Here is a 112,303-nt window from a genome sequence, read left to right as displayed (position 1 = left end):
CGGCCGATGGCCAGCGGTACCGCCATGACCAGACCGATGATCAGCGAGAGGAATACCAGCTGCACGGTAGTGACCAGGCCCTCTCCGTAGAAGCCGAGGGTCTGCAGAGTGAAGATGCTGTTGTCGGCGAGCTGGGTATCCAGCCAGTTCATCAGGGCTTCCATCAGTCCGCCTCCCGATAGCCGACGTCATAGCGTTTCTGCAGCCGCGCAAAGCCCCACTCGGAGACCGTGGCAATCATCAGGTAGACGGCGGCGACGATGATCATGAAAGTGAAGGGCTCGCGGGTGGCCTTGGAGGCCTCGGCGGCCACGCGAACCATGTCGGTGAGGCCGATCACCGAGACCAGGGCGGTGGTCTTGAGCAGCACCATCCAGTTGTTGGAGAGCCCCGGAATGGCGTGGCGCATCATCTGCGGGAAACGGATACGCCGAAATACCAGCCAGTGGTTCATGCCGTAGGCACGCCCGGCCTCGATCTGGCCGCTGTCCACCGCCAGGAAGGCGCCACGGAAGGTCTCGCCCATGTAGGCGCCGAAGATCAGCCCGATGGTGATAACGCCGGCGACGAACTCGTTGATGTTGATGAAGATATCCCACCCGAAGCGCTCGTAGAGTTGGTCGGTGACCATGTTGATGCCGATCTGGCCGCCGAAGAACATCAGCATCATCAGTACCAGGTCGGGCACGCCGCGGATGACGGTGGTGTAGACGGTGCCGATGCGATGGGCCAGCCAGTTGCGTGACATCTTGGCGCTGGCGGTCGCGAGGCCCAGCACGATGGCAAGGATCAGCGAAAGCACTGCCAGTTCGATGGTGATCAGGGCCCCTTCCGCGAGACGCGGGCCGTAGCCGTGCAGATCGATCATGGATGTCTCCTCGTCCGGGTCGCCTCAGTGCTTGGGCGCCAGGAACTGCTTGAGTCGTTCGGAGCTCGGGTTGCCCAGGACTTCTTCCGGCGGGCCGGCTTCCTCGACTCGCCCCTGATGCAGATAGATCACCTGGGAGGAGACGTCACGGGCGAAGGACATCTCGTGGGTGACCACGATCATGGTGCGGCCCTCTTCGGCGAGGTCGCGCATCACCTTCAGCACGTCGCCGACAAGTTCCGGGTCCAGCGCCGAGGTAGGCTCATCGAAGAGCATCACCTCCGGATCCATGGCCAGTGCCCGGGCGATGGCGCCACGCTGCTGCTGTCCACCGGACATCTGGGCAGGGTAGTAGTCGGCGTGCTCCCCCAGGCCCACCCGTTCGAGCAGCTGACGGGCATGCGCGATGGCCTCCTTCTTGGGCTTGCCGAGCACATGGATCGGGGCCTCGATGACGTTTTCGAGCAGTGTCATGTGGGCCCAGAGATTGAAGCTCTGGAAGACCATGGATAGCTTGGCGCGCATGCGCACGACCTGCTTCCAGTCGGCCGGTTCGCGGCCGTGCTTCGTCTGCTTGAAGCGGATCTCCTCGCCGTGGACGATCACGTCGCCCTCGTCGGGTTGCTCGAGCAGGTTCATGCAGCGCAGGAAGGTGCTCTTGCCGGAACCTGAGGCGCCGATCAGGGTGATCACATCGCCCTTGTGCGCCTTCAGGGAAAGGCCCTTGAGGACCTCTGCGTCGCCGAAGCGCTTGGTGATATTGCGCACTTCCAGCGGAATCGGGGTATCGGCCATGTAACGGGCTCCAGATCGTGGGCGGTCCGCCGCATCGATGATCGGCCGGCGCGGGCCGGAGATCAAAACCGGGGATCAAAACCGGGAATCAAAACCGGGCATCAAAAAGAGGGCGATTCTAACAGGCCGGAGGATTTCCGGAAGCGGGCCGCGACGGGTCGAGTTTTCTACCTTGGTCCGGGTTGGGGATGGCATGGGGCATGGTGATTCTCCTGGCGATTGTTGTTGTGAGGTGCCGTGGTGAAGGCATCAGTCCGGCGGTGGGCTCGGAACTACCAGCAGCGCCGCCCGGGCACCGACCTCGACCTCGGCGTTGGGAAAGACCACTGACAGCGGGGTTTCGCCGACCCGGGTCTCGCCGGCGACGGCGTCTTCCGCCAGCCGCGTGCCTGGCGAGAACTCGCTGAAGTTGGGCGTATCGTCGGGAAAGCAGAGCCGGAACGCCTCGCTGTGACGCAGGAGCTCATGCTCGGCGCGGAAGAAGGTCATGGCGCGGGGGTCGTCAGTGGCGGGCTCACGGCCTTCTATCAGTGCCTCGAGCAGCCGGCCCATGGGTGCAAGGGGCGCAAGGTCATTGTGGCCGAATGGCAGGGCACGCCCCAGTTCCAGGGTAAAGGTCGCCGCACCATGGTAGTGCTTTGAATAGTGCGAGAAGGTCCAGCTGTGACGGTGCTGGTGAAGCACCGCCTGGATGCCGGCGGCCGCTAGCCAGCACCACTGCTCATGGGGTGTGGGCGCTTCTGCGAAGGGCTCGACCACGAAGCGCGGGTAGCGGCTGTCGCGGATCGCCGTATGCAGGTCGTAGTGAAGGCGGGAGAGGCCTGCATGGCGGGCGTAGAAGGCGTCTACCGCGGCCATCAGCGCCCGGGCCCGGTCGGGCTCGTCACCCGCCTCCGCAAGTTCGCGGCGAAACAGCCGGTTGAGGTTGGTGGCCACATAGCGCTGGCCGCGCCGGATTGCCTCGGGGTTGCCCAGGATCACCAGCAGTGGCGCTCCCAGATGTAGCAGCCCGGCTTCCAGGCGGGCGAGGGCCTCGCCCAGCATCTCCATGGGAGCCGTCTCGTTGCCGTGGACGCCGACTGATAGCACGCAGGCCCTCGCCTCCGTGGCGAGGGTGTGCGGCACGAGTTCGAGAACTCCCGGGGCGGCCATCCGGAAACGTCCGCCCGAGACCCTGCCCTCGGCGGGAGAGGAGGTGCGACCTTCCAGGCCCTGGTCGAGCCACTCAGCCAGCATGGCCGGGACGGGCGTCGGTTGACTCGAAGATGCGATCGGCGCTGGCGGCGACGAAGCCCTGGTAGAGCCGGCCCTCGGCATCCCGATAGCGCCGGGCGAACTCGTAGTAGCAGGTGGGGATCTCTTCGACCCGGCCGCCGGAAAAGGTGAAAGGCATGCGGTCGGCGAGCGTCGAGGCCTGCTCCAGCAGTACCTCGGGGGAGCCCTTGATGCGTCCGCCGGAGGCATTGATGGCCAGTCCCAACGACTCGACCTTGGCCAGCAGCTTCTCCAGGGTGTCGTGGTGGTGCAGGTGGTTGACGCTGATCGTGAAGTGGTTGGCTCGCAGCCCGATGATCGACAGCCAGGCGGCGTATTCGCTCTCCTTCGCGAGGGTGCAGTATTCCCCCCAGGTCGGCGCCTCCCAGAGACGGCCGGACCACATCACCTCGGGCGAGGCGATGTGGGCAGGATCGATCTGCTCCACCAGTTCGTCGATGATCTCCTGGGCAGCAGCCGACAGCTCGCGACACTTCAGCTCCGAGAGGAACACCCTGGGCTGGTCCTCACGCGGCGGCAGGTAGCCCCAGGCACGCAGCTTCTTGGCCTCGAAATCATAGGGCTCCAGCCGGGTGTAGCCGAGCGCCAGCAGATGCGGCTCGAGGTCGGCCAGGCGAATGGGACCGCGGTCGAAGGTGCGGAAGGCCACGTGGTCGTTGACGATGGTCTCGCCATCGGCGACCAGAGCGTCATGGATGCGGCTCGCCTGGGGCGTCATGGCGGTGTAGTCGTCCCAGAGGCGCGAGAAGAACTGCTCGAGGCTCATGTCGGAAGGCATGTGGGCACCTGTTGTCGATGTTGTGGTGGTTGGTGACACCATCCCGTTCGTCGCCGGGGAACTCAAGGACGAGGGTCGGTCAGATGAAAATGGCGGGGTCCGGAGTGAAAATCTCGATCAGCGGCGGGCTATCCGGATTTCACCAGCTGATGTGACCTTTGCACGATGGGGAACATCGCCCTGTGCGGCTAGACTGCCGACGCCGTGTACCAGCCAGGAGAGCATCATGCCCGACCATGCCCGTCACCTCGATGCCCACTACGACGCGCCTGTCGAGTTAGGCGAGCAAAGCCTTACGATGCGGCTGCGGGCGGCCTTCCGCGACGCGGGTCGCGATCCGGACCACCTTGCCCTCGACGAGATCGCCGGCATCGACCAGTTGCATCTGGGGGGACGCAGTGCCAGCCGCTCCCTAGCGGCCCTGGGCCATCTTGCGCCGGGCGCTCGGGTGCTGGACGTCGGGTGCGGCACAGGCGGGGCTAGTCGGCTGATGGCCGCGGAGTTCGGCTGTGAGGTCACCGGTGTGGATATCACCGCCGCCTTCGTCGAGGTCGCCGAGTGGCTGAGTCGCGCGACCGGTCTCGACGACCGCACGCGCTTCCTGTGCGCCGACGCGGCACAGATGCCGCTGCCGGACGGCGCCTTCGATGGAATATGGTGCCAGCATGTGCTGATGAACATGCCGGACATCGCCGCGGTCCTCGCCGAATGGCACCGGCTTCTGGTGCCGGGCGGCACGCTGCTGCTGCACGAGGTGGTGGCCGGGGACAGCCCAGAGCCTCTCGTCCTGCCAGTCCCCTGGGCACGCAGCGTCGAGACCAGTCACCTGCGCTCTCGTCAATCTCTGGAAGCCCTGCTGTCGCAGGGCGGTTTTGCCCCCGTGGCCGTGCAGGACATCAGCGAGTCAGCGCTTGCCTGGCGGCGCAAGCACAGCCGTCGAGAAGGCGAAGGAGAAGCGCGGGGGCCCGCGCTCCCCGGGCCGGCGCTGATCTTCGGCGACGTCTTTGCGGAGATGGGGCGCAATCTGCGTGACAACCTGGCTGCGGACCGGGTCCGGATTCTCGAGGGGGTGTGGCGCAGGGCGTGATGCGGCCCGACAGGCCGCCAACCGGGAGCTCAAGATTGCCCGTTTCCAGGGCCGAGCACGTGGCACGCATCCCCGCCAAGCTGAGTGCCTGATCCTGTTTCGCGACACCCTGCTGCAGGCAAGACCCCTGGCGCCCTCCCTACAGGCAGGCGCCAGGGGTCTTGTCATGTCAGCGCATCCTAATCCCGATTCGGACCGCGGACCAGGTAGCTGAGCGGATGCAGCACCAGCCAGGTGATCAAGGCAACGCCGAGTGCCGCCGCCACCAGCGCCGCCCAGTCGGTGGCCGTGGCCACGAAGGCGAGGCGCGAGGCGGTCAGCATTGGCAGCCACCAAAGGGTCGAGAGCCCCGCCAGCAGGGCGACGATGGCGGCCGGCAGGCAGTGGTAGTCGGCGAATCGGTAGCCGCGCAGGCGGCTCACCAGCTGGGCAACCACCAGCAACGCCAGGATCGCCAGGATCAGCGGCAGGAAGGGCGGAATGGCGTGGGACAGCACCGCAAGGATGCCGGCAAGCGAGAATTGCATGGTGCTTCTCCTTAAACGCGGCCTTCGAGCATGGCGTAGTAGGCGGGCTGCAGCAGGTAGTCCTTGAGCACCCAGGCCGCCCAGGACTCCTCCTTCGGGTCGATGAAGGAGAAGGAGGGCAGGAAAGCCATGTCGTTGTCGTAGCCGAACTCCACCAGCATGGCCTTGCCGATATCGGTGATCAGCGGGCAGGAGGTGTAGCCGTTGTGGCGTGCGGGCAGCGCCTGGCCCTGCAGATGGGCGATCAGGTTGGCCTCTACTACCGGTGCCTGGGCCTTGACGCTGGCCGCTGTCTTGTTGATCGGTGCGCCGATCACGTCGCCGATACCGAAGACCTCCGGATAGTGATTGTGCTGCAGGGTATGAATGTCGGTGTCCAGCCATTCGCCGCGGAAGGGACCCACACGGGCGATCAGGTCGCTTTCCCGGATGAAGTCCGGGGCGCTCATCGGTGGCACCACGTGGATGAAGTCGTAGTCGATCACTTCGGTCATCTCGCCCTCGCGACCGAACTCTTCCTGGCGGAGCTCATGGTGCGAGGTGAATTCGCTGGCGGGACCGACGAAGGTGAACTGCGCCTGACGGGCGCCCGGGTCGATGGCGGAGAGGCGATAGTAGTGCCGACGCTGGATTCCTTCGTCGTCGAAACGACGCTTGAGGAAGTCATTGATCCAGGGCTGGCTGAACATGGCCGTGCCGGGCGTCAGGTACTCGAGCTCGAAGGCATCGCGTCGACCGGCGTCCTTGATGCGTGACAGGGTGGTGAAGGTCATCTTGAGCGGTGCGCCGGCGCACTTCACCGGCGTGGGTGCTGCAGTGAACAGCCCCTTGCCGCCGCCCTTGGCGAGCCACTCGTCGATGGCGTTGCGGGTGCGGGTAGCGCCCTCGAGGCTGGCATAGACGCTGCCGATGCCGTGGCTGCCGATCAGGTGATAGTTGAGCTGCAGCCCGGTGGCGACCACCAGGTAGTCGTACTCGGCGATACTGCCGTCGGCCAGGGAGACCCGGCGCTGCTCGGCATCGACGCCGACGGCGGGCTGGCGGATCCAGTCGATGCCGCGGGGCATGAAGTCGGCATTGGGTCGCAGGGTCCTGTCGGGCTGCCAGACGCCGGAGGCGACCAGGGTCCAGCCCGGCTGGTAGTGGTGGGTCTCGCGGGGTTCCACCACGGTAATACGAGCGCCGGAGAGGCGCATGGCCAGGCGATTGGCCATGGCCATGCCGGCGGCACCGCCGCCGAGGATGACGATACGGGCACGCGTCGAGACGGTGCTGGCCTTGAGGCCGACCAGGGGCACCAGGCCGGCCGCGCCGGCACCAAGCCCTAGCTTGAGCAGCTGGCGACGGTCCAGGCGGGGGGATTCGAGGGGGCGTGTCATGTCAGGACTCCTGCACAAGGGGGTGGCAGCCTTGCTAAATCCTTTTGGCTATAAGTTTATAATCTAGACTTAATCCTCTTGTACATCCTCCCTTGGCATGCGGTAGCTTGACGCAAGTCAGGATTCCGACCTCTTTCCAGCATGCGATGATCACCGGCCGGGAGGAGGGGCCCGACGAGGAGATGATCGAGCGCCGTTCTCGGGGGATGCCGGGCGCAGGAACGACGACGGCCACCGCTGGGGCGGTGGCCGTCGTGCATCATGACGGTGGGCTCGGTCAGCCGGCGATGCGCTCGGCGATGGCACGGCCCAGGGCCTCGGTGGTGCCCTGGCCGCCGACATCCGGCGTCAGCACCGCCTTGTCACCCTCGGCGAGCACCGCCTCAAAGGCATCGACGATGGCCTGGCCGGCCGCCGGGTGGCCCAGGTGCTCGAGCATCATGGCGGCGGTGTTGAAGGCGTTAAGTGTTGAAGGCGTTGAGGTCACTCTCAAGCGCGTGCCCGAGACCATGCATGCAGATGCCTTTGCCAAGGCCGGTGGTCAGTCCTTCGATACCACCGAGGCGAGCCCCGACGAACTGGCCGATTATGATGCCGTCCTTTTCGGCAGCCCGACCCGCTTCGGCAACATGTCCGCCCAGATGCGTACCTTCCTCGATCAGACCGGCGGCCTAGGGGCGAATGGCAAGCTGCGTGGCAAGGTGGCCAGCGTCTTCACCTCATCATGCCCCCTTTCAACCACACCGGCTTCCTTAGCCTGCAGGTGAATACGCTGAACGCCTGAAACGGACCCACGGCTATCGCAGAGGCGTGCTGGAGTTGATCCTGATCAATGAATGCCCAGTTTTGCGATTCTTGATCTTCGCCCAACCTGAATCAATGTCCTGCGTGGGCGTCTAATGGCTACTTCACAGGTGGAGCGCACGAGGCTCGACAACACGGGGGTGCACAACAATGTCGAATAGGTTGTTTCAAAGCCCGATCCGCTGCTGTCTACCGGAAGAGGAATTCTTCCTGGTCTGGGATCACGAGATAGAGGAGATGCACCGTTACCGTGGGTTCGCCCTATGCTTCCTGCCCAACCACCCTTCCATCAGTCGGCTGATGGTTGCCCTCGGCATCGAGTGTGAAGAGCGGCTCGAAAGCCTGGTGGCGTCGGCCGAGGATCTGGGTCTGGGCGAGAAACTCAGGAACCGCAGTATCAGCCCGGAATTGCAGGCGGAACTGCGTCGCCAGCATTTCTTCGTGGTGGACGACGACATCGCGCGGTTGACCCTGGCTCAAGTGTTGGTTGCGGCCTGCAACTCTTGGCAGTTCTATCGCCTGATGCTGGATTCCTGCAGTACCCACGAACTCTGTGTCATCCTCAGGAAATTCGTCCTGCAGAAGGACAACGCCTATCGGGTCCTCGAAGAGGTTCAGGAGTCTCTGGGTTAGGCTTGTCACCGGCTTGGGCGTCAGTGCGTACTCCGTGCCATCGAGACCCAGCCGCGCAGGCTTGAAGAGTACGAAAAAGAGAGGATGAAGGAACCCAGGAGGATCGAGCATGAACAGCGATGTCGACAAGCGAACCGTCAAGGCGATCGGGGAAGCTGCCCTGCCCCTGCATGGCATCGCAGATGACTACGACACCATCGTCGAGGCGGCACGCGGCAAGACTTTTGTCATGATCGGAGAGGCCTCACATGGGACCCGTGAGTTCTATCGCATCCGCGCCGAGATCACCCGTCGACTGATAGAGGAGGCCGGTTTCGCGGCGGTGGCGGTGGAGGCCGACTGGCCCGATGCCTTCGCGATCAACCGCTATGTCTGGAATCTCTCCAACGGCGGTACGGCCGAGGATGCCCTGGCCGCATTCCAGCGATTCCCCCTGTGGATGTGGGCCAATACCGAGGTGCGTGACTTCATCCGCTGGCTGGCCGACTTCAATCACGAGACCAGAGGCTCGAAGCAGGGTAGCCGGCCGGTGGGGTTCTACGGGATCGACCTCTACAGCCTCGCCAATTCGGCCCACGCGGTGATTGACTACCTCGAGAGACATGATCCCTCTGCTGCCAAGCGGGCGCGCCAGCGCTATGCATGTCTCGACAATTTTCTCGAAGAACCCCATCGCTACGGCCAGTCGGTAGAGTTCGGCCTGACTTCTTCCTGCGAGCAGGCGATCATCGAGCAGCTACTCGACCTGCAGCACGAGATCCTGCCGCGGTTGAGCGCCTCGGACGCCCTCTCGGAAGAGCAGCATTTCTTCATCGAGCAGAACGCCAAGGTGGTGCTAAACGCCGAGGAGTACTACCGCCTGATGTTCAGTGGCCGGGTCAGCTCCTGGAACCTGCGCGATGGCCACATGTTCGAGACTCTTGAGGCCCTGCAGTCACACCTTCGCCACCAGTCCGGGAAGCCGGAGGGGATCGTTGTCTGGGCCCACAACTCCCATATCGGCAATGCCGCGGACACCGACATGGGACGCCGGGGAGAGTTCAACATCGGCCAACTTGCCCGGGAGAAATATCCCGAGAGTAGCCTTTTGATCGGCTTCACCACCGCCACGGGGGAGGTCACGGCTGCCACGAACTGGGACGAACCGGGCCAGCGCAAGCGCGTTCGTTCGCCCCTCGACGGTAGCTACGAGGCGTTGTTCCAGTCAGTCCAACACGAACGCTTCCTGCTGGACCTGAGGCAGCGCAATGCGGCCACCGAACTGCTCGACGAGCCGCGCCTGCATCGGGCCATCGGGGTGATCTATCGCCCGGAGACCGAACGTCAGAGCCACTATTTTTACAGCAGGCTGCCGAGGCAGTACGACATGGTGCTGCACCTCGACGAGACCCATGCCCTCGAACCCCTGGCGAATGCCCCGGCGCCGGAGAGGGAACCGCCGGAAACCTATCCCAGCGGACTGTGAAAAATCAGGGGGCTTCCTGATCGGCGATCTGGTCGAGGGTGCGGCCACTGATCACGCTTTCGGGTTCTGTGCGGGTCGGCTTTCGCCGGGCATCGGCGCCCTCGTCGTCCATCTTGATCAGCAGCCAGTTCTTCTCTCCGCCCCCCATTCTGCTGTGGATCAACGCATAGCCACCGCGTAGCTTCCTGCCCTCCAGCCAGACCTTGATCTGGCCCTTCTCCAGCGACTCCTTCATGGACAGGGAATTTCCATCCTCTTCGTTTCTCAGGTTGCGATAGAGTCCGGCATCCCAGACCAGTACGGTGCCTGCCCCGTACCGGTTCGGCGGGATCACCCCCTCGAAATCCGCATAGTCGAGGGGGTGATCCTCCACCCTTACCGCCAGGCGTTTTTCGGCAGGGTCGGTGGATGGTCCCTTGGGTACCGCCCAGGATGTCAGGGTACCGTCGATCTCGAGACGAAAATCGTAGTGCTCGGAAGAGGCGTCGTGATGCTGGATGACGAAGAGGGGATTGTCGTGCTCCCGCCCGCCATGGGAACCCTTGCCTTGCGGCTCGGGTGACTTGCGAAAATCGCGCTTGCTGAGGTAGGGCGCCAGGCCCTTGTCGTTATCGCTCACGATGCTTCCCCTTCAATTTTAACCCTCTGTTGCCGTGACGGGCTTCGGCATCGTCAGCCGGTGATTCGCTTGGCGATGGCACGGCCCAGTGATTCGGTGGTGCCCTGGCCTCCAACATCCGGTGTCAGCACTGCCTTGTTACCCTCGGCGAGCACCGCCTCGAAGGCATCGACGATGGCCTGGCCGGCTTCCGGGTGGCCGAGGTGCTCCAGCATCATGGCGGCGGACCAGATCTGCCCGATGGGGTTGGCGATGCCCTTGCCGAAGATGTCCGGGGCGCTGCCGTGAACCGGTTCGAACAGGCTGGGGAAGGAGCCCTCGGGATTGATGTTGGCGGAGGGAGCCACGCCGATGGTGCCGGTGCAGGCCGGCCCCAGGTCGGAGAGGATGTCGCCGAACAGGTTGCTGGCCACCACCACGTCGAACCAGTCCGGGTGCATGACGAAGTTGGCGGTTAGAATGTCGATATGGAACTTGTCGATACTCACCTCGGGGTAGCTCCCCGACATCGCCTCCACCCGTTCGTCCCACCAGGGCATGGTGATGGCGATGCCGTTGGACTTGGTGGCAGAGGTGAGCTTCTTCCGCGGGCGGCTCTGGGCGAGCTCATAGGCATATCTCAGCACCCGGTCGACCCCGGTGCGGGTCATCACCGTCTCCTGGATCACCACCTCGCGGTCGGTGCCCTCGAACATCTTGCCGCCGACACTGGAGTACTCGCCCTCGGTATTCTCGCGCACCACGTAGAAGTCGATGTCGCCCGGCTTTCGGTCGGCCAGTGGACTCCTTATGCCCGGCAACAGCTTGCAAGGGCGCAGGTTGACGTACTGATCGAAGCGGCGGCGGAACTGAAGCAGCGAGCCCCACAGGGAAACGTGGTCGGGAACCGTCTCCGGCCAGCCCACGGCGCCGTAGAAGATGGCGTCGGCGTCCTTGAGCTGCTCGAACCAGTCGTCGGGCAGCATCTGGCCGTGTTCGAGATAGTAGTCGCAGCTGGCGAAGTCGAAGTGCTCGAGATTCAGGTCGATGCCGAAGCGTGCTGCGGCGGCCTCGAGGGAGCGAAGCCCCTCGGGCATCACTTCCTTGCCGATGCCGTCACCGGGAATGACGGCGATACGATGGGACATGGAACGCCTCCTGAGGGTGCATGGGAGATACATGGGTTGTGCCTGCCATTCTAGCCCCGCACGGAGGAAAGGTGATCCGGGTACCATTCACTTCATTTCATCCCTGCTGGAACGAGAGATGGCCAGCGGCGTGCCTTCCCGGCAGAATGTTGCCACCGTGAGTCGAGGAGCCTTGTGCCAGTGAATGTGCTGATGTTCACCAATACCTATCTGCCCATCGTCGGCGGGGTAAGCGAATCTGTGCAGCGGCTCAAGCGCCAGCTGCTGGCCGCCGGCCACCGGGTGCTGGTGGTGGCGCCGCGCCTGGAGGGACAGCCGCGGGAGGAACACGACGTGGTGCGGGTGGTCGCGGTGCAGCACTTCAACGGCAGCGACTTCTCGCTGCCGGTGCCGATTCCTGGCCAGCTTCAGGAAGCGATCGAGTCCTTCGATCCCGATATCGTCCATGCCCACCACCCCTTCCTGCTCGGCGATACGGCCGCCCGGGCGGCGGAGACCTACGGCCTGCCCCTCGTCTTCACCCATCACACCCTCTACGAGCACTATACCCACTACGTGCCTGGCGACTCGCCGCGCATGCAGCGCTTCGCGATGGCCCTTGCCACCCAGTACACCTGGCTGTGCGATGAAGTGATCGCGCCCAGCGAGAGCATTCTTGGTCTGCTGCTTCGGCGCGAGGCCAATCCCCGCATCAGCGTGGTGCCGAGCGGCGTGGATACCGCGCGGTTCATCAGCGGTGACGGGAAACGCTGGCGCGACCGGCTTGGCATCCCGGGGGACGCCTACGTGATCGGCCACCTGGGGCGCCTGGCGCTGGAGAAGAACCTGGCGTTCCTGGCCGAGGCGGTGGCCGAGGCGCTGGTGGGCGAGCCCCGGGCGCACTTCCTGGTGGTGGGAGAGGGCGAGGCCCGCCGCGACATCCAGGCACTGGCCGAGGCCCGGGGCGTGGCGGGACGCCTGCACTTCACCGGCCGCCTGCAGGGCCAGGCGCTGATCGATGTCTACCACGCCATGGATGTCTTCGCCTTCGCCTCCCACAGCGAGACTCAGGGGATGGTGGTGGCCGAGGCCATGGCGACAGGCCTGCCCGTGGTGGCCATCGATGCACCCGGGGTGCGCGAAGTGGTGGTCGATGGCCGCAACGGTCGACTGCTTGCCGAGGATGACGTCGATGCCATGGCCGAGTCACTGGTTGCCCTTACGGACCCCGATGTCCGCTTGCCGATGTCCGAGGCCGCTCTCGCGACGGCCGCGGACTATGACGAGGCACGCTGTGCCGAGCGATGCCTGGCAGTCTATCGCCGCGCGATTGCCCGGGGCGGCCCCTTCACCCATGCCGATGAGGGAGGCTGGGAGCGGGTACGCTACCGTCTGGGGGCCGAGTGGCAGATGCTCTGCTATCGTGGTCGCCTGTTGCGCCATCTGGTGCAGGAGGAGTGGGAGAAGGAGCGACCCGCCTGGTGGCCCGGCCACCGGGAAGAGGACGAAAGCGAGGTGCCGAGGGAGTAGCTTCGTCGTAGTTTCGGCAGAAGGCCCGGCGGTGCCTTGTGCGTCGAACTCAGCGTCGACCGGGCCACCGTCAACGCCGTCACTTTGCTCAGCATCGCTCTGCTGCTGGATACCTTGCTGCTCTTCCCCCGCCAATTCGTGTAGTCCTTCCTGCACGCGGTTCGTTGATTGCTAAATGCCTGTAAGCGGTTAAGGTCGAGCCATGGCGTTCGTTTTTCGCCGATCCCCATCATCGAGGAGAGACACCATGGTCACCCTGACGATCAACGGCAGCGAGCATGAGCTCGATGTGCCGGATAACATGCCGCTGCTCTGGGCGCTGCGTGACGTGGCAGGCCTGAAGGGCACCAAGTTCGGCTGCGGCATCGCCGAGTGCGGTGCCTGTACCGTGCACCTGGACGGCGAGGCGACGCGTTCCTGTGTGACGCCGGTCTCCGCCGTTCAGGGCCGCCAGGTGACCACCATCGAGGCCATGGCCGACGATGCCGTGGGTCAGCGAGTGCAGAAGGCCTGGCTCGATCTCGGGGTTGCCCAGTGCGGTTATTGTCAGGGCGGCCAGATCATGAACGCCACGGCACTGCTCAAGAGAACGCCGGAGCCCGAGACCCAGGACATTGTCGACGCCATGGCCGGCAACCTGTGTCGGTGTGGTACCTACAATCGCATCCTGGCGGCCATTGAACGGGCCGCGGACAAGGAGGCCAGCTCATGAGCCGCTTAAACGATACGCTATTGCTCGCCAATGTCAGCCGTCGCGGTGTTCTGAAAGGGTTGGCCGGGGGCTCCGCGTTATTGCTGGCAGCCCGCTGGGATCTGGGGCTGGCCAATGAACAGGCTCAGTTCGGCGCCGGTGCCATGCCGGGTGGCTGGGTGGATAACCCGAATGTGTTCATCCACATCGATTCCGACGGCCTGGTTACCATTGTCAACAATCGGGCCGAAATGGGTCAGGGGATCCGCACTAGCCTGGTGATGGTGGCGGCCGATGAACTGGGCGCAGACTGGGACCGGGTGCGGGCCGAGCAGGCGGATGCCGACCAGGACAAGTACGGTAACCAGAATACCGACGGCTCCCGCAGCATGCGCCACTGGTATGACCCCATGCGCCGGGCTGCTGCTGCCGCCAGGTTGATGCTCGAGCAGGCCGCGGCCGACCAGTGGGATGTTCCCGTCCATGAGGTGCGGGCCGACGTCCACAAGGTGGTGCATACCGCCACCGGTCGGGAGCTGGGCTTCGGTGAGCTCGCCAAGGCGGCGAGGGAGTTGGATGTTCCCGGCCGCAATGATCTGGTTCTCAAATCCGACAGCGAATTGCGCTTCATCGGCAAGGAATCCGGCCTGATCAATGGTGAATTGAAATCGGCCTATCCCAAGGCCATTGACGGTGAGGACATTGTCACCGGCAAGGCAGTATTCGGCGCGGATGTGGATCTGGAGGACACCCTCTACGCGGTCGTTGCCCGGCCGCCTGTCTACGGCGCCAAGGTGAAAAGCGTCGATGACAGCGATGCGCTGAACGTCACCGGCGTAACCAGGGTGGTCCGCATCGAAGGCACGGGCCAGCCTGCGGCATTCAGCCCACTGGGTGGCGTTGCCGTGGTGGCGTCCAATACCTGGGCCGCCATGGAAGGCCGCAGGGCCCTCAAGATCGAGTGGGATATGGCCCCGGCCGGGGACAATGCCGACTACACCTCCGATGCTTACCGGGAAGCTCTGGAGAAGGCGGCGCAATCCCCCGGCAAGGTTATCCGGCAGACCGGAGATGTCGAGGCCGCCCTGCAAGATGCCGAGAAGCGGGTGTCGGCGACCTACTACATGCCCCACATGGCACAGGCCCCGATGGAACCGCCAGTGGCGGTGGTGGTGATCAAAGGCGGCAAGGCAGAAGCCTGGGCGCCGGTGCAGAACCCCAAGGCGACCCGCGAGGGCATCGCGGGACTTCTGGAGTTGGACCTTGAAGACGTCACCGTTCATCAGACCCTGCTCGGCGGCGGCTTCGGTCGCAAATCGAAACCGGATTTCGTGATCGAGGCGGCCCATGTGGCCAGGGAATTCGAGGGACAGCCCATCAAGCTGCAGTGGTCCCGGGAAGACGATATCCAGCACGCCTACTTCCATGCGGTTTCGGTCGATCATCTGGAAGCGGGCCTCGACGCCGATGGCAAGGCAACCAGCTGGCGCCACCGGACCCTGTCTCCCAGCATCGCCTCCCTGTTTGCTCCTGATCCCAAGCACAAGGGGGAGTTCGAGCTGGGCATGGGCTTCAATACCATGCCATTCAGCATTCCTGCCATCCGACTGGAGAACCCGCCGGCACCCGCCCATGTGCGCATCGGCTGGTTCCGCTCGGTCTACAACCTGCCCCATGCCTGGGCGATCCAGAGCTTTGCTCACGAGATGGCGGTGGCGGCCGGCAAGGATCACCGGGACTATGTTATCGACCTGCTGGGGCCGGACCGGGAGGTTCATAACCTGACCGTGGGTGACGGCTGGAATTACGGCGAGGACCCCGAGCTGTATCCGATCGATGTGGCCCGCATGCGCCGAGTCATCGAACGCGCCACCCAGGAGGCTGGCTGGGGGCGCGAGACCGGTAAAGGGCGTGGCCTGGGCCTGGCCTTCCACCACAGCTTTGTCTCCTACACCGCCATTGTCTTTGACGTGGAAGTGGACGATGAGGGCGAGCTGACCATCCACCGGGCGGACATCGCCTTCGACTGCGGGCCCCAGGCGAATCCGGAGCGAATCCGGTCACAGATGGAGGGCGCCTGCGTGATGGGTATCGGTATCGCCTTGAAAAGTCAGGTGACCTTCGAGGACGGCGTAGCCCAGCAGAGCAACTTCGATACGTACCTGATGCCACGCATGCCGGATGCGCCCAAGGTCGTCCGTGTCCACCTGATCGACAACCCGAACGACGCCATGGGCGGGGTGGGCGAGCCGGGACTGCCGCCGGTGGCGCCGGCCCTGTGCAACGCCATCTTCGCCGCCACCGGCAAGCGCATCCGGCGCCTGCCGGTCGGTGATCAACTGGCGAGCTGAGCATGCGCCATCTCGACCTTCAGGTGGTCGACCAGGCGCTGGCCTGGCTGCGCGAGGGTCGGCAGATATGGTTCTGCACGGTACTTGCCACCTTCGGTTCCTCGCCGCGGGAACCGGGTTCCCTGCTGGTGGCGAGAGGCGACGGCCGGCATGTCGGGTCGCTTTCGGGGGGCTGCGTCGAGGAGGACTTTCTCGCCCGCTTGCGTGACGGCGAGTTCGACACAGGGCTGCAGATCCTGCGCTACTGCGACCCCGAGGCTCCGGGTGGGCCGCGCATTCGCCTGCCCTGTGGCGGCATCCTCGATGTGCTGATCGAGCCCCTGGAACCCGATGGCGCCACCCTCACTCATCTGGAAGTGATCCAGGCGACATTGCTCGGTCAGCGGCCGCTGGTCCGCCGGGTCGACCTGGCCAGTGGCCGTGTGCATTTCGCCGAGGATGGCGGCCTGGGGCCCCGGGTCGAGCAGGATCCCGCGGCAGGCAAGGTGAACCTGCGCATCGGTCCCGCGGCTCGGCTGATCCTTGCCGGCATTTCGCCGGTGGCGGACGCCTGTGCCGAATTCGCCCGAAGCCTGGGCTTCGAGGTGATCGTCTGCGATCCCCGCGAAGAGATGCGGGCGGGATTCTGTGTCGAGGGTGTCGAGGTGCAGTCGGTGCTGCCCTCGACCTTCATTGCCTCGGGCGCTTGCCATGCCGCTACCGCGGTTGTGGCGCTGACTCACGATCCGCGCATCGACGACCTGGCGATGATCGAGGCGGTGCGCACACCGGCCTTCTACATTGGCGTGATGGGATCGCGCCGGACCTCGGCGACGCGTGCCGAGCGACTTCGCCGCTCGGGCGGCCTAGGGGAGCAGGAACTGGCACGGATTCATATGCCGATCGGCCTCGCGTTGGGCAGCAAGACCCCGGCAGAGATCGCCCTGTCGGTGATGGCCGATATCATCCGCGTGCAGCGGGGTCGCTCTCGTGAAGCCCTCTGAGGCAGCGATCTCCGGCAGCGAGGCTCTTCCCGTTCGTGTCGTGGCCCTGGTCATGGCGGCCGGGTGCTCCCGTCGCTTCGGTGCCGCCGACAAGCGCCTGGCGCGCCTGGGCGAAGGTGGCACCCTGCTGGCGGCTGCCGTTGAACGGGCCGCCGCGGCCTTCGACGACTGCTATGTGGTGCTGCGCGAGGACGACAACCCCGGCGCGCTGGGCCTCTCATCCGACACGGGCTTGATACGCGCCCCGCACGCCGACCAGGGGCTGGGCAGCAGCCTGGCCGATGCCACCGCCGTGTTGCTGGACGAAATGCCCGGCTTTGAGACGGTTGCCGTGCTGCTGGGTGACATGCCGGACATCGCCCCGGCCACGTTGGCCACGCTGAGCCGGGCGGCGAGCCGGGATACGATCCTCTGTCCGGTCTACCGGGGGCGGCGTGGCCATCCGGTGCTGTTCGGCCGGGCGCTGTGGGTCGAGCTTGCTGCCCTCCGGGGCGACCGGGGAGCTCGCGAGGTGGTGCGCCGGCATGCCTCTTGCCTTCGTCTGATCCATGTCGAGGACCCCGGTATCCATCGGGATGTGGACACGCCCGATGATATCGACTGGCCGCAAGGGCTTGTCCCGCGGAGAGTGAGTTTGTCAGAGGGCGAGTGAGCCGTCGCACCATGACCATTCACGGAGGTGTCTCGGGGCAGTCCTGGGCGCCAGGGCATCGGCAGTATGTCGAGTGCGTTATCAGCGGCTAGCGAAATAGTCGCGTAGCGCCTCAAGCACACTTTCGATGGCCTCGTCGTTCAGGTCACGGTGGACCACGAGCCGGGTGGCGTAGAGCACCTTGATGAGGATATCGCGTTCGGCCATCCAGGCGCGCAGCGGAGCCAGGTGGTGTTCCGGGACCCGTAGAAACACCATGTTGGTGGCCTGATGCTCGACGTTCAGCTCCGGCAGCGCACTGATCCCCTCGGCCAGACGGGCAGCTCGGCGGTGGTCGTCGGCGAGATCCGCCACCTGATGATTCAAGGCAAAGTGGCAAGCGGCAGCGATGATGCCGGACTGGCGCATTCCGCCGCCGAGCACCTTGCGCCAGCGTCGTGCCGAATCGATCAGCGTCTGTGAGCCCACCAGGGTCGAGCCGATCGGTGCACCGAGACCCTTGGAAAAGCACAGCGATATGGTGTCGAAGGGCTCGCACAGCGTTGCTAGGGGCGTATCCGTGGCCACGCTGGCGTTGAACAGGCGGGCGCCATCCAGATGGGTGGCCAAGCCATGCTCCCGGGCCAGATCAGTGGCCGCCTTCGTGTAGTCGGCATCCAGGACCTTGCCGCCGATGGTATTCTCGAGCGCCAGCAGCCGGGTACGAGCGAAGTGGAAATCGACCGGCTTGATGACGGTGCGAATAAGCTCCAATGGCAGCGAGCCGTCCGCGGCATTCTCCACTGGCTGGGGTTGAATGCCGCCCAGCACGGCGGCGCCCCCGCCCTCGTACTTGTAGGTATGGGCCTTCTGGCCGGCGATGTATTCGTCGCCGCGCTGGCAGTGGGCGAGCAGGGCGGCCAGATTGCTCTGGGTGCCGCTGGGGAAGAGCAGGGCAGCGGTCTTGCCGGCGCGCTCGGCGACGGCATTCTCGAAGCTCGCCACGCTGGGGTCGTCGCCCCAGACGTCGTCGCCCACCGGGGCGGCATGCATGGCGTCGCGCATGGCGGTGCCGGGGCGGGTGACGGTGTCGCTGCGCAAGTCGATCATCGGCGCTTCCTCTGGCTGGGTTCGGGGTCAGTGGCGTTCCGGGGGTGCCGGCGTCGGGCGAGTGCTGCCGGGGGTCGGCAGTCGGGCCTGCGGATTCTGACGAAAATAGCGGCCGAGCAGCGCGTAGAGTTCGGGGTAGGCGTGCTCGAGCACGTCCGGGGCGGTAAAGAAATGCTCGCAGCAGACCGCGAAGCATTCGCCGGGGTGGGTTGCCGCGTAGTCGTCGATGGGGGTCGGTTCGCCGCGGGTCAGGCGGGACTGGAGGTCTTCCCAGACGCCCATGAAGACCCGGTACCACTCCTTCGCGTCGATCTCCCGGGGCAAAGGCGGAAAGCCGTCCACGTCCAGGGAATTGCCCAGGTCGAGCTTGTGGGCCAGCTCGTGGATCAGTACGTTGAAACCGGTGAAGTCGCCACTCTCCATCAGGTCGGGAAAGGAGACCACCACCGGGCCCTGGGAAGACGTCTCGCCCGCCCGCTCGTCGACATATTCATGGACCACGCCGGCCTCGTCCATATCCGCCACCCGTCGCTGGAAGGCTTCCGGCAGGATGAGGATTTCGTGGACGTTGGCGAAGGCGTCACGATGTTCCTCTTCCTCCCAGCCCAGGGTCAGCAGGCAGGCCTGGGCCGCCAGGGCAAGCCGGGCGGATGGGTCGAAGGGTGTGTTCTCGGCGAGCTCCGGATGCAGGCTGACGCGCTTGGTGTGCAGCAAGCGCCACGCTCGCCAGCCCAGGCGCTCTGCTTCGGTGTCGGTTAGAGCGGCGAGCAGGGGCAGGCGGTTGCGAGCCTCCCGCCACTCCGCTTCAGGCAGCGGGTGACGGGTCTCGAAGCGCTCCGCTTGCCAGCGGCGCAGGCGGTCCAGCATTGCCTCAGCTCTCCTCCAGATCGGCCCCGGACTTCCAGGACCAGTCTCTCCAGCGCAGGTCGAAGAGGTCCTTGCGGCGGTCCTTGAGGTTGGTCACCGAGCCCTCGGCTCGCACCACGGTCAAGCGGGTCAGGTCGAGGTCCGAGAACATGATCATCTCGGTGTTGGGCGTGGTCTCGGAGAGCACGGCATCGTGGGGGAAGGCGAAGTCCGAGGGCGAGAAGACCGACGACTGGGCGTATTGGATGTCGAGGTTCTCGATGGAAGGCACGTTGCCGACGCTGCCGCACAGCACCACGTAGCATTCATTCTCGATAGCCCGTGCCTGGGCGCAGTGGCGCACCCGCAGGTAGCCGTTCTTGGTATCGGTCCAGAAGGGCACGAAGAGGATGTCCATATCCTGATCGGCGAGCAGACGCGAGAGCTCGGGAAATTCCACGTCATAGCAGATCTGGATGCCTACTCGTCCGGCATCGGATTCGAACACCAGCAGTTCGTCGCCACCCTCGATCACCCAGTCGCGGCGCTCCTGAGGCGTGATGTGCAGCTTGGCCTGGCGCTCGATGCTGCCGTCACGGTGGCAGAGGTAGGCGATATTGTAGAGGCGGTCGTCCTCGCCGACCTCTATCATCGAGCCGGCGATGATGTTGATGTTGTAGGAGACCGCCATGCGCGACAGCTCGGTCTTGAACCGCTCGGTGAAACCGGCCAGGAAGCGCACGGCGGCCATCTGGTCCTGCTGGGCGGCGCGGTCCTGCAGACCCATCAGCGGAGCGTTGAACAGCTCCGGGAATACAGCGAAGTCGCTCTTGTAGTCGGAGAGCGCGTCGACGAAGTACTCCACCTGCTGCAGCACCGCTTCCACCGAGTCGAACTCACGCATCTGCCACTGCACCGCGCCGACCCGCACTTGGGTGGGACGATTTTCCAGCACACGTTCTGCTGGTTCGAAGAGGATGTTGTTCCACTCCAGCAGAGTGGCATAGCCCTGGGACTTCTCGTCTTCCGGCAGGTACTTGCGCAGCAGGCGCTTGACCTGGAAGTCGTTGGCCAGCTGGAAGGAGAGGATGGGGTCGTGGATCTCCTTGCGGGCCACCTTGTCGAGGTACTCAGCCGGGGAGAGCTCATGGGCGTGCTCGTGATACTGGGGGATGCGCCCGCCGGCCAGTATCGCCCTGAGGTTCATGGAGCGGCACAGCTCCTTGCGTGCCTCGTAGAGGCGCCGGCCCAGCCGGTAGCCGCGATAGTCCGGATGGATCAGCACATCGAGCCCATACATGGCGTCGCCGTCGGGTTCGTTGAGGATTGTCTCGCGCTTGCCGATCAGGTCGTCGTAGCGGTGGGGGTTGGAGAAGGTGTCGTAGTCGACCAACGCGGTCAGGGCCACGCCGACGATGGTCTCGTCATCCTCGATGACGATCTGTCCGTCGGGGAACTCATTGATCAGCTTGTCGATGGTGGGTTTCGGCCAGGCGCCACCGATGTCGTCGTAGACCCGATCCATCAGCGTCTGGAGCTGCGGATAATCGTCTGGAGTCAGGTTACGCAGGTTGAGGTGCAGGTCTTCGAGGGACATGGCGCGTCCTTTTTTCTGGTCAGGGGAAAGTCTCGCAGCAGTCTATCATGCTCAGCGCGGGCCCCTGTCGACGAGCGTCGGCGTTGCCGACAGCCTTCCCAGCGGCCGGGTCAGCGTCTGCGCCATCATGACCCCGCCCAGCACCAGGGCCCCGCCGATCAGGTGGAATAGCGCGATCCGCTCGCCGAGGAAGGCCATGGCGATCAGCGCACTGAACAGCGGCATCAGATTGATGAAGATGCTGGCCTGGCTGGCACCGATCTGGCGTATCGCCAGCATCCACAGGAAGGTGGTGATGATCGAGGCCGGGATGCCCGCGTAGAGAATCAGCCCGATGTTGCTGCCATCCACTGGCGTCATGGGGCCCATCAGGTAGGGTGGCAGCAGGAAGAGCACGGCGAAGATCACCTGGGCGTAGAGCAGCACCCAGGGGGGCAGGGCGATGGGCCAACGCTTGAGCATCACCCCATAGAGGGCGTAGCAAGTGGCGGCTACCAGCATCAGCGCATCACCCCTGGCTACCGTCAGCTCCAGCAGTGATCGCGGGTCGCCGTGCCCCAGCAACACCGATACCCCGACCAGTGCCAGTATGCCGCCCAGGGTGCCGCCGAGGCTCGGTGCTTCGCGCAGGATCAGCGCGCTGAGCAGCACCGTCAGCAGCGGCACCATGGCCGCCAGGATGCCCATGTTGGTGGCCGAGGTGGTCTCCGCAGCCACGTAGGCGAGCCCCTGCCACAGGCCCATGCCCAGCAGGCCCAGCACGGCGATTTTCGGCCACTCCCGGCGAATCGTGGCGCGGTGCTTCCAGGCTGCCGGGGCCAGGAAGGGGGTGAGCACTGCCAGCGCGAGCATCCAGCGCAAAAAGGCGATGCTGCTTGGCGCGATGGCGCCCACGGTGAGCTGGTTGATGGTCATGTTGCCCGACCAGATCAGCACGGCACCCAGCGGTGGCAGTAGGTAAAGCAGTGGCATCGGAGACCTCTTGACCAACAAAAAGCCCCTGCGCTTGCAGGGGCCTCTCAGCTTACGGCACTCGGCCGGATCAGGCGACAGCAGCGACACCGGCCTTGGCGATCTGCACGTCCTGGTCGGGCTTGACGCCGGATATGCCGACGCTACCGGCCACCTGGCCGTCGACGAGCACCGGTACCCCACCGGCCAGCAGGGCCGTCAAGGGTGCCGTCACGAAGGCGGTCCGGCCGTTGTTGATCATGTCCTCGAAGACCTGGGTCTCCTTGCGCCCGATGGCGGCGTTGCGCGCCTTCTCGGTCGCGACGTCGGCGCTGAAGGGTGGCGCCCCGTCGAGGCGGCGCAGGCCGAGCAGGTGTCCGCCGTCATCCGCGATCGCCACGGTTACGGCCCAGCCATTGGCCTGGGCTTCCTGCTGGGCGGCGTCGAGGATGGCATTAACATCGTCAAGGGTCAGTACGGGTTTGGTCTGCATGGTGTTCTCCTTAGGGGGTTAACGCCTCATCGACGATCTCGATCCAGTGTCGCACCGGGGTGCGGTTGGCGCCGGCCAGATGGGTCTGGCAACCGATGTTGGCGGTTACTATCACCTCCGGGTTGCCGGCCTCGAGATTGTCGAGCTTGTTGTTGCGCAACTGGGTCGCAAGCTCTGGCTGAGTAACGGAATAGGTTCCCGCCGAGCCGCAGCAGAGGTGGGCGTCCTGCACCGGGGTGAGGGCGAAGCCGAGCCGGCCGAGCACCTGTTCCACGGCGCCGCCGAGCTTCTGGGCGTGCTGCAGGGTGCAGGGGCAGTGAAAGGCGAGCCGGCGACGCTCCTTCACCTCGAGGGTGGCGAGGTCCTCGTCGCGCAGCACCTCCACCAGGTCCTTGGCGAGCTCGTTGATGCGCTCGGCCTTGTGCGCATAGTCGGGGTCGTCGGCGAGCATCTCGCCATACTCCTTGACGAAGGCGCCGCAGCCGCTGGCGGTCTGGACGATCGCTTCGACCCCTGCCCCCCCTTCTTTCTCGATATGGGGCCACCAGGCGTCGATGTTGGCGCGAATGCGTTCGCGACCCTCGTCCTGGGCGTTGAGGTGGAAGTCGATGGCGCCGCAGCAGCCGGCCTCGGGGGCCGGGGTCAGGCCAATTCCCAGGCGGTCAAGCACGCGCGCGGTGGCGGCGTTGGTGTTGGGCGAAAGCCCGGGCTGTACGCAGCCCTCGAGAATCAGCATCTGTCGCGCGTGGCGGTTGCTTTCGGGACGGGCACCCGCATCCACTGGCGTCGGGGGCATCTTGTCCCTGAGGGCCCCGGGCACCAGCGGCCGGAAGGTCTGACCCAGCTTGAGCAGCGCCTTGAAGCGCCGAGGCTCCACCAGCGCCTTGCGCAGCCCGTAGCGCAGTGTGCGCTCGGGCAGTGAGCGGGGCACGCGCCGTTCGATCTCGGCACGGCCGATATTGACCAGCTTGTGGTACTCCACCCCGGAGGGGCAGGTGGTCTCGCAGTTGAGGCAGGTGAGGCAGCGGTCGAGGTGCAGCCGCGTCTCCTCGGTCACCTGGGTGTCATCTTCTGGGCCCTCGAGCATCTCCTTCATCAGGTAGATGCGCCCGCGCGGGCCGTCACGCTCGTCGCCGAGCAGCTGGTAGGTGGGGCAGGTGGCATTGCAGAAGCCGCAGTGCACGCAGCTGCGAAGGACGCGATCGGCCTCGCGGATATGGGGCTTCTTGAGGTCTTCATCGGTAAAGTGCGTCTGCATCTCAGAGCTCCGCGTAGAGTCGACCCGAGTTGAAGATGCCCTTCGGATCCAACTGGGCTTTTAGATTTCGATGGTACTTCGCCACCACCGGTTCCAGCGGCATGAAGGGGTCGGGCTGGCCCGGTCCCTCGCGGGACCCGAGACAGGTGGCGTGGCCGCCGGCACGAGCGCAGGCCTCGCGAATGGTGTCGGCGGCCAGGTCGCTGCGCAGCCAGCGCTGGGTGCCGGCCCAGTCGTGGAGCAGGTCCGCTTCCTCGACGCCAGCAAGCGCCAGCGAGGGCGTGTTGTGGGGCAGCGACAGGCGCCACAGGGCGCGGGCCTCGTCCCGGGAGAAGAAGTCCAGCGTCTGCTCGCGTAGCGCCGTCCAGAAGTCCGTGTCCAGCTCTTCGCCCCCGAGGCGCTCGCGGGTGGCGGCGACCGAGCTGGGCCCGCCTTCCAGGCGCAGATGCAGGGCACCGGCATACCAGGCTGCGGCGGTGATGGGCAGCGGCTGGCGCCCCCACTCGGCGAGCTTCGCCTGGGCATCCGCCAGCGGCATCTCGAGGCGCAGGCTGTGGCTGGCGCCGGGTCGGGGCAGCACCTTGAGCGAGACCTCAGTGATCAGCCCCAGGGTTCCCTGGGCGCCGACCATCAGCCGCGACAGGTCGTACCCGGCGACATTCTTCATCACCTCGCCACCGAAGCGCTGTTGGTAGCCCTCGTGGGTGATCATCCGGGTGCCCAGCACGAAATCGCGTACGCTACCGGCCCAGGGGCGACGCGGGCCGGAGAGGCCGGTGGCGACCATGCCACCGACGGTAGCGTCCGCGCCGAAGTGGGGCGGCTCGCAGCCGAGCATCTGGCCGTTGTCGGCCAGGGTGGCTTCCAGCTCGGCCAGCGGTGTGCCGCTGCGCACCGAGACGATCAGCTCCACCGGATCGTAGTAGGTGATGCCGCGGTGCTCGCGGGTGGACAGTGTCTCGCCCTCGACAGGGCGGCCATAGAAGGCCTTGGTGTCGCCCCCGGCGATGCGCAGCGGTCTACTCTCGGCAGTGGCCCGGCGAACGCGTTCGCCGAGCGCCTCGCTGATGTCCTGATCGGTCGGTTGGGGTGGTGTCTCTGCCATGGGGAATCCTCAGAATCGGGGCAGCTCGGGATGCGGGAGTTCATTGTTGTGCACATGCATGGCACCGAACTCGGCGCAGCGGGCGAGGGTGGGGATGTTCTTGCCCGGGTTGAGCAGACGATCGGGATCGAAGGCCGCCTTCACCGCGTGGAAGGTGGTCAGTTCGCCCGGGTTGAACTGGGCACACATCTGGTTGATCTTCTCGCGGCCCACGCCGTGCTCGCCGGTAATCGAGCCGCCGACCTCGACGCATAGCTCGAGAATCTTGCCGCCGAGTTCCTCAGCCTGCTCAAGCTCGCCGGGCCGATTGGCATCGAAGAGGATCAGCGGGTGCATGTTGCCGTCGCCGGCATGAAAGACGTTGGCGACCCGCAGGCCATATTCTTCGGAGAAGTCGGCGATGCCCTTGAGCACCCGCGGCAGCTCGCGGCGCGGGATGGTGCCGTCCATGCAGTAGTAGTCCGGCGACATGCGGCCCACTGCCGGGAAGGCGTTCTTGCGCCCGGCCCAGAACGTCGCACGTTCTGCCTCGTCGCGGGCCTGCTGGATGCCGGTGGCGCCGGCCTTCTCGAGCACCTTGCGCACGGTGGCGCAGTCGTCATCGACGTCTGCTTCTACCCCATCCAGCTCGCAGAGCAGTATGGCTTCGGCCTCCACCGGATAGCCGGCCTTGACGAAGTCCTCGGCGGCGCGGATGGCGAGCTTGTCCATCATCTCGAGCCCACCAGGGATGATGCCTGCGGCGATGATGTCGCCCACCGCCCGGCCGGCTTTCTCGACGTCATCGAAGCTGGCCATCAGTACCTTGGCGGTCTCGGGCTTGGGCAGCAGCTTGACGGTGATCTCGGTGACCACGCCGAGCATGCCCTCGGAACCGTTGAACAGGGCGAGCAGATCGAGGCCCTGGGCGTCCAACGCCTCGCTGCCCAGGGTCATGCGCTCGCCCTCGATGGTGATCACCTCGACCTTCATGACGTTGTGCACGGTCAGCCCGTATTTCAGGCAGTGCACGCCGCCGGCATTCTCGGCCACGTTGCCGCCGATGGAGCAGGCGATCTGCGAGGAGGGGTCAGGTGCGTAGTAGAGGCCGTAGGGTGCCGCAGCCTCGGAGATGGCCAGGTTGCGCACGCCGGGCTGGAGCCGGGCTATGCGGGCATCCGGGTCCACGTCGAGGATGCGATTGAAGCGCGACATCACCAGCAGCACGCCCTTCTCCAGGGGCAGGGCCCCGCCGGAGAGGCCGGTGCCGGCGCCGCGGGTCACCACTGGCACGCCAAGGGCGCGGCAGCGCTTCATCAGCGTCTCGACCTGCTCCAGGGTCTCGGGCAGGGCAACCAGCATGGGCAGCACGCGGTAGGCGGCGAGGCCGTCACACTCGAAGGGGCGCAGGTCCTCCTCGCGGAAAAGCAGAGTGAGCCCGGGCGCCGCCTGCTGCAGGTCGGCCAGTACGTCGGCCTTGTCGATTGCCGGCAGCTCGCCGTCGAGCCGCTCGTCATAGAGGATGTTCATATGGCTTCCTCGCTGGTAGCCCATTACCCGCGTGGGCTGGGCAGGTTACCGGTTGTGGCCCCCAATCTGTGCTTTCTTGACGGGCATGTCCAGACCTTGGGTTCCTGGTCAGACCAGTTGTTGGCATAATAATGGAAAGTATTTCCAAGATATACCCTTGTGTCTAGGGATGACATCCCTCTCAGATCACGAGGACGCAGTCCACGGCCAGGCCGTTGGGGCTGCGTCGGTGCCTTCCGATGGCGTTCAGCCCAGGCGCAGGAGCGGGTCGCTGATGCCTAGCAGGTACATGGCCATCGGCATCGAGACCAGGTCGGCGGCGTTGACGCCGGAGTTGATCAGGATTCGCACCATGGGAATGGTGAAGATCAGCACGAAGCCGGCACCGAAGATGGTGTGGGTAGACTCGCTGAAGGCCGCCTTGAGTTCCCCGATGCGCAAGCGGTGCAGCAGAGCGGTGAGCAGCACTACCATCAGCAGGATGCCCCCCCCCCCGGACAGGTCGCGGTCGTCTGGCTGTTCGCCGGCGATGGCATGGCGGTGCCTGGCAAAGGCTGGCAAAGGCTGGCACTATCGAGGCAGACCAATGAGCGGATACCAGGAGGTGGCATGACACGGGTGCTTTACGATCTATGCGGCATCGACGAGGGGCTGCGCTTCTCGCCTTACTGCTGGCGCGTGCGCTATGCCTTGGCCCACAAGGGGCTGGAGGTGGAGACGCGGCCCTGGCGTTTCACCGAGAAGCAGGCCCTGGCCTTCGCCGACCATGACAAGGTACCGGTGCTGGTCGATGGTGACAATGTAGTCACCGATAGCTACGAGATCCTGCGCTATCTCGACAGCACCTATCCCGAGGCACCGCTTCTAGGCGAAGGGTTCGCCGAGGCGCGCGGGCACTTCTTCAAGCACTATACCGAGCGGGCGCTCGCACCGGCGATGATGCGCACCATCATCATGGACCTGCTCAATGCCATCCATCCCGACGACCGGGCCTACTTCCGCGAGACCCGCGAGAAGCGCTTCGGGCGGGCCCTGGAGGAGTTCCACTCCCCGGCCAAAGGGCTGGCCCAGCTGGATGCCGCCCTGGAACCGCTGCGCGGCCAGCTCAAGGATGCCGACTTCCTCGACGGTAAGAGCCCGGCGGGTGCCGACTACCTGGTCTTCGGTAGCTTCATGTGGGCCCGATGTGTCTCCAGCGCGGACCTGGTCTCCAATGCCGACCCGGTCCACGCCTGGATAGAGCGAATGCTCGATCAGCACGGCGGCTTGGGGCGCAAGGCCCTGCGCATTACCGACATCGAGGGGGCCTATCGCTGAGGTGCCGGATCCGAAAATGGCCGTCGAGTGATACGGCCTCGTTTGCTCTCTGCGACGCCCGGCTCCGACCGGGCGTCGTGGTTCATGGCCTGCGGTGTCTCTCGAGAGAGATTTTGATGCACCGAATGTTGCGCTGCACAAAAAGGCTTGCTACGCTGCATTGCAGCACAGGGCGTCAGGCCCCGGTGTCCTACCACAGACGGAGGTGTTTCATGAGCAAGGCAACCAACCAACAGGCTACCGAACAGTTCGAGTCCATGTTCGTGGCACCCGCACGCAGCTTCGGCGCCCTCAACCTCGACTACACCGAGAAGTTGGTCGCCGCTCAGTTCGACGCGATCCGCGCCCTGGCCGACATGGGTATGGCTCAGGCTCGCGGTCTGCTGGACGTTCGCGATGCCGAGAGCCTCAAGGCAGCCGTCGAGACCCAGCAGAAGGCCAGCCAGGACATGGGCGAGCGCCTGCGCGGCGATGCCGAGAGGATCATGAGTCTGAGCCAGGAGTACGTCCAGCAGAGCCAGAAGCTCGCCGAGGACGGCATCAAGGCCGCCACCACGGCAGCCAAGTAAGGCATCAGGCTAACGAGCATGGCAAGCGCCGGCTCCGGCCGGCATTCACGGGACGTCACCTAGGGTGACGCCCGTGTTCTTTTTTGGCTGCTTTTGGCTGCTTTTTCTCCTCAGCCGTGTTCGCTGCCCAGCAGTTCAATGACCTCGTCCTCTTCCACTTGTCCGAACTCGGCGAAGAACTGCCCCACGGCCCGAAAGTCCGGGTCAATCTCCAGGCAGACTACCTCATCGGCCAGGGTCTCGAGCCGTTTCACCGTATCGGGCGGCGCCGCTCCCATGGCGGCAATCAGCGTCTTTGGCTCCCGTGATTGGAGCGTACTCAGGGCCGCCTCCATGGTAGCCCCGGTGGCGCTGCCATCATCTACTACCACCACGACACGCCCCTTGGGATCGATAGGTGCCCGTACCGGGGTGTAGCGCTGGCGGCGCTCCTCGAGCAACTCTTGCTGCTTCTGCGTCTCTCGACTGACGGCCTCGTCTCGGAAGTGTTTCGCCGTCTCCTTCAGCGCCACGCTGCCATCCTCGCTGACCGCGCCGATGGCAAATTCCGGATTGCCCGGCGCTCCCACCTTGCGCACCAGTACGACGTCCAGGTCGCCCTCCAGAGCGTCGGCGATCAGTCGCCCCATGGGTACCGCGCCTCGCGGGATGGCCAGGATCAGCGGGTTGTGCCCCTTGAGGTGAGAGAGTCGGCTGGCGAGTTGCTCGGCGGCGTCAAGGCGATCACGGAACATGACGGTGCTCCTGATTGGGAAATTCTCTCTTAGTGTAGGTCGCCAGGGTGAAGGTGCGAAACGGTGGCAAGGCCACCATCATCGTCTTCGGCATGATCACCATGACGGGCATCAAACTGCTCATCAAGAATGAGCTGTCGGCCCGCAACATGACCATCGTCGGCCTGGCGCTGGCGCTGGCGCTGAGCCTGGGCATCGCCGAGGAGCCCTCGCTCAGTTGATACGGGCGTCCAGTCGGAAGCGGGCAATGCGGTTGATCTGTTCGATTGCGGTACGGCGCTCTTCGGCCGGATCATTGGGCAGGCGTTCCTCGAAGGCGGCGAGGATCGCATGGCGGTCGCTGCCCTTGACGGCCATCACGAAAGGGAAGCCGAATTTTGCCTTGTAGTCGGCATTGAGGTGCTCGAAGCGAGCCAACTCCTCGGGCGTGCACTGGTCGAGGCCCGCGCCGGCCTGTTCGCGGGTGGAGTCGTCGGTCAGTTTGCCGGCGACGGCTGCCTTGCCGGCGAGGTCCGGGTGAGCACGGATCACCTCGAGCTGTCGCTTGGGGCTGGCCTCACGCAGCACGGCTCCCATCACTTCGGCCAGGCCCAGTGGGGTGTCCTCGGCGGGAGACAGGCCGCGCTGCCAGGCAATTTCGGCGACCCAGGGAGAGTGCTCGTAGATGTCGCCGTAGTGGGCCACGAAGCTCTGCTGGTCCAGCTGGCTGGGGCGCGGGGTGAGGATCTTGTCGGTCATTCTGAGGGCTCCTCTTTTGCTGTTGCGGCCTGGCGGCGTACTCAGTGGCGGGCAGGCCGTGAAGTGGGCATCGAGGGTTTTCGGTGCCTTCCGCGTAAATTGTATACAAAAAAATTTTGAAATGTACTCCGATAAAAGCTAAAACTGTCTTCATTGTGGGCTTCATGATGGCCGCCCACCAAGGACAGCGCCAGGCAACTACCCACCCGACACGCAAAGGAGTACCCAATGGGATACCTGACCACTCATGTACTGGACACCGCCCAGGGCCGCCCCGGCCACGGCATCCGCATCGAGGTCTTCCGCATCGAGGGCGAGAACCGCACCCGGCTCAAGGAGGCCGTCACCAACGATGACGGGCGTTGCGATGCTCCCCTTCTGGAGGGCGACGGCTTCCAGACCGGCGAGTATGAGCTGGTCTTCCACGCCGGCGACTACCTGCGCGCCCGGGGCATCGAAGCCGAGGAGCCGCGCTTCCTCGACGTGATCCCACTGCGCTTCGGCGTGGCCGATGCCGGGCAGCACTATCACGTACCGCTGCTGCTCTCGCCCTACGGCTACTCCACCTACCGAGGCAGCTGAGGGGCACTCAACCTCCTTTCTCAACAACAATACGCAAGACGAGGTTCCCCTCATGCAAGCCTATCTGCTGGATTTCGCCAACTTCATGCTGCGCTGGCTGCACGTCATCGCCGCCATCGCCTGGATCGGTGAATCCATCTACTTCGTGATGCTGGATAACAGCCTGCGCACGCCCAAAGCCGCCGAGGACCGGGAGAAGGGCGTCTTCGGCGAGATGTGGGCGGTGCACGGCGGTGGTTTCTACCATAACCAGAAATACGCCAGTGCTCCCGACAAGCTGCCGGAGGACCTGCACTGGTCGTTCTGGAAGGCCTATACCACCTGGCTCACCGGCTTCGGCCTGTTCGTCATCCTCTATATGGTGAACCCGAGCTTCTACCTCGTGAACCCGGGCAGCAGCTGGGACTGGGCGGCGAACATGAGCGGCTGGCAGGCCAATGTCCTGGCGCTGGTCTTCCTGCTGGCAGGCTGGGTGGTCTATAACGAGCTGTGCAAGCGCATCAGTCCCAACATGGAACGTGACAGCCTGCTCAGCATCGCTGTGGCGGTGATGATGGTGGTGGTGGCCTACCTGAGCAGCCATATCTTCTCGGGGCGTGCCGCCTTCCTGCTCACCGGCGCGGTGATGGCTACCGCCATGTCGGCCAACGTCTTCTTCTGGATCATTCCCGGCCAGCGTCGCATGGTGAAGGCGATGAAGGCCGGCGAGACACCGAATCCCCTGGACGGCAAGCGCGGCAAGCAGCGCTCCGTACACAACACTTACTTCACCCTGCCGGTGGTGCTGCTGATGATCAGCAACCACTATTCCTTCGCCTATTCCCATGAGTTGGCCTGGGTGATCATGTCGTTGTTCATCTTTGCCGGCGCCCTGATCCGCCAGTACTTCGTGCTGATGCATTCCGGTCACAAGCGCCCGGCCTATCCAGCGGTCGGGGTGGTCCTTATTCTGGTGGCATTCTGGATCGCGGCCCCTTCCGGCGGTGGCCAGGCCGATGTCACGGCCTCGGTGGCCCCCGAACTGGAGGAGGTTCACGAGATCATCGAGGCGCGCTGCTTGACCTGCCATTCCCGCGAACCCACCCAGACGGGCTTCAATGCGCCGCCGGCCGGCATGGCCTATGACACCCTCGAACAGCTCAGTGCCCAGCAGGCGAAGATCAAGGAAGTAGTGGCGAGTGGCTACATGCCGCTGGGTAACATGACCGGGATGACCGACGAGGAGCGTGCGATTATCGCCGCCTGGGAGGAGTGAGCCGACCAGTCGCCGGCAGGCCGTCGATATGTATACAATGATCGCGTATGCCGGTGACTACCAGGGGAGGAGGGGACTCGATGAACCAGCGCCAGACGGTTGCTGAACGTGGTGGTGCGGGCCGAACAGGCAAGAATGGGGAAGGTGCCGAGCGCCACGAGGAGATTCACCGCTCGATCAGTGACGCCATCATCGAACACCGCCTCAGGCCCGGGGCGCGCCTGCGCGAGGACGCCCTGGCCGAGGTCTTCGGCATCAGCCGGACCGGAATCCGCAAGATCCTCCAGCGTCTGGCCCTGGAGCAACTGGTCACACTGACCCCACGCCGTGGGGCCAGTGTGACCCGGCCCACCGCCGAGGAGGCCAAGGATGTATTCGACGCCCGCCAGATGATCGAGTGCGGCCTGATGCCGGAGATCGCCCTGCGCATCACCGATGACGACCTGCGCGAGCTTCGCGACATGGCCCGGCGCGAGCGCCAGGCCCTGAAGTCCGGTGAGCAGAGTACGGCGATCCGGCTTTCGGCGGACTTTCACGCCCGGTTGGCGCGGATCTCCGGCAATGCCACCCTGGCTGACTTCGTCGAGCGTCTTTGCTCACGCTCCTCCCTGATCCTCGCGGTCTATGGCAACCCCGGCCACCTGGGCTGCGAGTCCCACGACCACGACGACCTGATCGGCTTCCTGGAGGCCGGCAACGGCGAGCGCGCCCAGGCCTTCATGGGCCGCCACCTCAAGGCCATCGAGGCCTCGCTCTCCATCGTCGAGGAGGAGGCAGAGGCCCCGGACCTTCACCGGATCTTTTCTGACTGAGATTCAGGCCAGGCCTGTAATCGTGAGGGTGCTTTGAATATCGAAGGGCTAGGTGTTGCCTAGTTGCGGGCCTGTCGGCACTCCTCGATGATACGGTTCAGCGCCGTGTCATCGTCCGCTTCCAGCTTTAGCTCCAGCACCGGGATCTCCGCGGCGCGCACCCGGCGCCAGTGCTGGGCGAAGCCGTATTGTTCCAGCAGATGTTCGGCGATGATGCCGGTGCGTCCCAGCGTGGTGACGATGGAGAAGCGAGTGCTGATAAGGGTGGCCATATGAAATGCCGCCTCGGCGATACCGTCGGGCGTCGGGGGGAGGGTTGCGGAGCGATTGGGTACATTATATATTTTTATTGTATACAATATATGCGCCGCCCCCGCTCCGTTGCCGGCGGCAGGTGCCGGAATAAACAGGAAACTCACCATGACGCACTTTCCCACGATCGATTATCCCCGTGACCTGATCGGTTACGGCCGCACACCGCCCCATGCCAACTGGCCGGGCGGAGCGAGGATCGCCGTGCAGTTCGTGCTCAATTACGAGGAAGGCGGCGAGAACTGCGTGCTGCACGGCGATGAGGGTTCCGAGCAGTTTCTCTCCGAGATCATCGGTGCCCCCGCCTTTCCCGACCGCCACCTGAGCATGGAATCGATCTACGAGTACGGGTCGCGGGCCGGGGTGTGGCGCATCCTTCGCGAGTTCGAGCGCCGTGGCCTGCCGCTCACCGTGTTCGGCGTGGCCATGGCCCTGGAGCGCCACCCCGAGGTGGCCCAGGCGTTCAAGGAACTAGGACACGAGATCGCCTGCCATGGCTACCGCTGGATCCACTACCAGGAGGTGCCGGAAGAGCTCGAGCGCGAACACCTGCAGAAGGCGATAGCGATCTTTCAGCGCCTCTTTGGGGAGAAGCCGCTGGGCTGGTACACCGGACGTGATAGCCCCAATACCCGAAGGCTGGTGCTCGACGAGGGCGGCTTCCTCTATGACAGCGACTACTACGGCGACGATCTGCCGTTCTGGACCCGCGAGGCGGACAGCCAGGGCCGTGAGCATGACCATCTGATCGTGCCCTATACCCTGGACAGCAACGACATGCGCTTCGCCGCCCCTCAGGGATTCAACACCGCCGACCACTTCTTCACCTACCTGCGGGACGCCTTCGACGTGCTCTATGCGGAGGGTGAGGAATCGCCGAAGATGCTCTCGGTGGGCATGCACTGTCGTCTGCTGGGTCGGCCCGGCCGCTTCCGCGCCCTGCAGCGCTTCCTCGACCATATCGAGGCCCATGACCGGGTGTGGGTGGCGCGGCGCGTGGATATCGCACGCCACTGGGCGGAGTACCACCCGGCGTCGGCGCGCTGAGTCTCGGGACTCGCCTGGATGAGTGCCATCCTGGTGGGAGTCCTTGAACGTCCGCTTCCGGAACAGCCTCGAGCGGTGTCTGCCATGGGCACGGCTTTCGGTCCCAAGTCTTTCCAGGAAACACCATGAACCAACGCACCTACTATGCCCCCGCCGGCGGCCATCCGCCCCAGACCCAGCTGCTCTCCGATCGAGCGGTGTTTACCGAGGCCTACGCTGTCATTCCCAAGGGGGTGTTCGGCGATATCGTCACCAGCAACCTACCCTTCTGGGAGGGCACCCGGCTCTGGGTGCTGGCGCGCCCGCTCTCCGGCTTCGCCGAGACCTTCTCCCAGTACATCATGGAGGTCTCCCCGGGTGGCGGCAGCGAGCGCCCCGAGCTCGACCCCGAGGCTGAGGGCGTGCTCTTCGTGGTCGAGGGCGAGATGACCCTGACTCTCGCTGGTGAGCGCCACGAAATGCTTCCAGGCGGCTATGCCTTCATTCCGCCGGGAAGCCGGTGGCAGGTGAAGAACGAATCCGATGCCCCGGTGCGCTTCCACTGGGTGCGCAAGGCGTATGAGCGTGTCGAAGGTATTGAGGTGCCCGAGGCCTTCGTGGTCAACGAGAACGACATCGCGCCCAACGAGATGCCGGATACCCAAGGGCGCTGGGCCACCACGCGCTTCGTCGACCCGGCCGACGTGCGCCACGACATGCACGTCAACATCGTCACCTTTCAGCCCGGTGCGGTGATTCCCTTCGACGAGACCCACGTCATGGAACACGGCCTCTATGTGCTCGAGGGCAAGGCGGTCTACCACCTAAACCAGAACTGGGTAGAGGTCGAGGCCGGTGATTTCATGTGGCTGCGCGCGTTCTGTCCCCAGGCTTGCTACGCCGGCGGCCCAGGGCCGTTCCGCTACCTGCTCTACAAGGACGTCAACCGCCACCCGAAGCTGCGCCTGGGTGGTCGCTAGGAGGTCGACATGCTAGAACTGAAAGCCGAGCCGCTGACGCCCGAGGCCTTCGCCCCCTTCGGCGACGTCATCGATACCCGAACGGCAGACTGGTTTCCCATCAACGCCGGTCGCACCCGGCGCTATCACGACCTGGCGAGGGTCGAGACCCTCGGCAACGAGGCGCGGGCTGTGATCAGCATCTTCGTCAGCCAGCCGGTTGAGATACCGCTGGAACTGGACTTTCTGGAACGTCATCCCCTGGGCAGCCAGGCTTTCATGCCGCTCCACGAGGAGCGCTTCGTGATCGTGGTAGCGCCGCCAGGGGAGCAGATCGACTCCGCCGAGGTGCGCGCCTTTGTTACCGACGGTCGCCAGGGGGTCAACTACCGTGCCGGTACCTGGCATGCCATCCAGTCGGTGCTGGAGCGGGAAGGGGAGTTTCTGGTCGTGGATCGCGGTGGGGAGGGGAGCAACTGCGACGAGCATCCGCTTGCGGTTAGCGTGACCTTCTGAGGAGTTCCCGCAGAGGGGGTGTGCTGTTGTTAACGATACCCAAGCCACTGAGGAGCTTGGGTATTTTTTTAGCGTTAAAATATATGAAAACATTTTCCATAAAATATTGACGCCCTGCGGCGGGATGCCTAGTCTTTGTATACAGAAATATTTTCCAAAAATAAAAACCTCACAGGAGGAAAGGTCATGACGCGCATGACTGCCGCTGAAGCCGCCGTTCACGTGCTCCGCAAGGAAGGCATCGATGTCGCCTTCGGGGTGCCCGGTGCCGCCATCAACCCCTTCTACGCCGCGATGCGTAAGCTTGGGGGTATCGACCATGTCCTGGCTCGTCACGTCGAGGGGGCATCGCACATGGCTGAGGGCTACACTCGTGCCCAGCCGGGCAACCTCGGGGTGTGCATCGGCACCTCCGGGCCGGCCGGCACCGATATGATCACCGGCCTGTACTCGGCCATCGCCGATTCCATCCCGATCTTGTGCATCACCGGTCAGGCACCTACCGGCAAGCTGCAGAAGGAGGACTTCCAGGCGGTAGATATCAAGGCTATCGCTGGTGCGGTCACCAAGTGGGCCATCACCGTACTGGAGCCGGCTCAGGTGCCGCGTGCCTTCCAGCAGGCCTTCCAGATCATGCGTAGCTCGCGCCCCGGACCGGTGCTGATCGACCTGCCTATCGACGTGCAGATGACCGAGATCGAGTTCGATCCGGACACCTACGAGCCGCTCCCGGCCTACCGGCCTAGCGCTAGCCGCGTCCAGATCGAGAAGGCGCTGACCATGCTCAACGAGGCCGACAAGCCGCTGTTGGTGGCCGGGGGCGGCATCATCAACGCCGACGCCAGCGAGCTGCTCACCGAGTTCGCCGAGATCACAGGCGTGCCGGTCATCCCGACCCTGATGGGTTGGGGGGCGATTCCCGACGATCACGACCTGATGGCCGGCATGGTGGGACTGCAGACCTCGCACCGCTACGGTAACGCGACCCTGCTCGAGTCCGACTTCGTGATGGGGATCGGCAACCGCTGGGCCAACCGCCACACCGGGGCGCTGGACACCTACACAGAGGGTCGCAAGTTCGTCCATGTGGACATCGAGCCGACCCAGATCGGGCGAATCTTCGGCCCTGACTACGGCATCGTCTCCGACGCCAAGGCGGCGCTCGAGCTGTTCATCGAGGTGGCCCGCGAGTGGCAGGCCGAGGGCAAGCTCAAGGAGCGCAGTCAGTGGGCCGAGGAGTGCCAGGAGCGCAAGCGCACCCTGCTGCGCAAGACCCACTTCGACAACGTGCCGGTTAAGCCGCAGCGCGTCTACGAAGAGATGAACAAGGCGTTCCGCAAGAACACCCGCTACGTCAGCACCATCGGCCTGTCACAGATCGCCGGCGCCCAGTTCCTGCACGTCTACAAGCCGCGCCACTGGATCAACTGTGGCCAGGCGGGCCCGCTGGGCTGGACCATTCCGGCCGCCCTCGGGGTGCGTCGCGCCGATCCGGACACCGAAATCGTCGCGCTCTCCGGCGACTATGATTTCCAGTTCATGATCGAGGAGCTGGCGGTCGGGGCGCAGTTCAACCTGCCCTACATCCATGTGGTGGTGAACAACTCCTACCTGGGGCTGATCCGCCAGGCCCAGCGCGGCTTCGAGATGGACTACCAGGTGCAGCTCGCCTTCGAGAACATCAACTGCCCGGAGATCAACGGCTATGGCGTGGATCACGTCTCCGTGGTCGAGGGGCTAGGCTGCAAGGCGATCCGCGTCACCGAGCCCGATCAGATCGCGCCGGCCTTCGCCGAGGCCCGCGAGCTGATGCAGCAGTATCGTGTGCCGGTGGTGGTCGAGGTCATTCTCGAGAAGGTGACCAACATCTCCATGGGCACCGACCTGGGCGGTATCAACGAGTTCGAGGCGCTGGCCGAGAACGCTGCCGACGCCCCGAGCTCCATCGCCGCGCTGCGCTGAGCCACCCTTCGCTTAGGGGCAGGCGGCTCGCCGCCGGTGGGGACCGGCGGCGAGCGCTCCGAGACGACAACTGAAACACACGAAAAGAGACAGGGAGATGCACATGGCCAAGTTTGCCGCCAATCTCAGCATGCTGTTCACCGAGGTCGACTTCCTCGACCGCTTCGAGGCCGCCGCCAAGGCTGGCTTCAAGGGTGTGGAGTACCTCTTCCCGTACGATTTCGAGGCCGCCGAGATCAAGAAGCGCCTCGACGGCAATGGCCTGACCCAGGTGCTGTTCAACCTGCCGGCCGGCGACTGGGGCGCGGGCGAGCGCGGCATCGCCTGCCATCCGGACCGCGTAGAGGAATTCCGCGCCGGCGTCGGTCGCGCCATCGAGTACGCCAGGGTACTGGGCAACACTCAGGTCAACTGCCTGGCCGGCATCCAGCCGGAGGGCGTCAGCGACGACGAGGCCCGCAAGATCCTGGTAGAGAACCTGCGCTTCGCCGCCGAGAAGCTCGAGGCCGAGGGCATCCTGTTGATCGCCGAGCCGATCAACACACGCGACATCCCTTGCTTCTTTCTAAACCGCACCGAGCAGGCTCTGGCGCTGTTCGACGAGGTGGGCAGCGAAAACCTGAAACTGCAGTACGACATCTATCACATGCAGATCATGGAAGGGGATCTGGCCCCGACCATCGAGAAGCACCTGGATCGCATCGCTCACGTGCAGCTGGCCGACAACCCGGGCCGCCACGAGCCGGGCACCGGCGAGATCAACTATCCCTTCCTGTTCGCGCACCTCGACCGCCTGGGCTATCAGGGTTGGATCGGCTGCGAGTACAAGCCCAAGGCGGGCACCAAGGAGGGACTGGGCTGGCTGGATGGCGCCAATAGCTGAATTGCCGCTTGTGGAGGGGCGCAGGCCTGTCGCCGGAAAAGCCCCGTGCAGTGGAGAACTTCATCGCAACATTTCGAGATGGCAGGAGAGAAATTATGAGCAAGATCGGCTTTATCGGACTGGGCATCATGGGCCGCCCCATGGCCGGCCACCTGCTGGACGCCGGCCATGAGCTGGTGACGGTCAAACGCGGCACCCTGGACGAGACGCTGGCCTCCAAGGGCATGCAGGAGCTCGCCGACCCCAAGGCGGTCGCCGAGGCCACCGAGGTGATCATCACCATGGTGCCGGACACCCCGGATGTCGAGCAGGTGCTGTTCGGCGAGGGCGGCGTTATCGAGGGCCTTAAGCCCGGCACCCTGGTGATCGACATGAGCTCCATCGCCCCGCTGGCCACCCAGGAGTTCGCCAAGCGCATACAGGAGGCCGGCGGTGAGTACGTCGACGCCCCGGTCTCCGGCGGCGAGGGCGGTGCCATCAATGCCGCCCTGACCATCATGGTCGGCGCCACCCCGGAAGGCTTCGAGCGCGCCCAGCCGCTGCTCGAGATCATGGGCAAGACCATCACTCACATCGGTGACCAGGGCGCCGGCCAGACCTGCAAGGTGGCCAACCAGATCGTCGTGGCCCTGACCATCGAGGCCGTCTCCGAGGGCCTGCTTTTCGCCTCCCGTGCGGGTGCCGACGTGGCCAAGGTCCGCGAGTCCTTGCTCGGCGGCCTGGCCCAGTCGAAGATCCTCGACGTGCATGGCGAGCGCATGATCAACCGCACCTTCGATCCGGGCTTCAAGATCCGCCTGCATCAGAAGGATCTCAACCTGGCATTGGAGGGCGCGCGTAGCCTCAACCTCGCGCTGCCCGGCACCGCCAATGCCCAGCAGCTGTTCCAGGCCTGTACCGCCCACGGCGGCGCCGACTGGGATCATGCTGGTATCCTGCGGGCCCTGGAGGCACTGGCCGACCACGAGGTAGGCCAGGCTTGAGTCTGCCCGCCGGCTCTCATGAGCCGGCGAGCGACAGGGAGATGACTGCTCCCTGATGGCAGGCGTCGGGTCGTCGCCTGCCTGATCGCCGCTGGCGATCCTTGCCCGGTGGTGGGTTCCCCCTGAAGTACCTTCCCGTCACCGGGCCTTTTCCGTGAAGGAGACTTCCCATGAAGACACCCAGTCCGTTGGTCACTGATGGCCCGTTCGAGACGCCGCGTGCCTGGCTCCGCCACTTGGCAGACACCTCGATCGCGGCCGTCCATCCCGATACACTTCTGCCCGACAGGCTCCCGGAACCACCGCCTGGCCGTACCGTGGTGGTAGGGGCCGGCAAGGCGGCGGCCGCCATGGCCGCCGCCCTGGAACGTGCCTGGCAGGAGCACCAACCCGAAGCGCTGCTGTCCGGCCTGGTGGTGACCCGCTATGGGCATGGTCCACAAGGGCAGGGCGTCGAGTGTCGCCATGTCGAGGTTCTCGAGGCCTCCCATCCCATGCCCGACGACCTGAGTGAAAAGGCCGCCCGTCGCATGCTCGAGGCCGTCGAGGACCTGGGCGAGGATGACCTGGTTATCGCCCTGATCTCCGGCGGTGGCTCGGCGCTGATGACACTGCCGGCGCCCGGCGTGTCGCTGGCCGAGAAGCAGGCGATCAACAAGGCGCTGCTGAGAAGTGGCGCGCCGATCCGCGAGATCAACACCGTCCGCCGGCACCTGTCGGCCATCAAGGGCGGGCGCCTGGCCGCGGCCGCTCATCCGGCTCGGGTGCTGACCTGGCTGATCTCGGATGTGCCCGGTGACGAAGCTTCGCTGGTGGCTTCGGGGCCGACCCTGCCGGATGCCACGACTCCCGACGATGCTCTGGCGATCCTCGAGCACCGCGGCATTGCGGTGTCTGAGGGGGTGCGCGGTCACCTGGCGGCCGATACCTCGGCCCCGCAACCCGGGGAGCCGGCCTTCGCCCGCGACGAGAGCGAGATCCTCGCCCGGGCCCGTGACGCTCTCGAGGCGGCTCGCATCGCCGCTGAGGCCGCGGGTGTCGAGGTGCGATTGCTTGGCGATGACCTGGAAGGCGAGGCCCGAGAGCTGGGGCGCGCCCAGGGGTGCCTGGCCCTGACCGCCCGCGAGGAGTGCCGAGCCCCGTTGCTGCTGCTCTCGGGCGGCGAGACCAGCGTCACCGTTCAGGGCGACGGCCGGGGAGGGCGCAATGTGGAGTACCTGCTGGGTCTCTTCGAGACTCTGCGCGGAGCCGAGGGCATCCATGCGCTGGCCATTGACACCGATGGCATCGACGGCTCCGAGGACAATGCCGGGGCGCTGTTTTCGCCCGAGGACTGGGCCCTTGCCCGGAGCCGGGGTCTCGACCCCGTTGACTATCTGTCACGCAATGATGCGTATACGTTTTTCCAGTCTCTGGACGACTTGATCGTCACCGGGCCGACGCGCACCAACGTCAACGATTTTCGTGCCATCCTGGTACTGCCGAGGACCCCATGATCCCGTCCGTCGTCCCAGGGTAGTCGCCATCCCGGGCCCGGCCGGCGATCGTGAGGTCCTGGAGGCGATCCTCGACGTGACCTCGACACAGCGCCGTGCCTGAGGCATGGGTCCTGTATACAATGAACCTGTTTGATGTGGTCATTCCCCTCGCGGGATGAGACGCTGGCGGCAGGAACACTCAGGGGACAGTTCATGCACGAATGGCAGGAGGAGGTGCTGGCCGATGTCAAGGCCGGCAGTCGCATTGGCGACCGGGATATTGTCAACAAGGTACGCCGGGCGGTGCTGATGCAGCGCCTGCCGCCCGGTACTCGGTTGCCGGAAGTGACCCTCGGCGAAGTCTTCGGGGTGAGTCGTTCGGTGGTGCGCAAGGCCCTGACCCGGCTGGCCTCCGAGCATGTGGTGGACCAGCGTCCCAACCAGGTGGCGCGGGTCCGCGCGCCGAGCATCGAGGAGACCCTTGAGACCTTCGCGGCCCGCCGCCTGGTGGAGGGGGAAATAGCGGCGCTGCTGGCCGGCCACCTCAATGCGGCTTCGCGTAACCGGCTCGCGTCGGAGGCCAGAGGCGAGATCGAGGCATACGGGCGGGAAGACGAGCCGGCCCGCATCGAGCATTCCCTGGCCATCCACCACCTTCTGGCGGAGCTCTCGCCCAATCGCGTGCTGGGTGCCATGCTCACCGATCTGATTCTGCGCACTTCCATCGTCATCGCCCTCTACAAGCGGTCGAGCCTGGCGTCCTGCTTCCTGCAGGGCGATCACACCTCGCTGCTCACGGCCCTCGAGCAGGGGGATGCCCAGGCGGCCCGAAAGGGCATCCATCAACACCTTGAGAGCCTCGAGGCGCTGCTGGACCTTAGCCCACGTGAGGCCAGCATCGACCTGAAGGCAATCCTCGGCCGCTCCCGGGACCAGGCCTGATCCGTATCAAGGCTGTGGCAGGTTCCACGGTCTTGTCTTGTCCGCCGGCGCACGCCTGGTCAACAATGCAGCGATCCTGTCGCAATTCGGGAATTTCGCATGTGCTCTCTTCTGCGCCGAGCCCTGCTCGCCTGGCTCGCCCTGACGACCCCCGCGGCCCTGGCCGAGGTGCCCACCGTGGCTGCTGCCTCGGACCTGCAGTTTGCCCTGACCGAGGCCGCTGAGCGCTTCGAGGACGAAACCGGACGAGAGCTGCGTCTCAATTTCGGCTCCTCCGGCAACTTTCGTCGCCAGATCGGTCAAGGAGCGCCCTTCGAACTCTACCTCTCTGCCGATGAAGCCTATGTGCTGGCCCTCCATGAAGAAGGGCGAACCCTGGACGAGGGCGTGGTCTACGCCGTGGGTCGGCTGGCGTGGCTGCAACGTCCCGGCCGCGACGACCTGCCCGACGCAGCCGACCCGCTGGCTGGCGTGCGCGAGGCCATTGACGCCCATCGGACCGAGCAGGGCAGGCCGCGCATCGCCCTGGCCAATCCCGAGCATGCCCCCTACGGCGTGGCGGCCCGGCAGGCTCTTGAACATGCCGGACTCTGGAAAGGGTCGGCCCCGCTGCGCATTCTCGGCGAAAACGTCTCCCAGGCCGCACAGTTTGCTCTGGCAGATGAGGCCCGCGGCGGACTGGTGGCCTGGTCACTGGCGCTAGCGCCGGCACTGGCCGAGCGTAGCGAGCACGTGCTGATCCCGGAGGAATGGCATGCCCCCCTGATGCAGCGCATGGCGCTGATCGAGGGGGCCGGCGAGACCGCTCGCGATTTCTATGCATGGCTTCAGCAGCCGATGGCCCGGGAGATCCTGGCAATGTACGGCTTTCGGGTGCCGAACGAAGCTAATTCCCGCTGATGGACTGGACGGCCCTTTCGGTCTCTCTGCGCCTGGCGGCGCTGACCTGCCTGCTGCTGCTGCCGCTGGGGCTCTGGCTGGGGCGTACCCTGGCGCTTTCACGCTTTCGCGGCAAGCCGCTGTGCGAGGCGCTGGTGGCGCTGCCCCTGGTGATGCCGCCGACGGTGCTGGGCTTCTACCTGATGCAGGCCTTCGGCGTCGAGGCTCCCTTTGGCGGTGCCTGGCAGTCGCTGACCGGTAGCGGGCTCAATTTCACCTTCACCGGGATCCTGATCGCCTCGCTGGTGGCCAACCTGCCCTTCGCCGTACAGCCGATCCAGCGCGCCTTCGAGACGATTCCTCCCAATCTGCGCGAAGCCGCCTGGTGCAGCGGCCTCTCTCCCGCCCGCACGCTGTGGCGTATCGAGCTGCCGCTGGTGTGGCCGGGTCTGATCTCGGCCCTGGCGCTGACCTTCGCCCATACCCTCGGCGAGTTCGGGGTGATCCTGATGGTTGGCGGGGCGATCGACGGCGAGACGCGCACCCTGGCCGTCGCCATCTACGACCGGGTGCAGGCCTTCGACGAGTCCGGGGCCGCCATCATGTCGGCCATGCTGCTGCTGATCTCCTTCCTGACCATCGGGGTGGTCTACGGCCTGGCAGGACGCCGGAGGTGGCGCCGTGGCTGAGCCGGATCTGCCCGCGAGCCAGGCCCGCCTGACGGTGCAGCTGCATCAGGCCGGACCGATCCCCCTGGACGCCGACTTCCACTGCGACGCCGGCGAGCTGCTGGCCCTGGTGGGTCCCTCTGGGAGCGGCAAGACCACCCTGCTGCGGGCCATCGCCGGGCTCTACCGACCGGCGCAGGGCGTGATCCGCTGTGCCGGCGAGACCTGGTTCGATGCCGAGGCTAGGCGCTCGCTGCGTCCCCAGCAGCGTCGCGTGGGGCTGGTGTTCCAGGACTATGCGCTCTTCCCGCACCTGGATGCGCACGCCAACGTCATGGTGGCCTTGGATCATCTGCCCGCCGCCGAGCGCGGGCAGGCCGCCGAGCAGTGGCTGGTACGAGTGCGCCTGGAGGGCCTTGCCGACCGGCTGCCGTCCGAGCTCTCCGGCGGCCAGCGCCAGCGGGTCGCCCTGGCCCGGGCACTGGCCAGGAGCCCGCGGGTGCTGCTGCTCGACGAACCCTTCTCGGCGGTGGACCAGGTCACCCGGCGGCGACTTCAACGCGAACTCGCCCTGCTGCGCGAGGAGATCCGGATCCCCATCGTGCTGGTCACCCACGACCTCGACGAGGCGGCCGCCCTGGCTGATCGTCTCTGTGTGCTGCACGCCGGCCGCAGCCTGCAACAGGCACCGGCCGAGCAGCTCTTCCGCCGGCCGGTCAGCCCCGAGGTGGCGCGGTTGCTCGACCGGCACAACGTCTTCACCGGCACGGTGGTAGCCGACGAGAAGGGGCGCCGTCTGCAATGGGGGCCCTGGCGCCTGGAGGTGGCGGAGGGCCTGGCGGCACTGAGGCCCGGCCAGCGAGTCAGCTGGTACCTGCCTCCCTCTGACGTGGTTCTCCATCGTCGCGGCCGCCCTTCGCGGGGAGAGCACGAGAACCCGGTCGAAGGCAGAGTGGTGGAGATGGCGGTGCTGGGCGGAATCACCTCCGTGGCACTGGCCTTCGATCACTGCGACGATACCCTGCGATTCGAGCTTTCCACCCATGCCGCGCGCCGCAATGGCCTGGCCCGCGGCGAGGCGGTGGGGGTCTCGCTGCTGGCCGCCGGGATCCACCTGATGCCCTGAGCCCGTGTTCCCTATTTTGAAATGTCCGATAGCTGAGGAAACCGCCATGAACACCACCCGACGCCAGCTGTTGCTGGGCCTGGCCCTGCTACCCGCCGCCTCCCTGTTACCGCCTGTCCTGTCTGCCGCCGATTCTCGGCCGCAGAGGCTCGAGACCGTACCCCTGGTGATCCACGCTGAGCAGGGTCCCCAACGGCTCGAGGTGGAGGCGGCCCGCACCACTCCCGAGCGAAGCCGAGGCCTGATGGAGCGTGATCACCTGGCGGAGCAGGGCGGTATGCTGTTCCTCTACGACCGTCCCCAGTCCTCGCGCAACGGCTTCTGGATGTATCGCACGCGAATCCCGCTGGATATTGCTTTCATCGACGAGGCGGGTCGCATTGCCGAGATCCATCGCATGACCCCATGCACGGCCGCCCAGGCGGGGGAGTGCCCGGTGACGCGCCCCTCGGTGCCCTACCGTGCGGCCCTGGAGGTCAATGCCGGCGGCTTCGAGGCGATGGGGGTGGCAGCGGGCGACTGTATGAGCTGGCCGGGTGACGGCGGGCTCTGTGCTCCTGGTGCCGGTCGCGATAATTGATGTCGCAGAATGCGGCGGTTTTTTGTTCAACGCTCCAGAGTCCGTAATATGGGAGACACGCATCATCACAGAGCTCGTCCCCTCAGGCCGGGCCAATCTTGCGAGGACACGCCATGAAACCGTCTCGTCATCTGACCCGGCTGGCCGCCGCCCTGGCTGGCGCCGCCGCCATCTCTCTCTCGCTGTCCGCACAGGCCCGCGAGCTATCCGTTTCCACCGTACTCTCCGACGCCTTCCCCTGGGGCCAGGCCGCCGAGAAGTGGGCCGAGCTGGTCGCCGAGCGTTCCGACGGCGAGCTGACCCTGCGGGTCTACCCCAATTCCCAGCTGGTCAACGGTGATCAGACGCGGGAATTCTCGGCCATGCGCTCGGGACTGATCGATGCCGCCGTGGGCTCGACCATCAACTGGTCGCCTCAGGTGCCGGAGCTCAACCTCTTCTCGCTGCCCTTCTTCATGGCCGACCTGGACGCCGTGGATGCGGTGACCGGCGGCGCGGCCGGAGAGATGGTCTTCGACGCCATCGAGTCCCGCGGCGTGATGCCCCTGGCCTGGGGCGAGAACGGTTTCCGGCAGCTCTCCAACTCACGTGGGCCCATCGACGAGCCGGAAGATCTCGACGGCCTGAAGATTCGCGTGGTGGGCTCGCCACTGTTCCAGGATACCTTCTCGGCCCTGGGTGCCAATCCCACTCAGATGAGCTGGGCCGACGCCAAGCCGGCACTGACCACCGGGGCGGTGGATGGCCAGGAGAATCCGCTCTCGGTATTCGACGTGGCACGCATCGACCAGGTGGGACAGGAATACCTGACCCTTTGGAACTACATGAACGACCCGCTGGTGTTCGCGGTGAACCGGCAGGTCTGGGATTCTCTCTCCGAAGAGGAGCGTACTCTGCTGCGGGAAGCCGCCGAGGAAGCCGGTGCCTGGGAAATCGAGATGACCCGCGATGAGGAGCCCGAGCGCCTGGCGGCGATCAAGGAGCGCGGTGTCACGGTCACCGAGCTTGACGAGGCGCAGCACCAGGCCTTCGTCGAAGCCACCGAGGACGTCCACGACGAATGGGTGCCGCGCATCGGCAGCGAGATCGTCGAGGCAGCCCGCGCCGACATGCAGGGCGAGTGATCTCCCGCAGCGCCCGTGCCATCGGCCCCTCCGCGGGGCCGATGGCGTCTTGAATCCCATGACGCCGCGCCGCCCATGAAACGTCCCGATGCAAGACTCGAGCGCCTCTTGGCGACCCTGGCGATCCTGATCATCGGCCTGATCAGCCTGGCCAATGTGCTGGTGCGCTATATCACCGATGCCTCCTTCGCCTTCACCGAGGAGTTCTCGGTATTCCTGCTGGTGGTGCTGACCTTCGCCGGCGCCTCCGTGGCGCTGCGCCGCAACGGCCATATTCGCATCGGGCTGCTGGAGCGCGCCCTGCCTGGAACCGCGCGCAAGGCATTGATCCTCTTCCAGGGGGGCTGCGGGCTCGTGGTGCTGGGGCTGATCACCTGGTACGGGGCCAGGATGACCTGGCAGGAGTTCCAGTGGGGCTCTCTCTCCCCGGGGCTGGGGCTGCCGCAGTGGTGGTACCTCGGCTGGTTGCCGCTGCTCTCGGGGCTGATGCTGTTGCGCCAGATACAGCAGACCCGCGATCGCCTGCGCGGGAGGCTCGAGGATGAGTCCTGATCTCTGGATGATCCTGGCCTTCGCCGGGCTGCTGATCGCCGGGGTGCCGGTGGCCTTCTCGCTTGGCCTGGCTGGTGCCGCGGGGATACTGGCCGGGCTGTCGCCGACCATGCTGGCGACACTTGGCACCAACACCTACAACAGCATCGCCAAGTACCCGCTGATCGCCATCCCGCTGTTCATTCTCACCGGCCTGATCTTTGAGCGAGCCGGCGTGGCGGCGCGGCTGGTGCGATTCGCCCAGGCGTTGATCGGGCCGCGCCACGGCGGCCTAGCCCTGGTGGCGGTGCTGGTCTGCATGATCATGGGCGGTATGAGCGGTTCGGGCCCGGCGGATGCCGCCGCGGTGGCCATGGTGATGCTGCCGAGCATGACGAAGGCCGGCTATCCCCGGCCCTTCTCGGCCACCCTGATCGCCGCCTCGGCTTCCACGGCGATCCTGATCCCGCCTTCGGTGGCGTTGATCCTCTACTCCATCGTGGTGCCGGGGGTCGATCTTCGCGCGCTGTTCGCGGCGGGGCTATTCCCGGGCATCCTTGCCGGGCTGGCGCTGCTGGGGCCGGCGTTGCTGGTCTCCCGTCGCTATGGCTGGGAGGGCAGCACGCCCGTGGACGGGGCCGAGCTTCCGCGGGTAGGCGAGAGCTTCCGGCAGGCGCTACCGGCGCTGTTCGCCCCGGTGCTGATCCTTGGCGGGCTGCGCAGCGGATTCTTCACGCCCACCGAGGCGGCCGTGGTGGCGGTCGCCTACGGCGCCCTGGTCGGCCTCTTCCTGACGCGGGAAATGAGCTGGCGGGACCTCTGGGGGCTGCTCGGCGAGGCGGCGGTAATCTCGGGCGTGGTGATGCTGATCATCGCCCTGGCCGGCATCTTCGCCTGGGCCGGCACCATGCTCGGCACCTTTCGTCACCTGGCGGAGTGGATCATCGGGCTCTCGGACAGCGGCCCACTCCTGCTGGTGCTGATCATGCTGGCGGTGCTGGTGGCCGGCATGCTGCTGGATGCCATCTCCATCTACCTGATCATGATGCCGATCCTGATCCCGGTAATGCAGCATTTCGGCTGGAACCCGGTGTGGTTCGGCATCCTGCTGGCGATGAACATCGCCATCGGCCAGTTCACCCCGCCTGTCGCGGTGAACCTGATGGTGACCACGGAAGTGGCGAAGGTCCGCCTGGAGCAGACTATGGGCTGGGCGCTGCTTTTCGTGGTGGCCATGGCGAGCGCCCTGGTGCTGGTCGCCGTGTTCCCCGAGATCGCCCTCTGGCTGCCTCGAGTGCTGGGCTACAACCTGGGGTAAGGCTCCCGTAGGGCCCTACCCCGTTCGTCTATCCCCCTTCACCTCGAACGCTCACTCCTGGCTCTTTTCCAGGGATTCCAGGGTGCGCTGATGCAGCCCCAGGCTGTCGGCATCGAAGAGGACGAAGCGCACCTTCTCGATGCTCGGACACTCGGGCAGTGTCTGCATTACCGTGGAAAGGGCGACCTGAGCGGCCTCGTCGGGCGGATAGCCAAAGGCACCGGCAGATATTGCCGGAAAGGCGATCGAGCGGATGCCCTCGCGCTCGGCCAGTTCCAGGGCGTTGCGGTAGCAGGCGGCCAGCAGCTCCTCGGCGGGCTCGTCGATGCCGTAGACCGGCCCAAGGCAGTGGATGACACGGTCATTGGGCAGCTCATGGGCGCCGGAGATCACCGCCTGGCCGGGCCGAATCGGTGCCAGCGGGCGGCACTCCTCGGCGAGCCCGGGGCCGGCGGCGCGATGCAGCGCGCCGGCCACGCCGCCGCCGATACGCAACTCCGCATTGGCGGCGTTGACGACGGCGTCGATGTCGGCTTGTTGGGCGATATCCCCCTTAACGCATTCGATGGTGGCCATCTTGCTTCCCTCCTGTCGACTGATACGTATCAGTCTGGCCGCCACAGCGGAAGGACTTCAAGGTCATCGCGCTGATCCTGGGCCAGCGGCAGACGCACGCGGGCTTCCCTTACCGTCTCTTTATCCAGGGTCAGCCAATGCCACTGCTCGTCGTTTCCGAAGGCGAGGGGTGGGTGGTCGTCGTCCACCAGCGGCGGGCAGAACAGCGACTGGCCCCAGTCGTCACCGGCACGGTTGAGGCTCAGCCAGTAGAGCTGGTTCTCCATGGCGCGGGTGGTGACGAAGGCGTGCCAACTGGCGAAGCTGAAGTCCCGGCTGAAGGCCACCGGATGCAGGATAAGCTCGACGCCTTCCCTGGCCAGACGCCTGGCCAGTTCCGGGAAGCGGAGGTCGTAGCAAATCACCACCCCGACCCGCCAGCCGGCGATCTCGGTGACCAGCAACTGCTCGCCCGGCGAGAAGTAAGCGTCCTCGCCGGAGGCGCCGAACTGGGCGCAGTGCAGCTTGTCGTAGACCCCCGCCAGGTGGCCATCGGGGCCAACCAGAACCTGGCTGATATGTCGCCGGCCAGCGGCGCGTCGGGCCATGCCGAAGGCGATGGTGGTACCGAGTTCCCGGGCCAGGTCGGTGAAGGCCATGACGACTGGCCCGGCAAGGTCGTCGTCGAGGGCATCCAGGCAGGCAAAGGCCTCGTCCCCATACTCCTGGGCCGCCAGTTCAGGCAGCACGATCAGGTCCGGGGTGCCCCCGATGCAGACCGCTCGCATTCGCTCGGTGAGGTGGCGCAGGTGGCTTAGCTGGTCACCGCGGCTGCGGGTGCGGGGGATGGCGATCTGGCCGGCAAGTAGCTGCATGCGGGCTCCTGAAAAGTGTGACATTCGCTTTAATCAGACACACAGACGTCGTGAAGGGTGCCATAGCTCCAGAGGCTGCATCCTGCGTGAGAAGTGCCGGCGAAAATTAACGCTCACTCAACGTGCTGAGGGGTCTAGACTCATCATATGGAAAAAGGCCTCATCACATGACCGCTTTTTTCGCTAAAGTAGGAAGGGGCGGCTAAGCCGCCGGCGGTCGTGTTACGGGGCTGCCATAACGGAACCCGTTTGCACAACACGTTTGTTGAAAATAAAGAGGTGTGTCCATGAAACGCCATGCATTCTCTGCTGCTGCCTTCACCGGCGCGATCCTGGGAGCCGCGATGTTCGCGTCGCCGGCTATGGCCCAGGATGAAGAGAAATTTATCACCATCGGTACCGGTGGCCAGACCGGGGTCTACTACGTGGTCGGCCAGTCGATCTGCCGCCTGGTCAACCGTCTGGAAGACGCCAACATCAAGTGCAACGCGCCCTCCACCGGCGGGTCGGTGGCCAACATCAACGGCATCAAGTCCGGTCAGTTGGATATGGGGGTCGCCCAGTCTGACGTCCAGTTCCAGGCCTACAATGGTACCGGCAACTTCGAAGGAGATGCCTTCGAGGAGCTGCGTGCTGTCTTCCGGGTTCATGGTGAGCCACTGACCCTGCTGGCCCGCGCCGATTCCGGTATCGAGGAACTCGATGACCTGGAAGGCAAGCGCGTCAACATCGGCAACCCCGGTTCCGGCCAGCGCAACACCATGGAAGTGGTGATGGACGCCAAGGGCTGGACCAAGGACACTTTCGCGCTGGCCTCCCAGCTCGATGCCGCCGAGCAGGCCGCGGCTCTGGCCGACAACAACGTCGACGCCATGGTCTACGTGGTCGGTCACCCCAACGGCTCCATCCAGGAAGCCACCACGACGGTCGATTCGCGCCTGATTCCGCTGAATGACGAGGATATCGATGCAATTGTCGAGGAGTATCCCTACTACTCCAAGTCAGTCATTCCCGGTGGCCTCTACAAGGGCAATCCTGACGACGTCGAGACCTTCGGTGTGGCAGCGACCTTCGTGACCACCTCCGAGGCCGACGACGAGGTCATCTATCAGACCGTCAAGGCAGTGTTCGACAACTTCGATCGCTTCAAGCGCCTGCATCCGGCCTTCGAGAACCTCAATCAGGAAGAGATGGTTACTTCTGGCCTGTCCGCTCCGCTGCACGAGGGGGCAGCCCGCTACTATCGCGAGCAGGGCTGGATCGAGTAAGGCAGCTTGTATGAGGTGATTTCACCTCGGTGAAGAATGCGCGGTCACCCGAGGGGGCCGCGTATTCTGTTTGGGATGCCGGATGGCATCATCAATGGGAATCCCAGGACAAACGTTACAGAGCAGGGCACGCTTATGACTGAGGATAACAAGAGGGCCTCGGGATCGGAGGTCGATCTAGAGGATATGGTCGCCTCGACCGACTCGGGGGCCCGCAAGCCGGCCGGCATGCCCGGTAAGCTATTGGTAAGTATCGCGGCAGCGTGGTCGCTCTTCCAGCTTTGGATCGCTTCCCCGGTGCCCTTCATCTTGGGTTTCGGGGTGTTCAGCGCCACCGAATCCCGTTCCATCCACCTGGCCTTTGCACTCTTCCTGGCCTATATGGCCTATCCGGCCCTCAAGCGCTCGCCTAGAGACCGCATCCCCATTCAGGACTGGGTCCTGGCGGCGGCAGCGGCCTTCTGCGGCGCCTACATGTTCATGTTCTACGAGCAGCTATCCCAGCGCCCCGGCGCGCCGATACTGCAGGACGTGATCATCGGGGTGGCGGGTATCCTGCTGCTCCTCGAGGCTACCCGTCGAGCCCTTGGCCCGCCGCTGATGATCGTGGCGTCGGTATTTCTTCTCTATAGCCTGGCCGGCCCCTGGATGCCCGGTATCCTCTCGCATGGCGGGGTCAGCCTCTACGGGCTGATCAACCACCAGTGGTTGACGACCCAGGGGGTCTTCGGCATTGCGCTGGGGGTCTCGACGAGCTTCGTCTTCCTGTTCGTGCTGTTCGGCGCCCTGCTCGACAAGGCCGGCGCCGGTAACTACTTCATCAAGGTCGCCTTCTCGCTGCTGGGCCACTATAAGGGCGGGCCGGCCAAGGCCGCCGTGGTGGCCTCGGGCATGACCGGCCTTATCTCCGGCTCCTCCATCGCCAACGTGGTGACCACCGGCACCTTCACCGTGCCGATGATGAAACGGGTCGGCTTCTCCGCCGAGAAGGCCGGCGCGGTCGAGGTGTCGTCCTCGGTCAACGGCCAGATCATGCCGCCGGTCATGGGCGCTGCGGCCTTCCTGATGGTCGAGTATGTGGGCATCTCCTACGTGGAGGTGATCAAGCACGCCTTCCTTCCGGCGCTGATTTCCTACATCGCCCTGGTCTATATCGTCCACCTGGAGGCCCTCAAGGCTAATCTACAAGGGCTGGAGAGTAGCAACCCGCCCAAGCCCCTGGTGCGCAAGGTTATCGGTTTCCTCGGCGGTCTGCTGCTGATGATGATTACCGCCCTGGCGGTCTACTACGGTCTGGGTTGGCTCAAGCCGGTGCTGGGCGATGCCACGCCCTGGGTCATCGCGGTCGCGCTGACGGTGGTTTATGTCGCACTGCTCAAGCTGGCAGCGGGTTTTCCCGAGTTGGAGCTCGACGATCCGGATACTCCCATCTATAAGCTGCCGCAGACCAAACCCACGGTTCTGGTCGGGCTGCAGTACATCCTGCCGGTGATCGTCCTGATCTGGTGCCTGATGGTGGAGCGCCTTTCGCCGGGACTGTCGGCCTTTTGGGCCACGGTGTTCATGGTCTTCATTATCCTCACTCAGCGTCCCATCACCTCGATCTTCCGCAACCGCAGCGATATGGCCACGGATCTTCGCGAAGGCGTCATGGATCTGTGGAACGGCCTGGTCACCGGTGCCCGCAACATGATCGGTATCGGCATCGCCACGGCCACCGCCGGCATCATCGTCGGAGCCGTGTCGCAGACCGGTGTGGGGCTAGTATTGGCTGAGGTGGTGGAAACCCTCGCCATGGGCAACCTGATGCTGATCCTGCTGCTCACCGCGGTGCTCAGCCTGATCCTCGGCATGGGGCTGCCGACCACGGCCAACTACATCGTGGTCTCGGCGCTGCTGGCGCCGGTCATCGTCAACCTGGGGGCAGAGAACGGCCTGCTGGTGCCGTTGATCGCGGTTCACCTCTTCGTCTTCTACTTCGGCATCATGGCGGATGTGACGCCGCCGGTGGGGCTGGCCTCCTTCGCTGCTGCGGCAGTCTCGGGTGGTGACCCGATTCGCACCGGTTTCCAGGCCTTCTATTACAGCCTGCGCACGGCGGCACTGCCGTTCCTGTTCATCTTCAACACCGACCTGCTGCTGATCGGTGTCTCCTTCCTGCAGGGCATCGTGATCTTCGTGGTATCGACCATCGCCATGTTGATCTTCGCCGCGGCGACCCAAGGCTTCATGATCGCCCGCAACCGCTGGTATGAATCCATCGTGCTGCTGCTGATCGCCTTCACGCTGTTCCGGCCCGGGTTCTGGATGGACATGATCCATGACCCCTACGAATCTGTGCCACCCGCGCAATTCGTCGAGGTTTTGGGCGGTGCCGATGAAGACGCCACCCTGCGCCTGCAGATTGCGGGTATCGATGCCTACGGCGACCCCATGACCACCTACATGACCCTGCCGGTGCCTGACGGTGAGACCGGCGAGGAGCGACTGGAGAACCTGGGCCTGGAGCTGATCGTCGAGGATGAGCGAGCCATGGTCGACATGGTGGCCTATGGTAGCCAGGCTGCGAATCTGGGCTTCGACTTCGAGCAGGAGATCATCGAGGTGTTGGCGCCGGTGGACCGCTGGACCAAGGAGCTGATGTGGATTCCGGCCTTCCTGGTGTTCGGCTTGATCGTAGTCATGCAGCGCCGGCGGCGTGACCGCAGTGCCGCCACGGCATCAGCCTGAAGGAGAGCGTCATGTACCAGAAGATTATGTTGCCGGTGGACCTCAACGAGGAGGCATCCTGGGAAAAGGCACTGCCCACGGCACTGGCGTTATGCCGGAGCTTTGGCGCCTCACTGCATGTGGTGACGGTGCTGCCGGACTACCGCATGCCGCTGGTCGGTTCCTACTTCCCCAAGGACTTCGCCAAGAAGGCCCATGAGGCGATCTCGGAAGCTCAGCACGAGTTCATTCGCGATCACGTGCCCGAGGACATCACGGCCCAGAGCGTCATCGTCGATGGCTCCCCTTGGGAGGCCATCATCAAGGCGGCGAAGAAGCTCGAGGTGGATCTGATCGTCATGGCGTCCCACAACAAGCGCAAGTTCACCGACTACGTGCTCGGCCCCAACGCCGAGCACGTAGTGCACCACACCAAGATGTCGGTGATGATCGTGCGCTGAGTGGTAGCAACGTCTTCGGTAGTATCCTGAATAAACAGGACCCCGCGACCGCCTCCCTTCGATGGAGGCGGTCGCGCTTGGGCTTGCGGTTCAACTTCGTGCTGTTATTGATGCTGGGCAAGGCGTTGGGGTGAAGCCCGCGCCGCCAGAATATTCTGCATCGTATCTTGTGAGGCAAGACACTCTGCGATAGGAGTTGCCGTCGGCTACATTAATCAGGTATCAAGAGCAGTGGAGCGCATGACGGCCGTGTGCCGAGATGTAGTCTTGAAGTGGCCCGGCAGCACCGGGATTCAACAAGCGGTAAACAGGGGTGTGACCATGAATGCAGCAACAACAAGAGAGCATGGCAAGGGTGCTGCGCCCAATGTCAAAATCAGCATCCGTACGGTGGGTATGGACAAGCCGCGAGCGTGGCTGGCAGCCGGGTTCGAGGATTTTCGCCAGGCCATGGCTGTCAGTCTGGCCTACGGCATGTTCTGGGTGGGGCTGAGTATCGCCGTCACCGCCGGCGCATTCACGCTGGGCCTCTGGCATTGGTTGTTGCCGCTGGTCGCCGGCTTCATGTTCCTCGGCCCTCTGGTGGCGGTGGGCTCTTATGGCATCAGCCGTGCTCTCGAGGCGGGCCGCGTCCCCAATCTGGGTGATGCCTTCGGCGGCTGGAAGGGGCATGCGGGGCAGCTGGCGATGATGGGCGTGATGATGATGATCTTCTTCCTCGCCTGGATCCGCCTGGCCACCCTGCTGTTTGCGCTTTTCTTCGGCCTCGAGGCCCCCAGCCCCGAGACGCTCTATGCCTCGCTGCTGACCACCGTCGATGGCCTGATGATGCTGGCGGTGGGTACCGCAATCGGTGCCGTCCTGGCCTTTGGCGCCTTCACCATCAGCGTGGTGGCCATTCCGACCTTGATGGATCAGGATCTGACCTTCATGGAGGGCATCGAGGCCAGCATCCGCTCGGTCGCAAATAACTTTCGCCCGATGCTGCTGTGGGCGGTAATCCTCACCGGCTGCGTGCTGGTCGGTGTGATGACCTTCTACATCGGTCTGGCGCTGATCCTGCCGGTCCTGGGCCATGCCAGCTGGCACGCCTACGAGGACCTGGTCCGCATCGAACCGATGGAACCGGCGGAAGACGTCCAGAGCTGAGGTAAGCTCCCGGGCCGGTATTGGCGACATCAGGGGGCGCTCGGCGGTCCCTGATGTTTTTGTAGAGCGCTCTCCTGACCTGCGACGCCGAATCGCGTACGCTTGGGACACCTTTCCCGCTAGCAGGAAACCCGCCGATGCTGACTGGTACCGCCCTTCGTCTGCTCATCGTGCTGCTCTCGACGCTTCCCCCGCTCTCCATTGCCTTGGCCTCGCCGCTGCCCGCGCCCACGGAGCGGGTGCTCCTGACCCTGAGCGGCGACATCGCTCATACTAACGTAGGCGACGAGGCGCAATTCGATCGGGGAATGCTCGAGGCCCTGTCTGCACACACTATCGAGACCCATACGCCCTGGCATCGCGACAAGGGTCGCTACGAGGGTCCACTGATGCGCGCCCTGCTCGAGACGGTCGGAGCCGATGATAGCGAGCAGGTGCGCATTATCTCGCTCAATCACTACGAGGCGGTGGTGCCGGCATCGGATTTCCGCCGCCACGACGTGATCCTGGCCATGACCCGCGACGGTGAGCCGCTGAGTATCCGTGAGTACGGCCCGTTGTTCGTGCTCTACCCCTTCGACGACCATCCCGAACTGCTCACCGAGGCTGTCCGCTTCCGTTCGGTTTGGCACGTCGAGCGGATCATAGTGCCCTGAGCCCGCTTGGCGCGGAGGCCTGAATTGCTGCGCTATCCCCTGCGTCTCAAGCTGGGTGCCATTGCCGCTTTGGTGTTCTTCGCCGCCGCCCTGGTGGTGGTAGGCCTGGTGGCCTGGCGCCAGGATAGCCTGGCCGAGAGTGTCGGGGGGGATGCGGTCTGGCATGCCTACAAGCTCGACAGAGACACCGTGCAGCTGCGCAGTTTCCTCACCCGACCCAATCCATCCCGCGAGCCCCTGAAGACGCTGCGCCTTCGCTTCGAGCTGCTCTATAGCCGTCTTAACCTGCTGCAGGATGGCGACATCACCCAGCTGCTCGCCAATATCCGCGTGGCCGAGGAGCTGGTCCCGGAGATCGAACGGCACCTGCAGGTCCTGGATGAGCAGATAAGCGGCCTAGAGCGCCTCGATGATGACGCTCGAGCCGACCTGTCCCAGCGACTGGATTCCCTGGGCAGGGTGACCGAAAGGCTGATCATTGCCATCAATGGCCACCTGGCCGAGACCACCACACGGGAACGGGAGCAGCTGCAGACCCTCTACGGCGTGCTGCTGCTGCTGATCCTGGCCATGAGCCTGGCGGCCTCGCTGGTGGTCGCCTTCCTGTTTCGCGAGGCCCGCGATAATGCCGCTGCGCGGCGGGACCTGGAGACGCTGAGCCGCGAGCTGGAGGTCACAGCCCGACAGGCCGAGTCCGCCAGCCTTGCCAAGTCGGAATTTCTGGCCACGGTCAGCCACGAGATCCGTACCCCGCTCAACGGCGTCATCGGGATGAGTGACCTGTTGCAGAGCCAACCGCTTCCCGATCGGGCGCGCCACTATGCCGACACCATCCATGACAGTGCCCGGCTGCTGCTCGAGCTGATCAACGACATCCTGGATTTCTCCAAGATCGAGGCCCAGCGCCTGGAGCTTGAGGCACGCCCCTTCGCCCTCGGCGAACTGGTCGAGGGCGCAATCTCGCTGTTCGCCCCCCGGGCCGAGGTCCGCGGCCTTCGCCTGACCTACGAGCTGGACCCCCGCCTGTCGCCGTATCTCGTGGGAGATGCCGGCCGGCTGCGCCAGGTGCTGCTCAACCTGCTCTCCAATGCCATCAAGTTCACCGAGCAGGGCGAGGTTCGCCTTCGGGTGCGTGATGTAGGAGACGACCAAGTACTGTTCGAGGTCATCGATACGGGGGGCGGGATCGTCCCCGGCCGTCAGACCCAGCTATTTGAGCCCTTCCAGCAGGGCGACCCCTCCACCGCCCGACGCTTCGGCGGTACCGGCCTGGGGCTGGCCATCAGCAAGCGACTGGTGGAGGCACAGGGGGGACGTATCGGGCTGGAGAGCGAGGTGGGCCAGGGTAGCCGTTTCTGGTTCGTGTTGCCGCTGCCCGCGGCCGACCCCGATGAAAACGCGGATGAGGCAGTGGTGGCCGCTCCCGAGCGGCGTGTGGCCGATGCTCAACTGCTGGTGGTCGAGGACAACCCGGTCAATCAGCAGGTTGCCCGTGCCATGCTCGAGCGCCTGGGCTGCCGGGTCAGCGTGGCGGAGTCGGCGGACGCGGCGCTCTACGAGGTGACCCGGAAACGCTTCGACCTGATATTCATGGATGTGCAATTGCCCGGCACGGATGGGCTGGAGGCGACCCGCCGATTACGTGCTCGCGGGGGCTGGTCGGCAAGGGTGCCGGTGGTGGCCATGACCGCCGGTGGGCCGGGCGGCGACCGGGCCCGCTGCCTGGCGGCCGGCATGAATGGCTACCTCACAAAGCCGCTGTTCCAGGATGCACTTGTGTCGGCGCTGCAGCGTCACCTGCTCCATGTGGAAACCACACCTGCCATCACGGCGGGGAGGGCTCCTGCAAACCAGCCGCTGGAGCCCGCCACCCTCTCGGCACTGGGAGAGAGCCTGGGCGACCAGGGACTGGCCGCCCTGATCACTCTGTTCAGGCAACAGGCGCTGGAGCATCTGGCCGGCCTGGAGCAGGCTGTGGCGGAGGGGGTCTCTTCCCGGATCGAGTATCTCGCCCACCAGCTCAAGGGGGAGTCGTCGAGCCTGGGGGCGGTGAAGGTGGCCGGGCTTGCCACGCGGCTGGAGCGCCTGGGCAGAGAGGAGCGCCTGGACGAGGCCGCCGTTGCCCTGAGCGACCTTCATCGCTGCCTGGACCTGACACTGACAGCGCTCGAGGCCTGGAGGCCTCGCGAATGAGCCTTCAGGCGTGTGGGGTGGTGCGTCCGGGAAGGCGCCAGCGCAGGTGGCGCTGGACCACCTGCAGGCCTGGCCGGTATTCGCCACGTGCGGCGGCGAGGGCACACGCCAGGGTCAGCGTGGCGATGCGGTCATGGTCCTGGACCGCGGAGTTGACCGGCAGAGGCAGGAAGTCCAGCAGGCGGCTGTCACCGAAGGTGGCTAGGCGCAACGCCGGGGGCAGGCCGCCTTCCTCCAGCAGCACGTCGAGGACGCCGTCGAACAGGGTGTAGGAGGCGGTGACCAGGGCGTCGGGCATGCCATGGCCATCCAGCAGCTCGCGCATCAGCCGCGCCCCCTCGACGCGGTCGTAGCGCCGGGCGCCGCAGGTGATCACCTCCGGCGGCGGATGGTCGGATAGTGCCTGCTGGAAACCGGCGCGACGCTCCCGGCTGATCGATAGGGCCGGGACCGCATCCAGCCAGGCGATGCGCGTCACCCCGTCATCGAGCACCGAGCGGGTCAGCCGTTCGGCGGCCTCGCGGTCGTTGCTGACCACGCTGGCAAAGTGGCGCGGATCGAGGCCACGGTCGACGGCCACCACCGGCAGGCCGGTCGCCATCAGTTCGCCATAGAAGGTGTCCTCCATGGGCAGGCAGCTGGCGGTAATCAGCACCTCGCAGCGCTGGGCACGCAGAGCCTGGGCCAGCTCGCGTTCGCTCTCGGGGTCGTCGTCGGAGCCGACGATCAGCAGCCGGTAGCCCGCCTCACGGGCACCGCGTTCGAGCCGCTTGGCCAGGCGCGCATAGCTGACGTTCTCCAGGTCGGGGATTATCAGCCCCAGAAGGCGGCTCGCCCCTCGTCGCAGCGCGGCGGCCTGGGCGTCGACCCGGTAGTCATGCTGGTGGACCACGGCCATCACCCGCTCGATGGTCTCCTGGCTGATGCGCCGCTCCCGGGCCTGGCCGTTGACGACATAGCTGGCCGTGGTACGAGAGACTCCGGCAAGGCGAGCGATTTCGGCGAGTGTCATGAGTGTCCTCGGTAAGGGTTGCGGGAATTCTACGCCATGGGTCGAGACCTTCACCCCCTGCCAAAGTCGTAGTGTTTCGGCCTTGTCAACCAGTATGAATCGATTCAGCATGAATGGCATCACAGGTGACACGATTCAGCCAGCGAATGCAGCGATCTTTCGAGACGGCTGAGCGAGAGGCGACCACCGCCCGTCACCCGAGCGAACAGGAGAGACCCATGTTGACCCTACGCCAGGACGATATTCTGCTCGACTGCCGGGCCGATGATTGGCGCATGGCGCTGGATCAGGCCTCCGAGTCCCTGCACGATGCGGGCCTGGTCGAGCGCGGTTACCGCGACGGCCTGCTCGACCGCGAGGCCCAGTCCTCGACTTTCCTGGGCAATGCCATCGCCATTCCTCACGGCACCCCTGATAGCCGCCAGCATGTCCGCCGTACCGGAGTGCGCGTGCTGCAGTTCCCGGCCGGAATCGAGTGGCACGACGGTAACCGCGTGCATGTGCTGGTGACCATCGCCGCTCAGAGCGATGAGCACCTGGACATCCTGCGTCAGCTGACCCATGTGCTGGATCGTGAGGGGGTTGCCGAGCGCCTGGCCGCCGCGGATTCGCGCAGCGAGATCGCCGGTCTGCTGTCGAAGACGGTGATCGAGGCGCGCCTGGACGCCGAGACCCTCTGCCTGGGCTTTCCCGCCCGCGATATCCGCGAGCTGGCGCTGGCCGGCGCCGCTCGCCTGCGTCAGCTCGGCTGTGTGGGCAACGACTTCGTGGCCAGCGTTGCCGAGCGCGCGCCCCTCGGGCTTGGTCAGGGGCTCTGGCTGGTCAGCAGCGAGCGTGGCGTCGAGGTGCCGGCGCTGTCGCTTGCTACGCCTGAATCGGCATTGGAAGAGGCGGGCGAGCGGGTCACCGGGGTCTTCTGCCTGGCTGCCCAGGGCGATGCCCATCGCGGCCTGCTGGAACGTATCCTCGCCCTGCTGGACGCCGACAGCGCACAAGAGCTGCATGGCCTCGATGCCGAGACGCTGCTGGCGCGGCTTGCCGGTGAAACCGCGGCGGCCCGCACCCGCCAGGCTCGCGTGCTCAATGCCCATGGCCTGCACGCCCGCCCGGCCAAGCAGCTGGTGCAGGTGGCGCGCGCCCAGGGGCTGCCGGTCCGTGTGCGCCTGGCCGATGGCGGCTTCGATGCGGTCTCGGCCAGCAGCCTGACCAAAGTGATCAACCTGGGGGCGCGCCGCGGGCAGCAGCTCATGTTCTCCGCCGAGGGGGAGGGTGCAGAGGCGGCCCTGGAGGCGGCCCTGGAGGCGGTCTGCAATGCCGTGACCGAAGGGCTCGGCGAGCAGGTACTGCCTTTCGACGAGAGTCGCGAGCAGACGGCCAAGGTCGTTGACGAACCTGCGCCGGACCCCTTGCCCGCCGATGAGCCGCATCCAGCCGTGTCTGCCTCGCCGGGGCTGGCCATCGCGCCGGTCTTCGTGCTGCGCACGCCGCACTTCGACTATCCCCGGAACGCCGAGGACCCCGCTGTCGAGGCCCGTCGGCTCGACCAGGCGATTCACGAAGGCGCCGAGCAACTCGAGGCCCTGGTACAGCAGGCCCGCGGTGGTGAAATCGCCCAGATCCTCTCCATGCACGAGGAGATGTTGAGCGATCCCGAGCTGCGCGAGGCCGCCCGCGAGCAGCTCCAGGAGGGCAGCTCCGCCGAAGCTGCTTGGTGGGAAGCCATCGAGACCGCCGCCCACGCCCAGGAGATGCTCGCTGACCGGCTGCTCGCCGAGCGTGCCGCCGACCTGCGTGACGTCGGCCGGCGGGTGCTGGGCATCCTCTGCCGGGTCGAGCTCCCCGAACCCCCGGATCATCCCTATATCCTGGTCACCGATGATGTCGGGCCCTCCGACGTGGCACGCCTGGATACCTCCCGGGTACGCGGCCTGCTCACCGCCCGCGGCGGGGCTACCTCGCACAGCGCCATCCTCGCTCGTGCGCTGGGCATTCCCGCCGTGGTGGGGGGTGGCAGGCGCGTGCTGACCCTGGACGACGGCGTCGAGCTGATCCTCGACGGCGAGCGCGGCCGGGTGATTCCCGCACCCTCTGCCGAACGTCGTGAAGCCGCCGAGCGCCGCCTTGCCGAGCACCAGCGCCGCGAGGCCAAGGCCTGGGAGGCGCGCTTCCAGGAGGCGCGTACCCGCGACGGCCACCGGGTCGAGGTGGCCGCCAACCTGGGCAATACCGCCCATGCCCTGGATGCCGTGGAACGCGGCGCCGAAGGGGTCGGCCTGCTACGCACCGAGTTCCTGTTCATGGCTCATGCCCAGGAGCCTGACCTCGATACCCAGATCGCCGAGTATCGCGAGGCCCTGGATGCACTGGATAGCCGCCCCCTGGTGGCGCGCACCCTGGACGTCGGCGGCGACAAGCCGCTGCCCTATTGGCCGGTGCCCAAGGAAGACAACCCCTTCCTAGGTCTGCGCGGCATTCGCCTGGCGCTCACCAAGCCCGAGGTGCTCGAGACCCAGTTCCGCGCCATGCTGATGGCGGCGGCGCCCGCGGCTGGTGTGGAACAATCATCCTCGGGAAAAGGCCGGCCGCTGCGCATCATGCTGCCGATGGTCAAGGACGTCGGCGAGTTCCGCGCCGCCAAGGCGATCTTCGACCGCCTGCTCGAGGAGATTCCCGAGACCGAGCGGACCACTGATGTTCAGCTCGGGGTGATGATCGAGGTGCCCTCCTGCGCCCTGCTGGCGCCGACCCTGGCCGCCGAGGTGGACTTCTTCTCGGTGGGCACCAACGACCTGACCCAGTACACCCTGGCCATCGACCGTGGCCACCCGGAGCTTTCCGCCCAGGCCGATGGCCTGCACCCGGCGGTGCTCAAGCTGATCGAGATGACCGTGTCCGCCGCCCATGCCCAAGGCAAGTGGGTGGGGGTCTGCGGGGAGCTCGCCTCGGATGCCGTCGCCGTGCCGGTGCTGGTGGGCCTGGGCGTCGACGAGCTCTCGGTCAGTGCCCGCCAGGTGCCGCTGGTAAAGTCGCGCCTGGCCGAGTTCGACCTGGCCGATGCGCGCACTCTGGCCCAGTTGGCCCTCGCCCAGGCTACCAGCGAGTCGGTTCGCGACGCCCTGGAGGTGCGCTGATGGGCCGCATCCTGACCCTCACCCTCAACCCGGCACTCGACCTGTCGATTGGCCTCGAGCGGCTCGAGCCCGGTGCGGTCAATCGCACCTTGAACACCCATCTAGCCGCCGCGGGCAAGGGCGTCAACGTGGCGCGGGTGCTGGTGGCACTGGGCCACGATGTCACGGTGTCGGGCTTTCTCGGCGCCGACAACGACGGCCCCTTCCTGCGCGCCTTCCAGGCCATGGGCGTGGAGGATGCCTTCCTGCGCGTGCCCGGCGAGACGCGCATCAACGCCAAGCTTGCCGAGGCCGACGGCCGGGTCACCGACATCAACGGCCCCGGCGCCACCATCAATGAAGCCGCCTGGCAGCGCCTGCTCGAGGGTCTCGATACTCGCCTGGCCGACGCCCACCGCTGCCCCGACGCCATAGTCATCGCCGGCAGTCTTCCCCCCGGCGTGACGCCGGAGGACCTCGCCAACCTGGTAACCCGTCTGCGCGGTGCCGACCTGCCGGTGTGGGTCGATACCAGCGGCAAGGCGCTCACCGCTGCCATCACCGCCCGACCCACTGCGGTCAAGCCCAACGATCAGGAACTCGCCGCTTGGGCCGGCATGCCACTGACGAGCGCCGACGCCCGGCTCAGAGCGGCGCTCAGGCTCTACGCCCACGGCGTCGAGGAGGCGTTGATCTCCGCCGGCCCCGACGGCGTGCTCTGGGTCAGCCGGCGCGGCGCCTGGCAGGCCCTGCCGCCGCGCCTAGAGGTCGCCAGCACCGTGGGTGCTGGCGACACCCTGGTTGCCGCCATGCTGCACGGCGTGCTCTCGGGGCATCCCCCCGAGCAGGTGCTGCGCCTGGCCACGGCGCTGTCCGCCGAATCCATCCGTCATGTGGGCGTGGGCGATGCCCGTGCCCCGGATTTCCCGCAACTCCAACAACAGACCCGCGTCCGCCGTCTCAACGACGTCGACGCAGGGGGAGCTCTCGCATGAACGCCATCATCATCACCGCCTGCCCCAGCGGTATGGCCACCACCTTCCTCGCCGCCCGTCGCCTCGAGCAGGCCGCCGGACGCCTCGGCTGGAACATCCAGGTCGAGATGCATAGCGAGCTCAAACCGCTGACGCCGGTCAGTGCCGAGACCATCGCCGACGCTGACTTGATAGTGGTCGCTGCCGATCATGTCCCGGCGCCGGCGCGATTTGCCGGCAAGCAACTTTTCCAAGCGCCCATCGGTGAGGCCCTGCCCGACCCCCAGGCCTTCCTCGAGCGCGCCAGCCGCGAGGCCAGCGAGTACACGCTGCCCACCGAGAGCGAGACACCGCTCACCCAACAAGACAACAAAGGCAGAAAGATCGTGGCGGTCACTGCCTGCCCGACCGGCGTGGCGCATACCTTTATGGCCGCCGAAGCGCTGGCCGAGGCGGGAAAGTCGATGGGCCACGCCATTCGCGTGGAGACCCAGGGCTCGGTAGGCGCCCAGGATCAGCTCAGCGACGAAGAGATCGAGGCGGCCGACCTGGTGATTCTGGCCTGTGACATCGAAGTCGATGCGGCCCGCTTCGCCGGCAAACGTGTCTACCGCACCTCCACCGGTAACGCCCTGAAGAAACCGAAACCGACCATCGAGACGGCACTCAAAGAGGCCGAGGTAGAGCAGACAGGTGGCGCTGAGGCTAAGAACAGCGGCCAGAGGAAAGGCAGCAAGGAGAAGGGGCCTTACCAGCATCTGCTCACCGGGGTCTCCTTCATGCTGCCCATGGTGGTGGCCGGTGGCCTTTTGATCGCGCTCTCCTTCGTGTTCGGCATCGAGGCCTTCCAGGAGGAGGGCACGCTTCCCGCCGCCCTGATGCAGATCGGTGGTGGCACGGCCTTTGCGCTGATGATCCCGGTGCTGGCTGGCTACATCGCCTACTCCATCGCCGACCGGCCGGGCATCGCCCCGGGCATGATCGGCGGTATGCTGGCTTCCGAGATCGGTGCCGGCTTCATCGGTGGCATCCTGGCCGGCTTCTTGGCGGGCTATGTGGCGCTTGCGGTGACGCGCTACGTGAAGCTGCCGTCGAGCGTCGAGTCGCTCAAGCCGATCCTGATCATCCCCCTGGTCGCCAGCCTGGTCACCGGCCTGACCATGGTTTACATCGTCGGCGAGCCGGTAGCGGCCATCCTCTCCGCCCTGACCACTTTCCTCGAGAACATGGGTTCCGCCAACGCCGTGCTGCTCGGCATCCTGCTGGGCGCCATGATGTGCTTCGATCTCGGTGGGCCGGTCAACAAGGCCGCCTACACCTTCGGCGTGGGGCTGCTGGCCTCCGAGACCTACGGCCCCATGGCGGCGATTATGGCAGCCGGCATGGTGCCGGCCATCGGCATGGGCATTGCCAGCTTCGTCGCCAAATCGAAGTTCTCCGAACCGGAGCGCGAAGCGGGCAAGGCCTCCTTCGTGCTGGGCTTCTGCTTCATCAGCGAGGGCGCCATTCCCTTCGCCGCCAAGGACCCACTGCGGGTCATCCCAGTGTGCATGGTCGGTGGTGCGATCACCGGTGCGCTCTCCATGCTGGTGGGTGCCAAGCTGATGGCGCCCCACGGCGGCATCTTCGTGCTGCTGATCCCCAATGCCATCACCCCGGTGCTGCTCTATCTCGTCGCCATCATCATCGGCTCGCTGGTGACTGGCCTCGGGTATGCGGCGATCAAGCGCGGTAGCGAGGCTGTGGCCGTCGAGGCCAACGCCTGATCAAGAGACTCGCTCGAGACCATCGACAACAAGAGGATTTTCGCATGTTCCAGCTTACCCGCAGCGTCACCTGGCAGGCCCTCAAGGGCCTGCAACAGACGACCGCCAGTGATCGCATCCGCGATTACTTCGCCAGGGACCCAAAACGCTTCGAGAAGATGAGCCTGCGCGTTGGTGGTCTTTTCCTCGACTATTCCAAACAGCCGGTCTCAGACGAGGTCCTCGACACCCTGATCGAGCTCGCCGAGCACTCGGCGCTGGTCCAGCGCCGTGCGCAGATGTTCTCCGGTGATATCATCAACGTCACCGAGGACCGTCCCGTGCTGCACACCGCCCTGCGCAATCTCGGCGAAGGGCCGCTGAAGGTCGACGGCCAGGACGTGATGCCGGAGATCCATCGCACCCGCGAGCAGATCCGCGCCTTCTCCGAGGCGGTGCGTAACGGTGAGTGGACGGGCTTCGATGGCCAGCGCATCAAGGACGTGGTCAACATCGGCATCGGCGGCTCGGACCTGGGCCCCAACATGGCCTGCCGGGCGCTGCTCAAGCACCGCCATCCCGAGCTCAGTTTTCACTTCGTCTCCAACGTCGACGGCGCGCATATCCAGAAGGTGCTCAGCCGCCTCGACCCGGCCACCACCCTGTTCATCGTCTCCACCAAGACCTTCTCCACCCAGGAGACGCTGCTCAACGCTCATACCGCACGCCGCTGGTTCCTGGAGAACGCCGGCCCGGACGCCGATGTGGGGGCGCACTTCATCGCCGCCTCGACCAACAAGGCGGCGGCCACGGAGTTCGGCATCCGCGAGGAGAATGTCTTCGAATTCTGGGCCTGGGTCGGCGGGCGCTACTCGATGTGGTCCTCCATCGGCCTGCCCATCGCCCTGTCGATCGGCTTCGAGGGTTTCATGGAGCTGCTCGAGGGCGCCTACGAGATGGACCAGCACTTCCTGTCGGCACCCTTCGCCGAGAACATGCCCGTTTTGATGGCGCTGATCGGCATCTGGCACATCAACTTCCAGGGCGCCGAGACTCAGGCCATCGTGCCCTACGACCAGGCGCTGCATCAGCTGCCGGCCTTCCTCCAGCAGCTCGACATGGAGTCCAACGGCAAGTCGGTGGATATCTTCGGCCACCCGGTGGACTACAAGACCGGCCCCATCGTCTGGGGCCAGACCGGCTCCAACGGCCAGCACGCCTTCTTCCAGTTGCTCCACCAGGGCACCCGCTACGTGCCCATCGACTTCATCGCCTCGCTGAAGCCCGAGCCCGGCGTCGAGGATCACCACTTCGCGCTGCTCACCAACATGCTGGCCCAGGCCAACGCCTTCATGGAGGGCAGTCAGACCGGCTCTCGCCTCGACCCCTACAGCTGCCCGGGCAATCGCCCCTCCAGCGTGCTGCTGCTCGACGAACTGACACCCAAGAACCTCGGCGCGTTGATCGCGCTCTATGAGCACAAGGTGTTCGTCCAGGGAGTGATCTGGAACATCAATTCCTTCGACCAGTGGGGCGTACAGCTGGGCAAGCGCATCGCCGGCGAGATCAGCGAACGCATCGACGCCCAAAGCCAGGACTTCGATGCTTCCACCCAGGGCCTGCTGGCGCTGGTGCGCGGGCACTTTACGTCACCTCGCTCGCAAGGCGAGGATACGGGGGCCGCCAAGCCGCGCGGCGGCAAGAAGAAGAGCCGACAGGAGTGATGTGATGCCTTACCAGGCCGATGCCTCGCGCTACGAGGCCATGCACTATCGCCGCTGTGGACGCAGTGGTCTCCTGCTCCCCGCGCTTTCGCTGGGGCTCTGGCACAACTTCGGCGATGTCGACCCTTCGGTCGTCGCTTCGCCGACGGACCGCGCGAACAGCGGGGCAAGTACGAGGTCATCGGCACTCGCGGTACCCTCCGGGTGCCCCAGGTCTTTCGTCCGGACAAGCAGGATGGAGTGGGCGAACTGGTGATCACCGACGACCAGGGCCGCCAGCGCCGCGAAGTCGTCCATGGCGACCAGTATCCCGCCCAGATGGCGGCCTTCAGCGCCTGGGCCCGGGGAGAGGGGCCGGCCCCGGACGCCCCTACGGAGCTCATCGACCAGGCTCGCCTGATCGAGGCATGCCGGCGGTCGCTGCACGACGTTGTGATCGTGTCACTCTAGCGATGGCCGTCGGCGAGACCCGGAGGGGGAGGCGCGGGAACTCGCCGACGCCCTGAACGAGGCCTTCCAGGGTGTGGCGTTGGCCGATACTGGGTCAGTTTACTTGGCCATTAACAGCCGGCTGCACCACCGCCGGTGAAATCACCCCAGGCGGCTATGAGCGTGGCAGCATCGTTGCCATCGGTTTCGACCGTCAGCATTTCGCCGTTTCCTGTGCGTTGGTCGATGACCTGTCGGGCTTCGGCCTGATCCGTGCCCAGCGGCTGGTCGACGGCCTGCTGGACGATTTTCGCGGTCGGGCCCTGGCGCCGCCGAGAACATCATTCCCTCCCCCGCCGACATCATGAACGCCGAGCCGGAATTCATCGACAAGGCCGCCGAGGGCCTGGTGCTGGCCTTCTTCATCAGGGCGAGGTCTACACACCTGCCCGTCGCGGGCGCTGAACCAGGAGAGCATCTACGACGCTTTCATGGCCAAGCTCATGGAGCGCACCCTGTCGATCAAGCGTGGCAATCCGCTGGATACCGACGTCCAGGTGGGTGCCCAGGCCTCCCGGGAGCAGTTCGACAAGATCATGTCCTACATGGACATCGCCCGGAAGGAGAGCGCCGAGTTCCTGACCGGCGGTGTCGGACAACGCCTCGGAAATATCGAACATGCTATATGGCTCAGCGTGAGTCGCGCCTTTTTTATCCACGCAGCTACACGTCTCGGCCGCTATGCGTCATCATCTTCCGCCCGGTCCAGATGGAGACAGCATGGAGATGATCGACCTCGAGGCTCCCGACCTCCACCAGGAGCGATTGCGGCGCGTGGTGTCGCTGGTCAAGAGCAGCGGTGCACGACGGGTGCTCGACCTTGGGTGCGGCTCCGGTGGGCTGCTGCAGTATTTGCTGCGTGACCCACAGTTCGAGCGGGTGGTGGGCCTGGAGCTCTCCGGCGAATTGCTGGCCCAGGCCAAGCTGCGCCTGGAGGATCTGCCGGCCGCCCGCGAGGGGCGCCTCGAGCTAGTCTGCGGCTCTTATACCGAGGCCCACCCGGCGCTGGTCGGCTTCGAGGCGGCGGCCATGGTCGAGACCATCGAGCATGTTCCGCCCGAGTCGCTCTCCCGGGTCGAGCGCGCGGTCTTTGCCGGGCTGCGCCCGCAGCTGTTGGTGATGACCACCCCCAACCATGAATACAACCCGCTTTTCGACATGCCACCGGGCGAGTTCCGGGACCCCGACCACAAGTTCGAGTGGGATCGGGCGCGTTTTCGCGACTGGGCGCTCGGTGTGGCGCGCCGCAACGGCTATCGTGTGCGCTTCTCAGGGGTCGGCGACATGGACGATCACCTCGGCCAGCCGACCCAGGTGGCGTGCTTCACACGCTGACCCGAGGCTTCACGCCAGCCCCAGTACCCTGGCTCCCTGGCGGTGTCGTGCTCGTCGGTCGAGAAGGGCGGCGACGGCCAGGGTGCCGTAGCAGGAGAAGGAGAAGGAGAAGGGGAGGCGTGGCACCTGCGTGCCGTAGACCGAAGACGACAACTACAAGAGGAGAGCCATCATGAGCATCATCGAGCCGTCCACGTCACCCGCGGTGGATCCTCGGGAGCTAGAGGCTCGGGTCAAGGGGATCTATCGCGAGGTGGCCGAGACGCCGGAGGCGGACTTCCACTTCGAGATGGGGCGCGTCCTGGCCGAACGCCTGGGCTATGACCCGGCGGGACTGGACCGGATTCCCGGCGAGGCCATCGACTCCTTCACCGGCGTCGGCCACTTCCTGGATCTGGCGTCGATTCGCCCCGGCGAGAGGGTGCTGGACCTGGGCAGCGGCGCCGGGATGGACAGCTTTCTGGCCGCCCTGGCGACGGGGCCGGAGGGGCAGGTGCTGGGACTCGACATGACCGATGCCCAGCGCCACAAGGCCCAGCGCCTGGCCGAGGAGGCGGGGATTCGCAACGTCGAGTTCCATGCCGGCTATATCGAGTCGCCCCCCTTCGCTGACGGCAGCGTCGACGTCGTGATCAGCAACGGCGTCATCAACCTGTCGGCGGACAAGCCGCGGGTCTTTGCCGAGGCGGCCCGGGTCCTGCGACCCGGCGGGCGCCTGGCGCTGGCCGATATCGTCACGGAGACGCCGCTGCCGGAAAAGATCTCCTGCAATGCCACCCTATGGGCCGCCTGCATCGGCGGGGCCAGTCAGGTGGACGATTACCGGGCGGCCATCGAAGCGGCAGGGTTCGTGGTACAGACCCTGCGCCATCATCCCGAGTACCGCTTTCTGACCGACTCGGCGCGGGGTACCAGCGAGACCCACGGCGTCAGGAGCATCTCGCTGCTGGCCATCCGGCGCTGAGGTAGCGGCCTCGGCCGGCAGGTCGCGGCGCCCCGCAGTGGGGTGCGGCGTCCTTGTCTTGGCGTCTGGACAGGTTAGCATGGCGGTATCCCCCTCATCCGTCTCGAGGAGCCGTCATGTGGCAACAGCAGGAACTGCGTCTCGCGCCGCGCTCGCGCGGCTTTCACCTGATCACCGACGAGGTGGTCGACGGCCTGCCCGCGTTGCGGGAGGTCGACATGGGGCTGCTGCACCTGCAGCTGCTGCACACCTCGGCGTCTCTGACCCTCAACGAGAATGCCGACCCCGACGTGCGTCATGATCTGCATGCCTTCCTGCACGAACGGATCCCCGGCGATCTTCCCTATTTCCGCCATACCCTCGAGGGGCCTGACGACATGCCGGGCCATGTCTGCGCCAGTCTGCTCGGCACCCAGTTGACCCTGGCGGTGCGTGACGGCCGTCTGGTCCTTGGCACCTGGCAGGGGCTATGGCTGGGAGAGCACCGCGACCATGGCGGGGCGCGACGGCTGATCGCCACCCTCAACGGCGCCTGATCCGCGCCTTGCCGCCCATGGGCGGGATCGAACGGCTGGGCGGATGTCAGGGGCAAGTGTCGCCGATAAGCAGTTCGGTGGTCATGACGCAGGACTCTGCGGGCTCCAGCCCGAGGATCATGCGTGCGGCGATGCGGCCCTTCTCGGTGCTGTCCTGGCGGATGGTGGTTAATCGAGGGGCGCGATACTGTCCCTCGGCGATGCCGTCGAAGCCGGTGATGCGCAGGTCCTCGGGGATGCGTAGGCCACGCTGCTCGGCGAGTGTCACCACGGTCAGGGCGATGCGGTCGGACATGCACAGCAGCAGGTCGGGGCGTTCGGCGTCCGGCAAATCGAGGATCTCCTCGATCACCAGCGTGCAGACTTCGAAGGTGTTCTCCTCGATGTTCCACATCGGCACCTCGGCCGGGTCCATGCCGACCTCGACGAAGGCCTTCTGGAAGCCGCTGAGGCGGGCCCGGGTGATGGTACGTTCGGCCGAAAGCAGCGCCCGGTCACTGCCGATTCGGCCGTTGCAGGGCTGCTCGGTCAGCCGCAGGTTTATCACCGCGGGGCGTCGGGTCGGCGTCTTGAGGGCATGGCGGGCGATGGCATGGCACGCCGGCTCGTTGTCGATGTGCACCGCAGCGTGATCGTCGATATTGAAGTCCACCGCCACCAGGGGACGCTCGGGAGGGAGGTCGGAGAACAGCTTCAGGCTGGGCATCAGGCCATAGATGATGAAACCGTCGGCGATGCTCGAGGCGCCGGGCACGCTGGCGGCGTTCTGGCGCCCCGACAGCAGCAGCAGGGTATGGCCACGGGTATCGAGCACCTCGGCGATGCCCGAGAGCAGTTCGCTCGCCACGGCATCGTTGAGGCTGTAGGTGAGGGTCTCGGCGAGGATCACGGCGATGATCTGGGAGCGGCCCGTGCGCAGGCTGCGAGCCCGTGCATCGGGCCCGCTGTAGCCCACGCGCTGCGCCTCGCTGAGGATATGCGCGCGCAGTTTCGGGGAGAGCTGGTCGGGCCGGTTGAAGGCGTTGGAGATAGTGGCTGTCGAGACGTCGAGCTCGCGAGCCAGGTCCTTCAATGTGATGCGGCGAGAGGGGGGCACGAGTTCGACTCCATAAGGCTGTAACGATTTAGTTAGCAGCCTAGCATGGACCGCCTGGGGGAGAGTAGCCTCCCGGGCGGTCGTTCGAGAACCTCGGCTCGCAACGCCGTCAGGCAGCGCGTCGGCTCGTGGCAAGCTCGAGTGCCCGGTCCTGGGCATCGAACAGGTGCACATGCTCGAGATCCGGGACCAGCGCGACCCGCTGGCCGAGGCTCCAGCGGCTGGGGGCCTCGCTGCGGTGGATCAGCAGGGTGTCGCCGGCCATGGGTTCGAGATAGACATAGACCTCGTTGCCCAGGTACTCGACGTTGATGATCTCGAAGCTGTTTTCGCCCTCCGCCTCGGCCAGGCACAGATGCTCGGGACGCACGCCCAGGGTCAGCTCGCTTCCAGGGCGTTGACCGCTGGCGTCCTGGGGCAGGGCCTGTTCGCCGAGCCCCGGCGTCTTGACCTTGCACCCATCGCCATCACTGCCGAGCAGCTCCGCCGGCATGAAGTTCATGGTGGGTGAGCCAATGAACCCCGCGACGAACTTGGTAGCCGGTTGCAGGTAGAGCGTCTGGGGGCTGCCGACCTGCTCGATGCGCCCGTCGCGCAGCACCACGATCTTGTCGGCGAGGGTCATGGCTTCTACCTGGTCGTGGGTGACGTAGATCATGGTGGAGCCCAGGCGATGGTGCAGGCGGGCGATCTCGTTGCGCATCTGCACGCGCAGCGAGGCGTCGAGGTTCGACAGCGGCTCGTCGAACAGGAGAACGCGTGGCTCGCGCACCATGGCGCGGCCCATGGCCACGCGCTGACGCTGGCCGCCGGAGAGCTCCTTGGGCTTGCGATGCAGCAGTTCCTCGAGCTGCAGAATGCGGGCCGTGGCCATCACTCGGTCATCGACGGTCTCTTTGGCCATCTTGGCCAGCTTTAGGCCGAAGGCCATGTTCTCGTAGACCGTCATGTGTGGGTAGAGAGCATAGGACTGGAACACCATGCCGACACCGCGCTCGCGGGGCGGCAGGTCGTTGACCACGTCGTCGCCGATCCTCAGCTCGCCGTCGGAGATCGACTCGAGTCCGGCGATCAGGCGCAGCAGGGTCGACTTGCCGCAGCCCGAGGGGCCGACGAAGACCACGAACTCGCCGTCGCCGACCTGCAGGTCGACATTCTTGATGATGTGGTCGTGCCCGAAGGTCTTGTTGAGTTTTTCCAGGGTGACGCTTGCCATCTTGTGACTCCTCGCCGGCCATGGGGCCGGCTCTTGTTGTGTGTTGTCAGTGGTCGAGGGTGAGGTAGGCCGCCTGATAGGGCGGCAGGGTCAGGGTGTTGCCGTCGAGCGCCGCCGCGAAACCGTGCCCCTGGAGCGAGGTACTGGCCTGTGGCAGCGTCGTGCTCAATGTCTTGTCGCCCAGGTTGAAGACACATAGCAGGCGCTCCTGGCCGCGTTCGCGGACGAAGCCGAGCAGCTCTTCACCGACGTCGACCAGGCTGAGGTCACCGTCGATCAGCGCGGGATGCGAGGCGCGAAAGGCCAGCAGCGTGCGGGTCGCGGTGAGCACCGAGGCGCTGTCGTCCTGCTGAGCCTCGACCGCCAGCGGCAGGTGGCGTTCCTCCACCGGCAGCCAGGGTTCCACGCTGGAGAACCCGCCCTGCGGAGCCTGGCGCCAGGGCATCGGTGTGCGACAGCCATCGCGGCCCTTGAACTCCGGCCACAGCACCTTGCCGTAGGGATCCTGGATGCGCTCGAAGGGCACCTCGGCCTCGGGCAAGCCGAGCTCCTCACCCTGATAGAGGCAGACGCTACCGCGCAGCGAGAAGAGAAGGGCCAGGCTCACCTTGGGGTAGGCCACGGGATCTTCGTCCTGGCCCCAGCGGGTGGCACTGCGCACTACGTCGTGATTTGACAGTGCCCAGCAGGGCCAGGCGTCGCCGGCCAGGCGCTGGAAGCGTTCGATCACCTCGCGGAGATAGGCCGGCGAGTGGGGCGCGTTGAGCAGGTCGAAGGTGTAGGCCATGTGCAGCTTGTCGCCGCCGGCGGTGTATTCGGCCATTCGTTCGAGGGGGTTGTCATCGCCGATCTCGCCCACCGTGGTGGTGCCTGGGAATTCGTTCATCAAGGCACGCAGGTCCTTGAGGAAATCCAGGTTCTCCGGGCGACTGATGTCGTGGACATGCCGCTGCCAGGTATAGGGATTGGCCTCCGGGGCGCCCAGGGTCTTGGCCTCGCCCTTGGGTACCGGTGGGTTGTCGGTGAGGTCGGGATCATGGAAGTAGAAGTTGACGGTATCCAGGCGGAAGCCATCGACCCCCAGTTCCAGCCAGAAGCGCATATTGTCCAGTTGAGCTTTCCTGACTTCTGTGTTATGGAAGTTCAGATCCGGCTGGCTGGTCAGGAAGTTGTGCAGGTAGTACTGGCGGCGCCGGGAATCGAAGGTCCAGGCCGGGCCGCCAAAGATCGACAGCCAGTTGTTGGGCGGCGTGCCGTCGGGCTTGGGGTCGGCCCAGACGTACCAGTCGGCCTTGGCATTGATGCGATCGGCGCGGCTCTCCCGAAACCAGGGGTGCTGGTCCGAGGAGTGGCTGATCACCTGATCGATCATCACCTTCAGCCCCAGCGCGTGAGCCTTGGCCAGCAGTGCCTTGAAGTCGTCAAGGCTGCCGAACATCGGGTCGACGCCGCGGTAGTCGCTGATGTCGTAGCCGAAGTCGAGCATCGGCGAGGTGAAGAAGGGCGACAGCCAGATACCGTCCACGTTCAGGCTGGCGACATAGTCCAGCTTCTCGGTGATGCCGGCGAGATCGCCGATGCCATCGCCGTTGGCGTCCAGGAAGCTGCGTGGATAGATCTGGTAGATGACGCCGCCGCGCCACCAGCTCAGGTTGTCTTGCATCTTGGGTTCCATGTGTTGGTTCATCCTTTGACGGCGCCGGCGGTAAGCCCGGAAACAATTCGCTTCTGGAAGATCATCACCAGGATCACCAGGGGCACCGTGACGGTCACCGAGGCGGCCATGATCGGGCCCCAAGGCAGCTCGTGCTGGCTGCCGCCGGAGATCAGGGCAATCGCCACCGGCACGGTGCGCTGGTCGTCGGTGAGGGTGAAGGTCAGGGCAAAGAGGAATTCATTCCAGGCGGCTATGAAGGCCAGCAGGCCGGTGGTCGCCATGGCCGGCCACATCAGCGGGAGGAATACCTTTGTGATGGTCACCCAGGGGGTGGCGCCATCCATGATCGCCGCTTCTTCCAGCTCCATGGGCAGCTGCTTCATGAAGGTGGTCAGCACCCAGACGGTGAAGGGCAGGGTGAAGATGGTGTAGCTGAGGATCAGGCCGGCCGGGTTGTTGTAGAGGCCGAGCCCGCGGATCACCTCGAACAGCCCGGAGAGTACCGCCACCTGGGGGAACATCGAGACCCCAAGGATCGTCAGCATCACTGTGGCACGACCCCGGAAGCGGACCCGGCCCAGGGCATAGGAGGCGGTGATGCCGAGCAGCAGGGCGATGGTCACTAGGCTGACCGAGACCAGGATAGAGTTGAAGATGGCGCGTACGAAGCTGCCCTGACTGAAGATCGTTATGTAGTTGGTAAAATCTAGCGAATCCAGCCAATAGCTCACGGTGAACAGCTCGCTGGAGGGTTTCAGTGAGGTGATTACCGCGTAGTAGAAGGGAAAGATGGCGTAGATCATCACCACGGCAATCAAGGCATAGAACCCGACCCGCTTGGCGAGCTTGGTCAGCTGATACTGGTTCATTGGTCCACTCCCAATTGACGGCGGCCGAGATAGAGGTAGATCACCACGGCCAGGGCGATGATCAGGAACAGCATCGTCGAGGCGGCACTGCCGTAACCGACATCCTGGAACTCGACCAGCTGCTGGCGGGCGTAGATCGACATGGTCATGGTGCTGGTGGAATTGGAGGTCAGCACATAGATCACGTCGAATACCCGCAGGGCGTCGAGCAGACGGAAGATCACCGCCACCATCAGCGCCGGGGTGATCAGCGGCAGGGTAACCCTGAAGAACACTCGCACAGGATGGATGCCGTCGACCTCGGCGGCCTCGTAGCAGTCCTTGGGCAACATCTGCAGGGCGGCCAGCACCAGTAGGGCGACGAAGGGAATGGTCTTCCACACATCGACCATGATCACCGCCCACATCGACAGCGAGGCATCGGCGGTCCAGGCGAGTGGCGCATCGATCAGCCCCAGGCCCATGAGCATGTGGTTGATGATCCCGAACTGGTCATTGAGCATCCAGGCCCACATCTTGGCCGACACGATGGTGGGGATCGCCCAGGGGATCAGCACTGCGGCGCGCACCAGCATGCGGCCCTTGAACTCGGCATTGAGCAACAGGGCGACGATGACGCCGAATACCACCTCCAGCGACACCGAAACGACGCTGAAGTAGAGAGTGTTCCACACCGAGTTCCACCACACCGGGTCGGTGAGCAGGCCGTACCAGGCGCCATCGTCATAGACCAGGTAGTTTTCGATGCCGATGAAGGCGGCACCGGCGGTGTCCGACAGCGAGGCATCGGTGAAGCTGAAGTAGAAGGTGCGTAGCAGTGGCCAGCCGGCGACCAGCGCCAGCGCCACCAGCATGGGCGCCAGGAACAACCAGGCGGCGCGAACCCGCTGGCGACGCACCTTGGTGCCGCGGTAGCCGGCCTTGGCGAGGCGCCCCTTGGCGGGAGCGCTATCGGTTGATTGAGTCGTCATGATGACCTCCGATTACCAGCGGCGGCGCTTGATGCGCGAGAGTTCACTGTCCACTTGTGAGACGGCTTCGGCACCGCTCTGGTCTCCGGAGAGCACCTGGTGCACGGCGTTGAAGAAGCTGTTGCTGACGCGGCCGTAGTTGTCGCCGGTGGGCGCCGAGGGGCGTGCCACGGCATTGGTGAAGGTCTCGTAGAGGGTGCCGAAGAAAGGCACCGCCGTGAGCACTTCCTCGTCCTCGTAGAGGGAGGCCAGGGTGGGGTTATAGGCGCCCTCGATGGCGCGGCGCTTCTGCTCCGCCTCGCCGGTCAGGAAGGCCACCAGGTCGGCGGCAACCTCGGGGTTCTCGGTGTAGCGGGACACGGCCAGGTTCCATCCGCCGAGCGTGGCGGCACTCTCCTCGCCCTCGGCGCTAGGCAGCTTGACCACACCAACCTTGTCGCGCACGTCGCTGTCCTCGCTCTGGGCCAGTGACCAGGCATAGGGCCAGTTTCGCATGAACACCGCATTGCCACTCTGGAAGAGCCCGCGGGCTTCCTCTTCGGTGTAGTTGAGGGCGCCTTTCGGGGAGATGTTGCCGATCCAGCTGGCAGCCAGGTCCAACGCTTCGGCAGCACGCTGGTTATCGATGGTGATCTCGCCGTCGGCGTCAACGATGGTGCCGCCACCGTAGCTGGCGATCCACTCCAGGGCGTTGCAGGTCAGGCCCTCGTAGGCACGGCCCTGAAAGACATAGCCCCACATCCTGTCGTTGCCGGCCTCGCGCTCGACGGCCTGGATCTCAGTGGCGATCTCGGTGAGCTCTTCCCAGGTCTCGGGGGCTTCGAAGCCATGCTTCTCGAGCAGGTCCTTGCGGTAGTAGAGCACCCCGGCATCGGTGAACCAGGGCATCGCCACCAGGCGATCGTCGATGGTGTTGTTGGCGACGATGGTCTCGAAGTGGCCGGCGGCGGCGTCCTCACCCAGGACGTCCTCAAGATCGAGCAGATGGTTGGCAAGTAAGCCCGGCCAGACCACATCGATCTGCATCACGTCGATATCGCTGGATTGAGCCGAGAGGATCTGCTGGTAGAGCGACAGGCGCTCGGTGGAGGAGTTAGGAGTGGAGACGATGTCTACCTCGTGGCCGGTCTGCTCTTCCCACTGCTTGATGCCCTGCTCGCATAGCGCGAGCTCGGCGCCGACGGCGCCACAGGAGATGGTCAATTCCGCGGCCTGGGCCTGGCTGCTGCCGGCGGCAGCGCCGGCCAGGGCGATGGCAGAGATTAGCGTTTTCTTGTACATGCTGGCTTCCTCGTCACTTGTTGTTGTCGCTGTGGTAGGGGAAAGACCGGTTGCGATGCGTTGTCCGCGGGTCTCGTAACCGTTCGTGCCCCATGTCTTAAACGATTAAGATCGTAGTCCGCCCAGTTAGCCGTTGCTCAGCCTGGATTTCAACCACGACTTTGGTCGCAGTCTTGCCGGCCGTCAGGCGACTTCGTGGCCGCGGGCCGCCTCCAGCAGGGCATACCAGTCCTGACGCGGCAGGGACACCCGTGCCTCGTCCTGCAGGGCCGTGATCCGCGCCGGGTTGAGGGTGCCGATCACCGGCACCGGCGAGCCCGGCAGGCGACGCAGCCAGGCCAGGGCGAGGCCGGCGGGGCTGACGCCATGGTAGGTGGCCAGGCGCTTCAGGGCCTGTCCGGCGGCGCCCTCGAACAGCGCGCCGCCATCCAGGGGCGACCAGGCCATGGGCGAGAGATCGTCCCGGCGCAGGGCATCGAACTCTCCGTTGAACAGGGGGGCCGAGTGGGTGAGCGAGAGCTGTAGCTGGTGGTGTGTCAATGGTTGAGACAGTGCGGCCTTGAGGCGTCGCCACTGCTCGGGCAGGAAGTTGGAGACCCCCAGCGCGGCGACCTTGCCGGCTCGGACGGCATCATCCAGCCCCCGGGCGGTGGCCTCGGCCTCCATCAGCGGGTCGGGACGGTGGATCAGGAAGAGGTCCAGCCGCTCGACCCCGAGTCGCGCCAGGGCCCGGTCGATGGCGCCGGCAAGCCACTCTGGTGAGCTGTTGTAGTGCTTGGTCTCGCCGTGGGTCATCAGGATGCCGGCCTTGGTCACCACCTTCACCCGGGCGGCGAGACTCGGTCGATGGCGTAAGGCTTCGCCGAACAGGTGCTCGTTGCGGCCGTCACCGCCGTAGATGTCGGCGTGGTCGAACCAGTCAAGCCCCTGGTCGAGACGGGCCTCGATCCAGTCGGCCAGCCGCTCGGGTGTCTGGAGTTCATCGGCCTCATGCAGGCGCATCATGCCCAGCATCAAGGAGAGGGGAGGCTGTCCGGGCGTCATCGTGTTTCCTCGTCGTGGTGTCGGGGGCAGGGTATGCCATGGCAGGAGGCGTTTTGTAGTTTTATTACCGAGAATCTCTTTCGTTCCCGGTCATTTCTTAGACATTGGTAGTAATATTAACAAATAGGTTTGTGGTCAATGTCTGAATCGATTAAGTTCCTCGGGTGTCTTTCGTCGGGGTGCGACTCCCCGGCACCGGGGCCATCCCCTTTTCTGTGATCACCACCAGCCGCGACAACAACAAAGGACGAGAACGACCATGCACACTGCCACGTTCAAGAAGCCGCTCGCCATTGCCATCGCTTCCGCTAGCCTGGGGCTCGCCGGGATAGCGGGTGCCGACAATCACTCCCTCGAGGAGCGTCTCGCCGAGCTGGAGGCGCGCATCGCCGCCGCCGAGCAGCGGGCCGATGCCGCCGAACAGCGCGCGGACCTGGCCGAGCAACAGGCCGAGGGTCGCCTGTTACCGGACGAGGTCGAGGAGCGCCTGGCCAGGGTCGAGCGCCAGGCGAGCGGAGAGGAAGGCTTCTCCTTCAACGTCTATGCGCGCTCCGGCCTGCTGATCGGTGAGGATGGCAAGAGCGCCGAGGGCGGCCCCTACGTGACACCGGCCGGTTCTCTGGGCGGAGCCGTGGGGCGCCTGGGCAACGAGCCGGACACCTACGCCGAGGCGATCTTCAACTACAAGATGCGCTTCGATAACGGCGCCAAGGCCCACTACCGCACGATGATCGCTGACGGCACGACCACCAGCAACGACTGGACCGCCGCCGAGTCCAACCTCAACGTGCGCCAGGTCTATGCCGAATTCAGCGATCTGCCGAGCTTCACCGGCGCCTTCGAGAATGCCTCCATCTGGGCGGGCAAGCGCTTCGACCGTGACAACTTCGATATCCACTGGATGGATACCGATTTCATCTTCCTCTCCGGCACCGGGGCGGGGATCTACGACATGCAATTGGCCGACAGCTGGACGTCCAACTTCTCCCTCTACGGCCGCAGCTTCAGCGACTTCCCCGTGACACGCGAGTCGCCAGGGGATGACAGCGGCGATACAGATAACCTGATCCTGACCTCCAACAATTATTTCGGTAACTGGCAGTGGATGGTCAACGGCATGTCCGCCGCCGACAATGACGAGCGCGATATCGGTGAAGGTCAGGAAGCCGCCGAATCCGGTTTCCACACCATGGTGGCGTACCACGGCGACAGCTTCTTCGGCCTGGGGGAGGGTAATTACAAGGCCGCCGTACTGCACGGTCAGGGCCTGGGCGCCGAGACCAAGGGCATCGGCGCTCGCGGCGATCTGACCGAGGATGCCACCGCGACTCGCGTTGGCCTCTACGGCACCACCTATGTGGCCCCCAGGTGGCGTGTGGCCCCGGCGATCCTGGCGGAGACCAGCGAAGACCGCTACGTCGACGGCGACCAGTACGACTGGGCGACTCTCAACGTGCGCCTGGCCAACGAGCTGACCCAGAACTTCGAGATGCAGTACGAGGCCAGTTACCAATGGATGGACCTCGACCCCCAAGGCTTTGACGGTCGCACCGCGGTCGAAGGGGACTATACCAAATTCACCGTCGCCCCGACCTTCAAGCCCCAGGTGGGCGGCTTCTGGCAGCGTCCGGAGATCCGCCTGTTCGCCTCCTGGAGCGACTGGGACGAGGAGTTGAATGACTACAGCGCCGGTGACGCCTTCGGCAGCGATGAGTTCACCGGCAGCCAGTGGACCTTCGGCGTGCAGACCGAAGTCTGGTTCTGACGTCAAGGCCCGGCACCTGCCGGGGCTTGTCTGCCTGTTGTTTCGATGCTTGCCCGTGGCGTGATGCTGCGGGCTTTTTGCATTGGCTGGAAACGTCAACGGCGACTCCAGGAGCGTCGCCGTTAGCGCATGGTATCTCTTGTCGTTACGCCGGCCCGCTCGGTGAAAGGCATGGTAAGGACCAGTGATAGCAGTTTGCTAGCCATACTGCAGTGGAAGACGACGCGCTTGAGCCGGTCTGGTCGGTCGGGTTGAGAAGGGGCTCACTCCTCCGGCTGGTACTTGTAGCCGACGCCATAGACTGAGCGGATCACCTCGCGCTCGGGCCAGGTATCGGCGATCTTGCGGCGCAGCTTCTTGACGTGGCTGTCCACGGTCCGCTCCGAGACGATGCGATGGTCGCGATACATGTGGTCCATCAGCTGCTCGCGGGTAAAGATTCGCCCGGGTGAGTGCATCATCACCTTCAGCAGCTGGAACTCCACGGCGGTGAGGCCCAGGTCGTGGCCGTCGGCCAGGGCCTGCCAACCCTCTTCGTCGAGGACCAGGTCGCTGCCAGTGGCGGCGGGCGAGGTGGCCGCCCGGCTGCGGCGCAGCACGGCCTTGGCTCGTGCCACCACCTCACGGGGGCTGAAGGGCTTGCAGATGTAGTCGTCGGCGCCCAGCTCCAGGCCCAGCAAGCGGTCGACTTCCTCGACCCGGGCGGTGAGCATGATGATCGCCATCTCTGGCCATCTCTGGCGGATCTCACGGCACAGGGTCAGGCCGTCGGTGCCCGGCAGCATCAGATCGAGCAGCACCAGCTCCGGGCGCTCCCGGCAATCCTCGAGCCAGGGCATCACGGCATCACCGTGGTCCAGGTGGTGGCTGGTGAAGCCGCTGCCCTGTAGGTAGTCAGCGACCAGGCGGGCGATCTTGGGCTCATCCTCGACGATCAGGATCCGGTCCTGATCGGTGTCCGGTGTGCTCATGCGGCGTGCTCCCTGAATTGGTGGTCCTCGATGGCGGGAAAGGTCAGGGTCCAGCATAACCCGCCTAGCGGCGAGGGAGAGGCCTCCATGCGCGCGCCGTGGGCGCGCGCCAGGGCGATGGCAATCGACAACCCCAGGCCGCTGCCGCCACTGGTGCGGTTGCGCGATCCCTCGACCCGGTAGAGCCGCTCGGTGAGTCTCGGCAGCTCGGCTTCGGGCACGCCTGGGGCGCTGTCTTCCCAGTTCACCTTCACTTGCCCCTGGTGGACAACGAGCCTTACGTGCAGCCGTCCCGGGGCAGATGTATAAGCGCAGGTGTTGTCGATCATGTTGTTCCAAAGCTGGCGCAGCCGTTGGGTGTCGCCGCGGATCCAGGCCGGGCCCTCGATCTCTCGCTCCAGGCGAATGCCGCTGTCAGCGAGCCATCCACTGGCCTCATCGAGGCGCGAGGTGAGGCTCTCTGCCAGGTTCAGGGGAGCCAGTTGAACCTCCAGGGCGCCGGCGTCGCTCTGCGAGAGCAGGCGCAGGTCGGCCACCAGGCGCTCCAGCTGGCCGACCTCCTGGGCCAGCGAGTGCAGATTGTCCTGATCCAGTGCACGGATGCCGTCCTGCATGGCCTCGATCTCGCCTCGCAGCACCGCCAGCGGCGTACGCAGTTCGTGAGCGATATCGGAGACCCAGCGGTTGCGCGCCTCGCGACTGGCCTCCAGGGTGGCGGCCAGCACGTTGAAGTCGTGGGCGAGGCTCGATAGCTCATCGCGGCCGCGCTCCTCCAGGCGGGTGCTGTAGTCGCCCTCGGTGAGGCGCCGAGTGGCCTGCGCCATGCCGCGGGTGCGTCGTCCCAGCCACCAGGAAAGGCCCCCTGCCAGCAGCAGCGAGGCCAGGCCCAGGGAGGCGACGATGATGCTCAGGTTACGCTGCTGGCGGGACAGGAAGATGCGGTCCATGCGCGCCATCAGCTGCTGAGGCGGGCGGTAACCAAGCATCCCGACCTCGCGGCCGCCACTCTCGATGGGTAGCCAGCGCAGGGTGGCCGCCTGCTCGTCGTCGTCAGGCGGCAGGCCTATCACCGGCAGGCCGGAGGCGTCATGAAGTACGAAGTCCTTGGGGTCACCCAGGCGGCGCTCGATGCCCTCCGGCGGTGGCGTGTCGCCGGGCCACAGCTGGCGGCGCACCAGGCGGTGCCAGGCGCGGGGTGACTGGCGCAGCCACTGCCAGTCGCCGCGGTTGGCCCACTCTTCGCCGAGCCCCTCGGCCAGCGTCTCGGCACGGCGGGTCTGGGTCTGGTCCAGGTACTCGATGAATCCCTGGTCGAGGCTGCGTGAGACCGCCAGGAATACCAGCCCGGAGATGGCCACGTTGACCACCAGGATGATCGCGAACAGCTTGATACCGAGCCGCGATACGGCCGGGTGGGGAGGGCTGGGTGAGCGCATGGACGTGCTCCGGGAGCGTGGGGCGGCGAGGATGTGATGTATTCTCGCCGTTCGGCGTGCAGCCATCGGTCAGTTTCTGTGCAGGCAATGTGAAGCTTGAGATCAGCCTCACCCATGCCGTCACCGCCGGCAAGAGCGTCGACGGTCACGGCAGGATTCTGTCACAGCGAGAGCAGGAAGAGGATCAGCGGAGGTGACATCAGCGAGAGGATAAAGCCGCTGACCACGGCCACCGGCACGCAGGATACGCCCCCGTGCTGCTGGATCACCGGCAGGGTGAAGTCCATGGAAGTGGCACCCCCGTAGCCGATCGCCAGGGCTGCATGGTTGCGGATCACCAGCGGGATCAACACGAAGGCGAGCAGTTCCCGGGCCAGGTCGTTGAAGAAGGCCACCCCACCCATCAGCGGGCCTAACTGGTCACCGACCAGAATGCCGGAAAGCGAGTACCAGCCGAAGCCGGCGGCCAACGCCAGCCCCTCGTTCCATGCGAGGTCCAGCAGCGGTGCCGCGAGCAGGCCGCCGACCAATGAACTGGTGGCCAGCGTCAGGGCGATGGCCAGGCCGAAGCGGTTGAGGACGATCTGGCGCAGCGACATGCCGGAATTGCGCAGCTGGCAGCCGATCAATGCCAGCAGGGCATAGAGCACCCATTCGGCCAGGGTCTCGGCCGTGGCGAACAGGCCGCTACCGGTGAGCCACTCCAGCAGCAGCCCGATCACCACGCCGGCCACGACCGTTGCCACCAGAGCGAGCGAGCCGGCCATGGCGGCCCATTTGCTGGTGGGTGCCCCTGCCACTACCGTCGTGGGGGCGGCGGTCAGGCCCAACCGACGTGACAGCCACCAGAGGGCCGCCAGGTTGCAGGCCGAGATCACCACGAACAGCAGCATGGCCTGACCGCCCAGCCGCGAGAGCTGGTCTGCCAGATTGTCCAGGCCCGCCAGGCTCACGCCCATCAGCAGCAGGATCACATAGATCGAGGCGTTCACGCCGCGGTTGATCAGGGCCATCAGCCGGGTATCCCGCACCGGCACCAGATAACCGAGTACCAGCGGCAACAGCACGATCACCAGACCGCTCAGCATCGAGACTCCCTTCCCGTTCAGGGGCCGCCGGCGGCGACCGAAAGCCGCCCACTCTAGTCAATTTCTCTTCTGTGAGGAAGCGAGCTCGGCGCTGGAGAGGGTCAGGTCGGTCAGGGCCAGTTGGCTTTTCCGCTTGCCGTCGCGGTGGTATTCCATGGCCAGCAGCAGGCCCGGCACCTCGGGATGAAAGCTGAACACCATGCGCTTTTCAGGAGAGTCCGGTTCGGTGACTTCCACCCGGATCGCTTCGAAGCGCCCGGCGGGCAATTCGAGCATCCGGCGGTCCAGCCGGCTGTAGTCGACCCGTTCTTCGCGACCGCGGTGGTCGAGGTAGCGCAGCCGGCAGGGCGTATCGCAGTCGTCGACGACGGCTCGCCGGGAGAGCTCGAACAGAGCGGCCTGGCGGTCGGGCAGCTGGGCCAGGGCCTCTTGGCCCAGTTCATAGTCCTTGCCGATGCCCATCAGGCTGTAGCCGCTGGCGTAGTACAGCGAGCGGGTCCCCTCGCCGATGATGAACAGGCTGCGTTCGTGTCCTCGGGCCACCGCGATGGCGGCACGCATGCTGCTTTGCCAGTTCAGCCCGTCACGGCTCAGGCGATGCTCGACGGTGGTGCTCGGCCAGCCGGCGACCTCGAGCCGGTAGCGGGCATCGAAGGGGCGCGGCTCAGCAGCATGGACGCTGCCGAAGGACAGCATCAGGAGCAGCATGAGGGCGGCGCAACGGTGCAGCGTTAAAGGCATGCGAAGACTCCATGGCCGACAAAGGGGCAGGAGTGAGAGTCCCCGCTGGTTCAGGGGTTCCCGCCAGCAAGCGCCTAATGCATTTCCCCGACGGGCTACCAAAACCTCGTGCCTCGAGGCGCGTGTGCTGGTGATGGTCCGCCACTTCCTCGATCATGACAAGCCGGTGGCGGCCATCTGCCATGCTCGACTGAAGCGTACGGGCCCGGTTTGACGAAACTAGACGACTGGTCTATTCTATTTGCCATGAAGACGCACGCCACCCGCGATAAGCTCATCGAGATCGGCGCCGACCTGATTGCCGAGCAGGGATTCAATGCCACCGGCATCAATGCGGTGCTTAGCCGGGCCGGGGTCCCGAAGGGATCCTTCTACCACTATTTCTCGAGCAAGGATGATTTCGGCCTGGCCGTCATAGACGCTTTTGCGGAGCAGTATGACGTTCGGCTGGCGGCGATCTTCGAAGCTACCGATGCCTCCCCGCTGATGCGACTGCGCCGCTATTTCGCCGCCGGCAAGTCAGACATGCTTTCCTGCGATCATGCCCGCGGTTGTCTGATCGGCAACCTGGGCCAAGAGCTTTCGGCGCGCAGCGAGGCCTTCCGGGCTCGCCTGGATCAGGTATTCCGTGCCTGGGAGCACCGGTTGGTGGCATGCCTCGAGGAGGCTCGTTCCGTCGGCGAGGTGCCGGACGATATCGATTCCGAGGCGCTGGCAAGCTTCATCATGGCCGGCTGGGAAGGCGCTATCCTGCGCGCCAAGACGGTCAAGTCCCTGGCCCCCATGGAATGTTTCGAGTCGATTCTCTTTCGCCAGGTGCTGAACAGTGAGCTTCCCGTGACGAGTTGATTCTCAGCCCCGCGTCGCTTAATGCGTGTGCGCTTTGAATATAGTAGACCGGTCTAAAGAATTGCGAGATAGGGAGATCGTCTTCCCTAACCTCATGGTCGTCGCTGCGAAACGACAGACAATCCGAGACCGGCTGAATAGCCGGCCTGAATCCTTAGAGCCCGCGGTCGTGTCGACCGCAGGTCTTACAAGCTGATGCAATCCAGAGGAGAAGAGTCCATGTCCGAGATCAACGGCAAGGTCGTCATCATTACCGGAGCCAGTAGCGGCCTCGGCGAAGCCACCGCCCACCGCCTGGCCAGGGGCGGCGCCAAGCTAGTGCTCGGTGCCCGCCGCGAGGAGCGTCTCGAGGCGCTGCGCGATGCCATCGTCGAGCAGAGCGGCGAGGCCATCTACCGTGTCACCGACGTCACCGATCGCGACCAGGTCGAGGCCCTGGCCTCCGCCGCCAGGGAGGCCTATGGCCGCATCGACGTGCTGGTCAACAACGCCGGCCTGATGCCGCTGTCGCCGCTCGACCAGCTCAAGGTCGACGAGTGGGAGCAGATGGTCGACGTCAACATCAAGGGCGTGCTCTACGGCATCGCCGCGGTGCTGCCGACCATGCGCGAGCAGCATGCGGGCCATATCATCAACCTCTCCTCGGTGGCCGGCCATGTGGTCTTCCCGGCCTCGGCCGTCTATTCCGCCACCAAGTATGCGGTCAAGGCGCTCTCCGAGGGCATCCGCCAGGAGGGCGGCGAGGAGATCCGTTCCACCAACATCTCCCCGGGGGCGGTGGCCACCGAGCTGACCACCACCATCAGCGACCCCGATACCGCCAAGGGCGTGGATGAGCTCTACGAGATGGCCATCGATGCCGATGCCATTGCCCGGGCGATCGCCTATGCCATCGAACAGCCGGCGGATGTCGACGTCAACGAGCTGATCATCCGTCCCACCAAGCAGCCGCTCTAAGCAAGCGGACACTTTCATCCAACGGGTGAGACACGTGCCTTTTGGATGACACGAGGCAAGCCGGGCCAGGTCGAGAGCGACCTGGCCCGGCTGCGTTGGTGATCCGGGTATCGGGAGATGGCGTATGCCTAGTTGATCAGGTGCTGGAAGGCGAACATCGCCATGAAGGCGAGCGTGATCGCGGTTCCGATCGCGGGCAGTGATACTTCCAGGGCCATTTTCTGAGGCTACTCCGGCGTCAGGTCTTCGACTGTAGACGCTCGAGCTCTGGGCTCAATTCGATCGGGTAGTCGCTCTCGCCCTCCGCTAGTCGTCTGACGTCCTCGGGGAAGCGGTCGAGAGCATCCGTGACCCGCTCGCGGGCGTCATCGGCCCGCGCCATTTCGTCATCGTCCAAGCGGCCCGCGCGTACCAGCGGGCGCAGCAGGGGCTCGCCGGCTTCGATCTCCTCGTCACGCAGGGCGATGATGTCGCCGACGTAGCGGCCGCGCTCGTCCTGGCGACGATACAGCTGCTTGCGACAAGGCAGATTGATCTTGCCCGGCGAGTGCTTGACCCGCGGGGTGCCGGCATACTCCACCAGCTTATAGGAGAGGTCGATCACCGGCGCATCGGCGGCGACGCCCATCTGTGTGCCGACGCCGAAGGCATCGATGGGGGCGCCATCCTCGAGCAGCGTCGCGATCTTGTGCTCGTCGAGGCCGCTGCTGGCGACGATGGTGAGGTCATCGTGCCCCGCCTCGTCGAGCAGGGCGCGCGCGCCCTTCGCCAGTTCGCCCAGGTCGCCGGAATCGAGACGGATCGACTTGACGTCGACCTCGGGTTCCTCGCGCATGATTTCGATCACCTTGCGGACGCCTTCCAGGGTGTCATGGGTATCGACCAGCAGGGTGGTGCCGGGGTAGTGGCGGGCGAAGGCACGGAAGGCTTGGGTTTCGTCGTCATGGGCGAGAATATAGCTATGCGCCATGGTGCCGTTGATTGCCAGGTCGTGGCGCAGGCCGCCGAGCACGTTGCTGGTTCCTGCCAACCCTGCGGTGCGATATGCCCGGACTCCCCGCACCGCGGCGTCCACCCCGTGCATGCGACGCATCCCGAAATCCACCACCGGGCGGCCTTGGGCCGCCATCACGAGGCGTACCGCCTTGGAGGCGAGCACCGTTTCGAGCTGCACCAGGTTCATCACCAGGCTCTCGAGCAACTGGGCCTGGGCGATGGGCGCATCCACTTCCAGCAGCGGCTCGTTGGCAAACACCGGGGTGCCCTCGGGAAGTGTCCAGATGTCACCCTCGAAGCGCCAGTTGCCCAGCCAGTCGAGGAACTCCTGGTCGAACTTGCCCGTGTCGGCGAGGCGCGAAAGAGCCTCGTCACCGAAGCGCAGGCGGCTGAGCAGTTCTGCAGCATGCTGTTGTCCGCAGGCCAGCATGAAACGGCGGGTCGGTGGCATCTTGCGGAAGAATAGGCTGAAGGTGGCCCATTCGTGCATCTCCTCCTTCCAGTAAGCTTGGGTCATGGTCAGCTGGTAGAGGTCGGTGAGCAGGGCCATTTCGCCATCCTCGACCTGTAGGCGGATCGACTCCCTCATGAACGTACCTCTGCTCCGGCATCGGTGAATTCCTGCCGGCATTTCACGGCATCGGGGTCCACCGCTGCGGAAAGGCGCTCCAGGAATACGGTATCGAAGCCCTCCTTGCGGGCTGCCAGTATGGTGGCCTTGACACAGACATCCAGCGCCAGGCCACAGACGATCACCCGTTCGATGCCCTTCTCCTTCAGGTAACCGCCGAGCCCGGTGCCGTCAAAAGCGGAGTAGGCATCGGCATCGAAGGCAGTGGCCTTGCTGACGCGGATGGTGTCATCGCCCAGTGCGAGATCGGGATGGAAGGCCGCGCCGGGGGTGTCCTGCACGCAGTGAACCGGCCAGGGGCCACCACGATGTTCGAAGCTCACATGGTCGACGGTGTGCCAGTCCCGCGAGGCGATCACCATGGCCCCGGCCGCGTGGGCTGCCTCGATTTCGGCGTTGATCCCCGGTACCAGGCCACTACCGCCCTGGACCGCCAGGGCACCGCCTTCACAGAAGTCGTTCTGCATATCCACGACAAGCAGCGCGTCGCGGGGGCTGTAGTCCACGTTCATGGTCATCATGTGCCTCCCTGGAGGTCATTGGGTGTCATCCTTTTCAGCTTACGGCCTTCCCGGCGGTAGTTGTAGGGGGCGGGTCAATAACCGGCTTCGGGGTCGACGGTATGGATGGCTTCCCCCGTCTCAAAGGCGAGAAGCGCCTCGGCCACCTGGTCCAGTGCCGCGCCCAGGGGGGTGGGGCCGGCCATGTGCGGAGTAACCCATACCCGAGGGTGGCGCCACAGCGGGCTGGCTTCGGGAAGCGGCTCCGCGGGGAAGGCATCGAGCAGTGCCCCTCGCAGCCGGCCCTCCGTGTCTTCCTTGCCCTCTCTCTCTGGACCAAGCGCGTCGAGCAGGGCGGCCTCGTCGATCAGGGAGCCGCGGCCCGGGTTGATCAGGGTGGCGCCCTCGGGGAGCTTCGCGAGGGCGGCCGCGTCGATGACATGGCGGGTCGCGGGGGTGTCCGGCAGCAGCAGGACCAGGCTTCTGACCCGGCCGAGCAGTTCATCCAGCCCCGCCTCGCCATGATGGCAACTGATGCCCTCGAGCGACTTCTCCGAGCGGCTCCAGCCATGCACCGGAAAGCCGTCGGCGGCCACCATGGCGGCGACCTTCGCGCCGATGGCGCCCAGCCCCAGCACGCCGACCGGCCAGTCGACCTTGTCGACCACCGCGTGCTCGTGCCAGTCGCAGCGAGCCTGCTGGCGGCGGTAGCGATCGAAGTCACGCTGGAAATGCAGGATGCCATAGCGCACATAGTCACCGATCAACTCCGCCATGCCGGCGTCGCGCAGCTTCACGATGGGTACACCCGTTGGGAGCCCCGGATTGCCCAGCAGCGCATCCACCCCGGCGCCCAGGTTGACGATGCCCTTGAGGCGCTCGGGCTCGCCGAGCAGCTCGGCGGAGGGCTTCCATACGGCCAGATAGTCCGCCTCCCGGCGCTTCTCGGCCGGGGCGCTGCTGGTAAATACCTCCGCGTTCGGCAGGCGCTCGGCCAGGGCGTCCCGCCATCGTTCGGCGTCGTCGATATGGACCAGTACCTTCATGTCCTCTCCTGGACTTGTCGTGGCCTTTCATCATGAGAGCGTGCGAGGCTGCGAACAAGGCTGACGAAGCAACCATGACACAGCAGCATGAAATGCTTGACCACCTACCGTGGGTTGGCAGTAACCTCCTTCCAGGGGAATCGATAGACTCTCCCGAAAGCCCGCGGTCTCCATGAGGCCCGGTGCTTCGATGGTGATGCGGCCCCCGGCCCGGCCTTCTCAGCCCAGAGAGGGCCGATTTTCTTGATAATGCGATGGCGAGTGGCTTCATGATCAAGGTTTCCCTGCCCTTCACTCGTGAGGAATACGCGACCCGCCTGTGGAAAGTGCGTGCCGAGATGGCCAGCCGCGGTATCGACGTGCTGATCGTCAGCGATCCCTCCAACATGGCCTGGTTGACCGGCTACGACGGCTGGTCTTTCTACGTGCATCAGTGCGTGCTCGTGGGCCTGGCGGGTGAACCGGTGTGGTACGGCCGACGTATGGACGCCAATGGGGCCCTGCGGACCTGCTGGATCGATCCGGACAACATCACCTATTACCCGGATTACTATGTGCAGAATCCGGACATGCATCCCATGGACTATCTGGCCCAGACCATCCTGCCCGATCGCGGCTGGCACGAGGGCGTAGTGGGCATGGAGATGGATAACTACTATTTCACGGCCAAGGCCTATCAGAGCCTGCTGCGCGAGTTGCCCCATGCCCGTTTCATGGATGCCAACTCGCTGGTCAACTGGTGTCGAGCCATCAAGTCACCCCAGGAGATCGAGTACATGCGTGTGGCGGCCAAGATCGTCGAGGGCATGCACACGCGAATCCTAGAGGTGATCGAACCGGGCCTGCCCAAGAGCAAGCTGGTCTCGGAAATCTACCGCGTCGGCATCGAGGGCTGGCGGGACGAGCAGGGCAAGATCTACGGCGGCGACTACCCCGCCATTGTACCCATGCTGCCCACCGGCAGTGATGCCGCCGCTCCGCACCTGACCTGGGACGACACGCCGTTTCGCGAGGGCGAAGGCACCTTCTTCGAGATTGCCGGGGTCTTCAAGCGCTACCATGCGCCGATGTCGCGGACAGTCTTTCTGGGCAGACCCCCCCAGGAGTTCGTGCGCGCCGAGTCGGCGTTGCTCGAGGGCATCGAGAATGGCCTGGCGGTGGCCAAACCCGGCAATCGCACCGCGGACATCGCCATGGCGTTGGGTGCGGCGATGGACAAGTACGGCTTCGACCGTGGCGGCGCTCGTTGCGGCTACCCCATCGGCATCAGTTATCCCCCGGATTGGGGTGAGCGCACCATGAGCCTGCGCCCCTCCGACGAGACCATCCTGCAACCCGGCATGACCTTCCACTTCATGCCGGGCCTGTGGGAAGAGGAGTGGGGCTTGGAGATCACCGAGAGCATCCTGATCACCGAGACCGGCTGCGAGACTCTGGCAGACTTCCCTCGCCAGCTTTTTGTGCGCTGAGCCGCCGTAGATAATGAACAAGGAGTTCCCTGACATGACCAAGCGTCCCAGCCCCATCTCTGCTACCGTCGACTTCGACGCCGACGGTGTCCAGCACGGTTTCCTCAAGTTGCCGATCTCCGTGGATGACTCCGCCTGGGGAGCGGTGATGATTCCCGTCACCGTGGTCAAGAATGGTCAAGGGCCCACGGCGCTGCTCACCGGTGGCAACCACGGCGACGAGTACGAGGGGATCACCTCGCTGCTCAAGCTGTCGAGCTCACTCAAGGCCGAGGATGTCCGGGGCCGAGTGATCATCGTGCCCTGCATGAACCAGCCGGCGGTGATGGCTGGCAAGCGTACCTCAGGCCTTGATGGCGGCAACCTCAACCGCAGCTTCCCCGGCGACCCGAATGGCAGTGTGACCGAGAAGATCGCCGACTACTTCACACGGGTGATGGTGCCGATGAGCGACGTGGTGCTCGACCTGCATTCAGGCGGGCGCACCCTGGACATCATTCCTTTCGGTGCCTCCCATGTGCTGGAAGATAGCGAGCAACAGCGCCAGGCCCTGGAAGGCGCCAAGGCCTTCGGCGCCCCCTACGCCATGATGATGTTCGAGCTCGACGCCGCGGCGCTGTTCGACACCGCGGTAGAGAGCCAGGGCAAGATCTTCGTGGCCACCGAGCTGGGCGGCGGCGGCACCTCCACGCCACAGAGCATGTCGATTACCGAGCGCGGCGTGCGCAACTTCCTAGTGCACTACGGCCTGATGGCCGGCGAGGTGGAAATGCCGGCCGAGCCCCAGGTCTATCTCGATATGCCCGATGCCAGCTGCTACGTGCAGAGCGAGCACTCCGGCGTGCTTGAGCTCTGCTTTGCCCTGGGCGAGCGGGTTGAAAAGGGCGAGGTGGTGGCTCGGGTCTTTGATCCGACGCGCAGCGGCACCGCACCGGTGGAATATCGTGCCGGACGAGGTGGCGTGCTGGCGGCGCGACGTCACCCCGCGCGGGTCAACATGGGGGACACCATCGCGGTAATTGCCGATATCGTCGACACCCTCTCATGAAACTCGACCGCTATGACCTGAAGATCCTCGAGATCCTCTCCCGCGACGGCCGCATCACCAAGTCGAGGCTCGCCGAGGCGATCAATCTCTCGGTCAGCCCCTGCTGGGAGCGGGTTCGCCGGCTCGAGAAGGCCGGTATCATCGAGGGTTACAGCGCGCGCATCAATGCTGGAGCGCTGGTCAAGCGCACCCCGGTATGGGTGCAGATCGAACTCAAGCAGCACAACGCAGAGAGCTTCGCGCGTTTCGAGGCGTTGGTCCACGCCACTTCCGAGGTCACCGAGTGCGTGGCCGTGGGCGGAGGTGTCGATTACCTGATCAAGTTTGAAACCGACTCCATCGATGCCTACCAGCGGCTGATGGATGCCTGGCTGACGGGGGAGGCCGGTATAGAGCGCTACTTTACCTATATCGTCACCAAGACGGTGAAACGCCCGGCTCCGGGCTTCTCCCCAGACGACCTGGCTTGAGGCTCCTTCCTGGCCGAGCGAAATTTCAGCGTTGATATCACCGCGGTCCTTATGGCATAAGCTGTTAGCAGGAGGGTGGACCGAGGTTCACCCGGCCGGGCGATCCCACCGGCATGCTCCTGATGGTGCCGGTCATGTTTGTTGGATAGTTGACAGCGCCCTGGAAATTTCCGAGATCGCCTGACGCAGAGAGACCAAGATGTCCTATTTCACGATTGCCGGGGTGCAGATGCACGCCCTGCACCATGGTGACAATACCGAGGCCATGCGCCACCGGATCGACGTGCTGATGAGCCGTTTCCCGCAGGTGCAGATGGTTCTGTTCAGCGAGCTGATGCCCATGGGGGCTTCGCCGCACCACGCCCAGTCGATGCCCAGCAGCAGCGAGGCCATGTTCTGCCAGATCGCCGAGCAGCATCGCATCTGGCTGATCCCGGGCTCGATGTTCGAGCATACCGACAACGGCATTTTTAACACCCTGTCGGTGATCAACCCCCACGGCCAGGTGGTGGCCCGCTACCGCAAGATGTTCCCCTTCCGACCCTATGAGGCCGGGGTGGAGAGCGGCAGCGAGTTCGTCACCTTCGATGTGCCCAATGTGGCTCGCTTCGGGGTATCGATCTGCTACGACATGTGGTTCCCCGAGACTACCCGTACCCTGGCCGCCATGGGTGCCGAGGTGATCCTTCACCCGACCATGACCGACACCATTGATCGTGACATCGAGCTGTCCATCGCTCGCACCAATGCTGCGGTCAACCAGTGCTACTTTTTCGATATCAACGGCGCCGGCGCCCTCGGCAACGGTCGTTCCATCGTGGTTGGCCCCTCCGGTGACGTCATTCACCAGGCTGGCACCGGCGAGGAGATCATGCCCATCGAGATCGATCCCAGTCGGGTGCGTCGTGAGCGCGAGACCGGCCTGCGAGGCCTAGGTCAGCCGCTGAAGAGCTTCCGCGACAGGTCTGTCGACTTCTCGCTCTACCGCAGCGATTCACGTTCAAGCCCCTTCCTCGACACCCTCGGCCCGCTGCAAAAGCCGTTGCGCGCCGACGTCGAGGAGTACTAACTCTTCGCCTGCGGGCAGTGCAGCAGATAAGTAGAGGAGATCCCATGCTGGTGTCACTTGTTCGACTGCTGCGCCGCCTGTTCGGTAATTCCCCGGCAGCCCCTGCCGTGCGCAAGGCGCCCAATGCCTCCCCCGTCAACGATGGAGCGACCACGATGAGCAAAATAACAAGCATTGCCGATGTCCGCCGCCACTTTCGCAACAACAAGGAGCCGATCTATTTCATATCGGCCACCAACTTCAACTTGCTGGGTATTGGCGACTGGGTGGGGAATTTCCGCCACATCAACTACATCGATTGCTTCGAAGGACAGCAGCGCAACGTCTTCGTGCCCAAGGAGAAGTTCCCTCGGGATTTCGAGAGCATCGAGGACATCAACAACTACCTCCTCGAGCACAAGGAAGTGATCGACTACATTCAATCGCGGGCGGACGGCGAGAATGCCGGCGTGGCCGCCTTCCTGATGTTCGACGAGCATACCGAGGAAACCTGCAAGCAGCTCGGGCTCCGCGTGGCGTTCCCCCCGGCGAATCTGCGCAGCCGCATGGACAACAAGATCGAGACGGTTCGCATCGGCAACAAGGCCGGCGTGCCCAGCGTGCCCAATGTGCTGGCCAAGGTGGGCAGCTACCAGGAGCTCTGCGAGGTGAGCAAGGAGCTGGGTAATGACCTGGTGGTGCAAACCGCCTTTGGTGATTCTGGCCACACCACCTTCTTCATCTCCAGTGAAGACGACTACTACAAGCATGCCGAGGAGATCGAGGCCGAATCCGAGGTCAAGATCATGAAGCGGATCAACTGCCGCGGGTCGGCTATCGAGGCTTGTGCGACCCGCTGCGGCACCGTGGTGGGGCCGTTGATGACCGAGCTGGTGGGTTTCAAGACGCTGACCCCCTACAAGGGCGGCTGGTGCGGTAACGAGATGTTCTCTGGCGCCTTCGACCAGTCGATCCGCGACAAGGCGCGGGAGTACACCTTCCAGTTCGGTGAGGCGCTTCGCGAGGAGGGCTACCGCGGCTACTTCGAGCTCGACTTCCTGATCGACATGGACAACGGCGAGGTCTATCTGGGTGAGCTCAACCCCCGAGTCACCGGCGCCAGCTCGCTGACCAACGTGGCCGCCTTTGCCCACTCGGACATCCCGCTGTTTCTCTTCCATTTGCTGGAGTTCTCCGACGTCGACTTCGATCTCGACATCAACGAGATCAACGAGCGCTGGGCGCACCCCGAGAGCGTCGACAGCTGGAGCCAGCTGGTGATCAAGCACACCGACGAGAGCGTCGACCTGCTCACCACCGCCCCGCGCACCGGTGTCTGGAAGATGGCCGGCGACGGCAGCGTCAGCTACGACCACTACAGCTATCACCCGCATGCCGCCGAGAATGACAGCGAGGGCTTTTTCCTGCGCATCAGCGGAGCGGGCGACTTCCGCTATGAAGGGGCCGATCTGGGTATCCTGATCACTCGGGGACGGCTGATGCACGATGACTTCCAGCTCAACGAGCGCGCCAAGGCGTGGATTGATGGCATCCGTGGCCAGTATGCCGGCCAGTCGTTGCAGGACCCGGTCGTGCAGGAAGTAGCCGTCAGCCATGCCGTCGGCGGTGGCAACTTCAAGATATTGTGAGTTCCGGGACCGTTTCTCTGCCGCCCCGGGAGGTGCCGTCGGCTGACATGGACAAGATGCTCGATTTCCGGACCCTGCGCGAAGATACGGCCGGTTCCCGGTGGCAGGCGCTGTTCGCCTACCACTGGCCTGCCTACGAGCAGTGGTACCTTAGTGAGGGAGAGCGCGAGCGGCCGGGCTATCTTGCCTGCTACAACGCCCTGCGCCGCCACATGCCGGAGCTGCTTGGCACCTATCGCACACTCTGCGAACTTGCCGGCGGCGGCGACCTGGCCGCGCGTTTCCTGAGCCTCTACCAGCCACCGCCCTATATCACCGGCTGTTCTCAGGCGGTGCTCGCCAGCCCCGAGTCCACGGTGCTGGCGCGCAACTACGACTACCCACCGGAGCTGTGTGAAGGCACGATCCTTTACACCCACTGGAACGAGCGGCGAGTGATCGCCATGTCCGACTGCCTGTGGGGCGTGCTTGACGGCATGAACGATCGCGGGCTCGCCGTGTCGCTGGCCTTCGGCGGGCGCAAGGCGGTGGGCGAGGGCTTCGGTGCACCGATCATCCTGCGCTACCTGCTGGAGTTCTGTGACACCGTGCCCGAGGCTTCCGAGGTGCTGGCCCGGGTGCCCACCCACATGGCCTACAACATCACCGTGGCCGACGCCGCTGGCCGCTATGTGACGGCAATGATCGGTCCGGATCGCCGTGCCAGCATTCGCCGTGTGCCGGTTGCCACCAACCACCAGAAGAGGATCGAGTGGTACGCCCATGCCCTGGCCTCGGAGACCCTGATCCGTGAGCGCCAGCTATCGATCCTGGTGGACGACGAGGCCACTACCGAGGAGCGGCTGATCGCGGCCTTCTCGGCCCCGCCGCTGTTTCGTCACGACTACCGGCGTGGCCTGGGGACCGTCTATACCGCGGTCTACCATCCTCAGTCGGGGCGCGCCCAGTTCCACTGGCCCGGCATGAATCTGGACCTTAATTTCGACGACTTTCCCGAGGAGCGGATCACCGTACGCTACGGAACCCGCGCGCTTCACGGCGGCTGATCCGTACCACCCCTGATCGCTGTTCCTCGAAAACAACAAGCAAGGATGGGTGTTGCCATGCAAGAGACGAGTCATACCGAGACGCCCTATACCGCCCTGGGCTTCTATCACAAGATCTCCCAGCTGCGTGCCGACACCTGGAATGCGCTGAAGCGTGATCTTGGTCAGTTGATCCACCTGGAAGACGAGGCCCGTGTCAGGAATATCGTCAAGGCCATCGATATCAAGATGACCCGGCTCGAGATCATCGAGGACTACCACGCCTTTCCCTCCAAGGAGGACTTCCGCCACCTCTGGGCGTTGTTCAATCGGGGCGAGTATGTGCTGCTGGAGAAGGTGGTCAAGCGCCTGGTGCGGGCGCTGATCAGCGAGTCCTACCGGCGGCGTCATGTCGATCTCTCAGAGACCGATGCCGATGCCGAGGATCTCGAGACCCTCGATGCCCTGGCGCAGCTGCGCCGCGGGCACCCGGCGTCGAACAGCTCGGCCCAGCCCTACTTCGAGCTGCTGATCGTCGACAACCTCTCGGCCCCAGAGGAGGAGGTGGTCCGCGAGGCCTTCCATAACATGCGTCGCCCCGAGGACCGCTTCGTCTACGACGTGGTCACGGTGCGCAGCTTCGAGGATGCGCTGATCGCGGTGCTGGTCAATCCCAACATCCAGGCCTGTCTGATCCGCTACGAGTTCCCCTACAAGTCGAAGTACAATCTGAGCGCTCTGCGCAGCTACCTGGAAGGGATCTCCGAACAGTCCTTGGAGAACCAGTCCGAGGCCGAGCGTAGTATCCTGCTAAGCAGCATGATCCATGAGCTGCGTCCTGAGATCGACCAGTTCCTGGTCACCAGTGGCGACGTGGAAGCGACGGCGAGTCGTGATATCCGTCACTTCAACCGCATCTTCTACCGCGAAACGGACTACATCGAGCAGCATCACACCATCCTGCGCGCCATCGACAACCGCTACCGCACGCCCTTCTTCGATGCCCTGCGCGAGTACAGCCGCAAGCCCACCGGGGTCTTCCATGCCATGCCCATCTCGCGGGGCAAGTCGATCACCCGCTCCCACTGGGCCGGGCAGATGATCGACTTCTACGGCATCAACATCTTCCTCGCCGAGACCTCGGCCACCTCCGGCGGGCTGGATTCCCTGCTGCAGCCCTACGGGCCAATCAAGAAAGCCCAGGAGTATGCCGCACGGGCCTTCGGGGCCCGCCAGAGCTTCTTCGTCACCAACGGCACCTCGACCGCCAACAAGATCGTGGTGCAGGCGCTGATCAAGCCCCGGGATATCGTGCTGGTCGACCGCGACTGCCACAAGTCACACCACTACGGCATGGTGCTGGCCGGTGCCCACGTGAGCTACCTGGACTCCTACCCACTGCATGACTACTCCATGTACGGGGCGGTGCCGCTCAAGGAGATCAAGAAGACGCTGCTCGAGTACAAGCGTTCGGGCCAGCTGCACAAGGTCAAGATGCTGCTCTTGACCAACTGTACCTTCGACGGCGTGGTCTACAATGTGCGCCGAGTGATGGAGGAGTGCCTGGCGATCAAGCCCGACCTGGTCTTCCTCTGGGACGAGGCCTGGTTCGCCTTCGCCGGCTTCAACCCCACCTATCGGCCGCGCACCGCCATGCATGCCGCCCGCACCCTCTGTGATCGCTTCGCCAGCAAGGGCTATCGTGAGGAGTACGACGCCTGGAAGGCGGAGTTCGACGCCCTCGATCCCGACGACGATGCCACCTGGCTCGACCGGCCCCTGCTGCCCGATCCCGATCAAGTGCGTATCCGTGCCTATGCCACCCACTCCACCCACAAGACCCTGACATCGCTGCGCCAGGGGTCGATGATCCACGTCTGGGACCAGGACTATCGCCAGAAGGTCGAGGCACCGTTCCACGAGGCCTACATGACCCATACCTCGACCTCGCCCAACTACCAGATCATAGCCTCGCTGGACGTGGGGCGCATGCAGGCCGAGATGGAGGGCTTCGAGCTGGTGCACGCCCAGGTGGAGGCGGCACTGTCGCTGCGTGAGCAGCTCTATACCCAACCGCTGCTGCAGAAGTACTTCCGGGTGCTGATCAACAAGGATATGGTGCCGTTGGAATATCGGCAGTCTGGGGTCGAGACCTTCTACGATCCGGTCACCGGCTGGAACAAGATGGAAGAGGCCTGGGCCAATGACGAATTCGTCGTCGATCCCAGCCGTATCACCATCGCCATCGGTGCCACGGGTATCGACGGAGATACCTTCAAGAACGAATACTTGATGAATAAGTACGGCATCCAGATCAACAAGACCTCGCGCAACACCGTGCTGTTCATGACCAACATCGGCACCACCCGCGGCTCCATCGCCTACCTGCTCGACGTGCTGATCAAGCTGGCCAAGGAATTTGAGTATCGCTGGGAGGAGAGCAGCCGTCCGGAACGCAAGATCATCGAGAATCGGGTCCACTCGCTGACCAAGGAACTGCCGCCGCTACCGGACTTCAGCCGTTTCCACGCGGCCTTCCGTCCCGATCCCGACGGCAACACGCCGGAAGGGGATATCCGCTGTGCCTACTTCCTCAGCTACGACGACGAGAACACCGAGTACCTGCGCTTCGATAATGGCGAGGTGCAGGCGGCCATGCGGGCTGGTCGCGACGTGGTTTCCGCCAGCTTCGTGATCCCCTATCCGCCGGGTTTCCCGGTACTGGTCCCGGGGCAGGTGGTCAGCGAGGAGATCCTCTACTTCCTGCAGGCGCTGGATGTCACCGAGATCCACGGCTACCGCCCTGAGCTGGGCCTGCTGGTCTTCACCGAGGAGGCGCTGCACAACCCGCCGGCGGGTTGAGCGCCGCCACGCGACTGACTACTGGCGGCCCGCAGAAAAAACCGCACCTTTGCGGCACAGGACAAAAAATCCTGTGCCGCCTTGCGTAAGTAACAAAAAGTCCTGTCCTGCCAAAGCCTCTATCCTGACCCCATCGAGCCGCTCTGTTGCATTACGAACAGGCGGCTCGCCCGTTTTTAACTTTTTCTCGGCGCCCAGAGCCGCGCCGGAACATTACCGGCGTTGACACACGCCGGTGCGTCAGGGAGGTACAGCATGACTCTGTCCAGTAAGCTCAGCGATCCACGTCTGCTTCGTCAATATGCCTATGTCGACGGCAAGTGGACCCATGGCGAGGGCGGCCGCGAGGAGGCCGTGTTCGATCCGGCCACCGGAGAGGCGCTGGGGCATATTCCCTGGCTGGAACCTCACCAGATCACCGCCACGGTGGATGCTGCCGAGGCCGCCTACATCCACTGGCGCGCGCTACGCGTGGACGAGCGCTGCGAGCGGCTGCTGGCCTGGTATGACCTGCTGCAGGCCAATCGCGAAGACCTCGCAACCATCATGACGTTGGAGCAGGGCAAGCCGTTGCCCGACGCTCGCGGCGAGGTCGAGTATGGTGCCAGCTTCGTGCGCTGGTTCGCCGAGGAGGGCAAGCGCACCTTTGGCGATACCATTCCCAGCCACATCCCCAATGCGGCACTAGGGACCATCAAGGAGCCGATAGGTATCGCGGCCCTGATCACCCCCTGGAATTTCCCGCTGGCGATGATCACCCGCAAGGCCGCTGCCGCCATGGCTGCCGGTTGCACGGTGATCGTCAAGCCGGCCGGCGAAACGCCGTTCTCGGCGCTGGCGCTGGCAGAACTCGCCGAGCGTGCCGGCATCCCGGCCGGGGTGTTCAACGTGGTACTGGGCGATCCTCCCGAAGTCTCGCGCATACTGTGTGCCGAGGATCGCGTCAAGGCGCTCTCCTTCACCGGCTCCACTCGTGTGGGCCGGCTGCTGCTGGAGCAGTGTGCCAACACCGTCAAGCGCGTCTCGTTGGAACTTGGCGGCAACGCGCCCTTCATCGTCGGCCCGGACATGGACCCCAAGGAAGCGGCCCTCGCCGCGGTGGCGGCCAAGTTTCAGACCGCCGGACAGGACTGCCTCGCCGCGGACCGCATTCTGGTCCACGAGTCGATCCATGACGCCTTCGTCGAGCATTTCGCCGAGCGCATGGCCGCGCTGACCGTGGGCAATGGCCTCGAGCCGGAGATCGATCTGGGGCCGCTGATCCATCGCCAGGCGGTAGAGAAGGCCGCGGCCATCGTCGACGACGCCATCTCCAAGGGTGCCACCCTGGTGGCCGGCGATCAGAGCCAGGCGCCGGGTGAGAACTTCTTCATGCCGGTGCTGCTCACCAACGTGACCCATGACATGAAGATCTGGCACGAGGAGAGCTTTGCCCCGGTGGCCGGCATCACCGCCTACGCCGATGACGATCAGGTCATCGAGATGGCCAATGACACCGAGTACGGCCTGGCGGCCTACATCTACACCCACGACATCCGCCGCATCTGGAAGATCATGCGGGCCCTGGAGTTCGGTATGGTTTCGGTGAACTCGGTGAAGATGACCGGTCCGCCCGTGCCTTTCGGCGGCGTCAAGCACTCCGGCTTAGGCCGTGAGGGCGGGATCACCGGCATCGACGAGTACCTGGAGACCAAGTATTACTGCCTCGGCGCCCTCGGCTCCGTCTCCGGTAGCTGAGTCCGTTTGCCAGTTTGGTGAATCACCTCCCCGGCGGAATGCCGGGGAGCCCTGACGAAAAATAGAGAGAACACGATGAACCAGCAGCACCAGGACCTGATTGCTCGCGACCGCAAGGTGACCTTCCATGCCTCCACTCACCTGCGCGACTTCGCCCAGGGTGACGCGCCGGGTCGCGTGATCACCGGCGGCAAGGGGATCCATATCGTCGACAGGGATGGCCGCGAGTTCATCGACGGTTTCGCCGGCCTCTACTGCGTCAATATCGGCTATGGCCGCACCGAGGTGGCAGAGGCCATCTATGAGCAGGCCTTGCAGATGTCCTACTACCACACCTACGTGGGGCACTCCAACGAGCCGCAGATCGCCCTGTCCGAAAAGATCCTCGAGCTCGCCGGCCCCGGGATGTCGAAGGTCTACTACGGCATGTCAGGCTCTGACGCCAACGAGACCCAGCTCAAGATCGTGCGTTACTACAACAACGTGCGCGGCCTGCCGCAGAAGAAGAAGGTCATCTCGCGCATGCGTGGCTACCACGGCTCCGGCATCGCCTCGGGCTCGCTGACCGGTCTCAAGGCGTTTCATGACCACTTTGACCTGCCCATCGACACAATCCACCACACCGAGGCGCCGTTCTACTACCAGCGCGCCGCGGAACTGGAGGGCATGAGCGAGCGCGAGTTCTCGGAACACTGCGCGACGAAGCTCGAGGAGATGATCCTCGCCGAGGGACCGGAGACCGTCGCCGCCTTCATCGGCGAGCCGGTGCTCGGCACCGGGGGCATCGTGCCGCCGCCGGAAGGGTACTGGGCCGAGATCCAGGCGGTGCTGGCCAGGTACGACATTTTGCTGATCGCCGACGAGGTGGTGTGTGGCTTCGGGCGTATCGGTGCCGATTTCGGCAGCCACTTCTACGGCATCAAGCCCGACCTCATAACCATCGCCAAGGGCCTGACCAGCGCCTATCAGCCGCTCTCCGGCGTGATTGTCGGTGACCGCGTGTGGAAAGTGTTGGAGCAGGGGGCCGGCGAGTACGGTCCGATCGGCCACGGCTGGACATATTCCGGTCATGCCCTGGGCTGTGCCGCCGGCCTGGCCAATCTGGCGATCATCGAGCGAGAAGGCCTGACCGAGAATGCCGCCGAGACCGGCGCCTACCTGCAGCAGCAGATGCAGGCCGCCTTCGGGGATCATCCCATCGTCGGCAATGTGCGCGGCGTTGGTATGCTGGCGGCACTGGAGTTCGCCGTTGACCCGAGCCGTCGTGTTCCCTTCGATCCGGCACACAAGGTGGGACCGCGCATCGCTGCTGCCGCGATGCAGGAGAACTTGATCGCTCGCGCCATGCCCCAGGGGGATATCCTGGGCTTTGCGCCGCCGCTGGTTACCACCCGCGAGGAGGTCGACGAAATCGTCTCGCGCGCCGAGCGTGCGGTAGACGCGGTACTCGACGAGCTGGTGCGCGAGGGTGTCGTCAAGACGGCAGCAGATACGGTCGCCTGACGGCTTTCTCGTCCCGGGGCGCCAGGAGGTCGCCGTGCGAGACTTGTCGCGGCGCGTTTCGTGGCACAGGCTGGGGGGATTTCACCGATGGAAGGAGCAAGGGGATGGCAACGGTACTCGCCTTCGATGTATACGGAACCCTGATCGACACCCACGGCGTGGTCGCCGAACTCGAGCAGCGTCTCGCCGGGCAGGACCGCTCGGACCTGGCTCCGGAGTTCTCGCGGCGCTGGCGTGACAAGCAGCTGGAGTACAGCTTCCGGCGTGGCCTGATGGGTGCCTACGCGGATTTTTCCCTGTGTACCCGCGAGGCGCTGGAGTTCACCGATCGCGCCCTGCAGACGCGCTTCTCGGAGACCGACAAGGAACACCTGATGGGCGTCTATGCGCGGCTGCCGGCTTTTCCCGAGGCGTCGACCGCACTGGATCGCCTCGCCGAGGCGGGGGTCCGTTGCGTAGCCTTTTCCAACGGCAGCCGCGAGGCAGTCGAGGGCCTGCTGGAGCAGGCAGGGATTCGCCAGCGCTTCGAGTCGGTGGTCAGCGTCGATGAGGTCAAGCGTTTCAAGCCCGACCCGGCGGTCTACGCTCATCTGCGTTATCGGCTGGAAAGCGAGCCTGGTCACACCTGGTTGATCTCCAGCAACCCCTTCGACGTCATCGGCGCCCGGTATGCCGGCCTGCATGCTGCCTGGGTACGCCGTGTTCCGGATGCGCCGTTCGATCCCTGGGGAATCGAGCCCGACATCACGGTTCCTGACCTCGATGCCCTGGTCGAGCGGCTAGGCTAGCCTCACCGGCATCACACATGAACGCCCTGCGGCTGGAGAGCCGCGGGGCGTCTTGGTAGAGCGCGTTCGGAGGGCGAGCTTAGAGGGCGAGCTTAATTGGCCAGCTCGCCGACGCTGACGGTGCCTCGATCGGCCATCTGCACGGGACGTTCGTCGTCACGGGTCCAGGCGGCCATCGAGCCGTCGTACATGGTGACATTATCCAGCCCGCCGATCTCGCTGAGCTGGAACCAGCCGCTGGCGGCCCAGTGGCCGGTGTTGCAGAAGGCCACGGTAGGCGCGTCGTGATCGAGCTCCAGTTCATTGATGCGGGCCATCAATGAATCCGGTTGCAGGTAGTAGGCTCCTTCGCGCGCCTCGAGGCTGCCATCATGGGGCAGGTTCACCGAGGCCGGGATGGTGCCTGGGACGCGGGCGGCGGGTGACTGGTTTTCGCCTCTGTAGAAGGCAGGTGGCCGGGCATCCACCAGCTGTTCACCCGCCTCACGTGCCGCTTCCACCTCCTCGGTGGTGGCCAGCAGCTGCTCCTGCAGCGTGGCCGAGAAATCGACCGTCTCGGGGTCGCTCGCCGAGCCGCTGGCGATCTCGAAGCCCTGTTGCTCCCAGCCGGTGAAGCCGCCGTTGAGGATCGTTACCTCGTCGTGGCCCAGGGCCTTGAAGGTCCAGTAGATGCGGGCGGCGCTGCCGAAGTCGGTAGGCCCGGTGCCAGCCGGGACCACGACCACGGTATCGTCGTTGTCGATACCCAGGCCGCCGATCAGTGTCTCGAGGTCCTCGACATCGGGCATCAGTCCGGCCACGCCGTCGCGGGACTCGCGCCAGCCGGCATCGGTGTAGCTGCTGTAGCGACTGCTCGGGATGCGGGCGGCCTCGAAGCTCTCCCGGTCGCCGCCGTCATCGATGGCGGAGCGCACGTCCAGCACGACCAGATCATCGCTGCCGAGTTGTCCCTCGAGCCATTCTGCGTCGACAAGGGGGGAGGGATGCAGGGCATGGGCCGGGCCGGCGATGGCCAGGGCGGCGGTGGCGATAAGCAGTCGGGAACGCATCGGGAAGTCTCCTCGTCAGGGTTGCAGCATGGCGTACATGCTGCAACGGGAGGGCGCTCCCTTGCCAAGAATGCTTCCTGACACATCTAGCTCATCAGGTTATATAAAATCACTCTTTTATCTCTTATCGCCTCTTTCTTTAGGCATCTTCAGCCTTGCCACGCATGTTCGGCGAAGGCCTCGTCGAGTTCCGGGTGGTTGACGTGGTTGGAATAGTTGGAGAGCGTCTTGACCGCCAGGGCCAGCACGATCTGCAGCACCTTCCCCTCGTCGAAGCCGGCCTCCAGGAAGGCCTTGACGTCCGCCTCGCCGGGCTTGCCCCGGGTCTCGAACATCACCTTGGTGAACTCGGCGAGTGCCGCCAAGCGCTCGTCTGGAATCGGCTGGTCATTGCGAATCGCCTCGGTCACTCCAGCCTGCACTTGGGACATCTTGTCGGCCAGCATACTGTGGGCGGACATGCAGTAGCCGCAGCCGTTGAGCCGGCTGATGGTCAGGAATACGACCTCCTGCTCGGGCGGTGCAAAACCGGAGTCCTCGCGGAACAATTCATACCCGTGCAGGTAGGTGTCCAGGACGCCCGGTGCCTTGGCCATGCCTTCGTACATGTTGGGCACGAAACCCAGCGTGGCATTGGCCTTCTCGAGCAGCGGCTTCGCCTTGGCGTCGGCGTTTTCGAGGGTCTGGGGTGAGAGTTGCATTTGATAGTCGGCAGACATGGGTATGCCTCCTGTGTTGTCGTGGGTACTGCGGTGACACCATTTCTGTATCAACCGTTCCAGAAATGGCAAGAGAAAAGGGGCGTTCAATGTTGCAGGCCGCCCAGGAGCAGCTCGACCGCCTGGCTGGCCTGCTCGGCATCTGCTCCGCTCTTCAACAGCGTCCTGAGCCCGGCCATGCCCATCGTCAGGTAGCTGGCCAGGGCGTCGGTATTCCGGCTCGAGGCGATGTCTCCCTCCGTCTGGGCCCGACTCACTGCTTCGTGGAACAGTGCCGTGATGGCGGCGATGCTGTGGCGGGCATGCTGAGAGGGCAGGCCGTCACGCTGGCCGAGCTCGCTGGCAGAGTTGAAGATCAGGCATCCCTGAGCGGCACGATCACCGCCGGCCTCCTGCGCCGTCTCGCGGAACAGGCTCGTCAGGAAGGTCATTGCCGAGGGCGCCACCTCCAGGCGACGACCCAGGCGCTCCACCAGTGACTCGCGATAGCGTCTCAGGGCCTCGAGGAACAGCTGCTCCTTGTTGCCGAAAGCCTGGTAGAGGCTGCTGCGCGAGAGGCACATGGCCTCCAGCAATTCCCGAGTCGAGGAACTTTCGTAGCCTCGATTCCAGAAGACCTGCATGGCGGCGTTGGCAGCCTCGTCCGGGCTGAATGCGATGGGTCGTCCTCGTGTCATGTTTTAGAATTTAGTACTGATCGTTCCATAAATCAAGGGGCGACAGATCGCATTCTGGTTGCTATCGATGTAAGGAGCGTGTGAGAGCAACGACTCAAAGAGAAGGTGACCGCAGTAACGAATAGCCCATGAGATGGCCGTAGAGGAGAACTCGAGCATGACGGAGCAGCATTCGCCGACAAGACGCTTCTGGCTGGGCGGCAAGCGGGCGGCCGAGCAGGACCGGTTCTTCCGTGAGGCCCTGGAGCCTCTGGGCTGGCAACTGGGGGACGAGCAAGACTGGGACGCCGGCTGGATCACCGGTATGCCGGATGCCGCACAGTTCCGTCGGGTTTCGCCGGCTCGCAGGATAAACCACTTCCCGGGCAATGCGGCGCTTACCGTCAAGAGTCGTCTCCACGACAGCCTTTCCACTCTGCGCGAGCGCATCCGGGAGAGCCATGGTGCCCACCATGATCTTGCCCGGCGACTGGAATTTTTCCCCCATGCCTACGTGATGCCTGGTGATTACCATGCGCTGCAGGAGGCCGCCCTGGCCAACCCCGACCAGCGCTGGATCCTCAAGCCCACCAATGCCTCCAAGGGCAAGGGTGTACGCGTGCTGAAGGATGTCGCCGAAGCGCCGCTCGCCCAGGACTGGCTGGTACAAGAGTATGTGGCCAATCCTCACACCATTCGCGGTCACAAGTATGTGCTGCGACTCTATGTGCTGATTACCTCCCTGGAGCCGCTGCGTGTCTACCTCTATCGCCAGGGCTTCGCCAAGCTGGCCTCCGAGCCCTGGGATCCCGAGGATGCCGACAACCCCTTCAGCCAGCTGACCAATCCGGACATCAACGCCCTGAACAGCAGCGCTGAGGTGCCGGTGGAGTTCATCGATCTGGAGCGATACCGGGCCTGGTTGAGAGATCAGGGGCACGACGACGCTGACCTTTTCGCGCGGATCGACGACCTGGTGGCCCTGACCGCAATCTCCGCCGTGGATGCCATGCGCAGCCGCACGGCCGAGGTCGGCGCCGATCCGCGTGGCTGCTATGAACTGCTGGGACTCGACTGCCTGGTGGACGACACCCTCAAGCCGTGGATCCTGGAGTGCAATCTCAGCCCCTCGCTGGGGATCTGTGCCGCCCCGGAGACAGGAGGGCGCATCGAGGAAGCGGTCAAGGGCGGGCTGGTTCAAGACATGGTCTCGCTGATCGATATCCCCGGCGAGGCACTTTCCGAAACGGCCGAGACGGATACTGCCGAGCATGGCCCAGATGTCGCCGCTCGGTTGGTCGTCGAGGCCGAAGCCGAACAGGCTCGTGCCGGAAGTTTCCGTCGGCTGCTGCCGGCTGCCGAACCGGAGCGCTACCTGCCCTATTTCACGTTGCCCACTCCGGCTGACCTCTTGCTGGCTGAAGGGCTGACGGGGCGTTCTCTGCCGCGCCCGCGGCTTCAGCGTCGCCACGTGGCCGAACTGGTCGATGAAGAGCGCCTAGCGCTCTATGACACACGTAGCGGTCGCTATTATCGCCCCAACGACACGGCGGCCCTGACCTGGTTGCTGGCGACCGAAGGCCTGGATCCCGATGCCATCGCCGACGAGCTGGCACGCGCTACTTCCGAGGCCGGGGTGCCGGCGGAGCGTACGGCAATGCGGCGTGATGTGTGGAGCACCCTGCATGACTGGTGCCGTACCGGCCTGCTCTGCCAGCAGGGTGTCGTGCCGCAAGCGCTGGCGGGAGACCATGGCCCCCATGGTCAGACGACGTCGGTATCGCCGTCGGGGCGGGCCATGAGGCTCAGCCTGGACGGTCTCCAGTGGTCGCTGGATGTAAGCAGCGGTCCCGCCCTGGCGCGGTTGGCGACATGGTTCGGCGGGCGGCTCTCGCCACTGGCCGATGAGCCGGCAAGCCGGCTGCCGCGGCTGATGGTGCTGCGCGAGTCCGGCGGCTATGCCCTGGCCGCCGACGACTGGCTGATAGCGTCGCGGCTGACGTTGGCCCAACTGGCCCCGGTATTGACGTCGCACCTGATTCGCCAGGCTGCGATTCCCGGCCGCCCTGTGGTTGATGCTGGTCTACTGGTCACGCCGCAGGGTACCGGTGTGCTCTGCCTGCTACCCGACGAGGAGGAGAGCCGCCTGTTGATGCAGCGGCTAGAGGAGTCATCGGGTGGCGTGCTGACTCGCGGCGTGCGTCTGAACCTCGCGAACCCGCAAACAGCCGAGCCTCTGGATTTCCCGCTGCCGGGCGTTACCGATGTGGACTCAAGCGAGTTGCCCGACTCCGTGACAATTCGCGGCATGCTGCTGCCGGACGATGAATCTGGTGCTGGTGAGAGTGCGCTCACCGCGATAGATCCGCTGAGAGCGCTTGGCGCCCTGCTGCCGAATTGCCTGACCGGCGATGGTCAGGCGCTGGATGCCCAGAGCGTGACGCTTCTGAGCGAATGGCTCGCCACTCTTGTCTCGAGCACCGTGAAATCAGGGCCGGATGCGCCAGATGCTGGCTCTCTGGCCGAATGGTTGATTACCCGGGTAGAACCCGACCCCTCGCTCGGTCGCCCTGCCATGGTGAAGGGATGATCCGGGGCAAGAGCATACGGTGATGCTATGGCATCACCGACGACGAAGCCGGCCCCAAGAGCCGACTTCACTGCAAGACGGCATGCTCAGCATGTCGCCCACTATGCACCAAGGAGGTCATGATCATGACACTACAAGATGAGAAGCGTCGTAGTCTGCTGAGTCGCCTCAGTCGTCAGTTCGGCTATACGGCACCGGCACTCGCCCTGGTCGCCAGCGGTGCTGCCTTCCAGGCCGTGGCTAGCGAGACATCCCCTGAACTCGGCTATACCAATGGCCAGGAGGCTCCCCTGATGCTTGCCGAGGCTCACGCCGAGGGCGGCGCCGAAGCAGAAGGTGAGGCCGAGGGTGAAGCAGAAGGTGAGGCCGAAGGCGAATCGGAAGGTAAGGCCGAAGGCGAAGCGGAAGGTGAGGGCGAAGCAGAGGGCTGAGCCTTTCTCTCCCCATCAGCGGGAAACCAGGTCCGTCACCAAGGTGGCGGCCTGGCCTCTTCCCTTTCCGCCTCAAGGCGGTTCCCTTACATAACTCGTAGCGGAACCCATAGCGGAATTTCAAGGATATTCTCATGACATCATCTTTATCCCGGCCGTCTCCTTCCATGGCACCCCTCGTCGAGGAGAATCTGCTGACCCTTGCCCAGCTCAGGAGCATGGTCGCGGATCTTACCCCTGAAGGTTATCGACAGGCGTTCGGCGAGCATGGACGTCACACCCTGGGCAAGCATGTGCGTCATATCATCGATCACTACGATGCCCTCCTTGATGCCCTCGACCGAGAAGCAGAGGTCATCGACTACGAGCAGCGCCGGCGCGATGAGGCCCTCGAGCAATGGCCGCAGCAAGCGGCGAGTCATCTGGCTGGCATCGAGGCCCGGCTGTTATCACTCGGGAGTGGAACTTCGCCGGACGCCTTGTCTCTTGGTTACCCCATGGACGACGATACGCTCACCCTGGTGTCCAGCCTGAACCGAGAGCTGGCCTTCCTGACCAGTCACAGTATTCACCACATGGCGATCATCGCCCTGTTGGCTGAACAGATGGGGATACATCTGCCCGAGTCGTTCGGGGTGCATCCCTCCACCCTTCGCCATTGGCACCAGGCTTCTGCCGAGCAGGCGTCCCTCTCGCGGTGGACTGCATGATGATACGCGCGATACTGACAACATGCCTGCTGGCGCTGAGCCTGGCCGTGCCGCTGGCCGCTGAGACCCGTTGGCCTGACCAGGGGTGGCAGGTTACGCCGACCGCGCAGGGCTATGACGAACTACTGCAGGCGCTGAAGCAGGCGGTGGAGGCCGAGGGCATGTTCGTGGTCACCGAGGCCGGGCCCACCGAGGCCGCCGCGAACCGAGGGGTCAACATCCCCGGCAATCGGGTGGTGGGCGTGTTTCGCAACGACTATGCGGTAAGAATCTTGCGGCTGAGCGTTCCGGCGATGATCGAAGCCCCCATGCGCTTCTATGTCACCGAAAATGACGACGGCAGTGCCACGCTCTCCTGGAAGACGCCGACGCATCTGCTCGAGCCCTATGTGGATGCCGCCGGTGAGGAACTGGAAACCGTGGCCCGCGAGCTCGATACCCTTTTTGCCGCCATTGCGCAGCGGGCCACTGAGGCATCGGAGTAGCCCCGGGCTCTCCGAACCTGTTCATCCGGAGGCCGATATGTCTCGCGAATCTTCGGTTCAGCAGCCGCTCCCCTCGCGCGAGGCAACTCTAGTCGAGGCCCTGTTGATGATGATGGCGGTTGTGCCGGTGATGCTTTCCGCCTATGCCAGCCTGGTGACCGGTGATGGACACTGGTTCCAGCGTTCCGGTGCCTTGATGGTGCTTTTCTCTGTCGGTGTGGAGTATCACCGCAAGTACCTGTTGCGCTGTCTCGAGTTGGGCACCTCTTCGTGGCTGGCCGCCTCCAGCCGCCCAGCGAGGTTGGTCACGCGCTTCTGGCGTGCCGTTCCTTTCGTCTGCTACCTCTCCATCGTGGTCGGCACTCTGATCTGGAGCTACGGTGATCTGTTGTTTGCCTGAGTGGTCGCTTGCCGGGTGTGTTCAGGGACAGTCGGGCGGCTCGGAACTCGCAGAGAAGGCCAGGTGGCTGAACCAGGCCGTGGCATCCACCCCGGCATTATCGCCGTCGCTCATCAGGGCGAGGCCATCGATACTCTCCGGGCGGCTCCCGAAAAGTCGCCGATAGTCGTCGCGAACATCTCGCACCTCTGACACCCATTCGCCCACGCGTGTCTCGCCACTCTGCAGGGCGAGTAGTTGGGCGCGCGAGGTAAAGGCATTGGGCCAGTCCGTGCCGGCAGGTTGGTTCGAGGCCCACACATAGTTCACCGACTCGACCTGCCAGGGCAGCAGCCCCGTCTTACGGGCCACATAGACCCGTGCCGGGTAATCGTCCCCCGACTTTCGTGTCTCGTCGAGACCCTCATGAATTCCCGATATCTGCCAGCACCAGTGCAGGTAGGGTGTCTCGCTCAGGTCGATCTCGCGTTCCAGGTATTTTGCCGAGGCCTGTTGTCGGGCACTTGCCTGAAGAACACGAGTGCCATCCCTTTCGATCACCCGGTATTCGGTCTCGCCCTCGAAATTGCGAGTCGGCCAGGAGGCGATATCGTCCGGCGAAAAATGAAGGTCATCCGCTGCCATGACAGGGCCTGCGAAAAATGTCGTCAGCGTTATCAGGTGGGAAAGCAAAAGAGGTCTGGTTATAGGGCTAGTCATTTTTCATATCGTTGTTCATATCGCGCATCCTGAATCGGATAGATAGCGCCTTATACGCTTCGTAGTTTATCGCGTTAGAAGAATTTTATCACAATAATGAAGAAAAAATTTTCACTCTTTTTATTTCGGTAATGTGTAAAGATTTTGGGTTTTATCTCACCAAATATCAAGGCCTGATTAAAGGTCTTTTATTAACCGAATGTCATGAGGTGCTACCATGAAAATCCAAAGTTTTACGTTGGCCGTAATGTCCCTGATGCTAAGTGCAGGGCCCCTGATGGCGATGGATTCCGAGTTTCAGGAAAAGCGCCGTCAGGAACTGCATGCAGAAACCACAAGCTCGGTCGGGCATGGGGAGGGTTCTCTGGAACAGCGACCAGACAGGCACGTCAATCAACGTGGCGATGAGCAGCATTCTCAAGTGGATAGCGAATGGGAACAATGGGAGCTGACGCAAGAAGCTCTGCGCTACTGGTGGCGTTAATCTCCCTTCCTTTGACGGCTGCCCCGGACCTGACCCCACAGGCCCGGGGTTCTTGCCTTGTGTGCGTATCTTAGCCATTCTGAGAGAACATTCGCTGAATGAGTGAGGAAATACCATGTGGAAGACGCTGACCGGGACGGCCTTGGCCCTATTCGTGGCTATACCGCTGGTGGTTCAGGCGGGAGAGCACGGCGTGATGCATATCGAGGCGAAAGATGATATCGATCGCGTCGAGGAGCGGCTCCGCAATGCCATCGATGACAAAGGTTTAACGCTGATGACCGTTGTCGATCATGCCGCCAATGCAGAACGTGCAGGGCTCTCATTACCTGCGACCCGCACCTTCATCTTCGGTAATCCACAAGTGGGAACGCCGATGATGCAGTGCCAGGGAAGCATGGCACTGGACCTGCCCCAGAAGATGGTGGTGCGGCAGACGGACGAGGGTGTCAGGCTGGAGTGGAATTCGCCACATTACCTGGCTGAACGCCATGCCCTGGAGGGGTGCGACCTCCCTTTGGACAAGGTCGCCGATGTGCTCGAGGGCGTGGCAAACGACGCCGCAGGCCAGTAAAGATGGAGGTAGTAAAATATAGACGGGCCCTCAACGCCCGTCATCGTCATTTTCGGGGTCATCCTTCTTGTCGGGGTCACCCTTTTTTTCTGGCCCTTCCTTCCTGTCAGGGTCATGCGCCGGCACGAATTTCTCACCAGCTTCATGGAGCAGGTCAAACTGCCTGTTACACTCTCTGCAGGCGCCGCACATGGAAAGATGTAATCTCAGGGAGATTCGCTCCTGGAACGTCAAGGAGCGGTCCTGTTTGAGGGACATCAGGCGAGTCGCCTCCTTGCACATCATCATCATGCCGTTTCCCCCTTCAACCAGCCTTTCTCGATGCAGGCCCTGAGGCGTAGCCGAGCACGGTGCAGAATCACCCAGCAGTTGTTCTCCTTGATGTCCAGCTCGCGGCAGATATCTTCGGTGGAGAGCCCCATCAGCTCGCGCAGGGAAAATACCCTGGCGGCATTGTCCGGCAGCGCAATCATGCAGGCATCAAAGACCTGCCAGAAGTGTTCGTTCTCGAAAGTCGCCTCGGGTTCTCCCCAACTGGAAGGGCGAGCACTTTCCAGCCAGCGGCCGTTCTGCTGGAATTGTCGATCGATGGCGTCGTCGTCGTCCTCATCCTCGAGTGGCTGCCAGCGTCCATGACGCTTCTGGACACGCATGGTGTCGAGGATCTTGTACTTGAGGATGCCGAAAACCCAGGTCTCGTAACCGGATCGTCCGGCGAAGCTTTCATTCTTTTCGATGGCGGACATCATTGCCTCCTGAACGGCATCCTCGGCCTGGCTGCGATCACGTAAATGCATCAGGGCGAAGGAGACCAAACGTGGTCTTACAGCCGTAAGTCGCTGTAGCCTATCCTCTTTGTCGTTCATCAGTGAGTTCCTTGTTCCCTATCCTGGTGATTGAGCAGAGCCCGGCTCAGTCTAGCAGCTGGCATCAGTCAGGACATAGGATCTCAGGCGATGTGTTGTTATCAGCTGGCATTCCTTACAGAACTCTTACGGTGTTCAACATGTTACATTTCAAAAATAGTTGCAGACATGTTGCCGCTTCCACTTGCAAAGATTGTCGGTATCTCGATGCGAAGCGGCAAAAAGTTCGCTGGTAGTAGCGGCCGTGTCTCCTTGAATGATGAGTCTATATATGGCGTATGTCGGGAGGATTTCCTCCAACGATATAGGTTTCTCCTCTGGGTGATTCGGTCGTCTGGCCCGGTTATGGGTATTGACCGCCTCTGCTCATGATCGGATCAGAATGATTTGCCAGTCGGTCAAGATCCTCCGGTCTATCCACATCCCAGAGTAGGGCGGGGCAAGCCAGTCGCCAACCCAGCGCATCGGCACGCTCGCGCGTCTGTTT

At 64.7% G+C, this 112,303-nt stretch carries 108 protein-coding genes and 4 pseudogenes (2 of these 112 cut by a window edge); 66 read left to right on the top strand and 46 right to left on the bottom strand.

All coding sequences use genetic code 11. From position 1 onward, the window contains the following. The 5 genes from U5L98_RS00825 to U5L98_RS00805 all read right to left on the bottom strand — a co-directional run. Nucleotides 1-164 carry the beginning of an ABC transporter permease gene (locus tag U5L98_RS00825; protein ID WP_322556454.1) on the bottom strand. It extends 568 nt beyond the left edge of the window, so 164 of the gene's 732 nt are visible here — the first part of the coding sequence; the start codon lies at nt 162-164; its stop codon lies beyond the left edge, outside the window. Beyond that, nucleotides 164-868 carry an ABC transporter permease gene (locus U5L98_RS00820; RefSeq protein WP_322556453.1) on the bottom strand — a complete coding sequence of 235 codons (705 nt, stop codon included), beginning with the start codon at nt 866-868 and terminating at the stop codon, nt 164-166. Before U5L98_RS00820 ends, U5L98_RS00825 begins: the two co-directional genes overlap by 1 nt. A 24-nt stretch (nt 869-892) precedes the next feature. Beyond that, nucleotides 893-1,663, bottom strand: coding sequence for an ABC transporter ATP-binding protein (locus U5L98_RS00815; protein ID WP_322556452.1), 771 nt, complete (start codon nt 1,661-1,663; stop codon nt 893-895). Nucleotides 1,664-1,912: 249 nt separating this feature from the next. Continuing rightward, a complete protein-coding gene (locus U5L98_RS00810) occupies nt 1,913-2,899 on the bottom strand; it encodes a succinylglutamate desuccinylase (RefSeq protein ID WP_322556451.1) in 987 nt (328 codons plus the stop codon). After that, nucleotides 2,889-3,716, bottom strand: coding sequence for a DUF1338 domain-containing protein (locus U5L98_RS00805; RefSeq protein WP_322556450.1), 828 nt, complete (start codon nt 3,714-3,716; stop codon nt 2,889-2,891). The genes U5L98_RS00810 and U5L98_RS00805 overlap by 11 nt, the downstream gene beginning before the upstream one ends. Before the next feature lie 151 nt (nt 3,717-3,867). Between U5L98_RS00805 and U5L98_RS00800 the strand changes: the two genes are divergently transcribed. Next, nucleotides 3,868-4,803 carry a class I SAM-dependent methyltransferase gene (locus U5L98_RS00800; protein ID WP_322556449.1) on the top strand — a complete coding sequence of 312 codons (936 nt, stop codon included), beginning with the start codon at nt 3,868-3,870 and terminating at the stop codon, nt 4,801-4,803. Between the two features lie 179 nt (nt 4,804-4,982). Here the strand turns inward: U5L98_RS00800 and U5L98_RS00795 are convergent, their stop codons facing one another. From U5L98_RS00795 to U5L98_RS00785, 3 genes are all read right to left on the bottom strand, one after another. Then, a complete protein-coding gene (locus tag U5L98_RS00795) occupies nt 4,983-5,330 on the bottom strand; it encodes a hypothetical protein (RefSeq protein WP_322556448.1) in 348 nt (115 codons plus the stop codon). 11 nt (nt 5,331-5,341) lie between these two features. Continuing rightward, nucleotides 5,342-6,709, bottom strand: coding sequence for an FAD/NAD(P)-binding oxidoreductase (locus U5L98_RS00790; protein ID WP_322556447.1), 1,368 nt, complete (start codon nt 6,707-6,709; stop codon nt 5,342-5,344). A 277-nt stretch (nt 6,710-6,986) separates the two neighbouring features. Continuing rightward, complete coding sequence (locus U5L98_RS00785; protein ID WP_416208155.1) at nt 6,987-7,151, bottom strand: hypothetical protein; 165 nt, start codon at nt 7,149-7,151, stop codon at nt 6,987-6,989. Here U5L98_RS00785 and U5L98_RS00780 point away from each other — a divergent pair. The 3 genes and pseudogenes from U5L98_RS00780 to U5L98_RS00770 all read left to right on the top strand — a co-directional run. Continuing rightward, a pseudogene (locus U5L98_RS00780) lies at nt 7,150-7,434 on the top strand (NAD(P)H-dependent oxidoreductase); the annotation flags it as partial. The gene U5L98_RS00785 and the pseudogene U5L98_RS00780 sit on opposite strands and share 2 nt — an antisense overlap. 229 nt (nt 7,435-7,663) lie before the next feature. Next, nucleotides 7,664-8,146 carry a hypothetical protein gene (locus U5L98_RS00775; protein WP_322556446.1) on the top strand — a complete coding sequence of 161 codons (483 nt, stop codon included), beginning with the start codon at nt 7,664-7,666 and terminating at the stop codon, nt 8,144-8,146. 109 nt (nt 8,147-8,255) lie between these two features. Next, nucleotides 8,256-9,611, top strand: a complete 1,356-nt coding sequence (locus U5L98_RS00770) for an erythromycin esterase family protein (protein ID WP_322556445.1) — start codon at nt 8,256-8,258, stop codon at nt 9,609-9,611. A 4-nt stretch (nt 9,612-9,615) separates the two neighbouring features. Here the strand turns inward: U5L98_RS00770 and U5L98_RS00765 are convergent, their stop codons facing one another. After that, a complete protein-coding gene (locus U5L98_RS00765) occupies nt 9,616-10,230 on the bottom strand; it encodes a DNA polymerase ligase N-terminal domain-containing protein (RefSeq protein ID WP_322556444.1) in 615 nt (204 codons plus the stop codon). 53 nt (nt 10,231-10,283) lie between these two features. Continuing rightward, a complete protein-coding gene (locus U5L98_RS00760) occupies nt 10,284-11,357 on the bottom strand; it encodes a tartrate dehydrogenase (RefSeq protein ID WP_322556443.1) in 1,074 nt (357 codons plus the stop codon). Between the two features lie 174 nt (nt 11,358-11,531). On the opposite strand from U5L98_RS00760, the gene U5L98_RS00755 reads away from it, so the two are divergent. From U5L98_RS00755 to U5L98_RS00735, 5 genes are all read left to right on the top strand, one after another. Then, nucleotides 11,532-12,866 carry a glycosyltransferase gene (locus tag U5L98_RS00755; RefSeq protein WP_322556442.1) on the top strand — a complete coding sequence of 445 codons (1,335 nt, stop codon included), beginning with the start codon at nt 11,532-11,534 and terminating at the stop codon, nt 12,864-12,866. Between the two features lie 247 nt (nt 12,867-13,113). After that, nucleotides 13,114-13,578 carry a (2Fe-2S)-binding protein gene (locus U5L98_RS00750; protein WP_322556441.1) on the top strand — a complete coding sequence of 155 codons (465 nt, stop codon included), beginning with the start codon at nt 13,114-13,116 and terminating at the stop codon, nt 13,576-13,578. Then, nucleotides 13,575-15,908, top strand: a complete 2,334-nt coding sequence (locus U5L98_RS00745; RefSeq protein WP_322556440.1) for a xanthine dehydrogenase family protein molybdopterin-binding subunit — start codon at nt 13,575-13,577, stop codon at nt 15,906-15,908. Before U5L98_RS00750 ends, U5L98_RS00745 begins: the two co-directional genes overlap by 4 nt. A gap of 2 nt (nt 15,909-15,910) precedes the next feature. Beyond that, nucleotides 15,911-16,891, top strand: coding sequence for an XdhC family protein (locus tag U5L98_RS00740; RefSeq protein ID WP_322556439.1), 981 nt, complete (start codon nt 15,911-15,913; stop codon nt 16,889-16,891). Next, entirely contained in the window at nt 16,878-17,543 is a 666-nt protein-coding gene (locus U5L98_RS00735; protein ID WP_322556438.1) for a nucleotidyltransferase family protein, read from the top strand. The genes U5L98_RS00740 and U5L98_RS00735 overlap by 14 nt, the downstream gene beginning before the upstream one ends. A gap of 81 nt (nt 17,544-17,624) precedes the next feature. Here the strand turns inward: U5L98_RS00735 and ltaE are convergent, their stop codons facing one another. The 9 genes and pseudogenes from ltaE to U5L98_RS00690 all read right to left on the bottom strand — a co-directional run. Then, nucleotides 17,625-18,632 carry a low-specificity L-threonine aldolase gene (gene ltaE, locus U5L98_RS00730; protein WP_322556437.1) on the bottom strand — a complete coding sequence of 336 codons (1,008 nt, stop codon included), beginning with the start codon at nt 18,630-18,632 and terminating at the stop codon, nt 17,625-17,627. A 27-nt stretch (nt 18,633-18,659) separates the two neighbouring features. Further along, a complete protein-coding gene (locus U5L98_RS00725) occupies nt 18,660-19,499 on the bottom strand; it encodes a zinc-dependent peptidase (protein WP_322556436.1) in 840 nt (279 codons plus the stop codon). Between the two features lie 4 nt (nt 19,500-19,503). Beyond that, the gene (locus U5L98_RS00720; protein ID WP_322556435.1) at nt 19,504-21,075 is read right to left on the bottom strand and encodes a bifunctional GNAT family N-acetyltransferase/carbon-nitrogen hydrolase family protein; all 1,572 of its coding nucleotides are present in this window, start codon (nt 21,073-21,075) and stop codon (nt 19,504-19,506) included. Nucleotides 21,076-21,126: 51 nt separating this feature from the next. Continuing rightward, nucleotides 21,127-22,047, bottom strand: a complete 921-nt coding sequence (locus U5L98_RS00715) for a DMT family transporter (protein WP_322556434.1) — start codon at nt 22,045-22,047, stop codon at nt 21,127-21,129. Between the two features lie 70 nt (nt 22,048-22,117). Next, on the bottom strand, nt 22,118-22,519 hold the full coding sequence (locus tag U5L98_RS00710; protein WP_322556433.1) for a GlcG/HbpS family heme-binding protein: 402 nt from the start codon (nt 22,517-22,519) through the stop codon (nt 22,118-22,120). A 10-nt stretch (nt 22,520-22,529) separates the two neighbouring features. Beyond that, nucleotides 22,530-23,777, bottom strand: a complete 1,248-nt coding sequence (glcF, locus tag U5L98_RS00705) for a glycolate oxidase subunit GlcF (protein ID WP_322556432.1) — start codon at nt 23,775-23,777, stop codon at nt 22,530-22,532. A 1-nt stretch (nt 23,778) separates the two neighbouring features. Next, the gene (glcE, locus tag U5L98_RS00700; RefSeq protein ID WP_322556431.1) at nt 23,779-24,882 is read right to left on the bottom strand and encodes a glycolate oxidase subunit GlcE; all 1,104 of its coding nucleotides are present in this window, start codon (nt 24,880-24,882) and stop codon (nt 23,779-23,781) included. Nucleotides 24,883-24,891: 9 nt separating this feature from the next. After that, the gene (gene glcD, locus U5L98_RS00695) at nt 24,892-26,391 is read right to left on the bottom strand and encodes a glycolate oxidase subunit GlcD (protein ID WP_322556430.1); all 1,500 of its coding nucleotides are present in this window, start codon (nt 26,389-26,391) and stop codon (nt 24,892-24,894) included. A gap of 288 nt (nt 26,392-26,679) precedes the next feature. Further along, nucleotides 26,680-26,880: pseudogene (locus tag U5L98_RS00690) on the bottom strand (L-lactate permease); the annotation flags it as partial. A gap of 120 nt (nt 26,881-27,000) precedes the next feature. On the opposite strand from U5L98_RS00690, the gene U5L98_RS00685 reads away from it, so the two are divergent. Together U5L98_RS00685 and U5L98_RS00680 are read left to right on the top strand one after the other, a co-directional pair. After that, nucleotides 27,001-27,708, top strand: coding sequence for a glutathione S-transferase family protein (locus U5L98_RS00685; RefSeq protein ID WP_322556429.1), 708 nt, complete (start codon nt 27,001-27,003; stop codon nt 27,706-27,708). Between the two features lie 212 nt (nt 27,709-27,920). After that, a complete protein-coding gene (locus U5L98_RS00680; RefSeq protein WP_322556428.1) occupies nt 27,921-28,277 on the top strand; it encodes a phasin family protein in 357 nt (118 codons plus the stop codon). Between the two features lie 110 nt (nt 28,278-28,387). Here U5L98_RS00680 and U5L98_RS00675 read toward each other — a convergent pair whose 3' ends face one another. Then, nucleotides 28,388-29,011, bottom strand: coding sequence for a phosphoribosyltransferase (locus tag U5L98_RS00675; protein ID WP_322556427.1), 624 nt, complete (start codon nt 29,009-29,011; stop codon nt 28,388-28,390). Between the two features lie 47 nt (nt 29,012-29,058). Here U5L98_RS00675 and U5L98_RS00670 point away from each other — a divergent pair, with 47 nt between their 5' ends. Continuing rightward, complete coding sequence (locus U5L98_RS00670; RefSeq protein ID WP_322556426.1) at nt 29,059-29,232, top strand: hypothetical protein; 174 nt, start codon at nt 29,059-29,061, stop codon at nt 29,230-29,232. On the opposite strand, the gene uraD is transcribed toward U5L98_RS00670, so the two are convergent. After that, on the bottom strand, nt 29,225-29,749 hold the full coding sequence (gene uraD, locus U5L98_RS00665; RefSeq protein WP_322556425.1) for a 2-oxo-4-hydroxy-4-carboxy-5-ureidoimidazoline decarboxylase: 525 nt from the start codon (nt 29,747-29,749) through the stop codon (nt 29,225-29,227). The genes U5L98_RS00670 and uraD overlap by 8 nt on opposite strands. A gap of 228 nt (nt 29,750-29,977) precedes the next feature. Between uraD and uraH the strand changes: the two genes are divergently transcribed. The 3 genes from uraH to U5L98_RS00650 all read left to right on the top strand — a co-directional run bounded on the left by uraH (nt 29,978) and on the right by U5L98_RS00650 (nt 32,398). After that, a complete protein-coding gene (gene uraH / locus U5L98_RS00660) occupies nt 29,978-30,331 on the top strand; it encodes a hydroxyisourate hydrolase (protein WP_322556424.1) in 354 nt (117 codons plus the stop codon). A 52-nt stretch (nt 30,332-30,383) separates the two neighbouring features. Beyond that, nucleotides 30,384-31,586: a urate hydroxylase PuuD gene (locus U5L98_RS00655; RefSeq protein ID WP_322556423.1), complete on the top strand. Its 1,203-nt coding sequence runs from the start codon at nt 30,384-30,386 to the stop codon at nt 31,584-31,586. An 80-nt stretch (nt 31,587-31,666) separates the two neighbouring features. Beyond that, nucleotides 31,667-32,398 carry a GntR family transcriptional regulator gene (locus U5L98_RS00650; protein ID WP_322556422.1) on the top strand — a complete coding sequence of 244 codons (732 nt, stop codon included), beginning with the start codon at nt 31,667-31,669 and terminating at the stop codon, nt 32,396-32,398. 62 nt (nt 32,399-32,460) lie between these two features. Here the strand turns inward: U5L98_RS00650 and U5L98_RS00645 are convergent. Further along, nucleotides 32,461-32,694 (bottom strand): annotated as a pseudogene (locus U5L98_RS00645) (aspartate/glutamate racemase family protein); the annotation flags it as partial. Between the two features lie 124 nt (nt 32,695-32,818). Here U5L98_RS00645 and puuE point away from each other — a divergent pair. The 15 genes from puuE to U5L98_RS00570 all read left to right on the top strand — a co-directional run bounded on the left by puuE (nt 32,819) and on the right by U5L98_RS00570 (nt 47,685). Next, nucleotides 32,819-33,757, top strand: a complete 939-nt coding sequence (puuE, locus tag U5L98_RS00640; RefSeq protein ID WP_322556421.1) for an allantoinase PuuE — start codon at nt 32,819-32,821, stop codon at nt 33,755-33,757. 125 nt (nt 33,758-33,882) lie between these two features. Beyond that, a complete protein-coding gene (locus tag U5L98_RS00635; protein WP_322556420.1) occupies nt 33,883-34,716 on the top strand; it encodes a bifunctional allantoicase/(S)-ureidoglycine aminohydrolase in 834 nt (277 codons plus the stop codon). Nucleotides 34,717-34,725: 9 nt separating this feature from the next. Continuing rightward, nucleotides 34,726-35,211, top strand: a complete 486-nt coding sequence (locus tag U5L98_RS00630; protein ID WP_322556419.1) for an ureidoglycolate lyase — start codon at nt 34,726-34,728, stop codon at nt 35,209-35,211. Nucleotides 35,212-35,397: 186 nt separating this feature from the next. Continuing rightward, nucleotides 35,398-37,173, top strand: coding sequence for a glyoxylate carboligase (gcl, locus tag U5L98_RS00625; RefSeq protein WP_322556418.1), 1,776 nt, complete (start codon nt 35,398-35,400; stop codon nt 37,171-37,173). Between the two features lie 103 nt (nt 37,174-37,276). Next, complete coding sequence (gene hyi / locus U5L98_RS00620; protein WP_322556417.1) at nt 37,277-38,056, top strand: hydroxypyruvate isomerase; 780 nt, start codon at nt 37,277-37,279, stop codon at nt 38,054-38,056. Nucleotides 38,057-38,151: 95 nt separating this feature from the next. Then, nucleotides 38,152-39,039 (top strand): 2-hydroxy-3-oxopropionate reductase, encoded by an 888-nt coding sequence (locus tag U5L98_RS00615; RefSeq protein ID WP_322556416.1) that lies wholly within the window; start codon nt 38,152-38,154, stop codon nt 39,037-39,039. A gap of 170 nt (nt 39,040-39,209) precedes the next feature. Next, complete coding sequence (locus tag U5L98_RS00610; protein ID WP_322556415.1) at nt 39,210-40,535, top strand: glycerate kinase; 1,326 nt, start codon at nt 39,210-39,212, stop codon at nt 40,533-40,535. 195 nt (nt 40,536-40,730) lie between these two features. Then, nucleotides 40,731-41,459 carry a GntR family transcriptional regulator gene (locus tag U5L98_RS00605; protein WP_322556414.1) on the top strand — a complete coding sequence of 243 codons (729 nt, stop codon included), beginning with the start codon at nt 40,731-40,733 and terminating at the stop codon, nt 41,457-41,459. A 99-nt stretch (nt 41,460-41,558) separates the two neighbouring features. Further along, nucleotides 41,559-42,359: a molybdate ABC transporter substrate-binding protein gene (modA, locus tag U5L98_RS00600; RefSeq protein ID WP_322556413.1), complete on the top strand. Its 801-nt coding sequence runs from the start codon at nt 41,559-41,561 to the stop codon at nt 42,357-42,359. Next, nucleotides 42,359-43,027 (top strand): molybdate ABC transporter permease subunit, encoded by a 669-nt coding sequence (gene modB, locus U5L98_RS00595; RefSeq protein WP_322556412.1) that lies wholly within the window; start codon nt 42,359-42,361, stop codon nt 43,025-43,027. The genes modA and modB overlap by 1 nt, the downstream gene beginning before the upstream one ends. After that, nucleotides 43,020-44,132 carry an ABC transporter ATP-binding protein gene (locus tag U5L98_RS00590; RefSeq protein ID WP_322556411.1) on the top strand — a complete coding sequence of 371 codons (1,113 nt, stop codon included), beginning with the start codon at nt 43,020-43,022 and terminating at the stop codon, nt 44,130-44,132. Before modB ends, U5L98_RS00590 begins: the two co-directional genes overlap by 8 nt. A 46-nt stretch (nt 44,133-44,178) precedes the next feature. Continuing rightward, entirely contained in the window at nt 44,179-44,712 is a 534-nt protein-coding gene (locus U5L98_RS00585; protein WP_322556410.1) for a DUF192 domain-containing protein, read from the top strand. A 113-nt stretch (nt 44,713-44,825) separates the two neighbouring features. Further along, nucleotides 44,826-45,836, top strand: coding sequence for a DctP family TRAP transporter solute-binding subunit (locus U5L98_RS00580; protein WP_322556409.1), 1,011 nt, complete (start codon nt 44,826-44,828; stop codon nt 45,834-45,836). A gap of 75 nt (nt 45,837-45,911) precedes the next feature. After that, complete coding sequence (locus U5L98_RS00575) at nt 45,912-46,388, top strand: TRAP transporter small permease (RefSeq protein WP_322556408.1); 477 nt, start codon at nt 45,912-45,914, stop codon at nt 46,386-46,388. Then, nucleotides 46,378-47,685 carry a TRAP transporter large permease gene (locus U5L98_RS00570; RefSeq protein ID WP_322556407.1) on the top strand — a complete coding sequence of 436 codons (1,308 nt, stop codon included), beginning with the start codon at nt 46,378-46,380 and terminating at the stop codon, nt 47,683-47,685. Before U5L98_RS00575 ends, U5L98_RS00570 begins: the two co-directional genes overlap by 11 nt. A gap of 51 nt (nt 47,686-47,736) precedes the next feature. Here the strand turns inward: U5L98_RS00570 and U5L98_RS00565 are convergent, their stop codons facing one another. Both U5L98_RS00565 and U5L98_RS00560 read right to left on the bottom strand, forming a co-directional pair. Beyond that, a complete protein-coding gene (locus tag U5L98_RS00565) occupies nt 47,737-48,261 on the bottom strand; it encodes a macro domain-containing protein (protein ID WP_322556406.1) in 525 nt (174 codons plus the stop codon). A 29-nt stretch (nt 48,262-48,290) separates the two neighbouring features. Continuing rightward, a complete protein-coding gene (locus tag U5L98_RS00560) occupies nt 48,291-49,115 on the bottom strand; it encodes a carbon-nitrogen hydrolase family protein (RefSeq protein ID WP_322556405.1) in 825 nt (274 codons plus the stop codon). A gap of 287 nt (nt 49,116-49,402) precedes the next feature. Here U5L98_RS00560 and U5L98_RS00555 point away from each other — a divergent pair, with 287 nt between their 5' ends. The 6 genes from U5L98_RS00555 to U5L98_RS00530 all read left to right on the top strand — a co-directional run bounded on the left by U5L98_RS00555 (nt 49,403) and on the right by U5L98_RS00530 (nt 57,551). Then, nucleotides 49,403-50,383, top strand: a complete 981-nt coding sequence (locus tag U5L98_RS00555; protein WP_322556404.1) for a TAXI family TRAP transporter solute-binding subunit — start codon at nt 49,403-49,405, stop codon at nt 50,381-50,383. Nucleotides 50,384-50,518: 135 nt separating this feature from the next. Continuing rightward, nucleotides 50,519-53,113, top strand: a complete 2,595-nt coding sequence (locus U5L98_RS00550; RefSeq protein WP_322556403.1) for a TRAP transporter permease — start codon at nt 50,519-50,521, stop codon at nt 53,111-53,113. A gap of 11 nt (nt 53,114-53,124) precedes the next feature. After that, nucleotides 53,125-53,553 (top strand): universal stress protein, encoded by a 429-nt coding sequence (locus tag U5L98_RS00545; protein ID WP_322556402.1) that lies wholly within the window; start codon nt 53,125-53,127, stop codon nt 53,551-53,553. Nucleotides 53,554-53,874: 321 nt separating this feature from the next. Beyond that, the gene (locus U5L98_RS00540) at nt 53,875-54,702 is read left to right on the top strand and encodes a DUF2189 domain-containing protein (RefSeq protein ID WP_322556401.1); all 828 of its coding nucleotides are present in this window, start codon (nt 53,875-53,877) and stop codon (nt 54,700-54,702) included. 137 nt (nt 54,703-54,839) lie between these two features. Beyond that, nucleotides 54,840-55,358: a molybdopterin-dependent oxidoreductase gene (locus U5L98_RS00535; RefSeq protein ID WP_322556400.1), complete on the top strand. Its 519-nt coding sequence runs from the start codon at nt 54,840-54,842 to the stop codon at nt 55,356-55,358. A 24-nt stretch (nt 55,359-55,382) separates the two neighbouring features. Next, nucleotides 55,383-57,551, top strand: coding sequence for an ATP-binding protein (locus U5L98_RS00530; protein ID WP_322556399.1), 2,169 nt, complete (start codon nt 55,383-55,385; stop codon nt 57,549-57,551). Nucleotides 57,552-57,555: 4 nt separating this feature from the next. On the opposite strand, the gene cra is transcribed toward U5L98_RS00530, so the two are convergent. Continuing rightward, a complete protein-coding gene (gene cra, locus U5L98_RS00525) occupies nt 57,556-58,563 on the bottom strand; it encodes a catabolite repressor/activator (RefSeq protein ID WP_322556398.1) in 1,008 nt (335 codons plus the stop codon). A 218-nt stretch (nt 58,564-58,781) separates the two neighbouring features. Between cra and ptsP the strand changes: the two genes are divergently transcribed. The 10 genes and pseudogenes from ptsP to U5L98_RS00475 all read left to right on the top strand — a co-directional run bounded on the left by ptsP (nt 58,782) and on the right by U5L98_RS00475 (nt 69,440). Next, nucleotides 58,782-61,694 carry a phosphoenolpyruvate--protein phosphotransferase gene (gene ptsP / locus U5L98_RS00520; RefSeq protein ID WP_322556397.1) on the top strand — a complete coding sequence of 971 codons (2,913 nt, stop codon included), beginning with the start codon at nt 58,782-58,784 and terminating at the stop codon, nt 61,692-61,694. Further along, nucleotides 61,694-62,668: a 1-phosphofructokinase gene (gene pfkB, locus U5L98_RS00515; protein ID WP_322556396.1), complete on the top strand. Its 975-nt coding sequence runs from the start codon at nt 61,694-61,696 to the stop codon at nt 62,666-62,668. The genes ptsP and pfkB overlap by 1 nt, the downstream gene beginning before the upstream one ends. Beyond that, nucleotides 62,665-64,413, top strand: coding sequence for a PTS fructose-like transporter subunit IIB (locus U5L98_RS00510; protein WP_322556395.1), 1,749 nt, complete (start codon nt 62,665-62,667; stop codon nt 64,411-64,413). Before pfkB ends, U5L98_RS00510 begins: the two co-directional genes overlap by 4 nt. Nucleotides 64,414-64,457: 44 nt before the next feature. Continuing rightward, on the top strand, nt 64,458-66,116 hold the full coding sequence (gene pgi / locus U5L98_RS00505; protein ID WP_322556394.1) for a glucose-6-phosphate isomerase: 1,659 nt from the start codon (nt 64,458-64,460) through the stop codon (nt 66,114-66,116). A 204-nt stretch (nt 66,117-66,320) separates the two neighbouring features. Further along, entirely contained in the window at nt 66,321-66,566 is a 246-nt protein-coding gene (locus tag U5L98_RS00500; RefSeq protein WP_322556393.1) for a hypothetical protein, read from the top strand. Nucleotides 66,567-66,637: 71 nt separating this feature from the next. Then, nucleotides 66,638-66,913 carry an FIST N-terminal domain-containing protein gene (locus U5L98_RS00495; protein ID WP_322556392.1) on the top strand — a complete coding sequence of 92 codons (276 nt, stop codon included), beginning with the start codon at nt 66,638-66,640 and terminating at the stop codon, nt 66,911-66,913. Further along, nucleotides 66,874-67,195: pseudogene (locus tag U5L98_RS00490) on the top strand (aldehyde dehydrogenase family protein); the annotation flags it as partial. The gene U5L98_RS00495 and the pseudogene U5L98_RS00490, both read left to right, overlap by 40 nt. 130 nt (nt 67,196-67,325) lie before the next feature. After that, the gene (locus tag U5L98_RS00485) at nt 67,326-67,940 is read left to right on the top strand and encodes a methyltransferase domain-containing protein (protein ID WP_322556391.1); all 615 of its coding nucleotides are present in this window, start codon (nt 67,326-67,328) and stop codon (nt 67,938-67,940) included. 172 nt (nt 67,941-68,112) lie between these two features. After that, nucleotides 68,113-68,904, top strand: coding sequence for a methyltransferase domain-containing protein (locus tag U5L98_RS00480; protein ID WP_322556390.1), 792 nt, complete (start codon nt 68,113-68,115; stop codon nt 68,902-68,904). A gap of 116 nt (nt 68,905-69,020) precedes the next feature. Beyond that, nucleotides 69,021-69,440, top strand: a complete 420-nt coding sequence (locus tag U5L98_RS00475; protein ID WP_322556389.1) for a secondary thiamine-phosphate synthase enzyme YjbQ — start codon at nt 69,021-69,023, stop codon at nt 69,438-69,440. Nucleotides 69,441-69,486: 46 nt separating this feature from the next. Here U5L98_RS00475 and U5L98_RS00470 read toward each other — a convergent pair whose 3' ends face one another. From U5L98_RS00470 to U5L98_RS00440, 7 genes are all read right to left on the bottom strand, one after another. After that, nucleotides 69,487-70,536 carry a LacI family DNA-binding transcriptional regulator gene (locus tag U5L98_RS00470; protein WP_322556388.1) on the bottom strand — a complete coding sequence of 350 codons (1,050 nt, stop codon included), beginning with the start codon at nt 70,534-70,536 and terminating at the stop codon, nt 69,487-69,489. Between the two features lie 109 nt (nt 70,537-70,645). Next, entirely contained in the window at nt 70,646-71,752 is a 1,107-nt protein-coding gene (locus tag U5L98_RS00465; RefSeq protein ID WP_322556387.1) for a sn-glycerol-3-phosphate ABC transporter ATP-binding protein UgpC, read from the bottom strand. Between the two features lie 46 nt (nt 71,753-71,798). Next, nucleotides 71,799-73,415: an alpha-glucosidase gene (locus U5L98_RS00460; RefSeq protein ID WP_322556666.1), complete on the bottom strand. Its 1,617-nt coding sequence runs from the start codon at nt 73,413-73,415 to the stop codon at nt 71,799-71,801. Between the two features lie 20 nt (nt 73,416-73,435). Beyond that, nucleotides 73,436-74,278 carry a carbohydrate ABC transporter permease gene (locus tag U5L98_RS00455; RefSeq protein WP_322556386.1) on the bottom strand — a complete coding sequence of 281 codons (843 nt, stop codon included), beginning with the start codon at nt 74,276-74,278 and terminating at the stop codon, nt 73,436-73,438. Then, entirely contained in the window at nt 74,275-75,249 is a 975-nt protein-coding gene (locus U5L98_RS00450; protein ID WP_322556385.1) for a sugar ABC transporter permease, read from the bottom strand. The genes U5L98_RS00455 and U5L98_RS00450 overlap by 4 nt, the downstream gene beginning before the upstream one ends. A 12-nt stretch (nt 75,250-75,261) precedes the next feature. Next, the gene (locus U5L98_RS00445) at nt 75,262-76,530 is read right to left on the bottom strand and encodes an ABC transporter substrate-binding protein (RefSeq protein WP_322556384.1); all 1,269 of its coding nucleotides are present in this window, start codon (nt 76,528-76,530) and stop codon (nt 75,262-75,264) included. 183 nt (nt 76,531-76,713) lie between these two features. Continuing rightward, complete coding sequence (locus U5L98_RS00440) at nt 76,714-77,574, bottom strand: aldo/keto reductase (protein WP_322556383.1); 861 nt, start codon at nt 77,572-77,574, stop codon at nt 76,714-76,716. Nucleotides 77,575-77,833: 259 nt separating this feature from the next. Between U5L98_RS00440 and U5L98_RS00435 the strand changes: the two genes are divergently transcribed. Continuing rightward, entirely contained in the window at nt 77,834-79,339 is a 1,506-nt protein-coding gene (locus U5L98_RS00435; protein ID WP_322556382.1) for a carbohydrate porin, read from the top strand. Nucleotides 79,340-79,602: 263 nt separating this feature from the next. Here U5L98_RS00435 and U5L98_RS00430 read toward each other — a convergent pair whose 3' ends face one another. From U5L98_RS00430 to U5L98_RS00415, 4 genes are all read right to left on the bottom strand, one after another. Beyond that, entirely contained in the window at nt 79,603-80,310 is a 708-nt protein-coding gene (locus U5L98_RS00430) for a response regulator (protein WP_322556381.1), read from the bottom strand. Then, nucleotides 80,307-81,746 carry an ATP-binding protein gene (locus tag U5L98_RS00425; protein ID WP_322556380.1) on the bottom strand — a complete coding sequence of 480 codons (1,440 nt, stop codon included), beginning with the start codon at nt 81,744-81,746 and terminating at the stop codon, nt 80,307-80,309. The genes U5L98_RS00430 and U5L98_RS00425 overlap by 4 nt, the downstream gene beginning before the upstream one ends. A 161-nt stretch (nt 81,747-81,907) precedes the next feature. Continuing rightward, a complete protein-coding gene (locus tag U5L98_RS00420; protein ID WP_322556379.1) occupies nt 81,908-82,834 on the bottom strand; it encodes a lysine exporter LysO family protein in 927 nt (308 codons plus the stop codon). Between the two features lie 57 nt (nt 82,835-82,891). Beyond that, nucleotides 82,892-83,575 (bottom strand): hypothetical protein, encoded by a 684-nt coding sequence (locus tag U5L98_RS00415; RefSeq protein ID WP_322556378.1) that lies wholly within the window; start codon nt 83,573-83,575, stop codon nt 82,892-82,894. Between the two features lie 246 nt (nt 83,576-83,821). On the opposite strand from U5L98_RS00415, the gene U5L98_RS00410 reads away from it, so the two are divergent. Next, the gene (locus U5L98_RS00410) at nt 83,822-84,424 is read left to right on the top strand and encodes a TetR/AcrR family transcriptional regulator (RefSeq protein ID WP_322556377.1); all 603 of its coding nucleotides are present in this window, start codon (nt 83,822-83,824) and stop codon (nt 84,422-84,424) included. Between the two features lie 219 nt (nt 84,425-84,643). Continuing rightward, nucleotides 84,644-85,381 carry an SDR family oxidoreductase gene (locus tag U5L98_RS00405; RefSeq protein ID WP_322556376.1) on the top strand — a complete coding sequence of 246 codons (738 nt, stop codon included), beginning with the start codon at nt 84,644-84,646 and terminating at the stop codon, nt 85,379-85,381. Nucleotides 85,382-85,619: 238 nt separating this feature from the next. Here the strand turns inward: U5L98_RS00405 and U5L98_RS00400 are convergent, their stop codons facing one another. From U5L98_RS00400 to U5L98_RS00390, 3 genes are all read right to left on the bottom strand, one after another. Further along, the gene (locus U5L98_RS00400; protein WP_322556375.1) at nt 85,620-86,966 is read right to left on the bottom strand and encodes a nicotinate phosphoribosyltransferase; all 1,347 of its coding nucleotides are present in this window, start codon (nt 86,964-86,966) and stop codon (nt 85,620-85,622) included. After that, nucleotides 86,963-87,529 carry an isochorismatase family protein gene (locus U5L98_RS00395; protein WP_322556374.1) on the bottom strand — a complete coding sequence of 189 codons (567 nt, stop codon included), beginning with the start codon at nt 87,527-87,529 and terminating at the stop codon, nt 86,963-86,965. The genes U5L98_RS00400 and U5L98_RS00395 overlap by 4 nt, the downstream gene beginning before the upstream one ends. A 74-nt stretch (nt 87,530-87,603) precedes the next feature. After that, nucleotides 87,604-88,554, bottom strand: coding sequence for a glyoxylate/hydroxypyruvate reductase A (locus U5L98_RS00390; protein ID WP_322556373.1), 951 nt, complete (start codon nt 88,552-88,554; stop codon nt 87,604-87,606). Between the two features lie 269 nt (nt 88,555-88,823). Between U5L98_RS00390 and doeA the strand changes: the two genes are divergently transcribed. The 10 genes from doeA (at nt 88,824) to U5L98_RS00340 (ending at nt 102,153) form a co-directional block, all read left to right on the top strand. Continuing rightward, on the top strand, nt 88,824-90,023 hold the full coding sequence (gene doeA / locus U5L98_RS00385; RefSeq protein ID WP_322556372.1) for an ectoine hydrolase DoeA: 1,200 nt from the start codon (nt 88,824-88,826) through the stop codon (nt 90,021-90,023). Nucleotides 90,024-90,057: 34 nt separating this feature from the next. Beyond that, the gene (doeB, locus tag U5L98_RS00380) at nt 90,058-91,071 is read left to right on the top strand and encodes a N(2)-acetyl-L-2,4-diaminobutanoate deacetylase DoeB (protein WP_322556371.1); all 1,014 of its coding nucleotides are present in this window, start codon (nt 90,058-90,060) and stop codon (nt 91,069-91,071) included. After that, nucleotides 91,068-91,541, top strand: coding sequence for an Lrp/AsnC family transcriptional regulator (locus tag U5L98_RS00375; protein WP_322556370.1), 474 nt, complete (start codon nt 91,068-91,070; stop codon nt 91,539-91,541). The genes doeB and U5L98_RS00375 overlap by 4 nt, the downstream gene beginning before the upstream one ends. Before the next feature lie 199 nt (nt 91,542-91,740). After that, complete coding sequence (locus tag U5L98_RS00370) at nt 91,741-92,610, top strand: carbon-nitrogen hydrolase family protein (protein ID WP_322556369.1); 870 nt, start codon at nt 91,741-91,743, stop codon at nt 92,608-92,610. Between the two features lie 44 nt (nt 92,611-92,654). Continuing rightward, nucleotides 92,655-94,238 (top strand): biotin carboxylase, encoded by a 1,584-nt coding sequence (locus U5L98_RS00365; protein ID WP_322556368.1) that lies wholly within the window; start codon nt 92,655-92,657, stop codon nt 94,236-94,238. Nucleotides 94,239-94,285: 47 nt separating this feature from the next. After that, entirely contained in the window at nt 94,286-95,284 is a 999-nt protein-coding gene (locus tag U5L98_RS00360) for a C45 family peptidase (RefSeq protein ID WP_322556367.1), read from the top strand. 57 nt (nt 95,285-95,341) lie between these two features. Further along, complete coding sequence (locus tag U5L98_RS00355) at nt 95,342-98,125, top strand: aminotransferase class I/II-fold pyridoxal phosphate-dependent enzyme (RefSeq protein ID WP_322556366.1); 2,784 nt, start codon at nt 95,342-95,344, stop codon at nt 98,123-98,125. Between the two features lie 255 nt (nt 98,126-98,380). After that, nucleotides 98,381-99,862 (top strand): NAD-dependent succinate-semialdehyde dehydrogenase, encoded by a 1,482-nt coding sequence (locus U5L98_RS00350; protein ID WP_322556365.1) that lies wholly within the window; start codon nt 98,381-98,383, stop codon nt 99,860-99,862. A gap of 75 nt (nt 99,863-99,937) precedes the next feature. Continuing rightward, on the top strand, nt 99,938-101,365 hold the full coding sequence (locus U5L98_RS00345; RefSeq protein WP_322556364.1) for an aspartate aminotransferase family protein: 1,428 nt from the start codon (nt 99,938-99,940) through the stop codon (nt 101,363-101,365). Between the two features lie 104 nt (nt 101,366-101,469). Next, nucleotides 101,470-102,153 (top strand): haloacid dehalogenase type II, encoded by a 684-nt coding sequence (locus U5L98_RS00340; protein WP_322556363.1) that lies wholly within the window; start codon nt 101,470-101,472, stop codon nt 102,151-102,153. A 92-nt stretch (nt 102,154-102,245) separates the two neighbouring features. Here the strand turns inward: U5L98_RS00340 and U5L98_RS00335 are convergent, their stop codons facing one another. The 3 genes from U5L98_RS00335 to U5L98_RS00325 form a co-directional block, all read right to left on the bottom strand. Continuing rightward, nucleotides 102,246-103,202, bottom strand: a complete 957-nt coding sequence (locus U5L98_RS00335) for a sulfurtransferase (RefSeq protein WP_322556362.1) — start codon at nt 103,200-103,202, stop codon at nt 102,246-102,248. Nucleotides 103,203-103,351: 149 nt separating this feature from the next. Continuing rightward, nucleotides 103,352-103,921 carry a carboxymuconolactone decarboxylase family protein gene (locus U5L98_RS00330; protein WP_322556361.1) on the bottom strand — a complete coding sequence of 190 codons (570 nt, stop codon included), beginning with the start codon at nt 103,919-103,921 and terminating at the stop codon, nt 103,352-103,354. An 86-nt stretch (nt 103,922-104,007) separates the two neighbouring features. Further along, on the bottom strand, nt 104,008-104,598 hold the full coding sequence (locus U5L98_RS00325) for a TetR/AcrR family transcriptional regulator (protein ID WP_322556360.1): 591 nt from the start codon (nt 104,596-104,598) through the stop codon (nt 104,008-104,010). Between the two features lie 157 nt (nt 104,599-104,755). Between U5L98_RS00325 and U5L98_RS00320 the strand changes: the two genes are divergently transcribed. The 5 genes from U5L98_RS00320 to U5L98_RS00300 all read left to right on the top strand — a co-directional run bounded on the left by U5L98_RS00320 (nt 104,756) and on the right by U5L98_RS00300 (nt 109,193). Continuing rightward, the gene (locus tag U5L98_RS00320; RefSeq protein ID WP_322556359.1) at nt 104,756-107,167 is read left to right on the top strand and encodes a PqqD family peptide modification chaperone; all 2,412 of its coding nucleotides are present in this window, start codon (nt 104,756-104,758) and stop codon (nt 107,165-107,167) included. Between the two features lie 125 nt (nt 107,168-107,292). Then, a complete protein-coding gene (locus U5L98_RS00315; RefSeq protein WP_322556358.1) occupies nt 107,293-107,598 on the top strand; it encodes a hypothetical protein in 306 nt (101 codons plus the stop codon). Nucleotides 107,599-107,732: 134 nt separating this feature from the next. Continuing rightward, complete coding sequence (locus tag U5L98_RS00310; RefSeq protein WP_322556357.1) at nt 107,733-108,308, top strand: DinB family protein; 576 nt, start codon at nt 107,733-107,735, stop codon at nt 108,306-108,308. Beyond that, nucleotides 108,305-108,793: a DUF302 domain-containing protein gene (locus U5L98_RS00305; protein ID WP_322556356.1), complete on the top strand. Its 489-nt coding sequence runs from the start codon at nt 108,305-108,307 to the stop codon at nt 108,791-108,793. Before U5L98_RS00310 ends, U5L98_RS00305 begins: the two co-directional genes overlap by 4 nt. Before the next feature lie 37 nt (nt 108,794-108,830). Next, nucleotides 108,831-109,193 (top strand): hypothetical protein, encoded by a 363-nt coding sequence (locus tag U5L98_RS00300; protein WP_322556355.1) that lies wholly within the window; start codon nt 108,831-108,833, stop codon nt 109,191-109,193. 21 nt (nt 109,194-109,214) lie between these two features. Here the strand turns inward: U5L98_RS00300 and U5L98_RS00295 are convergent, their stop codons facing one another. Beyond that, nucleotides 109,215-109,817 carry a DUF3047 domain-containing protein gene (locus tag U5L98_RS00295; protein WP_322556354.1) on the bottom strand — a complete coding sequence of 201 codons (603 nt, stop codon included), beginning with the start codon at nt 109,815-109,817 and terminating at the stop codon, nt 109,215-109,217. Between the two features lie 292 nt (nt 109,818-110,109). Here U5L98_RS00295 and U5L98_RS00290 point away from each other — a divergent pair, with 292 nt between their 5' ends. Together U5L98_RS00290 and U5L98_RS00285 are read left to right on the top strand one after the other, a co-directional pair. Further along, nucleotides 110,110-110,376, top strand: coding sequence for a hypothetical protein (locus U5L98_RS00290; protein ID WP_322556353.1), 267 nt, complete (start codon nt 110,110-110,112; stop codon nt 110,374-110,376). 115 nt (nt 110,377-110,491) lie between these two features. Next, nucleotides 110,492-110,950 carry a DUF302 domain-containing protein gene (locus U5L98_RS00285; RefSeq protein WP_322556352.1) on the top strand — a complete coding sequence of 153 codons (459 nt, stop codon included), beginning with the start codon at nt 110,492-110,494 and terminating at the stop codon, nt 110,948-110,950. A gap of 30 nt (nt 110,951-110,980) precedes the next feature. Here U5L98_RS00285 and U5L98_RS00280 read toward each other — a convergent pair whose 3' ends face one another. The 3 genes from U5L98_RS00280 to U5L98_RS00270 all read right to left on the bottom strand — a co-directional run. Next, the gene (locus tag U5L98_RS00280; RefSeq protein WP_322556665.1) at nt 110,981-111,232 is read right to left on the bottom strand and encodes a zf-HC2 domain-containing protein; all 252 of its coding nucleotides are present in this window, start codon (nt 111,230-111,232) and stop codon (nt 110,981-110,983) included. Between the two features lie 5 nt (nt 111,233-111,237). Continuing rightward, the gene (locus tag U5L98_RS00275; RefSeq protein ID WP_322556351.1) at nt 111,238-111,816 is read right to left on the bottom strand and encodes a sigma-70 family RNA polymerase sigma factor; all 579 of its coding nucleotides are present in this window, start codon (nt 111,814-111,816) and stop codon (nt 111,238-111,240) included. A gap of 343 nt (nt 111,817-112,159) precedes the next feature. Beyond that, nucleotides 112,160-112,303 carry the 3' portion of a TIGR04282 family arsenosugar biosynthesis glycosyltransferase gene (locus U5L98_RS00270; RefSeq protein WP_322556350.1) on the bottom strand. The gene runs 504 nt beyond the window's last position, so the window shows 144 of its 648 coding nt (coding positions 505-648); the start codon falls outside the window, past its right edge; the stop codon is at nt 112,160-112,162.

Source organism: Halomonas sp., from assembly GCF_034520545.1.
In the GTDB taxonomy this organism is placed as follows: Bacteria; Pseudomonadota; Gammaproteobacteria; order Pseudomonadales; family Halomonadaceae; genus Halomonas.
This window is presented reverse-complemented; position numbering and strand designations above follow the sequence as displayed.

Bases quoted from the DNA above. Each gene is read 5' to 3' on its own strand.
- U5L98_RS00775 (WP_322556446.1), top strand. From the start codon at position 7,664: ATGTCGAATAGGTTGTTTCAAAGCCCGATCCGCTGCTGTCTACCGGAA.
- U5L98_RS00415 (WP_322556378.1), bottom strand. From the start codon at position 83,575: ATGCCTTTAACGCTGCACCGTTGCGCCGCCCTCATGCTGCTCCTGATG.
- U5L98_RS00810 (WP_322556451.1), bottom strand. From the start codon at position 2,899: ATGCTGGCTGAGTGGCTCGACCAGGGCCTGGAAGGTCGCACCTCCTCT.
- U5L98_RS00635 (WP_322556420.1), top strand. From the start codon at position 33,883: ATGAACCAACGCACCTACTATGCCCCCGCCGGCGGCCATCCGCCCCAG.
- U5L98_RS00485 (WP_322556391.1), top strand. From the start codon at position 67,326: ATGGAGATGATCGACCTCGAGGCTCCCGACCTCCACCAGGAGCGATTG.
- U5L98_RS00535 (WP_322556400.1), top strand. From the start codon at position 54,840: ATGCTGACTGGTACCGCCCTTCGTCTGCTCATCGTGCTGCTCTCGACG.
- U5L98_RS00680 (WP_322556428.1), top strand. From the start codon at position 27,921: ATGAGCAAGGCAACCAACCAACAGGCTACCGAACAGTTCGAGTCCATG.
- U5L98_RS00465 (WP_322556387.1), bottom strand. From the start codon at position 71,752: ATGGCAAGCGTCACCCTGGAAAAACTCAACAAGACCTTCGGGCACGAC.
- U5L98_RS00325 (WP_322556360.1), bottom strand. From the start codon at position 104,598: ATGACACGAGGACGACCCATCGCATTCAGCCCGGACGAGGCTGCCAAC.
- U5L98_RS00580 (WP_322556409.1), top strand. From the start codon at position 44,826: ATGAAACCGTCTCGTCATCTGACCCGGCTGGCCGCCGCCCTGGCTGGC.
- U5L98_RS00420 (WP_322556379.1), bottom strand. From the start codon at position 82,834: ATGCTGAGCGGTCTGGTGATCGTGCTGTTGCCGCTGGTACTCGGTTAT.
- hyi (WP_322556417.1), top strand. From the start codon at position 37,277: ATGGCCAAGTTTGCCGCCAATCTCAGCATGCTGTTCACCGAGGTCGAC.
- U5L98_RS00290 (WP_322556353.1), top strand. From the start codon at position 110,110: ATGAAAATCCAAAGTTTTACGTTGGCCGTAATGTCCCTGATGCTAAGT.
- U5L98_RS00345 (WP_322556364.1), top strand. From the start codon at position 99,938: ATGAACCAGCAGCACCAGGACCTGATTGCTCGCGACCGCAAGGTGACC.
- U5L98_RS00605 (WP_322556414.1), top strand. From the start codon at position 40,731: ATGCACGAATGGCAGGAGGAGGTGCTGGCCGATGTCAAGGCCGGCAGT.
- modB (WP_322556412.1), top strand. From the start codon at position 42,359: ATGGACTGGACGGCCCTTTCGGTCTCTCTGCGCCTGGCGGCGCTGACC.
- U5L98_RS00770 (WP_322556445.1), top strand. From the start codon at position 8,256: ATGAACAGCGATGTCGACAAGCGAACCGTCAAGGCGATCGGGGAAGCT.
- U5L98_RS00745 (WP_322556440.1), top strand. From the start codon at position 13,575: ATGAGCCGCTTAAACGATACGCTATTGCTCGCCAATGTCAGCCGTCGC.
- U5L98_RS00305 (WP_322556356.1), top strand. From the start codon at position 108,305: ATGATGATACGCGCGATACTGACAACATGCCTGCTGGCGCTGAGCCTG.
- U5L98_RS00280 (WP_322556665.1), bottom strand. From the start codon at position 111,232: ATGTGCAAGGAGGCGACTCGCCTGATGTCCCTCAAACAGGACCGCTCC.
- U5L98_RS00815 (WP_322556452.1), bottom strand. From the start codon at position 1,663: ATGGCCGATACCCCGATTCCGCTGGAAGTGCGCAATATCACCAAGCGC.
- U5L98_RS00565 (WP_322556406.1), bottom strand. From the start codon at position 48,261: ATGGCCACCATCGAATGCGTTAAGGGGGATATCGCCCAACAAGCCGAC.
- glcD (WP_322556430.1), bottom strand. From the start codon at position 26,391: ATGAACATCCTCTATGACGAGCGGCTCGACGGCGAGCTGCCGGCAATC.
- U5L98_RS00790 (WP_322556447.1), bottom strand. From the start codon at position 6,709: ATGACACGCCCCCTCGAATCCCCCCGCCTGGACCGTCGCCAGCTGCTC.
- U5L98_RS00785 (WP_416208155.1), bottom strand. From the start codon at position 7,151: ATGATGCTCGAGCACCTGGGCCACCCGGCGGCCGGCCAGGCCATCGTC.
- U5L98_RS00310 (WP_322556357.1), top strand. From the start codon at position 107,733: ATGACATCATCTTTATCCCGGCCGTCTCCTTCCATGGCACCCCTCGTC.
- U5L98_RS00300 (WP_322556355.1), top strand. From the start codon at position 108,831: ATGTCTCGCGAATCTTCGGTTCAGCAGCCGCTCCCCTCGCGCGAGGCA.
- U5L98_RS00685 (WP_322556429.1), top strand. From the start codon at position 27,001: ATGACACGGGTGCTTTACGATCTATGCGGCATCGACGAGGGGCTGCGC.
- U5L98_RS00480 (WP_322556390.1), top strand. From the start codon at position 68,113: ATGAGCATCATCGAGCCGTCCACGTCACCCGCGGTGGATCCTCGGGAG.
- puuE (WP_322556421.1), top strand. From the start codon at position 32,819: ATGACGCACTTTCCCACGATCGATTATCCCCGTGACCTGATCGGTTAC.
- cra (WP_322556398.1), bottom strand. From the start codon at position 58,563: ATGACACTCGCCGAAATCGCTCGCCTTGCCGGAGTCTCTCGTACCACG.
- U5L98_RS00445 (WP_322556384.1), bottom strand. From the start codon at position 76,530: ATGTACAAGAAAACGCTAATCTCTGCCATCGCCCTGGCCGGCGCTGCC.
- pfkB (WP_322556396.1), top strand. From the start codon at position 61,694: ATGGGCCGCATCCTGACCCTCACCCTCAACCCGGCACTCGACCTGTCG.
- U5L98_RS00725 (WP_322556436.1), bottom strand. From the start codon at position 19,499: ATGCTGGACCGCCTGCGCCGCTGGCAAGCGGAGCGCTTCGAGACCCGT.
- U5L98_RS00540 (WP_322556401.1), top strand. From the start codon at position 53,875: ATGAATGCAGCAACAACAAGAGAGCATGGCAAGGGTGCTGCGCCCAAT.
- U5L98_RS00440 (WP_322556383.1), bottom strand. From the start codon at position 77,574: ATGACGCCCGGACAGCCTCCCCTCTCCTTGATGCTGGGCATGATGCGC.
- U5L98_RS00570 (WP_322556407.1), top strand. From the start codon at position 46,378: ATGAGTCCTGATCTCTGGATGATCCTGGCCTTCGCCGGGCTGCTGATC.
- U5L98_RS00720 (WP_322556435.1), bottom strand. From the start codon at position 21,075: ATGTCCCTCGAAGACCTGCACCTCAACCTGCGTAACCTGACTCCAGAC.
- U5L98_RS00355 (WP_322556366.1), top strand. From the start codon at position 95,342: ATGCAAGAGACGAGTCATACCGAGACGCCCTATACCGCCCTGGGCTTC.
- U5L98_RS00390 (WP_322556373.1), bottom strand. From the start codon at position 88,554: ATGAAGGTACTGGTCCATATCGACGACGCCGAACGATGGCGGGACGCC.
- U5L98_RS00675 (WP_322556427.1), bottom strand. From the start codon at position 29,011: ATGTTCCGTGATCGCCTTGACGCCGCCGAGCAACTCGCCAGCCGACTC.
- U5L98_RS00405 (WP_322556376.1), top strand. From the start codon at position 84,644: ATGTCCGAGATCAACGGCAAGGTCGTCATCATTACCGGAGCCAGTAGC.
- uraH (WP_322556424.1), top strand. From the start codon at position 29,978: ATGGGATACCTGACCACTCATGTACTGGACACCGCCCAGGGCCGCCCC.
- U5L98_RS00275 (WP_322556351.1), bottom strand. From the start codon at position 111,816: ATGAACGACAAAGAGGATAGGCTACAGCGACTTACGGCTGTAAGACCA.
- ltaE (WP_322556437.1), bottom strand. From the start codon at position 18,632: ATGATCGACTTGCGCAGCGACACCGTCACCCGCCCCGGCACCGCCATG.
- U5L98_RS00715 (WP_322556434.1), bottom strand. From the start codon at position 22,047: ATGCCACTGCTTTACCTACTGCCACCGCTGGGTGCCGTGCTGATCTGG.
- U5L98_RS00795 (WP_322556448.1), bottom strand. From the start codon at position 5,330: ATGCAATTCTCGCTTGCCGGCATCCTTGCGGTGCTGTCCCACGCCATT.
- U5L98_RS00750 (WP_322556441.1), top strand. From the start codon at position 13,114: ATGGTCACCCTGACGATCAACGGCAGCGAGCATGAGCTCGATGTGCCG.
- U5L98_RS00455 (WP_322556386.1), bottom strand. From the start codon at position 74,278: ATGAACCAGTATCAGCTGACCAAGCTCGCCAAGCGGGTCGGGTTCTAT.
- U5L98_RS00335 (WP_322556362.1), bottom strand. From the start codon at position 103,202: ATGCGTTCCCGACTGCTTATCGCCACCGCCGCCCTGGCCATCGCCGGC.
- gcl (WP_322556418.1), top strand. From the start codon at position 35,398: ATGACGCGCATGACTGCCGCTGAAGCCGCCGTTCACGTGCTCCGCAAG.
- U5L98_RS00370 (WP_322556369.1), top strand. From the start codon at position 91,741: ATGTCCTATTTCACGATTGCCGGGGTGCAGATGCACGCCCTGCACCAT.
- U5L98_RS00340 (WP_322556363.1), top strand. From the start codon at position 101,470: ATGGCAACGGTACTCGCCTTCGATGTATACGGAACCCTGATCGACACC.
- U5L98_RS00330 (WP_322556361.1), bottom strand. From the start codon at position 103,921: ATGTCTGCCGACTATCAAATGCAACTCTCACCCCAGACCCTCGAAAAC.
- glcE (WP_322556431.1), bottom strand. From the start codon at position 24,882: ATGGCAGAGACACCACCCCAACCGACCGATCAGGACATCAGCGAGGCG.
- U5L98_RS00820 (WP_322556453.1), bottom strand. From the start codon at position 868: ATGATCGATCTGCACGGCTACGGCCCGCGTCTCGCGGAAGGGGCCCTG.
- U5L98_RS00650 (WP_322556422.1), top strand. From the start codon at position 31,667: ATGAACCAGCGCCAGACGGTTGCTGAACGTGGTGGTGCGGGCCGAACA.
- U5L98_RS00615 (WP_322556416.1), top strand. From the start codon at position 38,152: ATGAGCAAGATCGGCTTTATCGGACTGGGCATCATGGGCCGCCCCATG.
- U5L98_RS00360 (WP_322556367.1), top strand. From the start codon at position 94,286: ATGGACAAGATGCTCGATTTCCGGACCCTGCGCGAAGATACGGCCGGT.
- doeA (WP_322556372.1), top strand. From the start codon at position 88,824: ATGATCAAGGTTTCCCTGCCCTTCACTCGTGAGGAATACGCGACCCGC.
- ptsP (WP_322556397.1), top strand. From the start codon at position 58,782: ATGTTGACCCTACGCCAGGACGATATTCTGCTCGACTGCCGGGCCGAT.
- U5L98_RS00315 (WP_322556358.1), top strand. From the start codon at position 107,293: ATGACACTACAAGATGAGAAGCGTCGTAGTCTGCTGAGTCGCCTCAGT.
- doeB (WP_322556371.1), top strand. From the start codon at position 90,058: ATGACCAAGCGTCCCAGCCCCATCTCTGCTACCGTCGACTTCGACGCC.
- glcF (WP_322556432.1), bottom strand. From the start codon at position 23,777: ATGCAGACGCACTTTACCGATGAAGACCTCAAGAAGCCCCATATCCGC.
- U5L98_RS00430 (WP_322556381.1), bottom strand. From the start codon at position 80,310: ATGAGCACACCGGACACCGATCAGGACCGGATCCTGATCGTCGAGGAT.
- U5L98_RS00365 (WP_322556368.1), top strand. From the start codon at position 92,655: ATGCTGGTGTCACTTGTTCGACTGCTGCGCCGCCTGTTCGGTAATTCC.
- U5L98_RS00710 (WP_322556433.1), bottom strand. From the start codon at position 22,519: ATGCAGACCAAACCCGTACTGACCCTTGACGATGTTAATGCCATCCTC.
- U5L98_RS00655 (WP_322556423.1), top strand. From the start codon at position 30,384: ATGCAAGCCTATCTGCTGGATTTCGCCAACTTCATGCTGCGCTGGCTG.
- U5L98_RS00550 (WP_322556403.1), top strand. From the start codon at position 50,519: ATGACTGAGGATAACAAGAGGGCCTCGGGATCGGAGGTCGATCTAGAG.
- U5L98_RS00585 (WP_322556410.1), top strand. From the start codon at position 44,179: ATGAACACCACCCGACGCCAGCTGTTGCTGGGCCTGGCCCTGCTACCC.
- pgi (WP_322556394.1), top strand. From the start codon at position 64,458: ATGTTCCAGCTTACCCGCAGCGTCACCTGGCAGGCCCTCAAGGGCCTG.
- U5L98_RS00285 (WP_322556352.1), top strand. From the start codon at position 110,492: ATGTGGAAGACGCTGACCGGGACGGCCTTGGCCCTATTCGTGGCTATA.
- U5L98_RS00560 (WP_322556405.1), bottom strand. From the start codon at position 49,115: ATGCAGCTACTTGCCGGCCAGATCGCCATCCCCCGCACCCGCAGCCGC.
- U5L98_RS00555 (WP_322556404.1), top strand. From the start codon at position 49,403: ATGAAACGCCATGCATTCTCTGCTGCTGCCTTCACCGGCGCGATCCTG.
- U5L98_RS00435 (WP_322556382.1), top strand. From the start codon at position 77,834: ATGCACACTGCCACGTTCAAGAAGCCGCTCGCCATTGCCATCGCTTCC.
- U5L98_RS00410 (WP_322556377.1), top strand. From the start codon at position 83,822: ATGAAGACGCACGCCACCCGCGATAAGCTCATCGAGATCGGCGCCGAC.
- U5L98_RS00805 (WP_322556450.1), bottom strand. From the start codon at position 3,716: ATGCCTTCCGACATGAGCCTCGAGCAGTTCTTCTCGCGCCTCTGGGAC.
- U5L98_RS00395 (WP_322556374.1), bottom strand. From the start codon at position 87,529: ATGATGACCATGAACGTGGACTACAGCCCCCGCGACGCGCTGCTTGTC.
- U5L98_RS00475 (WP_322556389.1), top strand. From the start codon at position 69,021: ATGTGGCAACAGCAGGAACTGCGTCTCGCGCCGCGCTCGCGCGGCTTT.
- modA (WP_322556413.1), top strand. From the start codon at position 41,559: ATGTGCTCTCTTCTGCGCCGAGCCCTGCTCGCCTGGCTCGCCCTGACG.
- U5L98_RS00760 (WP_322556443.1), bottom strand. From the start codon at position 11,357: ATGTCCCATCGTATCGCCGTCATTCCCGGTGACGGCATCGGCAAGGAA.
- U5L98_RS00295 (WP_322556354.1), bottom strand. From the start codon at position 109,817: ATGGCAGCGGATGACCTTCATTTTTCGCCGGACGATATCGCCTCCTGG.
- U5L98_RS00400 (WP_322556375.1), bottom strand. From the start codon at position 86,966: ATGAGGGAGTCGATCCGCCTACAGGTCGAGGATGGCGAAATGGCCCTG.
- U5L98_RS00350 (WP_322556365.1), top strand. From the start codon at position 98,381: ATGACTCTGTCCAGTAAGCTCAGCGATCCACGTCTGCTTCGTCAATAT.
- uraD (WP_322556425.1), bottom strand. From the start codon at position 29,749: ATGACCGACAAGATCCTCACCCCGCGCCCCAGCCAGCTGGACCAGCAG.
- U5L98_RS00740 (WP_322556439.1), top strand. From the start codon at position 15,911: ATGCGCCATCTCGACCTTCAGGTGGTCGACCAGGCGCTGGCCTGGCTG.
- U5L98_RS00510 (WP_322556395.1), top strand. From the start codon at position 62,665: ATGAACGCCATCATCATCACCGCCTGCCCCAGCGGTATGGCCACCACC.
- U5L98_RS00460 (WP_322556666.1), bottom strand. From the start codon at position 73,415: ATGCAAGACAACCTGAGCTGGTGGCGCGGCGGCGTCATCTACCAGATC.
- U5L98_RS00450 (WP_322556385.1), bottom strand. From the start codon at position 75,249: ATGACGACTCAATCAACCGATAGCGCTCCCGCCAAGGGGCGCCTCGCC.
- U5L98_RS00425 (WP_322556380.1), bottom strand. From the start codon at position 81,746: ATGCGCTCACCCAGCCCTCCCCACCCGGCCGTATCGCGGCTCGGTATC.
- U5L98_RS00375 (WP_322556370.1), top strand. From the start codon at position 91,068: ATGAAACTCGACCGCTATGACCTGAAGATCCTCGAGATCCTCTCCCGC.
- U5L98_RS00575 (WP_322556408.1), top strand. From the start codon at position 45,912: ATGAAACGTCCCGATGCAAGACTCGAGCGCCTCTTGGCGACCCTGGCG.
- U5L98_RS00320 (WP_322556359.1), top strand. From the start codon at position 104,756: ATGACGGAGCAGCATTCGCCGACAAGACGCTTCTGGCTGGGCGGCAAG.
- U5L98_RS00610 (WP_322556415.1), top strand. From the start codon at position 39,210: ATGAAGACACCCAGTCCGTTGGTCACTGATGGCCCGTTCGAGACGCCG.
- U5L98_RS00630 (WP_322556419.1), top strand. From the start codon at position 34,726: ATGCTAGAACTGAAAGCCGAGCCGCTGACGCCCGAGGCCTTCGCCCCC.
- U5L98_RS00545 (WP_322556402.1), top strand. From the start codon at position 53,125: ATGTACCAGAAGATTATGTTGCCGGTGGACCTCAACGAGGAGGCATCC.